Annotated in this window: 94 protein-coding genes, 1 tRNA gene and 3 rRNA genes (2 of these 98 cut by a window edge); 33 read left to right on the top strand and 65 right to left on the bottom strand. The window is 73.4% G+C overall.

What is annotated here, in order from left to right; all coding sequences use genetic code 11:
- Window positions 1-1,550 carry the 3' portion of a S8 family serine peptidase gene (locus AC3D3D_RS02315; protein WP_463662262.1) on the top strand. 1,903 nt of this gene lie to the left of the window's left edge, so the window shows 1,550 of its 3,453 coding nt (coding positions 1,904-3,453); its start codon lies beyond the left edge, outside the window; its stop codon occupies window positions 1,548-1,550.
- Window positions 1,551-1,624: 74 nt separating this feature from the next.
- On the opposite strand, the gene AC3D3D_RS02320 is transcribed toward AC3D3D_RS02315, so the two are convergent.
- The 3 genes from AC3D3D_RS02320 to AC3D3D_RS02330 form a co-directional block, all read right to left on the bottom strand.
- Window positions 1,625-3,730, bottom strand: a complete 2,106-nt coding sequence (locus AC3D3D_RS02320; protein WP_463662263.1) for a M3 family metallopeptidase — start codon at window positions 3,728-3,730, stop codon at window positions 1,625-1,627.
- Window positions 3,731-3,794: 64 nt separating this feature from the next.
- Window positions 3,795-4,949 (bottom strand): GNAT family N-acetyltransferase, encoded by a 1,155-nt coding sequence (locus AC3D3D_RS02325; RefSeq protein WP_463662264.1) that lies wholly within the window; start codon window positions 4,947-4,949, stop codon window positions 3,795-3,797.
- Window positions 4,950-4,986: 37 nt separating this feature from the next.
- Window positions 4,987-5,616, bottom strand: a complete 630-nt coding sequence (locus AC3D3D_RS02330; protein WP_463662265.1) for a helix-turn-helix transcriptional regulator — start codon at window positions 5,614-5,616, stop codon at window positions 4,987-4,989.
- A gap of 259 nt (window positions 5,617-5,875) precedes the next feature.
- On the opposite strand from AC3D3D_RS02330, the gene AC3D3D_RS02335 reads away from it, so the two are divergent.
- From AC3D3D_RS02335 to AC3D3D_RS02360, 6 genes are read left to right on the top strand one after another with little or no spacing between them, the layout of a single operon-like run.
- Window positions 5,876-7,114, top strand: coding sequence for an MFS transporter (locus tag AC3D3D_RS02335; protein WP_463662266.1), 1,239 nt, complete (start codon window positions 5,876-5,878; stop codon window positions 7,112-7,114).
- Complete coding sequence (locus AC3D3D_RS02340; RefSeq protein WP_463662267.1) at window positions 7,111-10,842, top strand: nitrate reductase subunit alpha; 3,732 nt, start codon at window positions 7,111-7,113, stop codon at window positions 10,840-10,842. Before AC3D3D_RS02335 ends, AC3D3D_RS02340 begins: the two co-directional genes overlap by 4 nt.
- Before the next feature lie 25 nt (window positions 10,843-10,867).
- The gene (narH, locus tag AC3D3D_RS02345; RefSeq protein WP_463662268.1) at window positions 10,868-12,508 is read left to right on the top strand and encodes a nitrate reductase subunit beta; all 1,641 of its coding nucleotides are present in this window, start codon (window positions 10,868-10,870) and stop codon (window positions 12,506-12,508) included.
- Entirely contained in the window at window positions 12,508-13,383 is an 876-nt protein-coding gene (gene narJ, locus AC3D3D_RS02350; RefSeq protein ID WP_463662269.1) for a nitrate reductase molybdenum cofactor assembly chaperone, read from the top strand. The genes narH and narJ overlap by 1 nt, the downstream gene beginning before the upstream one ends.
- A complete protein-coding gene (gene narI, locus AC3D3D_RS02355; protein WP_463662270.1) occupies window positions 13,380-14,105 on the top strand; it encodes a respiratory nitrate reductase subunit gamma in 726 nt (241 codons plus the stop codon). Before narJ ends, narI begins: the two co-directional genes overlap by 4 nt.
- Entirely contained in the window at window positions 14,105-15,010 is a 906-nt protein-coding gene (locus AC3D3D_RS02360) for an NTP transferase domain-containing protein (RefSeq protein WP_463662271.1), read from the top strand. The genes narI and AC3D3D_RS02360 overlap by 1 nt, the downstream gene beginning before the upstream one ends.
- A gap of 87 nt (window positions 15,011-15,097) precedes the next feature.
- On the opposite strand, the gene AC3D3D_RS02365 is transcribed toward AC3D3D_RS02360, so the two are convergent.
- From AC3D3D_RS02365 to AC3D3D_RS02390, 6 genes are read right to left on the bottom strand one after another with little or no spacing between them, the layout of a single operon-like run.
- The gene (locus tag AC3D3D_RS02365; RefSeq protein WP_488512322.1) at window positions 15,098-16,891 is read right to left on the bottom strand and encodes a glycoside hydrolase family 15 protein; all 1,794 of its coding nucleotides are present in this window, start codon (window positions 16,889-16,891) and stop codon (window positions 15,098-15,100) included.
- 35 nt (window positions 16,892-16,926) lie between these two features.
- Window positions 16,927-17,667 (bottom strand): TorD/DmsD family molecular chaperone, encoded by a 741-nt coding sequence (locus AC3D3D_RS02370; protein WP_463662272.1) that lies wholly within the window; start codon window positions 17,665-17,667, stop codon window positions 16,927-16,929.
- Entirely contained in the window at window positions 17,664-18,311 is a 648-nt protein-coding gene (locus AC3D3D_RS02375; protein ID WP_463662273.1) for a hypothetical protein, read from the bottom strand. Before AC3D3D_RS02375 ends, AC3D3D_RS02370 begins: the two co-directional genes overlap by 4 nt.
- A gap of 2 nt (window positions 18,312-18,313) precedes the next feature.
- Window positions 18,314-19,396, bottom strand: a complete 1,083-nt coding sequence (locus AC3D3D_RS02380; protein WP_463662274.1) for a dimethyl sulfoxide reductase anchor subunit family protein — start codon at window positions 19,394-19,396, stop codon at window positions 18,314-18,316.
- Window positions 19,396-20,034 (bottom strand): DMSO/selenate family reductase complex B subunit, encoded by a 639-nt coding sequence (locus AC3D3D_RS02385; RefSeq protein ID WP_463662275.1) that lies wholly within the window; start codon window positions 20,032-20,034, stop codon window positions 19,396-19,398. The genes AC3D3D_RS02380 and AC3D3D_RS02385 overlap by 1 nt, the downstream gene beginning before the upstream one ends.
- 10 nt (window positions 20,035-20,044) lie before the next feature.
- The gene (locus tag AC3D3D_RS02390; protein WP_463662276.1) at window positions 20,045-22,612 is read right to left on the bottom strand and encodes a DMSO/selenate family reductase complex A subunit; all 2,568 of its coding nucleotides are present in this window, start codon (window positions 22,610-22,612) and stop codon (window positions 20,045-20,047) included.
- Window positions 22,613-22,984: 372 nt separating this feature from the next.
- Between AC3D3D_RS02390 and AC3D3D_RS02395 the strand changes: the two genes are divergently transcribed.
- Window positions 22,985-23,281 carry a DUF6457 domain-containing protein gene (locus tag AC3D3D_RS02395; protein WP_463662277.1) on the top strand — a complete coding sequence of 99 codons (297 nt, stop codon included), beginning with the start codon at window positions 22,985-22,987 and terminating at the stop codon, window positions 23,279-23,281.
- A gap of 16 nt (window positions 23,282-23,297) precedes the next feature.
- Window positions 23,298-24,362 carry a DUF362 domain-containing protein gene (locus AC3D3D_RS02400; RefSeq protein ID WP_463662278.1) on the top strand — a complete coding sequence of 355 codons (1,065 nt, stop codon included), beginning with the start codon at window positions 23,298-23,300 and terminating at the stop codon, window positions 24,360-24,362.
- An 82-nt stretch (window positions 24,363-24,444) separates the two neighbouring features.
- On the opposite strand, the gene AC3D3D_RS02405 is transcribed toward AC3D3D_RS02400, so the two are convergent.
- Window positions 24,445-24,529: transfer RNA gene (locus tag AC3D3D_RS02405), tRNA-Leu, on the bottom strand.
- Between the two features lie 372 nt (window positions 24,530-24,901).
- Between AC3D3D_RS02405 and AC3D3D_RS02410 the strand changes: the two genes are divergently transcribed.
- The 4 genes from AC3D3D_RS02410 to AC3D3D_RS02425 all read left to right on the top strand — a co-directional run bounded on the left by AC3D3D_RS02410 (window position 24,902) and on the right by AC3D3D_RS02425 (window position 27,816).
- A complete protein-coding gene (locus tag AC3D3D_RS02410; protein ID WP_463662279.1) occupies window positions 24,902-25,111 on the top strand; it encodes a hypothetical protein in 210 nt (69 codons plus the stop codon).
- The gene (locus tag AC3D3D_RS02415; protein ID WP_463662280.1) at window positions 25,108-25,746 is read left to right on the top strand and encodes a TetR/AcrR family transcriptional regulator; all 639 of its coding nucleotides are present in this window, start codon (window positions 25,108-25,110) and stop codon (window positions 25,744-25,746) included. Before AC3D3D_RS02410 ends, AC3D3D_RS02415 begins: the two co-directional genes overlap by 4 nt.
- 130 nt (window positions 25,747-25,876) lie before the next feature.
- Window positions 25,877-27,214: a sensor histidine kinase gene (locus AC3D3D_RS02420; protein ID WP_463662281.1), complete on the top strand. Its 1,338-nt coding sequence runs from the start codon at window positions 25,877-25,879 to the stop codon at window positions 27,212-27,214.
- Window positions 27,211-27,816, top strand: coding sequence for a response regulator transcription factor (locus AC3D3D_RS02425; RefSeq protein WP_463662282.1), 606 nt, complete (start codon window positions 27,211-27,213; stop codon window positions 27,814-27,816). Before AC3D3D_RS02420 ends, AC3D3D_RS02425 begins: the two co-directional genes overlap by 4 nt.
- 21 nt (window positions 27,817-27,837) lie before the next feature.
- Here AC3D3D_RS02425 and AC3D3D_RS02430 read toward each other — a convergent pair whose 3' ends face one another.
- The 11 genes from AC3D3D_RS02430 to AC3D3D_RS02480 form a co-directional block, all read right to left on the bottom strand.
- Complete coding sequence (locus AC3D3D_RS02430; protein ID WP_463662283.1) at window positions 27,838-28,593, bottom strand: hypothetical protein; 756 nt, start codon at window positions 28,591-28,593, stop codon at window positions 27,838-27,840.
- Between the two features lie 11 nt (window positions 28,594-28,604).
- The gene (locus AC3D3D_RS02435) at window positions 28,605-29,780 is read right to left on the bottom strand and encodes a gamma-glutamylcyclotransferase family protein (RefSeq protein ID WP_463662284.1); all 1,176 of its coding nucleotides are present in this window, start codon (window positions 29,778-29,780) and stop codon (window positions 28,605-28,607) included.
- Between the two features lie 253 nt (window positions 29,781-30,033).
- A complete protein-coding gene (locus AC3D3D_RS02440) occupies window positions 30,034-31,425 on the bottom strand; it encodes a hypothetical protein (protein ID WP_463662285.1) in 1,392 nt (463 codons plus the stop codon).
- 146 nt (window positions 31,426-31,571) lie between these two features.
- Window positions 31,572-32,153: a hypothetical protein gene (locus AC3D3D_RS02445; protein ID WP_463662286.1), complete on the bottom strand. Its 582-nt coding sequence runs from the start codon at window positions 32,151-32,153 to the stop codon at window positions 31,572-31,574.
- 32 nt (window positions 32,154-32,185) lie between these two features.
- Window positions 32,186-33,397: an MFS transporter gene (locus AC3D3D_RS02450; RefSeq protein WP_463662287.1), complete on the bottom strand. Its 1,212-nt coding sequence runs from the start codon at window positions 33,395-33,397 to the stop codon at window positions 32,186-32,188.
- Window positions 33,398-33,426: 29 nt separating this feature from the next.
- Window positions 33,427-36,930 carry an error-prone DNA polymerase gene (locus AC3D3D_RS02455; protein ID WP_463662288.1) on the bottom strand — a complete coding sequence of 1,168 codons (3,504 nt, stop codon included), beginning with the start codon at window positions 36,928-36,930 and terminating at the stop codon, window positions 33,427-33,429.
- Window positions 36,931-37,045: 115 nt separating this feature from the next.
- A complete protein-coding gene (locus tag AC3D3D_RS02460; protein ID WP_463662289.1) occupies window positions 37,046-37,675 on the bottom strand; it encodes a hypothetical protein in 630 nt (209 codons plus the stop codon).
- A gap of 94 nt (window positions 37,676-37,769) precedes the next feature.
- Window positions 37,770-38,093, bottom strand: a complete 324-nt coding sequence (locus AC3D3D_RS02465) for a hypothetical protein (protein WP_463662290.1) — start codon at window positions 38,091-38,093, stop codon at window positions 37,770-37,772.
- 224 nt (window positions 38,094-38,317) lie between these two features.
- Entirely contained in the window at window positions 38,318-39,190 is an 873-nt protein-coding gene (locus AC3D3D_RS02470) for an alpha/beta fold hydrolase (protein ID WP_463662291.1), read from the bottom strand.
- Window positions 39,191-39,253: 63 nt separating this feature from the next.
- Entirely contained in the window at window positions 39,254-41,053 is a 1,800-nt protein-coding gene (locus AC3D3D_RS02475; protein WP_463662292.1) for a DNA polymerase Y family protein, read from the bottom strand.
- Window positions 41,050-41,928: a hypothetical protein gene (locus AC3D3D_RS02480; RefSeq protein ID WP_463662293.1), complete on the bottom strand. Its 879-nt coding sequence runs from the start codon at window positions 41,926-41,928 to the stop codon at window positions 41,050-41,052. Before AC3D3D_RS02480 ends, AC3D3D_RS02475 begins: the two co-directional genes overlap by 4 nt.
- 160 nt (window positions 41,929-42,088) lie before the next feature.
- On the opposite strand from AC3D3D_RS02480, the gene AC3D3D_RS02485 reads away from it, so the two are divergent.
- Window positions 42,089-42,616: a YbhB/YbcL family Raf kinase inhibitor-like protein gene (locus AC3D3D_RS02485; RefSeq protein WP_463662294.1), complete on the top strand. Its 528-nt coding sequence runs from the start codon at window positions 42,089-42,091 to the stop codon at window positions 42,614-42,616.
- Between the two features lie 176 nt (window positions 42,617-42,792).
- The gene (locus AC3D3D_RS02490; protein WP_463662337.1) at window positions 42,793-43,206 is read left to right on the top strand and encodes a tRNA (cytidine(34)-2'-O)-methyltransferase; all 414 of its coding nucleotides are present in this window, start codon (window positions 42,793-42,795) and stop codon (window positions 43,204-43,206) included.
- 6 nt (window positions 43,207-43,212) lie between these two features.
- On the opposite strand, the gene AC3D3D_RS02495 is transcribed toward AC3D3D_RS02490, so the two are convergent.
- Complete coding sequence (locus AC3D3D_RS02495) at window positions 43,213-43,821, bottom strand: hypothetical protein (protein WP_463662295.1); 609 nt, start codon at window positions 43,819-43,821, stop codon at window positions 43,213-43,215.
- Between the two features lie 185 nt (window positions 43,822-44,006).
- Window positions 44,007-44,852: a TrmH family RNA methyltransferase gene (locus tag AC3D3D_RS02500; protein WP_463662296.1), complete on the bottom strand. Its 846-nt coding sequence runs from the start codon at window positions 44,850-44,852 to the stop codon at window positions 44,007-44,009.
- Between the two features lie 102 nt (window positions 44,853-44,954).
- Here AC3D3D_RS02500 and fdhD point away from each other — a divergent pair, with 102 nt between their 5' ends.
- Together fdhD and AC3D3D_RS02510 are read left to right on the top strand one after the other, a co-directional pair.
- Complete coding sequence (fdhD, locus tag AC3D3D_RS02505) at window positions 44,955-45,869, top strand: formate dehydrogenase accessory sulfurtransferase FdhD (RefSeq protein ID WP_463662297.1); 915 nt, start codon at window positions 44,955-44,957, stop codon at window positions 45,867-45,869.
- Window positions 45,866-48,190 carry an FdhF/YdeP family oxidoreductase gene (locus AC3D3D_RS02510; protein ID WP_463662298.1) on the top strand — a complete coding sequence of 775 codons (2,325 nt, stop codon included), beginning with the start codon at window positions 45,866-45,868 and terminating at the stop codon, window positions 48,188-48,190. Before fdhD ends, AC3D3D_RS02510 begins: the two co-directional genes overlap by 4 nt.
- Before the next feature lie 65 nt (window positions 48,191-48,255).
- Here AC3D3D_RS02510 and AC3D3D_RS02515 read toward each other — a convergent pair whose 3' ends face one another.
- From AC3D3D_RS02515 to glgA, 7 genes are all read right to left on the bottom strand, one after another.
- Window positions 48,256-49,287: an LLM class flavin-dependent oxidoreductase gene (locus AC3D3D_RS02515; RefSeq protein WP_463662299.1), complete on the bottom strand. Its 1,032-nt coding sequence runs from the start codon at window positions 49,285-49,287 to the stop codon at window positions 48,256-48,258.
- A 150-nt stretch (window positions 49,288-49,437) separates the two neighbouring features.
- Window positions 49,438-51,375: an ABC transporter ATP-binding protein gene (locus tag AC3D3D_RS02520; RefSeq protein ID WP_463662300.1), complete on the bottom strand. Its 1,938-nt coding sequence runs from the start codon at window positions 51,373-51,375 to the stop codon at window positions 49,438-49,440.
- Entirely contained in the window at window positions 51,372-53,111 is a 1,740-nt protein-coding gene (locus AC3D3D_RS02525; RefSeq protein ID WP_463662301.1) for an ABC transporter ATP-binding protein, read from the bottom strand. The genes AC3D3D_RS02520 and AC3D3D_RS02525 overlap by 4 nt, the downstream gene beginning before the upstream one ends.
- 235 nt (window positions 53,112-53,346) lie before the next feature.
- Complete coding sequence (locus AC3D3D_RS02530) at window positions 53,347-54,645, bottom strand: SPFH domain-containing protein (protein WP_488512332.1); 1,299 nt, start codon at window positions 54,643-54,645, stop codon at window positions 53,347-53,349.
- A gap of 69 nt (window positions 54,646-54,714) precedes the next feature.
- Window positions 54,715-55,272: an NfeD family protein gene (locus AC3D3D_RS02535; protein ID WP_463662302.1), complete on the bottom strand. Its 558-nt coding sequence runs from the start codon at window positions 55,270-55,272 to the stop codon at window positions 54,715-54,717.
- Window positions 55,273-55,309: 37 nt separating this feature from the next.
- Window positions 55,310-56,104 (bottom strand): ABC transporter ATP-binding protein, encoded by a 795-nt coding sequence (locus AC3D3D_RS02540; protein ID WP_463662303.1) that lies wholly within the window; start codon window positions 56,102-56,104, stop codon window positions 55,310-55,312.
- Window positions 56,105-56,157: 53 nt separating this feature from the next.
- Window positions 56,158-57,384, bottom strand: coding sequence for a glycogen synthase (glgA, locus tag AC3D3D_RS02545; RefSeq protein ID WP_463662304.1), 1,227 nt, complete (start codon window positions 57,382-57,384; stop codon window positions 56,158-56,160).
- 155 nt (window positions 57,385-57,539) lie between these two features.
- Here glgA and glgC point away from each other — a divergent pair, with 155 nt between their 5' ends.
- Both glgC and serB read left to right on the top strand, forming a co-directional pair.
- Window positions 57,540-58,781 carry a glucose-1-phosphate adenylyltransferase gene (glgC, locus tag AC3D3D_RS02550; RefSeq protein WP_463662305.1) on the top strand — a complete coding sequence of 414 codons (1,242 nt, stop codon included), beginning with the start codon at window positions 57,540-57,542 and terminating at the stop codon, window positions 58,779-58,781.
- A complete protein-coding gene (serB, locus tag AC3D3D_RS02555; protein WP_463662306.1) occupies window positions 58,778-59,803 on the top strand; it encodes a phosphoserine phosphatase SerB in 1,026 nt (341 codons plus the stop codon). Before glgC ends, serB begins: the two co-directional genes overlap by 4 nt.
- A gap of 97 nt (window positions 59,804-59,900) precedes the next feature.
- On the opposite strand, the gene AC3D3D_RS02560 is transcribed toward serB, so the two are convergent.
- The 3 genes from AC3D3D_RS02560 to fabG all read right to left on the bottom strand — a co-directional run bounded on the left by AC3D3D_RS02560 (window position 59,901) and on the right by fabG (window position 61,962).
- Complete coding sequence (locus tag AC3D3D_RS02560) at window positions 59,901-60,404, bottom strand: SixA phosphatase family protein (RefSeq protein WP_463662307.1); 504 nt, start codon at window positions 60,402-60,404, stop codon at window positions 59,901-59,903.
- Window positions 60,404-61,171: an enoyl-ACP reductase FabI gene (gene fabI, locus AC3D3D_RS02565; RefSeq protein WP_463662308.1), complete on the bottom strand. Its 768-nt coding sequence runs from the start codon at window positions 61,169-61,171 to the stop codon at window positions 60,404-60,406. The genes AC3D3D_RS02560 and fabI overlap by 1 nt, the downstream gene beginning before the upstream one ends.
- Window positions 61,172-61,236: 65 nt before the next feature.
- Window positions 61,237-61,962, bottom strand: coding sequence for a 3-oxoacyl-ACP reductase FabG (fabG, locus tag AC3D3D_RS02570; protein ID WP_463662309.1), 726 nt, complete (start codon window positions 61,960-61,962; stop codon window positions 61,237-61,239).
- Between the two features lie 126 nt (window positions 61,963-62,088).
- Here fabG and AC3D3D_RS02575 point away from each other — a divergent pair, with 126 nt between their 5' ends.
- Both AC3D3D_RS02575 and AC3D3D_RS02580 read left to right on the top strand, forming a co-directional pair.
- Window positions 62,089-62,550, top strand: coding sequence for a DUF3099 domain-containing protein (locus tag AC3D3D_RS02575; protein ID WP_463662310.1), 462 nt, complete (start codon window positions 62,089-62,091; stop codon window positions 62,548-62,550).
- Window positions 62,547-63,551, top strand: a complete 1,005-nt coding sequence (locus AC3D3D_RS02580) for an SURF1 family protein (protein ID WP_463662311.1) — start codon at window positions 62,547-62,549, stop codon at window positions 63,549-63,551. Before AC3D3D_RS02575 ends, AC3D3D_RS02580 begins: the two co-directional genes overlap by 4 nt.
- Here the strand turns inward: AC3D3D_RS02580 and abc-f are convergent.
- A complete protein-coding gene (abc-f, locus tag AC3D3D_RS02585; protein ID WP_463662312.1) occupies window positions 63,524-65,140 on the bottom strand; it encodes a ribosomal protection-like ABC-F family protein in 1,617 nt (538 codons plus the stop codon). The genes AC3D3D_RS02580 and abc-f overlap by 28 nt on opposite strands.
- Before the next feature lie 248 nt (window positions 65,141-65,388).
- Between abc-f and ypfJ the strand changes: the two genes are divergently transcribed.
- On the top strand, window positions 65,389-66,273 hold the full coding sequence (ypfJ, locus tag AC3D3D_RS02590) for a KPN_02809 family neutral zinc metallopeptidase (protein WP_463662313.1): 885 nt from the start codon (window positions 65,389-65,391) through the stop codon (window positions 66,271-66,273).
- Between the two features lie 81 nt (window positions 66,274-66,354).
- On the opposite strand, the gene AC3D3D_RS02595 is transcribed toward ypfJ, so the two are convergent.
- The 9 genes from AC3D3D_RS02595 to AC3D3D_RS02635 all read right to left on the bottom strand — a co-directional run bounded on the left by AC3D3D_RS02595 (window position 66,355) and on the right by AC3D3D_RS02635 (window position 74,756).
- Window positions 66,355-67,731 (bottom strand): hypothetical protein, encoded by a 1,377-nt coding sequence (locus AC3D3D_RS02595; RefSeq protein ID WP_463662314.1) that lies wholly within the window; start codon window positions 67,729-67,731, stop codon window positions 66,355-66,357.
- Window positions 67,732-68,041: 310 nt separating this feature from the next.
- Window positions 68,042-68,437, bottom strand: coding sequence for a metal-sulfur cluster assembly factor (locus tag AC3D3D_RS02600; RefSeq protein WP_463662315.1), 396 nt, complete (start codon window positions 68,435-68,437; stop codon window positions 68,042-68,044).
- Entirely contained in the window at window positions 68,434-68,904 is a 471-nt protein-coding gene (sufU, locus tag AC3D3D_RS02605; RefSeq protein WP_463662316.1) for a Fe-S cluster assembly sulfur transfer protein SufU, read from the bottom strand. The genes AC3D3D_RS02600 and sufU overlap by 4 nt, the downstream gene beginning before the upstream one ends.
- A 1-nt stretch (window position 68,905) precedes the next feature.
- Window positions 68,906-70,246 carry a SufS family cysteine desulfurase gene (locus AC3D3D_RS02610; RefSeq protein WP_463662317.1) on the bottom strand — a complete coding sequence of 447 codons (1,341 nt, stop codon included), beginning with the start codon at window positions 70,244-70,246 and terminating at the stop codon, window positions 68,906-68,908.
- Between the two features lie 7 nt (window positions 70,247-70,253).
- Window positions 70,254-71,012: a Fe-S cluster assembly ATPase SufC gene (gene sufC, locus AC3D3D_RS02615; RefSeq protein ID WP_463662318.1), complete on the bottom strand. Its 759-nt coding sequence runs from the start codon at window positions 71,010-71,012 to the stop codon at window positions 70,254-70,256.
- A gap of 33 nt (window positions 71,013-71,045) precedes the next feature.
- Window positions 71,046-71,390, bottom strand: coding sequence for a non-heme iron oxygenase ferredoxin subunit (locus tag AC3D3D_RS02620; RefSeq protein ID WP_463662319.1), 345 nt, complete (start codon window positions 71,388-71,390; stop codon window positions 71,046-71,048).
- Window positions 71,387-72,580: a Fe-S cluster assembly protein SufD gene (sufD, locus tag AC3D3D_RS02625; RefSeq protein ID WP_463662320.1), complete on the bottom strand. Its 1,194-nt coding sequence runs from the start codon at window positions 72,578-72,580 to the stop codon at window positions 71,387-71,389. The genes AC3D3D_RS02620 and sufD overlap by 4 nt, the downstream gene beginning before the upstream one ends.
- Window positions 72,580-74,019 carry a Fe-S cluster assembly protein SufB gene (gene sufB, locus AC3D3D_RS02630; RefSeq protein ID WP_463662321.1) on the bottom strand — a complete coding sequence of 480 codons (1,440 nt, stop codon included), beginning with the start codon at window positions 74,017-74,019 and terminating at the stop codon, window positions 72,580-72,582. The genes sufD and sufB overlap by 1 nt, the downstream gene beginning before the upstream one ends.
- Complete coding sequence (locus AC3D3D_RS02635; RefSeq protein ID WP_463662322.1) at window positions 74,016-74,756, bottom strand: helix-turn-helix transcriptional regulator; 741 nt, start codon at window positions 74,754-74,756, stop codon at window positions 74,016-74,018. Before AC3D3D_RS02635 ends, sufB begins: the two co-directional genes overlap by 4 nt.
- A gap of 370 nt (window positions 74,757-75,126) precedes the next feature.
- Here AC3D3D_RS02635 and AC3D3D_RS02640 point away from each other — a divergent pair, with 370 nt between their 5' ends.
- Entirely contained in the window at window positions 75,127-76,320 is a 1,194-nt protein-coding gene (locus AC3D3D_RS02640; RefSeq protein WP_463662323.1) for an ABC transporter ATP-binding protein, read from the top strand.
- The gene (locus tag AC3D3D_RS02645) at window positions 76,317-77,075 is read left to right on the top strand and encodes an ABC transporter permease (protein ID WP_463662324.1); all 759 of its coding nucleotides are present in this window, start codon (window positions 76,317-76,319) and stop codon (window positions 77,073-77,075) included. The genes AC3D3D_RS02640 and AC3D3D_RS02645 overlap by 4 nt, the downstream gene beginning before the upstream one ends.
- A 26-nt stretch (window positions 77,076-77,101) precedes the next feature.
- Here the strand turns inward: AC3D3D_RS02645 and AC3D3D_RS02650 are convergent, their stop codons facing one another.
- A complete protein-coding gene (locus AC3D3D_RS02650) occupies window positions 77,102-77,596 on the bottom strand; it encodes a serine/threonine protein phosphatase (RefSeq protein WP_463662325.1) in 495 nt (164 codons plus the stop codon).
- A gap of 95 nt (window positions 77,597-77,691) precedes the next feature.
- On the opposite strand from AC3D3D_RS02650, the gene AC3D3D_RS02655 reads away from it, so the two are divergent.
- The 3 genes from AC3D3D_RS02655 (at window position 77,692) to AC3D3D_RS02665 (ending at window position 80,699) form a co-directional block, all read left to right on the top strand.
- The gene (locus AC3D3D_RS02655) at window positions 77,692-78,738 is read left to right on the top strand and encodes a COX15/CtaA family protein (RefSeq protein WP_463662326.1); all 1,047 of its coding nucleotides are present in this window, start codon (window positions 77,692-77,694) and stop codon (window positions 78,736-78,738) included.
- 246 nt (window positions 78,739-78,984) lie between these two features.
- Window positions 78,985-80,079, top strand: coding sequence for an IS110 family RNA-guided transposase (locus tag AC3D3D_RS02660; protein WP_488512340.1), 1,095 nt, complete (start codon window positions 78,985-78,987; stop codon window positions 80,077-80,079).
- Between the two features lie 14 nt (window positions 80,080-80,093).
- Window positions 80,094-80,699, top strand: a complete 606-nt coding sequence (locus AC3D3D_RS02665) for a hypothetical protein (RefSeq protein ID WP_463663618.1) — start codon at window positions 80,094-80,096, stop codon at window positions 80,697-80,699.
- A gap of 57 nt (window positions 80,700-80,756) precedes the next feature.
- On the opposite strand, the gene AC3D3D_RS02670 is transcribed toward AC3D3D_RS02665, so the two are convergent.
- The gene (locus AC3D3D_RS02670; protein ID WP_463663619.1) at window positions 80,757-81,311 is read right to left on the bottom strand and encodes an NUDIX domain-containing protein; all 555 of its coding nucleotides are present in this window, start codon (window positions 81,309-81,311) and stop codon (window positions 80,757-80,759) included.
- A 233-nt stretch (window positions 81,312-81,544) separates the two neighbouring features.
- Here AC3D3D_RS02670 and AC3D3D_RS02675 point away from each other — a divergent pair, with 233 nt between their 5' ends.
- The 6 genes from AC3D3D_RS02675 to AC3D3D_RS02700 are packed head-to-tail and all read left to right on the top strand — an operon-like array spanning window position 81,545 to window position 89,637.
- Window positions 81,545-82,822: a glycosyltransferase family protein gene (locus tag AC3D3D_RS02675; protein ID WP_463663620.1), complete on the top strand. Its 1,278-nt coding sequence runs from the start codon at window positions 81,545-81,547 to the stop codon at window positions 82,820-82,822.
- A complete protein-coding gene (locus AC3D3D_RS02680) occupies window positions 82,812-84,131 on the top strand; it encodes a glycosyltransferase (protein WP_463663621.1) in 1,320 nt (439 codons plus the stop codon). Before AC3D3D_RS02675 ends, AC3D3D_RS02680 begins: the two co-directional genes overlap by 11 nt.
- Window positions 84,131-85,396, top strand: a complete 1,266-nt coding sequence (locus AC3D3D_RS02685; RefSeq protein WP_463663622.1) for a glycosyltransferase family 4 protein — start codon at window positions 84,131-84,133, stop codon at window positions 85,394-85,396. Before AC3D3D_RS02680 ends, AC3D3D_RS02685 begins: the two co-directional genes overlap by 1 nt.
- Window positions 85,396-87,237, top strand: a complete 1,842-nt coding sequence (locus AC3D3D_RS02690) for an ABC transporter ATP-binding protein (RefSeq protein WP_463663623.1) — start codon at window positions 85,396-85,398, stop codon at window positions 87,235-87,237. The genes AC3D3D_RS02685 and AC3D3D_RS02690 overlap by 1 nt, the downstream gene beginning before the upstream one ends.
- On the top strand, window positions 87,215-88,456 hold the full coding sequence (locus tag AC3D3D_RS02695) for a phosphotransferase family protein (RefSeq protein WP_463663624.1): 1,242 nt from the start codon (window positions 87,215-87,217) through the stop codon (window positions 88,454-88,456). The genes AC3D3D_RS02690 and AC3D3D_RS02695 overlap by 23 nt, the downstream gene beginning before the upstream one ends.
- A complete protein-coding gene (locus tag AC3D3D_RS02700; protein WP_463663625.1) occupies window positions 88,453-89,637 on the top strand; it encodes an aminoglycoside phosphotransferase family protein in 1,185 nt (394 codons plus the stop codon). The genes AC3D3D_RS02695 and AC3D3D_RS02700 overlap by 4 nt, the downstream gene beginning before the upstream one ends.
- Window positions 89,638-89,643: 6 nt before the next feature.
- On the opposite strand, the gene AC3D3D_RS02705 is transcribed toward AC3D3D_RS02700, so the two are convergent.
- From AC3D3D_RS02705 to AC3D3D_RS02800, 20 genes are all read right to left on the bottom strand, one after another.
- On the bottom strand, window positions 89,644-90,306 hold the full coding sequence (locus AC3D3D_RS02705) for an NUDIX domain-containing protein (RefSeq protein WP_463663637.1): 663 nt from the start codon (window positions 90,304-90,306) through the stop codon (window positions 89,644-89,646).
- Window positions 90,307-90,410: 104 nt separating this feature from the next.
- A complete protein-coding gene (gene pyrG, locus AC3D3D_RS02710; RefSeq protein ID WP_463663626.1) occupies window positions 90,411-92,222 on the bottom strand; it encodes a CTP synthase in 1,812 nt (603 codons plus the stop codon).
- 11 nt (window positions 92,223-92,233) lie between these two features.
- A complete protein-coding gene (locus tag AC3D3D_RS02715) occupies window positions 92,234-93,358 on the bottom strand; it encodes a glycosyltransferase family 4 protein (protein WP_463663627.1) in 1,125 nt (374 codons plus the stop codon).
- A complete protein-coding gene (locus tag AC3D3D_RS02720; protein WP_463663628.1) occupies window positions 93,355-95,103 on the bottom strand; it encodes a lipid II flippase MurJ in 1,749 nt (582 codons plus the stop codon). Before AC3D3D_RS02720 ends, AC3D3D_RS02715 begins: the two co-directional genes overlap by 4 nt.
- Window positions 95,104-95,226: 123 nt before the next feature.
- The gene (locus AC3D3D_RS02725; protein WP_463663629.1) at window positions 95,227-96,090 is read right to left on the bottom strand and encodes a hypothetical protein; all 864 of its coding nucleotides are present in this window, start codon (window positions 96,088-96,090) and stop codon (window positions 95,227-95,229) included.
- On the bottom strand, window positions 96,087-97,229 hold the full coding sequence (locus tag AC3D3D_RS02730) for a copper transporter (RefSeq protein WP_463663630.1): 1,143 nt from the start codon (window positions 97,227-97,229) through the stop codon (window positions 96,087-96,089). Before AC3D3D_RS02730 ends, AC3D3D_RS02725 begins: the two co-directional genes overlap by 4 nt.
- A 29-nt stretch (window positions 97,230-97,258) precedes the next feature.
- Entirely contained in the window at window positions 97,259-98,449 is a 1,191-nt protein-coding gene (gene steA / locus AC3D3D_RS02735) for a putative cytokinetic ring protein SteA (RefSeq protein WP_463663631.1), read from the bottom strand.
- Between the two features lie 4 nt (window positions 98,450-98,453).
- Window positions 98,454-100,145, bottom strand: a complete 1,692-nt coding sequence (recN, locus tag AC3D3D_RS02740) for a DNA repair protein RecN (protein ID WP_463663632.1) — start codon at window positions 100,143-100,145, stop codon at window positions 98,454-98,456.
- Window positions 100,142-101,146 (bottom strand): NAD kinase, encoded by a 1,005-nt coding sequence (locus AC3D3D_RS02745; RefSeq protein ID WP_463663633.1) that lies wholly within the window; start codon window positions 101,144-101,146, stop codon window positions 100,142-100,144. Before AC3D3D_RS02745 ends, recN begins: the two co-directional genes overlap by 4 nt.
- Window positions 101,143-101,988 (bottom strand): TlyA family RNA methyltransferase, encoded by an 846-nt coding sequence (locus AC3D3D_RS02750; RefSeq protein WP_463663634.1) that lies wholly within the window; start codon window positions 101,986-101,988, stop codon window positions 101,143-101,145. Before AC3D3D_RS02750 ends, AC3D3D_RS02745 begins: the two co-directional genes overlap by 4 nt.
- 2 nt (window positions 101,989-101,990) lie before the next feature.
- Window positions 101,991-102,167 carry a hypothetical protein gene (locus AC3D3D_RS02755; protein WP_463663635.1) on the bottom strand — a complete coding sequence of 59 codons (177 nt, stop codon included), beginning with the start codon at window positions 102,165-102,167 and terminating at the stop codon, window positions 101,991-101,993.
- Window positions 102,168-102,177: 10 nt separating this feature from the next.
- Window positions 102,178-103,155: an IS481 family transposase gene (locus AC3D3D_RS02760; protein ID WP_488512346.1), complete on the bottom strand. Its 978-nt coding sequence runs from the start codon at window positions 103,153-103,155 to the stop codon at window positions 102,178-102,180.
- A 110-nt stretch (window positions 103,156-103,265) separates the two neighbouring features.
- Entirely contained in the window at window positions 103,266-104,342 is a 1,077-nt protein-coding gene (locus tag AC3D3D_RS02765; RefSeq protein ID WP_463661054.1) for an HAD-IIA family hydrolase, read from the bottom strand.
- Between the two features lie 11 nt (window positions 104,343-104,353).
- A complete protein-coding gene (locus AC3D3D_RS02770) occupies window positions 104,354-105,457 on the bottom strand; it encodes a tetratricopeptide repeat protein (protein WP_463661053.1) in 1,104 nt (367 codons plus the stop codon).
- 857 nt (window positions 105,458-106,314) lie between these two features.
- A 5S ribosomal RNA gene (gene rrf / locus AC3D3D_RS02775) occupies window positions 106,315-106,431 on the bottom strand.
- A gap of 186 nt (window positions 106,432-106,617) precedes the next feature.
- Window positions 106,618-109,726, bottom strand: a 23S ribosomal RNA gene (locus AC3D3D_RS02780).
- Between the two features lie 400 nt (window positions 109,727-110,126).
- Window positions 110,127-111,647, bottom strand: a 16S ribosomal RNA gene (locus AC3D3D_RS02785).
- Together the 16S, 23S and 5S rRNA genes form the textbook arrangement of a ribosomal RNA operon.
- A 696-nt stretch (window positions 111,648-112,343) precedes the next feature.
- Entirely contained in the window at window positions 112,344-113,609 is a 1,266-nt protein-coding gene (tyrS, locus tag AC3D3D_RS02790) for a tyrosine--tRNA ligase (RefSeq protein ID WP_463661052.1), read from the bottom strand.
- A 208-nt stretch (window positions 113,610-113,817) separates the two neighbouring features.
- Entirely contained in the window at window positions 113,818-114,669 is an 852-nt protein-coding gene (locus AC3D3D_RS02795) for a siderophore-interacting protein (RefSeq protein WP_463661051.1), read from the bottom strand.
- A gap of 135 nt (window positions 114,670-114,804) precedes the next feature.
- Window positions 114,805-115,343, bottom strand: partial view of a DNA-3-methyladenine glycosylase gene (locus tag AC3D3D_RS02800; RefSeq protein ID WP_463661050.1) — the 3' portion only. 109 nt of this gene lie beyond the right edge of the window; the window shows 539 of its 648 coding nt (coding positions 110-648); its start codon lies beyond the right edge, outside the window; its stop codon occupies window positions 114,805-114,807.

Below are 115,343 nucleotides of genomic sequence, written 5' to 3' on the forward strand. Positions count from 1 at the left end.
TCGCCAGCCCGGGTCAGCTCGTGCTCGGCGAGTCCGAGTCCGGGCCGGGCACCGGTGAGGTCACGCTGACCTCGACCTCCGAGGCCGACGTCACCTACGAGATCACCACCGTCGACGCACTGGCCACGACCGGCTCGTGGAACCTGGGCCAGTACGAGGGCGCGCACACCTACGCGGGACCGACCTCGGTCACCGTCCCGGCGGGCGGCACGGCCACGTTCTCCTACGCGATCTCGCCCGACCCCGGCCTGGAGGAGGTCGGCGCCCAGTACGGCGGGTACGTCGTCCTCACGCCGACGGACGAGACGGTCGAGCCGGTCTCGCTGCCCTTCTACGGGTTCGCCGGCGACTACCAGTCGCTCAACCTGCTCGAGGACCTCGGCGCCGTCTACGGCGGCGAGTTCACCCCGGGCGAGGAGGGCGCGCTGGGCACGCTCGTCACGTGCGAGCGCTTCGTCGGCGACCGCTGCGAGGCCGGCGCCGAGTTCGCCCTGGCCGACGCGGGTGCCACCTTCGGCATGGACCAGCTCGACCGGCCGGCCGCGATCTGGTCGATCGAGCACTCCGCGCAGGAGGTCACGCTGCGTGCGTTCCCCGCCGACCAGGCGGAGGCCCGTACCGGTGGTGGCGTCGTGCGCACCGAGCAGACCGTGGGTCTGTCGGCGGGCCTCGAGCTGTGGGAGTGGGACGGCACCGTGCTGACCGCCGACCGCACCGAGCGTGAGGCGCTCCCCGACGGCGACTACGTCCTCGAGCTCACCGCGGTGAGCGCGCTGGGCAGCGAGGCGGCCGGTGAGTTCGAGCGCTGGACCTCGCCGGTCTTCACCGTCGACCGTGGGGGCGACGTCCCGACGCCGCCGCCGGCGGGCGACGTGTCGACCTTCCTCACGTCCAACTCCTGGGTCGGCGGTCCGGCCGAGTACACCTACGAGTTCGGTCGTCCGTCCGACGAGGTGCTCGTGGGCGACTGGGACGGCGACGGCGTGGACACCATCTCGGTGCGCCGCGGCAACCGCTACCTCATCAACAACGACGCCCAGGGCAACGCCGCGGTGGACGAGATCCGCTACGGCCGCGCCTCCGACGTCGTGCTGGTCGGTGACTGGGACGGCGACGGGTTCGACACCTTCGCCGTGCGCCGCGGGAACACCTACTTCGTGAGCAACACGATGCGGAGCGGCTGGGCCGACGCCGAGATCAACTACGGGCGCGCCGGTGACGAGGTCATCGTCGGTGACTTCGACGGCGACCGCACCGACTCGCTCACCGTGCGGCGTGGGGACACCTACTACGTCGTCAACACCATCCGTGGTGGCTGGGCCGACACGGTGTTCGCCTACGGCCGCGCGGACGACGACATCTACGTCGGCGACTGGGACGGCGACGAGGTCGACACCCTGCTGGTCCGGCGCGGGAACGAGTACTTCCTGCGCAACTCCCTGACCGGCGGCTGGGCCGAGCGGACCATCCGCTACGGGCGTCCCGGCGACGTCGTGCACGTCGGTGACTGGGACGGCAACGGGACGGACACCCTGACCGTCCAGCGCTGACCCACACCACCGCAGGACAGGACGGGGCCCCACCGCACGGTGGGGCCCCGTCCTCGTCCCGCCGGGACGTGCCGTCAGTCGGTGAGGCCGCGGCGCTCGAGCAGGGGGTCGACCGAGGGGTCGCGGCCGAGCAGCGCCCGGACCGAGGCCAGGGGGTCGCGGGAGTTGCCGCGCGAGAGCACCTCGGCCCGGAAGGTCTCCCCGGCCTTCCGGGTCAGCCCGTCGTCGCCGGCGGCGTGGGCGCGGAACCACTCCACGGTCTCCGCGTCGAGCACCTCGGACCAGATGTAGGAGTAGTAGGCCGCGTCGTACCCGCCGCCGAAGGAGTGGTTGAGGTAGGTCGTGCGGTAGCGCGGCGGGATCCGCGGGTCGGTGAGCCCGGCCTCGGCCAGGGCGGCGGCCTCGAGGGCGAGGACGCCCTCGTCGTCGGCGGGGACCTCGTCGGGGCCGATCCGGTGCCAGGCCTGGTCGACGATCGCCGCGCCGAGGTACTCGGAGGTGGCGAAGCCCTGCCCGAAGGCGCCGATCGAGCGCAGCCGATCGGCCGTCTCCTGCGGCAGCGGCTCGCCGGTGACGTGGTGGCGGGCGAAGGAGGCGAGCACCTCGGGGTGCTCCATCCACTGCTCGTTGACCTGGGAGGGGTACTCGACGAAGTCGCGCGGCAGGGCCGTGCCGGCGAACCCCGGGTAGCGGGCCGAGGTGAGCAGGGAGTGCAGGGTGTGCCCGAACTCGTGGAACAGGGTGCGCACCTCGTCCCAGGTCAGCAGGGTCGGCTCGCCGGGCGCCGGGCGGGTGATGTTGGCGTTGTTGACGACCACCGGCGCCTTCCCGGTCAGCTCCGAGCCGGTGACGAGGTCGTGCATCCAGGCGCCGCCGCGCTTGTGCTCGCGGGCGTAGAAGTCGCCGACGAACAGGCCGAGCGCGTTGCCGTCCTCCTCGCCGACCTCCCACACGCGCACGCCCTCGGCGTACCCGGGCAGGTCGGGGCGCTCGGTGAAGGAGAGCCCGTACAGGCGGTGCGCGGCGAGGAAGACGCCGTCGGTGAGGACGGTGTCCAGCTCGAGGTAGGGGCGCAGGACGGCGTCGTCGACCTGGAAGCGCTCGGTCTTGAGCTTCTCGGCGTAGTAGGACCAGTCGCTCGCGGCCAGCTCGCCGGCCTCCGCGCCGCGCTCCGGGTCGGCCTGGGCGAGCGTCTCGAGCTCGGCGGCCTCGAGACCGGCGTTGCGCACGGCGGGCGCCGCGAGCCGGGTGAGCATCGCACGGATCGCGTCGGCGTCGGGGGCGGTGGCCCCGCGGGCGACGACCTCGGCGTGGTGCTCGGCGCCCAGCAGGCGGGCGCGCTCGGCGCGGGCGCGGGCGATGGCCCGCACGAGCGCACGGGTGTCGGTGGCGGGGTCGACGCCGGTGCCCCTCGCCGTGGAGCGGTCGAGCAGCTCGCGGCGCGTGGCCGGGTCGGTGAGCTCGGTGAGCAGCGGCTGCTGCGAGGGCAGGACGTAGGTGATGAGGTGCTCGGCGCCGTCGGCCGCGGCGGGGCGGGCCGCCGCGGAGGCGGCGAGCGAGCGGCGCCGGCCCTCGTCGAGACCGGCCAGGCCCCGCTCGTCGCGCACGGGCAGCGCGGCGGCGGCCATCCCGGCGGCCGCGCGGTTGCGGAAGTCGGTGGTCAGGCCGGAGATCTCGGCGTTGAGCGCCCGCAGCCGGGCGGTGCCCGCCTCGTCGAGGCCGACGCCGCGGCGCTCGAAGCCGCGGACGTACTCGTCGACCGCCCAGGCGTCCTGCTCGTCGAGGCCGCCGGCGGCCTGCAGGGCCAGGAAGCGGTCGTAGATGCGGGCGTCGAGCCAGAAGGCGTCCCCGTGCGCGGCCGCCTCCGGGGCGTTCTCCGCGGCGATCGCGTCGTGCTCGGGGCCGCCGACGGAGCCCTCGAGGGTCGAGCGCACCACCGAGGCGCGGGTGAGCAGGTCGCCGGAGAGCTCGAGCGCGTGCAGGGTGTTCTCCACGGTCGGCGCGGACGGGTCGGTCGCGACGGCCTCCCACTCGGCGCGCTGGACCGCCCGGCCCGCACGCAGCGCGGGAAGCAGGTGCTCAGGCCTGATCCGCTCGAACTCGGGCAGGCCGAAGGGCAGCGGCGAGGGATGGGAGAACGGGTTGTCGTCGGGCAGGGTGACGGGGTCCTGGCTGGTCATCGCCCCATCGTCGCACCGGCCGGGACCCGCCCGGGCGCGGGCCCTGGCCCGGTGGCCGCCGGCTTCAGCCGGCGAGCCGCTCCCGCTCGAGCACGCCGCCGATGTCCGGGGGGAAGTAGCCGGGCCCCTTGAGCACCTTCCCGTCCTCCCGGTAGATCGGGCGGCCGTCGGCGCCGAGCTTGGACATGTTCGAGGCCTGGATCTCGCCGAGCACGGCGGGCAGCGAGATGCCGCACTCGAGGGCCATCCCGTAGGCGACGTAGACGAGGTCGCCCAGCGCGTCGGCGACCTCGACGGTGTCCCGGCTGCCGTCGTCGGCGGCGACGGCCTCGGTGAAGGCCGCCGTGAGGATCTCCTCGGCCCGCTGCCCGTAGACCGCCCCGACGAGCTCGGCCGCCTCCTCGACGACGAGGCCGGTGCGCATGTGCACCCGCTCGACGTCGGCCTCGGGCCCCGTGGTGACCACCGGCAGGTCGTAGGTGGCGTGGAACTGGCGCACGAGGGCCTCGGGGTCGCGCGGGTCCGGCGCGTCGGCGCGCCGGTCCGACGCCGGGGCGTCCCCGGCCGCGGCAGGCCCCCCGTCCGCGGGGTGCCCGTCGGCCGGGCTCCCGCCCGCGGCACCCGCGTCCGTGGGCCTCGCCGGCCCGTCCCAGGGGGCGGCCGGCTCGCGCGGGTCGCCCGGCAGCAGGGTGGCGCGCAGGCCGTCGTGCAGCACGCCCTTGTTGACGTGGGCGGCGCGCAGGACGCCGGGGTCGCGGCGGAAGCCGAGCCGCCAGGCCACCCGCCAGGAGTCCCAGTTCACGCGCCCGTCGTGGATCTCGCAGGCCCACCCGACGGCGCCGGCACCGACCGTGGTCAGCAGGGCGTCGCAGGCCAGCGACACCGCGCGCGTGGTCAGTCCGCGTCCGCGCCCCCACGCGGCCGTCCAGTACCCGATGTCGGCGACCGAGCCGCGCCCGGCGAAGCGGTTGACGCCGACGGTGCCCACGAGCCGACCGCCCTCGACCTCGCGCACCACCCACGTGGGACGCCCCTGCTGCCAGGCCGTGACGGCGAGGTCGCGCACGAAGGTCTCGGCGGCGGAGCGGCCGTAGGGCGCCGGGACCTGGGTCCACTCGAGGATCTCGGGGTCCTGGCAGGCCTCGGTGATCTCGTCGACGTCGGACTCGGCCGGGGCGTCGAGTCGGACGACGCCGTCGGTCAGGGAGAAGGGCTGCATGCCCTGAATCGTAGGTCGGCTCCTCGGTCGGGGCGGGTCAGTCCCGCGCGGCCGACCCGTCCTGCGGCATCTGATCCAGGCGCAGCCGGCACATGCCGGGGCGGGCGAAGGGTGTGAGCCGGGCGCGCCGGTCGTCCGGCTCGGGGCCGGCCCCGAGGAGGGCGTCGGTCAGGCCCTCGTGCATCGAGCAGGCGACCTCGGGGACCTCGGTGGCCGCGCGCAGGTAGGGGCAGGCGTGCAGCCAGATGGTGTCGGGCTCCTCGTCGTCGGTGCTGGCGTCGAAACCGAGCCGCGTCATCTCCACCGCGAGGGCGTCGGTGCCGGCAACCGTGCGCTGCGCCATCCGGCGGCCGAGCGCGTAGGCGACCGGGACCGGGTCGTCCTCCCGCAGCGCGAGCTCGCGGGCGAGGACGACGGCCATCTCCGCCATGGCGGTGTCCGCGGGGCGGATCGCGAACCACATCAGCCTGGGTCGCCCCCGCTCCCCCTCCCGCAGGGGTGCGCTGCGGACGAGACCGGCGGCCTCCAGCTCGGCGAGGTGGGCCCGGACGGTGGTCGTGTGCCGTCCCGTGGCGGCCGCGAGCTCGTGCACGGTGAGCGGGCCGGGTGCGGCGTCGAGGGCGTCGAGCAGGGCTCGCTGGCGCTGCGTGACGACGGGGGTCGCCATCTGCCTGTCCCTCCTCACCCGGCGCTCGCTCGCGACCGCGGCCGGTACCGATGCGGCGCACTGTAGTGCGCCCGACGGCGTGGCGGGGACGCGACGGTCCCCCGGTGCCGGTCCGGCCGCCGGAACCGGACATTCCCGACGTCGGACCCGGACATCTGCGACCTGCGGCGACACGGCTTTAGGTGACGCCCCTCTCACTTTATTTTTTCTGTGTACTCTCCGAGAAATGCCGTAGAAGGGTCCGCTCGGAAGGACGACCATGACTGCTGCCGCAGGTCCCGCCACCGGCACGGGTGTCGGCCGCGGAGGACGCGCCCGGGCGCTCGTGCTCGCCACGCTGGGGTTCATGCTCAACTTCTGGGCCTGGGCGCTGCTCAGCCCGCTCGGCTCGACCTTCGTCGAGCAGGGACTGACGACCGACTCCGCCCTGCTCGTCGCGGTGCCCGTCCTCGTCGGCTCGCTCGGCCGCATCCCGGTCGGCGCGCTCACCGACCGCTACGGCGGGCGCGTGATGATGCCGCTCATCTCCGCCGTGACCATCGTGCCGGTCCTGCACATCGGGTTCCTCGGTCAGGACGCCTACGCCTCCCTGCTCGTGGGCGGGTTCTTCCTCGGCATCGCGGGCTCGGTGTTCGCCGTCGGGGTCCCGTTCGTCAACGCCTGGTTCCCGCCCGAGCGGCGTGGCCTGGCGCTGGGCATCTACGGCGTGGGCATGGCCGGCACCGCGATCTCGGCGTTCACCACGGTCCCGCTGTACGTCGACCTCGACCGGACGGCGCCGTTCGTCGTCGCGGCCGTCGTCCTCGCCGGCTACGCCGTGCTCGCCTGGCTGCTCATGCGCGACGCGCCGGGCTGGTCACCCTCCCGCACCTCGATGGCGGCGAAGGTCGCGGCGGCCGCCCGGCTCCCGCTGACGTGGCAGGCGATGTACCTCTACGCGATCGCCTTCGGCGGCTACGTGGCCTTCTCCGTCTACCTGCCGACCTACCTGCAGAACGAGTACGCGCTCGAGCCCGGGGACGCCTCGGCCCGGATGGGCGGGTTCGTGGTCGTCGCGGTCGCCTGCCGCGTGGTCGGCGGCCTGCTCGCGGACCGCATCGGCGCGGTGACCACGCTGCTCATCTCCTACGTCACGGTGACCGCGACCGCCGTCGTCCTCAGCATCAACCCGTCCCTGTCGGGCATCGGGACCCCCGCCTTCCTCGTCATGGCGGTCGGGCTGGGGCTGGGCACCGGCGCCGTGTTCGGGCTCGTCGGCCAGGCCTCCGACCCGGCGAAGGTCGGCTCGATCACGGGCCTGGTCGGCGCCGCCGGCGGCCTGGGCGGCTTCGTCCCGCCGCTCATCCTCGGCCAGCTGTGGATCAACCAGTCCAACTACTCGCTCGGCCTGCTCGCCCTCGCCGCCGCCGCGGGCGGCGCCATCGTCATCACGCTCATGGTCGGCCGCGCCGCCCGCCGCCGCACCGGACCCACGACCCCGACCGGGAGGACCTCATGACCGTCCGGGAGACACCACGCGCCGCGGCCGGACCCGACGGCGCGCTCACCGACGCGCTGATCGGCGTGCGCAAGATGTTCAGCCGCGCCCCCGTCAGCGAGGACAACCGGGAGATCCACTACACCGGCGGCCGCTCGGGCGACTCCTTCTACCGGGACCGGTGGAGCCACGACAAGGTCGTGCGCTCGACCCACGGGGTCAACTGCACCGGCTCGTGCTCGTGGAAGGTCTACGTCAAGGACGGGATCATCACCTGGGAGTCGCAGCAGACCGACTACCCCTCCACCGGGCCCGACCGCCCCGAGTACGAGCCCCGCGGCTGCCCGCGCGGCGCCTCGTTCTCCTGGTACACGTACTCCCCCACGCGGGTGCGCTACCCCTACGTGCGCGGCGAGCTCGTCCGCCTCTTCCGCGAGGCCAAGGCCCAGGTCCCCGGCGGCGACCCGGTGCTGGCCTGGCAGTCGATCGTCGAGGACCCCGAGAAGGCGCGCCGCTACAAGTCGGCGCGCGGGCACGGCGGGCTCGTCCGGGCCACCTGGAACGAGGCGGTCGAGATCGTCGCGGCCGCCTACGTCTACACGGTCAAGGAGCTCGGCCCCGACCGGGCCACGGGCTTCTCCCCCATCCCCGCGATGAGCCAGGTCTCCTTCTCCTCGGGCGCCCGGTTCCACCAGCTCATCGGCGCCTCGATGCTCAGCTTCTACGACTGGTACGCGGACCTGCCGCCCGCGTCCCCGCAGGTCTTCGGCGACCAGACCGACGTGCCCGAGTCCGGGGACTGGTGGGACGCCGCCTACCTCATCATGTGGGGCTCGAACGTGCCGCTGACCCGCACCCCGGACGCGCACTGGATGGCCGAGGCCCGCTACCGCGGCCAGAAGGTCGTCTCCGTGGCGCCCGACTACGCCGAGAACGTGAAGTTCGCCGACGAGTGGCTCGCCCCGCACCCGGGCACCGACGCCGCGCTGGCGATGGCGATGGGCCACGTCATCCTGCGGGAGTTCTTCGTCGAGACTCCCACCGCGTATTTCACCGACTACGTCGGCCGGTACACGGACCTGCCCTTCCTCGTCGAGCTCACGCAGGAGGCGGACGGGACCTGGCAGGCGGGCAAGTTCGTCGTCGCCGAGGACCTCGGCACCGACGAGGTGGGCCCGGAGGCCGCCTCCGAGCACGCGGCGTTCAAGCCCGTCCTGCTCGACGCCGCCACCGGCCGGGCCGCGGTGCCGGGCGGCACGCTCGGCCACCGCTTCGCCGCTGACTCCGAGGGCCGCTGGAACCTCGAGCTCGGCGACCTGGAGCCGGCGCTCAGCCTCGCCGAGCACGCCGAGGAGGCCGTCGAGGTCACCCTGCCCCGCTTCGACACCGCCGGGCAGGGCGGCGCCGAGGACGTCCGGCGCGGCGTGCCCGCCCGGCGCGTCGGCGGACGCCTCGTCACCACGGTCTTCGACCTGCTGCTCGCCCGCTACGGGGTGGGTCGCCCGGGCCTGCCGGGCGACTGGCCCACCGGCTACGACGACGCGAGCCAGCCGGCGACCCCCGCCTGGCAGGAGGCCATCACGGGCGTGCCAGCGGCGAAGGCGGCCAAGATCGCCCGGGAGTTCGCCGCCAACGCCCGCGACTCGGGCGGCCGGTCGATGATCATCATGGGGGCCGGCACCAACCACTGGTTCCACTCCGACACGATCTACCGCACCTTCCTCACCCTGACGAACCTCACCGGCTGCCAGGGCGTCAACGGTGGCGGCTGGGCGCACTACGTCGGCCAGGAGAAGGTGCGGCCCATCTCGGGCTGGCTGCACCTGGCCAACGCCCTGGACTGGTCGCGCCCGCCGCGCCAGATGACGCAGACGACCTACTGGTACATGCACACCGACCAGTGGCGCTACGACCAGTTCGGCGCCGACCGGCTCGCCGCCCGCACGGGGGCCGGCGCCTTCGCCGGCACCGCCACCGCCGACGCGGTCGCCCTGTCCCAGCGGCTCGGCTGGCAGCCGTACTTCCCCCAGTTCGACGTCAGTTCCCTCGACGTCGCGGACCAGGCGCGCGAGGCCGGGCAGGAGACGATCCCCTACCTCGTCGACCGGCTCAAGGAGGGCACGATCCGGTTCGCCGCCGAGGACCCGGACGGGCCGCGGAACTACCCCCGCATCTGGTCGATGTGGCGGGCCAACACCCTGGGCAGCTCGGCCAAGGGCGACCAGTACTTCCTCAAGCACCTGCTCGGGGTGGACAACGACGTGCGCGCCGAGGAGACGCCCGACGAGTTCCGTCCCCGCGACGTGGTGTGGCGCGAGGACGCGCCGGTGGGGAAGATCGATCTGCTGCTCACCCTCGACTTCCGGATGACGTCGACGACGCTGCACTCCGACGTCATCCTCCCGGCGGCGACCTGGTACGAGAAGCACGACCTGTCGACGACGGACATGCACCCCTTCATCCACTCGTTCAACCCGGCGATCTCCTCGCCGTGGCAGTCCCGCACGGACTGGGACGCGTGGAGCACGATCGCCAGGCGGTTCAGCGAGCTGGCCGTCGACCACCTCGGCACCCGCACCGACGTCGTCGCCTTCCCCCTCCAGCACGACTCCGCCGGCGCGATGGCCACCCCACGCGGGCGGGTACGGGACTGGAAGAAGGGCGAGTGCGAGGCCGTGCCCGGCGTCACCATGCCCGCGCTCGTCGAGGTCGAGCGGGACTACACGACGATCCACGAGAAGTTCACCTCCGTGGGCCCGCTCCTGGAGAAGCTGGGCATGACGACGAAGGGCCTCACCTACGACGTCAAGGAGTACGTCGAGGAGCTGCGCCACCTCAACGGGGTCGTCGAGTCCGGCGTCGGGGCCGGGCAGCCGAGCATCGCCACCGACCGGAAGGCCGCGGAGTTCATCCTGCGCCTGTCGGGCACCACGAACGGCGAGATGGCGCTGCAGGGGTTCCGCACCCTCGAGCGGCGCACGGGTGTGCGGCTGGCGGACCTCGCCGAGGAGAACGCGGGCCGGCACGTGACCTTCGCCGACACCCAGTCGGCGCCGGTGCCCGTGGTCACCTCCCCGGAGTGGTCGGGCTCGGAGACCGGCGGGCGGCGCTACTCCCCCTTCACCATCAACGTCGAGCGGCGCAAGCCGTGGCACACCCTCACGGGCCGCCAGCACTTCTACCTCGACCACGACTGGCTGCTCGAGATGGGCGAGTCGCTGCCGGTGTTCCGACCGCCGCTGGACATGACCGCCCTGTTCGGCGAGGCGGCGCCGGGCGAGCGCAGCGGGGACGGGATCGCCGTGCGGTACCTGACGCCGCACAACAAGTGGGCGATCCACTCGATGTACATGGAGAACTTCTTCATGATGAACCTCTCCCGCGGCGGCCAGACGATCTGGATGAGCGTGGAGGACGCCGAGGCGGTGGGCATCGCGGACAACGACTGGATCGAGGCGGTCAACCGCAACGGGGTGGTCTCCGCGCGGGCCGTCGTCTCCCACCGCATGCCGCGCGGGACCGCGTTCATGCATCACGCCCAGGACCGCACCGTCAACGTGCCGCTGTCGGAGACGAGCGGCAGGCGCGGCGGCATCCACAACTCGCTCACGCGGATCATGCTCAAGCCCAGCCACCTCATCGGCGGCTACGGGCAGCTGGCCTTCGCGTTCAACTACTACGGACCCACCGGCAACCAGCGCGACGAGGTCACCGTCATCCGTCGCCGGACCACCCCGGTCGAGTACTGACCAGGGCGAAGGAGGAGCTGAGGACATGCGCGTGATGTCGCAGATGGCGATGGTGATGAACCTCGACAAGTGCATCGGGTGCCACACCTGCTCGGTGACGTGCAAGCAGGCGTGGACCAACCGCCAGGGCACCGAGTACATCTGGTTCAACAACGTCGAGACCCGCCCCGGTCAGGGCTACCCGCGCGGGTACGAGGACCAGGAGAAGTGGCGCGGCGGCTGGGAGCTGAGCCGCGGCGGGCGGCTGCGCCTCAAGGGCGGCGGCCGGGTGAGCAAGCTCCTACGGATCTTCAACAACCCCCGGCTGCCCGGCATCGAGGACTACTACGAGCCGTGGACCTACGAGTACGACAACCTGCTCTCCTCGCCGCAGCAGCAGCACATCCCCACCGCCCCGCCGAAGTCGCTCATCACCGGTGAGCGGGTCCAGGTGCAGTGGTCGGGCAACTGGGACGACGACCTGGGCGGCACCTACGCCCACGGCGACAAGGACCCGATGCTCAAGGGCCTCGAGGACAAGGTCAAGCTCGAGTTCGAGAACACCTTCATGTTCTACCTGCCGCGCATCTGCGAGCACTGCCTCAACCCCTCGTGCGCGGCCAGCTGCCCCTCCGGCGCGATCTACAAGCGCGAGGAGGACGGCATCGTCCTCGTGGACCAGGACCAGTGCCGCGGCTGGCGCATGTGCGTCTCGGGCTGCCCGTACAAGAAGATCTACTTCAACCACAAGACCGGCAAGGCCGAGAAGTGCACGTTCTGCTACCCCCGCATCGAGGCGGGCGAGCCGACGGTGTGCTCCGAGACCTGCGTGGGCCGGCTGCGCTACATCGGCCTCGTCCTCTACGACGCCGACAAGGTGACCGCGGCGGCGTCGATCACCGACGAGCACGCGCTGCTCGAGGCGCAGAAGGACCTCATCCTCGACCCGAACGACCCCGAGGTGCAGGAGGCGGCCGAGCGGGCCGGGATCCCCTACGACTGGATCCAGGCGGCCACCCGCTCGCCCGTGTGGCGGCTCATCAAGGAGTTCGAGGTCGCCCTGCCCCTGCACCCCGAGTACCGCACGATGCCGATGGTCTGGTACGTCCCGCCGCTCTCGCCGGTGGTCGACGTCGTGCAGGAGACCGGTGCCGACGCCGAGGACGCCGACACCCTGTTCGCCGCGATCGACCAGCTGCGCATCCCCGTGGAGTACCTGGCGAACCTGTTCACGGCCGGCGACGTCGTCCCGGTCCAGCGGGTGCTCGCCCGCATGGCCGCGATGCGCTCCTACATGCGCGACATCAACCTCGGCGACGAGCCCGACGAGGACATCGCCGAGGCCGTGGGCATGACCGGGGCCGCGATCCGCAAGATGTACCGGCTGCTCGCGATCGCGAAGTACGACGAGCGCTACGTCATCCCGGTCGGCCACTCGGAGTCCGCGCACAACCTCGAGGGCATCGGCACCGACTGCCCGCTCAACGCCGACGGCGCGCCGGGGATGATGCACCTGCCCGAGCAGGACATGGGGATGTCCGGGGTCGGTACGCGCAGCGCGGTCCCGGCCGGCGGCGTCGACACCCGCCCTGAGGAACCCGGGCGCATCAACCTCCTCAACTGGGACGGCAGGGGGCGGCCCTCGGGCCTGTTCCCCTCGCGCCGGCCCGCCGCGGGGACCGCCTGATGGGTGCGCTCGCCCGGCTGGTGGCGCGGGCCTTCCCCGGGACGACGACGCCGCGCGCCCCCGCGCCCGCGGCGCCGGGCGCGGCGCCCCGCCCCGGGCAGGTGCCCGGCCGCACCACCGCCGGCGACCCCGTCGAGGTGACCCGCGCGGTGTGGGCCGCGGCGTCGTGGCTCGTCGACTACCCCGGCGACGACCTCGTCGAACGCCTGCCCGAGCTGCGCCGCCTCGTCGCCACGCTGCCCGACCGGTTCGCCGCGATGCTGCACCCGGTGCTCGACGCCCTGTCCGCCCGCGACCTGGAGTCCCTGCGGGCCACCTACGTCGACACCTTCGACACCCGCCGGCGGGGCTGCCTGCACCTGACCTACTTCAGCCACGGCGACACCCGCCGCCGCGGCCTGGCCCTGGTGCGGGTCAAGGAGACCTACCGGCGCGCGGGGCTGCTCGTCGGCGACGACGAGCTGCCCGACCACCTCACCCTCGTGCTCGAGTTCGGCGCCGGCCACGACGCCGCCGGCGCGGAGAAGATCCTGCTGGCCAACCGCGCCGGCCTCGAGCTGCTCCGCCTGCACCTGGCCGACATCGACTCGCCCTGGCACGGCGCCGTCGAGGCCGTGTGCGCGACCCTGCCCGAGCTCGACGGCGAGGACACCGCCGCGGTGCGGCGGCTCGTCGAGCAGGGCCCGGCCGAGGAGCTCGTCGGCCTGGCGGGCTACGGCGACGACTCGGACATGCCGCCGCTCATGCACGACGAGGGCTGCTCCGACCACGACCACGCGGGCGCCGGCGTGGGCGCGCCCGGGCCCCACCGCGGCGCACCCGCCCCCGGGGACCGCCCGCTCCTGCCGATAACGCCCGTGAGGGGACAGTCATGAGTGAGACCCTGCAGACGGTGGTCTGGGTCATCGTGCCGTACGTGGCACTCGCGGTGTTCGTGCTCGGCCACGTGTGGCGTTGGCGCTACGACCAGTTCGGCTGGACCACGCGGTCGAGCCAGATCTACGAGTCGAAGCTCCTGCGCATCGGATCGCCAATGTTCCACTTCGGCATCATCGGGATCTTCTTCGGCCACGCCGTCGGGCTGGGCATCCCGAAGTCCTGGACCGACGCCGTGGGGATCACCAACCACACCTACCACCTCATGGCCATCACCATCGGCCTGGCAGCGGCCGCCGCCTGCGTGGGCGGGCTGTTCCTGCTCATCTACCGGCGCCGCACCAACCGGCGCGTGTTCGGCGCGACGACGGTGATGGACAAGGTCATGTACCTCCTGCTCACCGTGACGATCCTGGCCGGCGTGGGCGCGACGATCGTCGACTCCGCCCTCGGCGACTACGACTACCGCGAGGGCGTGTCGGTGTGGTTCCGGCAGTTCTGGACGCTGCGTCCCGACGTCGAGCTCATGTCAGCCGCGCCGGTGCTGTTCCAGACCCACGTGCTCTCGGCGGTGCTGCTCTTCGCCCTGTGGCCCTTCACCCGGCTCGTGCACGTGTTCAGCGTGCCGCTCGGATACCTCACGCGCCCGTACATCGTCTACCGCTCGAGGTCCGACGCCGCCGCGCGGGAGCGTCGCGGCTGGGAGCGGGTGAACTTCTGATGGTCGACGCCATCGTCCTGGCCGGAGGCGAGGGGCGACGGCTCGGTGGGCTCTCGAAGCCGGACGTCACGGTGGGCGGGCGGCGCATGCTCGACATCGTCCTCGACGCCGTGGCGGACGCACGCACCCGCGTCGTCGTCGCGGCCAAGGAGGTGGCGGTCCCCGACGGCGTGGTGCGCACCCTCGAGGACCCCCCGTACGGCGGCCCCTCGGCCGGCATCGCCGCGGGCCTCGCCGCGCTCGAGGGAGCCCGGGGCGCCGGGCCCGACGGGTCCGGGTCCGGATCTGGGGCCGGTGCACCGGCGGCGGACGCCGAGGACGCGGAGGACGAGGAGGTCCTTGTCCTCGCCTGCGACCTCCCGGGCGCGGACTCCGTGGTCGCCGCGCTGGGCTCGGCCGGCCCGATCCCCCCGGGCGCCGACGGCGTGGTCCTCACCCGTCCGGACGGCTCGCGCGACTGGCTGGCGCTGCGCGCACGCCCCGGCGCGCTGCGCCGCGCGCTGGAGCTCATCGGCGATCCGCGGGGACGGTCGGTGCGGGACCTGCTCGCCCCGCTCGCGCTCGTCGACGCGGACGGGCCGGGCGCGCGGGCCGAGGACGTCGACACGCCCGAGGACCGCCGCCGCTGGGAGCAGCGCGCCGGTCGCCGCGAGCGTCCGCCGGTGACCGAGCGGGCGGACTGGCCGACGGTGCTGGGGCCGTGGCTGGACGACGCCCGCAGCGGGCTGGGTCTGGGCGCCGGCGACGTGGACGTCGACGCCGTCCACCGCCTCACCGGGGAGGTCGCCGAGGGCGTGCAGCGCTCGATGGCACCCGTGGCGTCCTACCTCGTCGGTGTGGCGGTCGGCCGCGGCATGTCCTTCGAGGAGGCGGCCGCCGCGGTCCGCCGGACGCTGCCCCGATGAGGCGACCCGCCGACCGGGCCGCCGGGCGGCCGGTCACGACGCGGCGGTCGACCACGATGTGGCAGCCGACCACGACGCGGCGACCGGCTACGGCGTGGCGGCGACCCCGTCCAGGGCGTCGGCGGCGCGCACGAGACCGAGGTGGCTGAAGGCCTGCGGGAAGTTCCCGGCCAGGCGACCGGTGCGCGGGTCGTACTCCTCGGCGAGCAGGCCCAGGTCGGAGCCCACGGCGACGAGGGCGTCCATCATCGCCGTCGCCTCCGCCCGCCGACCGCTGCGCGCGTACTGCTCGACCAGCCAGAACGAGCAGATGAGGAAGGGGTACTCGTCGCCCTCGATCCCGTCGAGCCCCGCCGCGGTGCGGTAGCGGTGGAGGAACCCGTGCTCGTCGAGCAGGTCGCGCTCGATGCGGGCCACCGTGGCGAGCATCCGCGGGTCGTCGTGGTCGACGAACCCGATCTGCGCGAGCTGCAGCAGGGAGGCGTCCACCTCGGTCGAGCCGTAGGTCTGGGTGAAGGAGCCGATCTCCTCGTTCCACCCGTGGGTGTGCACCTCCTCATGGAGCCGGTCGCGCAGGCGCCGCCAGGTCTCGACGTCGCCGTCGAGCCCGTCCCGCTCGACGGCCCGCACGCCCCGGTCGAAGGCGGCCCACATCATCGCCCGCCCGTGGGTGAACCAGGCTGCCTCCCCGCGCATCTCCCAGATGCCGTGGTCCTTGTCGTCGAACCGCGACCGGGCGTAGTCGAGCAGCGCCTTCTGCAGGCCCCACGAGAACTCGGTCTCTGCGACGCCCGCCTCGCGGGCCTGCTCGAGGGCGACCATGACCTCGCCGACGACGTCGGCCTGGTACTGGCCGGCGGCCCCGTTGCCGATCCGCACCGGGCGGGAGTCCTCGTACCCGCTGAGGTGCTCGAGCTCGGACTCGGGCAGGTGTCGGGACCCGTCCAGCCCGTACATGATGCGCAGGTCCTGCGGGTCCCCGGCGAGCGCGCGCAGCAGCCAGGTGCGCCAGGCCTCGGCGCCGTTGACGAAGCCGTGGCTGAGCAGCGCCTCGATCGTCAGCGCGGAGTCCCGGAGCCAGACGAACCGGTAGTCCCAGTTCCGGCCGCCGCCGAACTCCTCGGGCAGGGAGGTGGTCGGGGCCGCGACGATGCCGCCGGTGAGCCGCTCGGTCAGCGCCCGCAGCACGAGCAGCGAGCGCCGCACCTGCCGGGCGTAGGGCCCCGCCGCCTCGATCCGGTCGGCCCAGCGGCGCCAGAACGCGACCGTGGCGACGGGGCTGAGGGTCTCGGGCCGTGGCTGTGCGTCGGGCAGGTAGGAGGGCGACCAGGTGAGCACCCAGGTCCGCTCCTCGCCCTCGATCAGGGTGAGGGCGCCGCGGCAGGAGCCGTCGACGACCTCGAGCCGCGGCCCGCGCAGGGCCAGGGAGTCCGGGCCGGCGACGGCGTGGATCTCGCGCTCGCCGTCGACCTCGACGACCTGCAGCCAGGGGGTGGCCGCGCCGTAGTCGAAGCGGATACGGAGGTCGTGCTCGACGTCGACGGTGCCGGCGGTGCAGTGCACCGTGCGGACGAGATCGGCGGTCGGCGCGTAGGGGTCCTCGTCGATGGGCAGGTAGTCGGTGACCGTCAGCTCGCCGGTCGGGGTGCGCCAGTGCGACTCGAGCACGAAGGTGTCCTCGACGTAGGCGCGGTCGACCAGCTCGCCGTCGGGCGGGGCCAGCAGCCAGCGGCCGTCCTCCCGGCCGCCGAGGATCGCGGTGAACACGGCCGCCGAGTCGAAGCGGGGGAAGCACAGCCAGTCGATGCTGCCGTCCCTGGCCACCAGCGCGCTCGTGCGTTGGTCGGACAGCAGGGCGTAGCTCTCCAGCGGTGTGCTCACGGGGGACCTCCAGGTTCGACGGCGGTCCCGTCAGGCTATCCGGGCGTTTGCGCCCGGTCGGCGCCCGGGGCCCCGACCGCCCCGGGTGACCGGTCCCCGCCGTCGGGGCCCTGCCGCTCGACGAGCTCGGCGGCGCTGACCAGGGCGCCCAGCGACAGGTGCGCGAGGCCGCGCATGAACCGCGTCCGGGCCTCCTCGGCCACGCGGGCGAGCATCGCGGGGGCCCAGCGGGCCAGGTGCTCGCGGTAGAACTCCGCGCCCAGGGACCAGATCCGCCCGGCCTCGTCGTCCGCGCCGCGCTCGAGGGCGTCCAGGGTGCGTTCGCAGCACCGGCCCAGGAAGGACAGCTCGAGGCCGATGTGGTCGTCGGGCTCCCGGTTGACCCGCGGTGCGTGCAGGTCGAGGAGCCGGTAGATCTGGCGGACCTCGAGGGTGTGGCTGTCGAAGATCAGCCCGTCCTCCCCGCGGTGCACCGACTCGTAGGGGGCGACCCGGGCCACCGCCGCGGTGCCGTACAGCCGGCTGTGGTCGTCGTGGATCGCGGCGCCGTCCTCCCCGATGCCGCGGGCCTCGCGCAGGAGCCGAAGCCCGGTGCGGGCGTCCTCGGTGCCGGGCAGCGGCCACTCGTCGACGAGCCCCCACAGCTCGGTGAGCGTGGCGTCGTCGGGCGGGTCGAGGTGGAAGCGGGCGAGCACGCCCAGCCCGGCGGCCAGGGCGTCGAGCCGGTCGACGTCCGCGAGCAGGGGCGGTGGGTCGAGGTGGTCGTGCGTCGTCACTGCTGCTCCTGGGTGGTGGCTGACGGCTCCGGGCCCGCACCGGTGACCGCCGCGCACAGGTCGGCGTGGGCGGTGAGGAAGCCGCGCATGAGCACGGGCAGCGCCCGGTAGAGGGTGGTGGTGGCGTGCCGGTCGATGCCGTCGAGGAAGGGACCGACGATGTCGTCGAGACGTTCGCGGCGCAGCCGAACGGCCGCGGCGGCCGCGGTGCGCCGGGTCTCCTCGTCCTCCTCGACGGCGCCGGCCCGCACGCGGGTGGCCAGGCCGGCGAGGAGGGCGACGTGCTCGGCGAGGCGGTCGTCGGCGGCCGGCGGCGGGTGCTGCACCTGTGCCTCGGCCCGGATGGCGACGAGGCCCGAGCGCACCTCCTCGCGCCCGGTGCCCTCCCGCCAGGCCGACTCCCGGGCCGGCGCCAGTGGGTGCGAGCCGCGGAAGAGGCGGGCATGGTCGCGGGAGAGCAGGACGGGTCGCTCGGCAGTGATCGAGGCCAGTGCGGCCAGGGAGTCCTCGTCGCGCAGCGGCCACGTCGCCCGCCGTTCGGGCTCGACGAACATGGCGGCGAGCGCCTCGTTCGGCGCCTCGTCGAGCAGCCGGGCGAGGACGAAACCCGCGGTGGCCACCCGTGCGGCGTCGTGGGCGGTCACCGTCAGATCCCGACCCGCAGCATCGAGTCGTAGTGCAGGGAGCGGCCCATGAGCTCGGAGGCGAAGGCCAGGACGAGCGCGGCGACGATGAGGACGGTCAGGCGCACCGCCGTCGAGCGGTCCCCCTCCGCGGCCGTGCGGAAGCTGAACACGCCGAGGACGACGGTGGACAGACCCAGCAGGACCAGGCGGGCGACGAAGAAGCCGCCGGAGAAGACCTCGGCGGAGCCGGCGCCGACCGGGTCGCCGGCCAGCGACGAGATGTGCAGGGCGTACGAGGCCAGGATCGCCACGCCGACGACGGCGGCGGTCAGCGCCAGCCACTGCACGGTCCGCGCGGTCAGCCGCCACTCGGGGTCGGAGGTGGCGGCGTTGATCTCTCGGGTGCGGGTGCGCACGGCGGTCATCAGCGCGGTCGCCGCCCCGCCCCCGGGTGCGGCGGCGACGTCGTCGGTGGGCATGCCCAGCCCGGTGCCCGAGGGGTCCGAGGGGTCACCGGCCGGCGCGTCGTCGTCGGAGTCCTCGGCCGCGCGACGCTCCGCACGACGCCGCACGGCGCCGGTGCCCATGAGCACCGCGCCGACGGTGAGCGAGCCGAGCATGAGGGTCGTGGCGAAGAAGTGGAAGGGCACGATCGGGGTGTGCCAGGCCGGGACGGCCTCGAGCGAGTAGTAGATCTGGGACATCGCCCAGACCAGGGACAGGCCGGCCACGGCGGTGAGCCCGGCGACGACGCGACGCAGCGGGTAGCTCCCGATCCGGAACCACTGCATGAGCGCGAACGCGAAACCGAGCCCGGCGAAGGCGATGCCGAGGATGATCTCGCGCGAGAGCCAGGAGGAGTTCCAGTGGCGGAACACGTTGAGCACGTTGAGGACGTCGTTCATGTGCAGCATGGACACCGCCAGGCCGAACACGAGCGCGGGGCCGATGGCGTAGACGACCGGGTCGGTCAGCCGCTCCACGGTGGCCCGGTCGTGACGGCGTGCGGCGAGGAGCTGGACGACGCCCAGGACGACGAACGTGCCGACGCACAGCTGCGCGATGACCGTGAACAGGATCATCGGGAGCTCGTGGACGTTCATCAGATCTCCTCGGGGTTCGCGATGTCCCCCGTGCCGGCGTCCCAGGGCTGGGCGTCCCGGTGCGGGGTGACCACGAGGTGCGGCCGGGTGATGCCCGGGTCCGGCAGCGGGGCGATGCCGGCCTCGGTGCCGTGCGTCTCGCGCAGCTCCTCGATCGGGCCCCAGTCCAGGGCACGCGAGGGGCAGGCGTCGACGCAGGCGGGGTCCTGGCCCTGCTCGCGATAGTCGTGGCAGAGGTCGCACTTGGACATGTGGCCGGTCTCGACGTTGAACTGCGGCGCCGAGTAGGGGCAGGCCCACTCGCAGTACCGGCAGCCGACGCACTTGTCGTCGTTGACGTAGACCGTGCCGTCCTCGCGCTGGGTCATCGCCGTGGTGGGGCACACCTCGACGCACACCGGGTTCTCGCAGTGGTTGCAGGCCACGGAGGTGTAGTAGGTGAAGACCCGGGGGGTGAAGGTGTTCCCCTCGGTCTGCCAGGTGCCGCCGGAGTACTCCACCACGCGGCGCCAGTTCACGCCCACCGGCAGGTCGTGCTTGTCCTTGCAGGCGACCTGGCAGGCCTTGCACCCGGTGCACAGCGACTGGTCGAAGAAGAAGCCGTAGTCCGCTCCGGCCTCGGTGAACACGTCGGTCATGATGTCCTCCTCAGGCCTTGACGACGTCGGCGATGGTGGTGTGGACGGCGTTGCCCTTCGCCAGCGGCGAGGGGTGCAACGACGTCAGGGAGTTGACCGAGCCGGCCACGTCGACCGGGTGGTCGGGGTTGGCCTGCGGCGGTGGGGCGACCTCCGAGGTGGGCCGCGGGTCGAACCAGGCCCCCTGCGGGATCGAGACGACGCCGGGGGCGATGCGTTCGGTGACCTTGGCCTCCAGGCGCACGGTGCCGCGGTCGTTGTGGACGAAGACCTGGTCGCCGGTGACGATGCCGCGCTCGGCGGCGTCGGCGACGTTGAGCCACACCTGCTGGCGGTGCGCCTCCTGGAGCCAGTCGACGTTGCCGTACGAGGAGTGTGTGCGTGCCTTGTAGTGGTGGCCGATGACCTGCAGCGGGAACCTCTCCGAGGCCCGGGCCTCGAGGGCCCCCTCCCAGGTGTCGACGTGCTCGGGCAGCGCGGTGAGGCGGTCGCCGGGCAGCTCGGGGCGGAAGTCGCCGAAGGTCCAGCGCTCCGACATCGCCGCCAGCCGGTCGGAGTAGACCTCGATCCGGCCCGAGGGCGTGGCCAGCGGGTGGGCCTCGGGGTCCTCACGGAAGTCCGCCATGGACACGTACGGGCCCATGTTCGTGCGGTAGATGCCCATCTCGCGCCACTCGTCGTAGTCCGGCAGCGACGGGTCGTTCTCGCGGGTGGCGTCGATGGTCTCGCGCAGCCAGTCCTCGCGGCTCCTGCCCTCAGTGAACTCCTGCTCCGTGCCCAGCCGGCGGGCCATGTCGGTGCAGATGTCGTAGATGTTCCGGCACTCGTACAACGGCTCGATGGCCTGGCTGGAGACGATGCCGTAGGCCATCGGCCCGCCGTTCTCCCCGGGGTGGATGTCGGCCTCCTCGGCGGTGGAGGTGCCGGGCAGGATGTAGTCCGCGTAGCGGGCCGAGACCGTGTACTGGATGTCGCACACGACGATGAGCTCGCACTTCGACTCGTCCTGGAGGATCTCCACCGAGCGGTTGTTGTCCCCGGTCTGGTTGACCACGGAGTTGCCCGAGTACTGCCAGACCATCTTGATCGGCGCCTCGAGGGAGATGTTCGTCGGCTCGCCGTCCTCGTCGACCGGGACGCGGTTGGCCCGCACCCCGGGGGCCTCCTTCTCGCAGACGCCGGCGTTGAAGGTGTTCATCGCCTCGCCGTGCTCGATGGCGTCCAGCCAGGAGAAGACGGAGATGATCTTGTTCGACGGGTTGGTCGTGCCGGTGTTGAAGGGCTTGGCGAACGGCAGGGCCTGGGCCCCCTCGCGCGCGCCGGTCCCGCCGCCGGGGACGCCGACGTTGCCGGTGACGCAGGCGAGCAGGAAGATCGCCCGGGCGTTGTTCTCGCCGTTGGCGTGGCGCTGGGGGCCCCAGCCCTGGGTGATGGCGCAGGGCCTGGCGCCCGCGATCTCGCGGGCGAGCTGTCGGATCCGCTCGGCGGGCACGCCGCAGATGTCGGCCGCCCAGGCGGGGGTCTTCTCGACGCCGTCGGGGCCGTTGCCCTCGATGTAGGCGCGGTAGGAGGAGTTCGCGGGGGCCCCCTCGGGCAGGGTGTGCTCGTCGAAGCCGACGCAGTAGGTGTCGAGGAAGTCCTGGTCCTGGAGGTCCTCGGCGAGCATGACGTGGATCATCCCGGCGATGAGCGAGGCGTCGGTGCCCGGGCGCAGCGCCACCCAGTCGTCGGCGAGCAGGGCGCCGGTCTCGGAGTAGCGCGGGTCGATGACGATGGTGCGCACCCCGTGGCGCTTCTTCGTCATCTGCGTGACGGCGAGCTGGCCGCCGCCCGACATGCGGGTCTCGAGCGGGTTGTTCCCGAACATCACCTGGAGCTGGGCGTTGGCGGCGTCGTCGAAGGAGTTGCCGTTGACCCAGCTGCCGTAGAAGTAGGGGTAGGCCTGGGTGATGGGGGCCGTGGAGTAGTCGGAGTAGTGGTCGAGGTAGCCGCCCCAGGTGTTCATCAGGCGGGCGAAGGCGGTCTGGTCCGGCGGCCAGGAGCAGGCCATCGTCGAGCCGAGGGTGCCGGTGCCGTAGTTGATGTAGAAGGCCTCGTTGCCGAAGCGGTCGCGGATGTCGCGCATCTTATCGGTGATCTCGTCGAGGGCCTGGTCCCAGGAGATCTCGTCCCAGACCTCCTCGCCGCGGCGGGTCCCGGGCCGGCGGCGCAGCGGCCGCTTGAGCCGGTCGGGGTTGTAGATGCGGTGGCGGATCGAGCGGCCGCGCACGCAGGCCAGGACGCGCTGGCTGCCCAGCTCGTCGTCGCCGGTGTTGTCCGGCAGGACGCGCGTGACGGTGCCGTCGCGGACCTCGAGGCGCAGCGGGCAGCGCGAGCCGCAGTTGACGGTGCAGGCCGACCAGACGGTCGTCACCTCGCCGTCGGGCTCGTCGGCCTCGGCGCTGCGCAGGACCGGCATCCCGAGGAAGTGGGCGGAGGTGGCTGCCAGGGTCGCTCCGCCACCGATGATGCCCGACCACTTGACGAAGGAGCGTCGGGGGATCTCGCGGCCCGTGGTGGGCTCGGCAGTGGCCGTCATGAATACCTCTCATCACCGGTGTCAACGGGAACGTCGAAGCCATTCTTGCCGCCAAGATAGCCCGTTCCTGGGCCGATGGTCCCCGTCCGGGATCGGCATGGTTCCGCCACTCGCGCGCCACGACAATAGGCAATGAAAGCGTTGCGAATAACCTCGATTCGTCTGGGTGAACGACGAGCATCTTCTGTGTGCTTTCTCCAGGACGTCCATCGGTATGGGACCAACGGCCGCCTGCCCGGGACGGCGGCTGTGCCAGCATGGGCCCATGTGTCTCTGGTCCTGCCCGCGCCCGCGGCCGGCTCGCGCCGCCTCGCTCCCGGGCGCCGCGTGCGCCCCGTCGTCCTCGCTCCCGGCCCGCGGCGAGGTGCCGGCATGAGCGGCGAGGACCGCGAGATGGCCGAGATGCACCGCTGGCTCGAGAAGGTCCGCGAGCGGCTCGACCTCCCGCCCGCCGCGCTCGAGGGCACGACGGGTCCGCTGCTCGACCTCATCCGCGACGTCGCGCACGGCCCGTCCCGGCCCGCCGCTCCCCTCACCGCCTTCCTCGTCGGCCTGGCCGCCGGACGCGCGGGGGTGGCGGACGGGTCCGCCTCGTCCGGGGCGGGCGAGGAGGTCGGTCGGCGCATCGACGCCGTCCTCGAGCTCCTCGACGACGAGCCGACCGCCTGAGCCCACTCTCCCGGCGATGAGCGACCTCAGCGGCCCCCTGGTGCGGTGGGTCGCCGCTCAGGACCCGATCGAGGAGATCCTGCTCTCCTGCCCCGACGTGCCCCTCCCGCGCACCTCGCGACGGACCGTTGCCGTGCAGGCCGACCGGTGCCTGGCCGAGCTCGGCGACGCCCTGCCCGCCCAGCTCCTCGCGCTCGGCGTCGGGAGGGTGAGCACCTCGGCGTGCCCGGGGGCCGGCGCCGCCATCGAGCGGTGGCAGCGGGTGTTCCCCTCCGGTGTGGGCGCGCACGTCCCACCGCGTCGCGGTGGGCGACCCCGGGCGGCGCTCGAGCTGGACACGGTGCCGCTGCCGAGGCGGGCGCTGCTCGGTCTGACCTTCCTCGACGACGCCGCCATCGACCTGCGCTCCGACGAGCAGGCCCGGACACTGGCCGCCTTCGGGCTGCTCGCGGCACAGGGACGCGCCGACCTGGCGGCGGCCGCTCCCCCGGTCCCGCCCGGGCCAGCCGCTCCCGCCCCGGGCCCGGCTCCCGGTGAGGCGGGCCCGGACGGCACGCCGGACGACGCTCCGGGCGGTACCGAGGTGGGTCCGGCGCAGGAGATCGACACCGAGACGGGTCCGGACGGGCCGGATTCGGGAACGACGGGCCCGGACGCGACGGGCCCGGAGACCACCGCCCCTGGCGCGGCGGCCGCCCGGCTGACGGTCGCGGGCTGCACGGCCTGCGGCGTGTGCGTCCAGGCCTGCCCGCACGACGCGCTCAGTCTCGATCACCTCGACGGGGTGAGCACCCTGACCCACCTGCGCCAGGCCTGCCGCTCCGAGCTCGACTGCGTCCGGCTGTGCCCCGAGGAGGCGATGAGCCCGTCGGGCCCGCTGGCGATCGCCGACGTGCTGGCGGCCCCGACGGCGACGCTCACCGTCGTCGCGACCCAGGCGTGCCGGAGATGCGGTGCCCGGCACCCGTCCCACGGGAGCGGCCTGTGCCCCACCTGCCGGTTCCGCCGGGCCAACGCCTTCGGCTCGTCGCTGCCGCCGGGCGCCCTCGACCGGCTGCGGGCCGCCCGCTCCGACACCTGAACGCCGGCCACCGCCGTCGTACCCACGAAAAAGCCCTGGGCCGCGGCACCGACTCGTCGGTGCCGCGGCCCAGGACCTGCGGTGTCCGGAGGGGGACTTGAACCCCCACGCCCTAATACGGGCACTAGCACCTCAAGCTAGCGCGTCTGCCATTCCGCCACCCGGACAGGGTGCCGATCAGGCGACCGGGCCGGGCCCGATCTCCCCTGAACAACGACGGAAACTCTAACACGCACGCCTGGGCATTCCCGTGCCACACCGGGACCCGGGGACGTGAGTCGCGGCACGCTGCGCCGGTCGCCGTCGACCGTCTCGTCCGGGCGGGCGTTGCCGACGGCGTCCGGCGTCTCTCCCCGCCGCATGCCTCGGTCGTCCGCCCCGGGCCGCCGCCGACATCCGTCGTCCTGACGCGCGTCCTGCGGCGCGCCACTTGACACGGACCCCCGCTCCCAGAACGATACTGACACCTGAATCGCTCGTCAGGTTGCCGGTCGCCCACCGCCGGGGCCGGAGCGGAGACCACCGACGAAGGCGGATTCATGCGTGGATGTACGACGTTCCCGGCCACAGCCGCCGACGACGCGGGCGCCGACGACGCGGGCGAGGAGGGCGGCTCCGACGGCACCGGCGTGGTGGACGCCGCGCTCGACCACACCCGCCACGCCGTCGGGTCCGGGACCCAGATCATCACCGGCACGGCGTCCTCGGGCATCGCCGGCCCGTCATCCACCGAGAGGAGTCGGCCATGAGCACCCGACCGACCACCGCCCGGGGCAGCCGAACCCGAGCCACGATCCTGGCCGCCGCGACCGACGTGTTCGCCGAGCACGGCTACCACGACGCGTCGGTCGCGAAGATCACCGTACGCGCCGGGGTCGGCCAGGGGACCTTCTACCTGTACTTCGACACCAAGCTCGCCGTGTTCGAGGAGGTCGTGCGCGACCTCGGCTCACGCGTGCGGCGAGCGATGTTCACCGCTTCCTCCGCGCACGAGAACCGGACCGACGCCGAGCGCGCCGGGTTCGCGGCGTTCTTCCGCTTCACGGCCGAGAACCCGGCCCTGTACCGCATCATGCGCCAGGCGGAGTTCGTCGCCTCCGACGTCGTGCACATGCACTACGAGACGATCGCCCGCGGGTACATCGCCGGACTGGGCGAGGCCCAGCGCGACGGCGAGATGGCCACCGACCTCGATCCCGAAACCGTCACCTGGGCGCTCATGGGCATCGGCGAGCTCGTCGGCATGCGCTGGGTGATGTGGGAGCGCGAGGCCCGCACCGCACCGGGCGAGCTCTCGACCGAGCACGGCCTGCCGGACCACGTCTTCGACACCGCCATGAGCCTCATCGGCCGCGCCCTGCGCCCACCGAACGGCTCCGGATGACAGGTGTCATGCGGAGCGCGTGACAGCCCACCCTCGCGCGAGCGGGCGACCTGGCGGACGCTGGTCCCATGGGCACCATCGTCGTCGGGCCGGCCGCGCCCGGGCGCGGGGCGGTCGCTAGCCTGCGCGTGTGGAGGACGATCGAGACCGCACGGGCCGTGCCGGGCGCGCGGGCGGGACGGGCGAGGCGATGAGCACACGGCTCGACCCGTCCACGACGACGTCCGAGGAGGGGACGTCGGCGCCGCAGCCGCCCCCGTCCCCCGCGCCGGCGCCCCCCGCCGCGGCCTCCGTCCTGCGACGGGACCCCTGGGACGACGCCGGCTGGCTCATGGCCGTCATCTGGCTGGTCTTCCTCGTCTTCCCCGTCATCGCCGTCTTCGAGTACACCGACTCGCTCGTCCTGCGCGCGGTCAACCTGGCGATCATCGTCGTGTTCGCGGCCATCTACACCCATGCGTTCCGCACGCTCCCGGAGCGAGCGGGCCCCGAACGCGTCCGGCACGGGCTGCGCCACCTCGTCCCGCTGACGGTGCTCGGGCTCGCCCTGGCAATGACGATCGGGACCGAGGCCGGGGCGGTCGCCACCTACCTCGCGGCCCTGTCGATGTTCACGCTCCCGCTGCTCATCGCCTGGAGCGTGGTCGTGGCGCTCGTCCTGGTGACCACCCTGCTGCCGGCGCTCGTGGGGACCGAGGGGACGCCGTGGTGGCTGTTCGGCGGGATCATCCTGCTCGTGGCGGTGGCCTGCTACATCCCCGTCCTGCTCGACGGCCGGGCCGAACGGCAGCGCGACCTGGAGAACGAGCTGACCCTGACCGCCGAGCGCGAGCGGGTCGCCCGCGACGTGCACGACGTCCTCGGGCACTCCCTGACGGTCGTCACCGTCAAGTCCGAGCTCGCCGAACGCCTCGTCGACCTCGACCCGGAGCGCGCCAAGGCGGAGATGGCGCAGGTCCGTTCCCTCTCCCGTCAGGCCCTTGCCGAGATCCGGGCGACCGTCGCCGGGCTGCGGGTCGCCCGCCTGACCGACGAGCTCGAGGCCGCGCGCACCGCCCTCGAGGGGGCGGGGATCGCCGCCGCCCTGCCCGACGATCCCGACGTCGTCGACCCTCGGCACCGGATCACCGTGGCCTGGGCGCTGCGCGAGGCGGTGACCAACGTCGTGCGGCACTCCGGGGCGAGCCGCTGCGAGGTGCGCTGGGGGCCGGACCGCCTCGTCGTGGACGACGACGGCACCGGTCCGGGCCGGCTGCGCGAGGGGCACGGGCTGCGCGGGCTGCGCGAGCGCGCGGCGCAGGCCGGCGGGACGGTCCAGATCGGTCCGGTCCCCCCGGGCCCCGACCACACCGACGACGCCGACGCTCCCGACGCCCCCGACGGCGGTCATGTGCCCGCCGGGAGCGACCCGCCCACCGGTCGCGGTCGCCGGGGTGGCCGCGGCACCCGCCTGGAGGTGCGGCTGTGATCAAGGTGCTGCTCGCCGACGACCAGGCCCTCGTGCGTGGTGCGCTGGCCGCCCTGCTCACCCTCGAGCGGGACGTCGAGGTCGTCGCCGAGGCGGGGCGCGGCGACGAGGTCGTCGAGGCGGCCCGGGTCTCAGGCGCCGAGGTGTGCCTGCTCGACATCGAGATGCCGGGCCTGGACGGCATCGAGACCGCCCGGGCGCTGCGCGCCGAGCTGCCGCACGTGCACTCCCTCATCGTCACGACGTTCGGCCGCCCGGGCTACCTGCGGCGTGCCCTGGAGGCCGGGGCGAGCGGCTTCGTCGTCAAGGACACCCCGGCCGGCGAGCTCGCCGAGGCCGTCCGCCGCGTGCACGCGGGGCTGCGCGTCGTCGACCCGTCCCTGGCCTCCGAGTCGCTGGCCACCGGGGCGAACCCGCTGTCCGAGCGCGAGCGGGACGTGCTGCGCGCCGCCCTGGGCGGCGGGCCGGTCGCCGATATCGCCCGCGCCGTGCACCTCTCGCCCGGGACCGTGCGCAACTACCTGTCCTCGGCGATCGGGAAGACCGGCACCTCCACGCGCACCCAGGCCGCCCGCACGGCCCAGGAGCGCGGCTGGCTCTGAGGCCGGCTCGCTACGGCCTGCTCAGTACTCCCAGGCCCAGCCGCTGCCGGTGCCCGAGGGGTCGTAGACCAGGGTGCCGGTGTCCGCGGCGACGTCGAGCACGACGAACCCGGAGTCGGTCTCGCCGGGGACCAGGGAGGGCGCGATGAGCTCGTCGAGCGTGTAGCAGGACCAGGACGCCTCGGTGACCGTCCCGGGCTGCTCGGCGCCGTCGGGGCCGAGCACGGTGAAGAAGTCCGCCGCGAGCGGCATGAACACGTTCTCCGGGTCGGCCATCTCGGCGCCGGCCGACTGCGCCATCGCCGCAGTGACCTCGACGACGAGGAACTGCCCGTGGACGGGCTCGAACTGCTCCTCGATCCGGCTGGGGCAGGTCTGCGCGGTCTCGATGGACGTCACGGTCATCTCGAACAGCGGTGCGCCGGAGTCGTCGGCCAGCCCGGCGACCTCGCCGAGGTCGCGCGGCAGGTGCCCGTCGACGACCTCGGGCGCTGCCGCACCGTCGCTCGGCGCGTCGCCGGTGGGGTCGGTGGCGGAGTCCGGCGCCGAGCCGGCCGTACCGGGCGACTGTCCGGACACGGTCCCGACGCCGTCGGGCAGCAGCGAACCGGCGTCGTCGGGCACCTCGTCGGCGACCGAGAGCGGGACGGGGTCGCCGGCGTCGGTGGTGGGGGTGGTCCGTGCGGGGCCGGTGTCGGTGGCCATCGCGAAGGTGACCGGGAGCCCGATGCCGAGCACCGCGCCACCCGCGAGCAGGGTCTTGGTGAGCGATCGCATCTCAGGTCTCCTCAGTACCGGTTGACGTAGTCGCCGCTGCGGACGATCCACCCGATGTCGTGGGCGTAGGCCACGCGCCAGGGGGTGGCGACGTATACCCAGGCGTTCTGCCCGGCGACGTCGGTCCCACGCAGCTGGCGGGTGTAGTTCATGCGGCTCAGCGGCAGGGACGGGTCGTAGCCCTCCCACCGGTCGACCTTGGCGATCATGCGGCTGTACTGGCTGGGTGCGAACCAGAACGCCTCGGCGACGATGCCCCGGGTGTTGCCCGAGTTCGGGATGGCCCAGGGCCAGTCGAACTCGGTGCGAGGGGTGAGCCAGAGGTCGAAACCCGGCAGGCGCAGCGTGCGCTCCCGCACGGCGTCGGCGTGCACGACGTGGTGCGCCGGCTGCCCGGTGCGCAACGTGCCGTAGGAGGCGATCGGGTACTGCACCGGCTGCGGTGGCGGCGGGGGCGGACGGCGCACGCCGAGGGTGTCGGTGCCGTTGCCGTCCCAGTCGCCGACCAGGACGACGTCGCTCGCGCGGCCGTAGCCGACGGTGATGTCGGCGACGCCGGAGGAGATCGAGTTGCGCAGGAGGTAGGTGTTGCCGCGCCGCACCCCGAGGGTGTCGGATCCGTCGCCGTCCCAGTCGCCGACGAGCACCTCGTCGCCGTCCCGGCCGTAGTTGGCCACCCGGTCGGCCGGCCCGCCGCCCGGCGAGGTCCGGAAGAAGTACTGGTCGCCGCGGCGGATGGCCACGTCGTCGCGCCCGTTGCCGTCCCAGTCGCCGACGTAGGTGACGTCGTTCGCCGACCCGAACCTGACGACGGCGTCCGCCGCACCGCCGGAGAGCGAGTTGCGCAGGTGGTACTGGTCCCCGCGCCGCACGGCGAGGGTGTCGCGGCCGTCCCCGTTCCAGTCGCCCACGTAGAGGCGGTCGTCCGTCCGACCGTAGGAGAACTCCATCTCGCCGACGGTGCTGATGCTGTTCGACAGGAAGTAGTCGTCCCCGCTGCCGCCGACCTCCCCGCCGGTGGCCCGGGCGGAGGCCGGGGCGACGGCGAGCGTGCCGAGCATCGCGGCGCCGGCGGCCGCCGCGCACGCGCGCCGCAGCCAGCTGCGGGGCCGGGCCGGGGCCGCGACGCGGGTCCCTCGGGGTGGGCGGTCGGACGGGGTGGGCGTGGTGTCGGTACCGGAACGCATCAGCGCGTCGCCGCCTTCTGGTCGTGACCCGTGCGTCGACGGCGAGGGCCGTGGACGCGATGTCGTCACGAGTGAACCAGGTATCGCCGGCAAGTTCCAGAACAATGTACGGCGAGTTCTCCGCCGGGGGCGCGAGAGGTCGGTGCACCCGGCCGTGGGCTCCGCACGCGGCGCCGCGGGAACGACGACGGGCGGCCCGCGCATCTGCGCCGGGCCGCCCGTGCGGTGGATCGTGCTCGGGGTGGTCCCGAGGTCAGCCCTGCTGGCCGTAGCCGCCCTGGCCGTAGCCGCCGGGCTGACCGCCCTGCTGACCGTAGCCACCCTGCTGGCCGTAGCCGCCGGGCTGGTGGCCGCCCTGGCCGTAGCCGCCGGGCTGCTGGCCGCTCTGCTGGCCATAGCCGCCCTGTCCGTAGCTGCCGGGCTGCTGCTGGCCGCCGTAGCCACCGGGCTGGCCGTAGCCGCCTTGCTGGCCACCGCCGAAACCACCCGCGGCGGGCTGCCCGGACGGGGTCTCGCCCCCCTTGATGACGCCCATCGAGGTGAGCACCATCCAGGCGCCGACACCGGCGGCGGCGATGGCGAGGATGAGCATGAGGATCGCGCCGAAGCCGATGCTCGCGCTGCCGGCGCCGGAGTCACCGATCGCATCGTTGGCGGTACCCACGTCTCCCGCGACGTCGATGAAACCGATCAGCCCGAGCAGGAAGATGAGCACGCCACCTGCCGCGGCGCCGATCGTCCCGATGGCCACCATCTGCCGGATGGCGACGAGGGCACCACCGGCACCGGCTGCGAGGGCCCCCAGGAGGATGATGACCGCATAGCCGGTGTACTCGCCGAAGCCGTTCCCGCTGTCGTTCGTCGTCTCGCCGAAGAACGAGTACTCGACGCTCGCCCACGGCAGGACGAGGGCGAGGAACGAGAGCACCGCGACGCCGACCATCACCCAGCCGGAGATCGCCGGCGGGAAGAGCTTGAACGGACCGAGCGCCCCGCCGGCCTTGGCCGAGGTCGAGGTCGCCGCGCCGTAGGCGCCGGCCTGGCCGTAGGAGCTCTGACCGCCCTGCGCCCCGTAGGCCGCGCCGCCGTAGCCGGCGGCCTGACCGGCCGAGGCCGCCGACTCGTGCTGCGCGGGCGAACCGTAGGACGCCGGCGACCCGCCGGCCGGCGAGCCGTAGCTGCCCTGCCCGTAGGCGGGCGAGGTCGTCTGGCCGTACCCGGAGGAGGCCTGGTCCGCGGACTGGCCGGACATCGGCTGCTGAGCCTGCTGGCCGTAGCCGCCCTGCTGGGCCGGGGGCTGCTGCTGCCCGTAACCGCCCTGCTGGGCCGGCGGCTGCTGGCCATACCCACCCGGCTGGGCCGGCGGCTGCGGCTGCCCGTAGCCACCCTGCTGAGCGGGGGGCTGCTGGCCATAACCTCCCTGCTGGGCCGACGGCTGGGGCTGGCCATAACCGCCCTGCTGGGCGGGAGGCTGCTGGCCGTAGCCACCCGGCTGGGCCGGGGGCTGCTGCTGGCCGTAGGTCGGCATGGGCCGACGCGCGAGCATCGTGGCCTCGACGTCGTCCTCCGCGGCCTCGGGCTGGTTGTCGGCGGGCTGCGGCGTCCCGGGGTACTCGGGAGTGCCGTCGTTCGGCGGGTTCGTCATAGGACGATCTAATCACGTGCCTCCGGGCGCACGCGTGCGATCCGCCGCCGGGGGGAGAAGTCCCCATCCGGCCCCGCGCCTCGCGCGGCCGGACGACCGGGCCCCACGCAGGGCGCGACGGGCCGCGCCGACGCGGGACCTACCGCTCAGCGTGCGGCGTCGTCGTCCACGTCGGCGGCGCGCGGCGCCGGCCGGTGCGGCTCCCGCGCGCCTCCGACGGCACCGGTACCGGTGCCGGTTCCCGAGCCCGGGCCCGCGCCGATCGCGCCGCGGGCGGGCGCCGTCGTGATCCCCGCGTCCTCGGCCTGCTCGCCGATGAAGGCGTCGAGGACCTCGGCGGCCAGTGCGTCGAGCTGACCGCGCAGCGTCTTCTGCTGCGCCTTGCGCACCTTGGGGCTCATGGCGTCCAGGAGCGGCACGGCGGCCTCGATCTTCTCCAGGCGCTTGCGCCAGCCGCTGACGCGGGCGAGCTCGGCATCGTCGTCGGCGGAGGCGACGAGGTAGTTGATCTGCTTGCGCACGACCTCCGCCTGGGAGGCGATGTTGCCCGGTCCGGGGCGGACGCTGCCGGCCAGGCCCTTGACGGAGCCGGCGACCTTGTCGAACGCCGCGGGGTTCTTGTTGCGCAGGTCGATGAGGACGGGCCCGTACCTGGAGACGATCTTCCAGATGGCCGGTCCGGCGACGACGGCGACGTTGAGCAGCTTGGCGAGCGGGATGCGGGCCATGGACTCCCTTTCTGAGCGCGGGTACCAGCGTCTCACGCCACCGGCCCTGACGACCGTCCAGGTTCCCTGCCGGGCAGCAGCGGCGTGAGCAGTGCGGCCAGCGCGAGGATGCCGAGCGCGACGAGGACGGTCCCGTCCCACCGGCCGAGGTCCCACGCGTAGCCGAGGACCACGCCCCCGACCGAGGAGCCGAGGTAGTAGAAGAGCGTGTACCGGCCCGACCCGGCGGAGGGCCGCGGGCTGAGCCGGGCGGCGTTCGCCGAGGCGATGGCGTGGACGACGAAGAAGCCGCCGGCGAGCAGGAACAGGCCCACCCAGATGACGAGCATCGGCGTCTCGAGCGTGGTGAGAACCCCCGCCGCGCACATCGCCAGGCCGACGAGCACGGCCAGCCGGATGCCGAGCCGGCCGGCCACCCGTCCCGCGATGGCGGAGGTGAAGGTGCCGGCCACGTAGGACAGGTAGAACATCGAGCCGATGCCGGCCCCCAGGGCGTAGGGCGGCAGCGAGGTGCGGAAGCTGATGACGTTGTAGACGCCGACGAACATCGCCATGCCGAGGAACGCCAGCGCGTACATCGCCAGGCGCCCCCGGCGCGCCTCGCTGGTGTCGGGCCGGGCCCCGGCCTCCCGGTTGGCCGCGCCGGCACCGCCGTCCCGGGAGGCGGGCAGCAGCAGGTGCACGAGGAGGGCCATCGCCGCGGACACCACGCACACGACGACGATCGCCCACCGCCACCCGACGATCTCCGAGGCGAAGCCGGCGAGCACCCGCCCACCCATGCCGCCCAGGGTGTTGCCCGCGATGTAGAGGCCGCCGACGCGGGTGATCGCTGCCGGATGGATCTCCTCGGCCACCCAGGCGAGCGCCGCCGCGGGGACGCCGGCCAGTGCGGCGCCCAGGACGGCCCGCAGCGCGAGCATGAGCGAGAACCACGGGACCAGGGCGCTGGCGATTCCGGCGACGACGGCGACCGAGAGCCCGAGGAGCATGACGTTCTTGCGCCCGTAGCGCTCGGAGAGCCGGGCGAGCGGCAGGACGGCGACGGCGAGGGCGAAGGTGGTGACCGTCATGAGCATCGTCGCCGCGGTGGCGGAGACCTCGAGGTCCGCGCTCGCGACGGCGAGCAGCGGCTGGACGGCGTAGATCATCGCGAAGGTGGCCAGCCCGAGCGCGAACAGGGCGAGCAGCGCGGCACGGAACTGGGGCTCACCGGGCTGGTGGCCCCGGAAGGGGCTGCTCACGTCCTCACCCTAGGACGCTCCCGACCCCGCTACCGGAAGTCGCGCGAGGTGGTGGCGACGCTGAGGCTGAGCGGCTCGATGCGGTCGGCGACGAGGTTGGTCACGCCGTCGGCGCTCTCGACGATGCCGCGGACGACGAGCGCGGCGGAGGTGCGGGCGACCTGCCGGTGGCGTGCCCACACCCCGGCCGAGCACACGACGTTGGCCAGGCCGGTCTCGTCCTCCAGGGAGAGGAAGGTGACGCCATGGGCGGTGTGCGGACGCTGGCGGTGGGTGACGACCCCGGCGGCCCGCACGCGCCTGCCCGGTTCGGCGCGGGCGAGGTCGGCGAGGCGCAGCACGCCGGCGTCGTCGAGGTCGGCCCGCCGGTACTGGGTGGGGTAGCTGCCCGGGGAGACGCCGGTCGCCCACACGTCGGCGACGGCGGTCTCCACCTGCGTCATCGACGGCAGCTCGGGGGCGGCCACGCCGGGGGTGGTGCCTGGCAGCGGGGGCTGGACCCAGGTCTCGCCGGTCGAGCTGCGTCGCGAGCGGCCGTGGGCGCCGGCCAGCGCGCCGGCGGCCCACAGGGCCTGGCGTCGGTCGCCGCCGAGGTCGAGGGCGCCGGCGGTGGCGAGGGCCTCGAGCTGGGCGGTGGTGAGGTCGACCCGGCCGGCGAGGTCGGCGACGTCGGCGTAGGGACCGCCGTGCTCGCGCTCGGCGACGATGCGCCCCGCGGCCTCCTCCCCCACCCCGCGCACGGCGGCCAGGCCGAGCCGGACGGCGAGCGTCGGGTCCGGGTGCACGAGGCGGGCCACCCGCCCGACCGGGGCGACGCCGTCGGGCGTGTCCTTCTCCCGCCACCGCGCGGGGGCGACGACGGTTGACTCTGCCGGCGCGTCGACGACCATCGGCTGGACGCCGGAGGCGTTGATGCTCGCGCGCTCGACGCGCACCCCGTGCCGGCGGGCGTCGGCGACGAGGGTCTGCGGGCTGTAGAAGCCCATCGGCTGGGCGCCGAGGAGGGCGGCGTAGAAGGCCTCGGGGTGGTGGACCTTGAGCCAGGCGCTGGCGTAGACGAGGTAGGCGAAGGAGAAGGAGTGCGACTCGGGGAACCCGAAGTCGGCGAAGGCCTTGAGCTTGTCGAAGATCTGCTCGCCGACGTCGCGGGTGATGCCGTTGCCCGCCATGCCCTCGATGAGTCGGGCGTGCAGGGCCTCCATCCGTTCCTCGGAGCGCTTGGACCCCATGGCCTTGCGGAGCTGGTCGGCCTCGGCGGGGGTGAAGGACGCGGCGTCCATGGCGATCTGCATGAGCTGCTCCTGGAAGAGGGGGACGCCGAGGGTCTTCTCCAGCGCCGGCCGCAGCAGGTCGTGGAGGTAGGTGACGGGCTCGCGGCCGAGCCGGCGGTTGATGTAGGGGTTGACGGAGTCGCCCTGGATGGGCCCGGGCCGGATGAGGGCGACCTCGACGACGAGGTCGTAGAAGGTGCGCGGCCGCAGCCTGGGCAGGGTGGCCATCTGGGCGCGGGACTCGACCTGGAACACCCCCACGGTGTCCGCGGCGCACAGCAGGTCGTAGACCTCGACGTCGTCCTGGGGGAGGTTGTGCAGGCCGAGCGGGCGGTCGTCGACGCCGCGCACGCCGCGGTGGTCGAGCTCGGTGAAGGCCAGGCGCAGGGCGGTGAGCATGCCGAGCCCCAGGAGGTCGAACTTCACCAGCCCGGCGTCCGCGCAGTCGTCCTTGTCCCACTGCAGCACGGTGCGGCCGGGCATGGTGGCCCACTGGACGGGGCAGACCTCGATGACGGGGCGCGAGCATAGGACGACGCCGCCGGAGTGGATGCCGAGGTGGCGGGGCAGGCGCAGGAGCTGCTCGGCGACGTCGACGACCTCGGCGGGGATGCCGGAGACGTCGTCGGCGCCGGGGGCGGGCACCGACGGTGGGACGGCCTCGGGGGCGACCTGGGGGGCGACCTGGGGCGCGACGCCGGAACGGCCGACCTGCTCGACGTCCCACCAGGTGGTGCCCGGCCAGCGTGGATCCTCGGGGGCGGCGGGCACAGAGGTGCCGCCCGGCACCTCGTCGCCGGCATCGGGGGTGCGTAGGGAACCCCACCGCTCGACGCTCTTCGCCCAGGCGTCCTGCTGGCCGGTGCCGTGACCGAGGGCGCGTGCGGCGTCGCGCACGGCGGAGCGGGGGCGGTAGGCGATGACGTTGGCGACCTGGGCGGCATGCTCGCGCCCGTAGCGCTCGTAGACGAACTGGATGGCCTCCTCGCGGCGGCCGGACTCGATGTCGAGGTCGATGTCCGGCGGGCCGGAGCGTCCCGGGGAGAGGAACCGTTCGAAGAGGAGGCGGTGGGTGACGGCGTCGACGGCGGTGATGCCCAGGGCGAAGCAGACGGCGGAGTTCGCGGCCGACCCGCGGCCCTGGCACAGGATCCCGTTCGCGGCGCAGAAGTCGACGATCTCGTGGACGATGAGGAAGTAGCCGGGGAAGCCGAGCTCGTCGATGATCGCCAGCTCGTGGTCGATCATCGCCCAGGCGCCGGCGATGCGTTCGGCCCCGCGCGGCCCGTAGCGCCGCTCCGCCCCGCGGTAGGTCAGCTCGCGCAGCCACGTGGCCTCGGTGTGGCCCTCGGGCACCGGGTGGGGCGGCAGGTCGGGAGCGACGAGGCGCAGGTCGAACGCGAGCTCGGCCCCCAGGTCGGCGGCGGTGGCCACCGCGCCGGGGTGGTGGCGGTGGAGGGCGAGCATCTCCTCGGCCGAGCGCAGGTGGGCCGGGGCCGCGGGCAGCCAGCCGTCGATCTCGTCGAGCGAGGCGCGGGCCCGGGTGGCGGCCATGACGTGGGCGAGCGCCACGTCCTGCGGCCGTGCGCAGTGGACGCCGCCGGTGGCCACCAGCGGCAGGCGCGCGTCCTGCGCGAGCTGGGCGAGCGCGGCGGTGCGGACCTGGTCGAGCGGGTCGCCGGTGTCGGTGATCTCGACGGCGACGTTGTCCCGCCCGAACATCTCGGTGAGGCGGGCCAGCTCGCGGGCGGCCGGGGCGGGGGCGAAGCGGCCGCGCTCCGGCTCGAGGGCACGCCGCACGGCGCCCTTGCGGCAGCCGGTGAGGATCATCCACTGCCCGTCGGCGGCGTCGGCGAGCGCGGCGAGGTCGTAGCGGGCCCGCCCCTTGACGCCGGTGGCCAGGTGCGCGTGGGAGATCGCGGCGGACAGCCGCCCGTAGCCCTCCCGCCCGCGGGCGAGAACGAGGAGGTGCCGGCCGTCGGGGTCCGCCGGACCGCCCAGGCCGTGCGTGCCGCCGCCGGCCGCCGCGGCGGTGCGGCCGGTCGAGCCGAGGCCGAGCTCGGCCCCGATGACGGTGGGCAGGCCGAGCGTGCGGGCGGCCTCGGCGAGCCGGACGACGCCGGGCAGGCCGTCGTGGTCCGTCAGCGCGAGCGCCTCCAGGCCGAGGCGCGCGGCCTCGGCGGCGAGGTCCTCGGGCAGGTTGGCGCCGTCGAGGAAGGAGAAGGCCGAGTGCGCGTGCAGCTCGGCGTAGCGGGCACCCATGGCACCTCCCCGGTCGGATCGAACTTGTGTTCGATCCTAGCCGGGAGGTCCGACACCCACGCGGCCCGCGCACGCCCCCTCGAGGCGGCGCCGCGGGGCCCGGCGGGTCGCGCCGTCAGCGCGTGGAGGTGACGCCGACCGCCGTCGCCGCCCCGGCCGCCAGGCCGAGCAGGGTGTGGGGCGCGGGGATGCCGCGGGCACCGAGGAACTTCGCGCTCTGGTGGCCGATCGAGTCCACGACGACGAGCGTGGCGAGCGCCGCCGCGCCGTAGACGGCGGTGCGCGAGATCTTGCCGGCGCGCGACTCGCGGTCGGGCGCGTGCGGCCGGGGCCGGTTGGCGCCGAAGGTGACGACGCCCTTGGGGAGCTTCGCCTTGCGGGCGCGCTCGCGGACGATGCCCCAGGCGGTCACCCCGCCAAGGATCCCCAGCTTGACCACCGCGCGCCCCCCGCGCCCGTGCAGGACGTCGGGCAGGGCCATCCAGGCGGCGACCGCTCCCCCGGCGACGGCGGCGCCCGGCAGGTCGCCGAAGACACCCGTGGGCTCCTCGCGGCGCACGTCCTCCGCGCGCAGCGGGGTCGCCGCCGAGGCCGGCGCCCAGGCCGAGTTCGGGTTGACCGAGGGACCCGGCAGGGTCGGCCGGCCCGCGGAGTCCGGGGAGGAGGCGTGCGGCAGACGTCCGGAGTCGGGTCCGGGGCGTCCGACGACGGAGCCCGAGCGAGCGTGCGCGTCCTGCTGGGTCATGGCTCTCCTCCTGGCGGATGGCGGGTACCGCCGAGGCTATCCTCCTGCGCCGCGCGATGTCGCGGTGTGCCGAGCGGCGGCCGGCACGCGCCACTCAGCGCTCGTGCCACGGCCTCCTGCGTCGCGCGACGCCCTCCACGATCGCGGCCGCGGCCAGGAAGAGGGTGCCCCAGACCGCCGCCCCCAGCAGACCGAGGAGGGGGAACGTCACCACGCTGTAGTGCATCTCGACGACGAGCCCGAGCACGGGCAGCAGCGCGCAGAGCGTCACGCCGGCCCCTGCGACGATCCGGAGGATCCCGGCGGCGCGGGGCACGGAGGCTTCCCGCAGCGAGGCGACGGCCCGCACCATGATCGAGACGCCGAGGGCGAGCAGCAGCAGCGGCATGCCGACCAGCACGAGCAGCGCGACCTCCATCGCGCACCACCTCCCCTCAGGCTCCGCACCGAGCCACGCGCACCTTCATCCGCCTGACGTCCCGGCACGGTCCTGTCGGTGGCACCGCTCGGGCCGGCCCCCACCACAGCGCAGGGTATCCCGCCCTCACTGCCGTGCCGCGCGCCGGCACGACGGGCCAGGACGGGCGCTCGGGCTGCCGTCCCCGTCGCCCCTGCCGGCGCGCCGTCCGGGCGGACCGCCGGTCACACGGCGTCGGCGATGCCTGCCAGCATCTCGGCGGCCGGGCCCGGGCGCACGAGCCACATCATGTGGCTCCCGGGCAGGGTGCGGACCTCGTAGGGGTTGTCCGGGGTCAGCGCGTCGCCCTCACGGACGAGCCTGTCCTGCATGGCGATCGGCATGCTCGCGTCCTTCTCGAGGCGCAGGTAGGTCCGCCGGACGGTGCCCCAGGTGGCCGCCCGGGCGCGGTCGTCGGCAGTGCCGGCGTCGAGGTTCTCGTCCGGCTGGAAGGTGGACAGCACCGTGCGCAGCTCGTCGTCGGTGCCGTCGGCGAGCATCGCGGCCCGCAGCCCGGCGAGCGTGCCTGAGTCCGCGGTGCGGAAGTTCGCGCGCAGGTGGCCCAGGTGCGCCGGGTCGCCGACGAGCGCGCCCGCCAGGCCGGCGGCGTCGGCGCCCGCCATCTCGGGCTCGGCGTAGTACGCCGCGACGTCGAGGTCGACCGGCGCCCAGGCCGCGACGTAGACGAGCCGGTCGAGGAGGTCGGGCCGGGCGTTGGCGAGCGCGGTGGCCGTGATCCCGCCGCGGCTGTGCGCGACGAGGACGACCGGCCCGTGCTGCCGGGCGCGCTCGAGGACGCCGACGAGGTGCTCGACGTTGTCGGCGAGGGTGACGCCGCGGATCCCGCCCGGCACCCGGGTGAGCGCCTCGAGGTCCTGGGGCGACTGGTAGGCGGCCGGGTAGGTGGCCCCGAAACCGTGGCCGGGCAGGTCGACGGCGAGCGAGCGGTGGCCGTGGAGCGCGAGCTCGGCCTGGAGCGGGGCGAAGGCGAAGGAGCTCGCGAAGGCGCCGTGGAGGAGCACGATCGTCGGCGGGGTGTCCCCGCGTGCCTGGGACATGGCCCGCACGGTAGCCGGGACCGGCCGGCGGGTCGCGGTCTTTCTCCCGACGTCGCCGCCCCATCAGTCGTAGACGGCGTCGAGCAGCCAGCCGTCGGAGGTGCCCACGAGGAGCACGGCCTGGGGCCGGTCGCCGACGAGCCGGGCCTGCAGGTAGACGCGGTCGCGGTCCGTGATCGCCGCGTCCACGGGGGCCGCTCCCCTGCTCCGCGCCCACCAGCGCTCGACCACCGGCCACGGGCCCGCCCAGCCGGCGATCCGGCGCGGCTCGTCGGCCAGCAGCACCTGCGCGGGGTCGGCACCGAGCAGCCCGCGCGCGCCGACGCGGACGTCCGCGCCGTCGGCGTCGAGCACCCGGACGGGGCGGGGCTCGGCGAGCACGGTGGCGGGCCACGGGTCGGGGGTGGCGCCGGGCCAGGGGGCGTCGGGGCGGCGCAGCGGCGTCGCCTCGTCCCCCCAGGCGACGAGGCGGGTGGTCGAGCGGGGGTCGCGGCCGCCCTGGAGGACGGGGACGAGGACGGCCTCGGGGCCGAGCAGCCCCTGGACGCGCAGGGCGGCACGCTCGGCCTGGAGGCGGCCGCGCCGCCCGGGTCCCCACAGCACGTCCTGCAGCGCGCCGGCCGGGGTGACCTCCTGGGCGACGAGCGTGAGCCGGTTGAGCGGCGCCGAGGGCGGCCGGCCCGAGCGGCCGGACAGCCAGCCCTCGAGCTGCCAGCGCACCCGGTCGGTGAGCTCGGCGGCGCTCGGCGGCCCGTCGAGGCCCCAGGTGCGGGCGAGCTCGGCACCGTCCTCGGTACCGGCGCGCACCTCGAGGCGCCGGCAGACCACCCCGCGGCGTCGCATCCGCTCGGCCAGGTCCTCGGCGAGGGCGCGGGCGGCGAAGGCGGCGACGTCGCTGCGCGCGGCCGGCGGGTCGAGGACGGTCGAGGCGGTGACGTCCTCCAGCGGGCGCCGGCCGGCGGCCGGGCGCGCGTCGAGCCCGCGGGCGAGCCGGTGGGCGGCGAGGCCGACGGGGCCGAAGCGGGCCGAGACGTCGGCGGTCTCCAGGGCGGCGAGCGCCCCGAGGGTGCGCAGGCCGAGGCGGCGCAGGACGTCGACGAGCTCGGCGGTGGCGCGGGCGGTGTGCGCGCTCGTGGTCGCGTGGGCGAGGACGCCGACGTCCTGGGCGGCGAGGAACTCCACCGTCGCCCGTGGCCCGGGCGCGACGGCCACGCCGGTGCGGGCGGCGAGGGTGGCGGCGAGCGTGCCGTCGGCGAGGCCGACCTGGCACTCGGCGCCGGTCTCCTCGGCGACGGCGGTGACGAGCTGCTCGGCGAGCGCCTCCTCGCCGCCGGCGTGGCGGACGGGGCCGCGGGCGGGGAAGGTGACCAGGCCCGGGCGGAGCACCTCGACGAGGGCGACGATCCCCTCGACGGCCTGCGCCACGGGCTCGAAGGCGCGGGCGTCGCGGACGGGGTCGGCGGCGACGAGCGTGACCGCGGGGCAGACCTGCTGGGCGCTGCGCCGGCGCATGCCGCGCCGCACGCCCGAGCGCCGGGCGGTCACCGAGGTGACGAGCACGGCGCGCTGGTCGTGGACGGCGACCGGGTCGCCGACGCCGACCAGCCCCTCGGCCACGGCGGCGGCGACCGGCCAGTCCGGCACCCACAGCACGACCCGGCGCACGGCCGGCGGCCCGGGCGTACCGGGCGGGTCCTCCTCCTCGACGCCGGGGCCGACGCCGAGATCCGTGCCGCGCGTGCCGGCCGGCCCCGCGGCCCCGGGCGACGCAGCACCCGGCCCCGCGAGGTCGGACCCGTCGAGCCCGAGCCTCTCGAGGTCGAGCGCCACGTCGGCGCTCCCCGTGGCGGTCCCGTCCCTCATGCGCCCACCGCCCGGAGTGCGGGCGCAGCACCCGACGTCGCCGTTCGCTCGCCGTCCCGTGCGGGTAGGGCGGAGACCCCGTCGGCGCCGAGCAGCACGCGCACCGACCCGCCGGCCGCCGCCCCGCGCCGGCCGTCGATCGCCACGTCGACCTGCTGGGCGGTGAGCAGCCCGCGCCCCGGGGCCAGCCCCTGCCAGGAGCGTCCGTGGACGGAGAGCACGGCGTCGGCCCCCTCCCAGGCGTGGGCGGTCAGCAGCACGGAGCCGCGCAGCCGCAGCCTGGACAGCAGCGAGCGCCGGTCCCGCGGGGCCATCGCCGTGCAGCGGCCCACCAGGAGCACCTCGACGCCGTCGACGAGCGCACCGAGCACGGCCGGTGCACCGGGCCCGGGGTCGGGGACGACGACGACCCGGTCCAGCGGCAGGCCGGCGGCCGCGGCGGCCCGCCACCCGACGTCGGGCATCGCCGTCAGCGCGGCCCAGCCCTCCTCGCCGCAGGCGGTGCCGGCGAGCGCCAGCAGCAGGGCGGTCGAGCCGGTCACGCGGGTGACCGTGCCGCGGGGCAGGCCGGCGGGCAGCAGCGGGGCGAGCGCGGCGGGCACGGGCAGGTGCTCGGCGTCGACGCGCACCGCCCCGGGCTCCCCCGCACCGCTCGGACCGACCGCTGCCGGGTGCGCCCCTCCCGGGTGCGCCGCGCCGTCGGGAGCAGTCCCGGCCGCGTCCCCGACGACGGCGAGCGGCCTGCCGTCGGGCGCCCCACCGCCCGCCGCCGAGCCGCCGACCACCCGCAGGCGCGCGCGCAGCCCGGTGGCCGCCTCGGCGCGGGCGAGCGCGGACCGTGCCGTAGCGAGCCGCTCCAGCCGCCCCTCGGACATCGACACCCCTTCCCTTGTTCGAACGCACGTTCGATCTCCATGCTAGGGCGGGGCACCCACACCGCACCAGGCCTCTCGCGCGTCGGGGCGACGGCCGGGGCGCCCGACCTCTAGGTTGGTGGTGCGCCCCGAGGCGCGGCCCCGGAGGGAAAGGACCGTCATGAACCTCGACCGCCCGCTCGCCCAGCACCCCTACGACAAGCTGCCCACCGTGCCCGACCTCACGGTGACCTCGACCGACGTCACCGACGGTCAGCCGATGGACCCCCGGTTCGCCGGGTCGGGCGAGAACGTCTCCCCGCACCTGACCTGGTCGGGCTTCCCCGAGCAGACCCGCAGCTTCCTGCTCAGCTGCTTCGACCCGGACGCCCCGACGCCGTCGGGCTTCTGGCACTGGACGGTCGTCGACCTCGACACGGGCGTGACCGAGCTGCCCACCGGCGCCGGCGAGTCCGACCTCATGCTGCCCGGCGCCGCCTTCCACGTCCGCAACGACGGCGGCGAGCTGTCCTACGCGGGCCCCTACCCGCCCGAGGGCGACCGTCCGCACCGCTACGTCTTCGCCGTGCACGCCCTCGACGTGGACACCCTCGAGCTCGACGAGGACGCCACGCCGACCCAGGTGGCCTTCCAGGCCGTGTTCCACACGATCGCCCGGGGTCTGATCACGCCGACGTTCCAGCGCTGACGCACGGCCGGGGGCCGGTCGCGACGCACGTCGTCGCGACCGGCCCCCGTGCTGTGCGGCCCCGGGCTGTGCGGCCCCGGGCTGTGCGGCCCCGGGCGGCCTGGCAGGATGCCCCGGTGCTGCACGTCGTCCTCGTCCACCCGCTCATCCCGCCGAACACGGGCAACGCCATCCGCATGACGGCCGGCGTCGGCGCCCGGCTGCACCTGGTCGAGCCGCTGGGCTTCGAGCTGACCGACGCCCACCTGCGGCGCGCCGGCCTGGACTACCACGACCTCGCCGACACCCACGTCCACGCCGACCTCGAGGCGTGCCTGGCCGCCCTCGACGAGGCCGGCGCCGGGTCGCTGTGGGCGATGACGGGGCGGGGCGAGCTCGGCCTCGGCGACGTGCCCTTCGGCCCCGACGACGCCCTCATGTTCGGCACGGAGACCACCGGGCTGCCCGAGGAGATCCTCACCCACCCCCGCGTGACCGCCCGGGTGCGCATCCCCATGCGGGAGGGGGTGCGCTCGATGAACCTGTCGAACTCGGCGGCCGTCGCCACCTACGAGGCCTGGCGCCGACTCGGGTACGCGGGCGGGGTCTGACGGCTCTCACGTGGCGCTCGGGTCGCCCCAGGAGAGCGTCCACCCGTGCATCCCCGTCCGCGAATCGGTGCACGCGGCGGTCCGCGAGGGCGGCACCGTGCCGTCGAGGTCGTAGCGTTCCAGCACCGAGCCCCACACCATCGAGCGCTCGTGACGGTGGCAGTACTCGTGCTCGCCCACACCGAAGCCGTCGGCGACGAACGCCGTCAACCCGGTCAGCACGACGCCCTCGGTGGCGACACCCGGGATGAACCCCCACCCGTGGAGGAACAGGCTGTCCGGGTGAGCGGCCGTCGCCCGTAGTGCGGACCGCAGCGTCGGCGCACCCCCCTCGCTCGCGTCCAGCTGCGAGTCGGGCAGCCGGTCGAGGAGCGCAGCGGCACACGCCCCGTCGAGGAAGGAGAACCGTTCGAACGGCATGACGAACGGGACGTCGGCGGAGAACGCGGCACCCTGGCGCCACCCGATCGGGAGCAGCTCACCCTCGTCGTCGAACCACGGCGCACGCCCGGCCGGCATGTGCTCACCCACCAGCTCCCAGATGCCGGCGTCGATCGACCACCCACCCCTGCCATGGATAGCGCTCCCGCCGCCCAGGACCTTCACCTCGGTCATCTCGTCCTCCGTCCTCGGAGCGCCTCGCCCCGCACGAGGAAGACTGCCGATCGTCGGCTCCCGGCGAGCACGTGTGGCCCCGGCTCTGTGGACCTGGCGGGGCGGGGACGCCCTGTGGGGACACCGTGGCGGCGACGACCTCCGTCGTCGCTCGGTGTGCACGGCGGAAGTCTGCTCGGCCCGGGTCAGCGCGTGCGCGTGGCCCAGAACAGCACCGCCGAGCTCGCGGCCACGTTGAGCGAGTCGACGCCGCCGGACATCGGGATGACGACCTCGAGGTCGACGGCCTCGAGCGTGCGCGGCTTGAGCCCGTGCCCCTCCGAGCCCAGAACCAGGGCGAGCCGCTCCGGCGGGTCCGCGGCGACGTCGTCGAGGGAGACCGACCGCTCCGACAGCGAGGCCGCGGCGACGGTGAACCCCGCCGCCCGCAGCGCCCCGACGCCGTCGGCGCCGTGCGGCCAGGTGGTCAGCCGCGTCCAGGGGACCTGGAAGATCGTCCCCATCGAGACGCGCACCGCACGGCGGTAGAGCGGGTCGGCGCAGCTGGGGGTCACGAGCACGGCGTCGACGCCGAGGGCGGCCGCGCTGCGCACGATCGCGCCGACATTGGTGTGGTCGACGATGTCCTCGAGCACGGCGATGCGCCGCGGGGCCGGGCGGCCGGCCGGCGCGAGGACGTCCTCGAGCGCCGGCAGCGCGGGTCGGTGCATGGCCGCGATCGCCCCGCGGTGCAGCCGGAAGCCGACGATCTGGCGCAGCACGTCCTCCTCGGCGACGAACACCGGGACCTCTCCCCCGTCCTCGGCGCCCGTGGCGGCCTCGAGCACGGGGGCCAGGTCGCCCAGCCATCGCGGCGCGGTGAGCACGGACCGGGGCCGGTGGCCGGCCTCGATCGCGCGGGTGATGACGGTGGTCGACTCGGCCATGTACAGCCCCGCGGGCTCCTCGGTGCGCACGCGCAGCGCGACGTCGGTGAGGTCGCGGTAGTCGCGCAGTCGCGGGTCGGCCAGGTCGGTGACGGGAAGGTGCACGGGAGCATTGTCCGACGTCGGCGGCCACCCCCGCCGCGGGCGACCGGCCCGCACCGGGACGGGACGGTTGTCCGCGCCCGGGCGGCGTGCTATCCACGAACGGTGTCCCGCATCGTCGCCCGCCGCCGCGTCACCCGCCTGAGCGCGGGCGGACCGACCTCTCGGCGCGAGGACCACCTCGCCGTCGAGGAGCCCCTGGAGATCCGCGTGGCCGGCACCGCCCTGGCCGTGACGATGCGCACCCCCGGCCACGACGTCGAGCTCGCCGCGGGGTTCCTCCTGTCCGAGGGCGTCGTCCACCACGGCGAGCACGTGGCGAGCACCATCCACTGCGCCGCGGACGGCGAGCCGAACACCTACAACATCCTCGACGTCACGCTCGCCGCGGGCTGGCCGCCGCCCGACCCGAGCCTGGCGCGGACCTTCTACACGACGTCGTCGTGCGGCCTGTGCGGGAAGGCGAGCATCGACGCGGTGCGCACCCAGGGGCGGTTCGTCGTCGAGGACGACCCGCTGGCGATCGACGCCGACCGCCTCGCCGCCTTCCCCGACCTGCTGCGCGCGAGGCAGAAGGTGTTCGACCGCACCGGCGGGCTGCACGCCGCGGCCCTGTTCGACGGCGCGAGCGGCGAGCTGCTCGTCCTGCGCGAGGACGTGGGCCGGCACAACGCGGTGGACAAGGTCCTCGGCCGGGCCCTGCTCGACGGCCGCCTGCCGGGGCGCGGGCTCGTCCTCATGCTCTCCGGCCGGGCGGGCTTCGAGCTCACGCAGAAGGCGCTCATGGCGGGGGTGCCCATGGTCGCCGCCGTCTCGGCCCCCTCCTCGCTGGCCGCCGACCTCGCCGAGGAGGCCGGCCTGACGCTGGTCGGCTTCCTGCGGGGCGGGTCGATGGTGGTCTACACCCGGCCGGACCGGATCACGAACGATGCACCCGCCCGGGTGACAGAGCCCGACGGCGCCGTGGCGGTAGCGTCGGCCACACATGCGTCCGCGGGAGACAAGGTGGTTGAGCGATGACGCCGAAGGCACCGATCGAGGACTTCTCCGACGCCGAGCTCGAGGTCTCCGAGCCGAAGGAGTACGCCGCCGGCCTCGGCGGGGTGCTGCACTCGATGGCGCCGGCCGTGCGCACGATGGGCCTGGGCCGCACCGCGAAGCTCCTGACGGCGATCAACCACAAGGACGGCTTCGACTGCATGAGCTGCGCGTGGCCCGACCCCGCGCACCGCAAGACCGCCGAGTTCTGCGAGAACGGCGCCAAGGCGGTCACCTGGGAGGCCACCCCGCTCACCGTCCCGCGGTCCTTCTTCGCCGAGCACTCCCTCACCTCGCTCGAGGAGAGGACCGAGTACTGGCTGGGCCAGCAGGGCCGCCTCACCGAGCCGTTCCACAAGCCCGCCGGCTCCGACCACTACGAGCCGGTGACCTGGGACCGGGCATACCAGATCGTCGCCGAGCACCTGCGGGCCCTCGACGACCCGGACGAGGCCGCCTTCTACACCTCGGGCCGGGCCTCGAACGAGGCCGCGTTCGCCTACCAGCTCTTCGCCCGCGCCCTCGGCACGAACAACCTGCCGGACTGCTCGAACATGTGCCACGAGTCCACGGGCGAGGCCATGTCCTACTCGGTGGGCATCGGGAAGTCCTCCGTCAGCTACGACGACTTCGCCCGCTCCGACCTCATCATCATCATGGGCCAGAACCCGGGCACCAACCACCCCCGGATGCTCACCGCCCTGCAGGAGGCCAAGGAGAACGGCGCGCAGGTCGTCGCGATCAACCCGCTGCCCGAGGCCGGGCTCATCGGCTACAAGGACCCCCAGCGGGTGCGCGGGTACGTCGGCAAGGCCGTGACCATCGCCGACCAGTTCCTGCAGATCCGCTCCGGCGGGGACATGGCACTCATGCAGGCGCTCTCGAGGCGCGTCCTCGAGGCCGAGGCGGCCGCGCCGGGCACCGTGCTCGACCACGAGTTCCTCGACGGCTCCTGCGACGGCTTCGAGGCCTTCGCCGAGCACGTCGCCCAGGTCGACGACCGCGAGGTGGAGCGGGTTACCGGGCTGAGCGCCGCCGAGATCGACGAGCTCGCCGGGCGTTACATCGCCGCGGACCGGGTGATCATCGCCTGGGCCATGGGCATCACCCAGCACCGCCAGGGCGTCGCCACGATCCAGGAGATGCTCAACCTGCTCTTCCTGCGCGGCAACATCGGCCGCCCCGGGGCCGGGGCCTCCCCCATCCGCGGCCACTCCAACGTGCAGGGCGACCGCACCATGGGCGTGTTCGAACGCATGCCGCAGCCGTTCCTCGACGCCTTGGGCAAGGAGTTCGGGTTCGAGGCGCCCCGCGAGCACGGGGTCGACTCCGTGGGCGGCATCCGCGCCCTCGACGAGGGACGGATCAAGGTGTGGACGGCCCTCGGCGGCAACCTGCTCGGCGCCATCTCGGACACCACCCTCGCCGAGGCGGCCATGCGCAAGGCCCGCCTGAGCGTCCAGATGTCCACCAAGCTCAACCGCAGCCACGTCGTCACCGGCGAGGAGGCGCTCATCCTGCCGGTCCTGGGGCGCACGGAGGTCGACCTGCAGGCGAGCGGCCCGCAGTACGTCACGGTCGAGGACTCGGTCTGCGCCGTGCACGCCTCGCACGGCAGGATCCCGCCGATCTCCGACGACGTGCGCTCCGAGGTCGAGATCGTCACCGGCCTCGCCCACGCCACGCTCGGCGACCGGTACGGCATCGACTGGCTCGCCATGCGCGACGACTACGACGTCATCCGCGACCACATCTCCCGCGTGGTGCCCGGCTGCGAGGACTACAACGCGAAGACCCGCAGGCGCGACGGCTTCGTGCTGCCCCATCCCCCGCGCGACGAGCGGCGGTTCGACACCGCCACCGGCAAGGCGCGGATCACGGTCAACACCTTCGAGCCGATCGAGTGTCCGCCGGGGCGGCTCATCCTGCAGACGGTGCGCTCGCACGACCAGTTCAACACGACGATCTACGGCCTCAACGACCGCTACCGCGGCATCAGGAAGGGCCGGTCGGTCATCTTCGTGCACCCGGAGGACCTCGCCGAGCTCGGCCTGGCCGACGGACAGACCGTCGACATCTTCAGCGAGTGGCCCGGCCAGCCCGACCGGGTGCTGCGGGGGTTCCGCACCGTGGCCTTCCCGACGGCGCGGGGCTGCGCGGCCGCCTACTTCCCCGAGGCCAACGTGCTCGTGCCCCTGGACTCGGTGGCCCTGGGCAGCAACACGCCGGTGTCGAAGGCGATCATCATCCGCCTCGAGCCCTCCAGCACGCCGGTGGGCGTGGGCCGCCCGGTCACCGTCTGACCGGTCATCGTCTGAGCTGGCGGGCCGACGCTCGTGGCGTGGGCCCTGGGGGGCGCGCCCGCTCCCTATGCGGCCGGCAGACCCCAGGCCTCGGCGAGCATCGCCATCGACCGCAGGCGCACCTCGGGGTCGTAGGCGTAGGTGACGGTGATGATCTCGTCGGCGCCGGTCGCCTCGGCGATACCGTCGAGCTTCTCGACCACCTGCTCGGGCGTACCGATCGCGGAGACGGCCTGCATGTTCGCCGTCGCGTCGAGGACCCGCTGCGGGACGACAGTGGTGATGTCGTCCACCGGCGGCTGGAGCAGCTCGCGCGCGCCGGTGACGATGCCGGCGGCCATCATCTGGTGGGTGGTGAAGATCCGCCGCGCCTCCGCCTCGGAGTCGGCCACGACGACGTTGACCCCGACCATGAGGCGGGGGGCGTCGATCTGCGCCGTCGGGGCCTCGGTGGAGAACTGCGCCCGGTAGACGCCGACCGCCTCGGCGAGCGCCTGCGGGGCGAAGTGCGAGGCGAAGGAGAAGGGCAGGCCGAGCTGGCCGGCGATCGAGGCGCCGTTGAGGGACGAGCCGAGGACCCAGATCGGCACCTCGGTCCCGCCGGCGGGGACGGCGCGCACCCGCGAGCTCGGGGCGGTGTTGGCCTCGGAGAAGTAGCCGCGCAGGGCGAGGATCTCGCGGGCGAAGGACTGCGGGTCGGCGTCACCACGGCGCAGCAGCGAGGCCGTGACCTGGTCGGTGCCCGGCGCCCGCCCGAGCCCCAGGTCCACGCGGCCGGGGGCGACCTGGGCGACGGTGCCGATCTGCTCGGCCACCGACAGGGGCGGGTGGTTGGGGAGCATGACGCCGCCGGAGCCGATGCGGATGCGGCTCGTGCGCTGGGCGGCGAGCGCCATGAGCACCATCGTGGCCGAGGACAGGAAGGTCGCGGTGTTGTGGTGCTCGGCGAACCAGTAGCGCGAGTAGCCCAGCCGGTCGGCCTCCTCGGCAGCCCGCATGGCGTTCTCGATGGCCTGCGCCGGCGAGGACCCCTCCGCGCGGCCGACGAGCTCGAGGACGGACAGATCGGGACGCCGGTCGGCGGGTGCATCGCTCACAACCGGGACAGCGCGGGCACGACGCCGGGTATTCCCGCCCTCTCCCGAGCGTCCACCCCGCTCCCGCGCGTCTACCTTCGACCTGTCAACGGGTTGACCGACGAGTCAACCGACAGTGTGGGTTGATAGGAGACGTTCCTGGTTGATCGGTCAGGAGCCCGGCCCGGCAGCGGGACCGCCGTCGTCCTCCGCCATCGCCCCGACGAACTGCGAGCGGTAGAGCCGGTGGTAGGCACCGCGGGCGGCCAGCAGCACCTCGTGCGTGCCCTGCTCCACGATGGCGCCGTCCTCCATCACGAGGATGGTGTCGGCGTCGCGGATGGTGGACAGTCGGTGGGCGATGACGAAGGCCGTGCGCCCCTCCCGCAGCCGCCCCATGGCCTCCTGGACGAGCACCTCGGTGCGGGTGTCGACCGAGCTGGTGGCCTCGTCGAGGATGAGGATCGACGGCTCGGCGAGGAAGGCCCGAGCGATGGTGATGAGCTGCCGCTCTCCTGCGGAGACCCCGCCCCCGTCCTCCTCGATGACCGTGTCGTAGCCCTCGGGCAGCGAGTGCACGAACCGGTCCACGCTCGCGGCCGCACCGGCGGCCTCGACCTCCTCACGGGTGGCCCCGTCCCGCCCGTAGGCGATGTTCTCCGCGACGGTGCCCTCGAACAGCCAGGCGTCCTGCAGGACCATGCCGATGTGGCTGCGCAGGTGGTCGCGGGTCATCTCGCGCGTGTCGACGCCGTCGACGAGGATCCTGCCGCCGCGCACCTCGTAGAAGCGCATGAGCAGGTTGACGAGCGTCGTCTTGCCGGCACCGGTGTGACCGACGATCGCCACCGTCTGCCCCGGCCTGGCCCGCAGGTCGAGGCCGGTGATGAGCGGGACGTCGTCGACGTAGCGGAAGTCGACGGCCTCGAAGTGCACGTCGCCGCGCACCTCCTCCACCCGCCTGGGGTCAGCGTGCTCGGGCTCCATCTCGTCGGCGTCGAGCAGCTCGAAGACGCGCTCCGCGGACGCGCCGCCGGACTGCACGAGCGCGGCCATCCCGGCCAGCTGCCCGATGGGCTGCCCGAACTGGCGCGCGTACGTGACGAAGGCCTGGACCTCGCCGATGGTGACGCCGCCCTGCGAGACGCGCAGCACGCCGAGCACCGCGACGAGGACGTACGAGATGTTCGAGACGAACTGCATGAGCGGCATCATCGTGCCCGAGAGGAACTGCGAGCGGTCGGCTGCGGCGACGAGCCGGTCGTTCTGCTCGACGAACCGCGTGCCGAACTCATCCTCGGCGCCGAACGCCTGGACGAGCTGGTGACCGGTGAAGGCCTCCTCCACGGTCCCGCCGACCTCACCGGTGGCCTTCCAGTTGGCCACGTGGTGGGGCTGCGCCCGCCTGGCGACGACGCCCATGATCACCGCGGAGACCGGCACCGTGACGACGGCGACGATCGCGAGCCGCCAGTCGATCCACACCATCATCGCGAGCACACCGACGATCGTCAGCACCGACGTGATGAGCTGGGACAGCGTCTGGTTGAGGGCCTGCGTGATGTTGTCGATGTCGTTCGTCAGCCGGGAGAGCAGGTCACCGCGCGAGCGGTGGTCGAGCTCGGCGAGCGGCATCGCGTCCACCTTGGCCTGCACCTTGGCCCGCAGCCGCACGCCGACCCGCTGGACGATGACGTTGAGCATGAGCATGTTCGCCGCCATCGCCATGGCCCCGCCGGCGAACACGCCGAGCGCGATCCCGAGCGAGCGCGCGAGCTCGATGCGGTCGAGTCCGGCGCCGGGCTCGAGGCCCGGCATGGCGGCAAGCATGTCCGCCATCTCGTCGCGGCCGAACTGGCGCAGGCCGTCGATCGCCTGGTCGAGGGTGACGCCGTCGGGGATGAGTCGGCTGGCGAACCCCTCGACGACGACGTCGGTCGCCTCACCGAGGTACCGGGGCCCGAGCACGGACAGCGTGACGGAGGCGATGCCGAGGAGGACGACCACGAGCAGCGCGAGGCGCTCGGGGCGCATCTCGGCCAGCAGGCGCCGGATCGTGGTGCCGAAGTTCGCCGGCTTCGCACCGGGCATCGGATGCTGCTGGCTCATGCCGCCTCCTCCGCCGAGACCTGGGACAGGACGATCTCGCGGTAGGTCTCGCTGCTCGCCATCAGCTCGTCGTGGGTACCGGCGCCGACGACCCGGCCCGCGTCGAGGACGACGATCTGGTCGGCGTCCCGCACGGTGGAGACGCGCTGGGCGACGACGAGCATCGTCGCACCCGCCGTCATCCGCGGCAGCGCGGCGCGCAGCCGAGCGTCGGTCGCCATGTCGAGGGCGGAGAACGCGTCGTCGAAGACGTAGACCTCGCCGCCGCGGACGAGGGCCCTGGCGATCGCGAGGCGCTGCCGCTGGCCGCCGGAGAAGTTCTGCCCGCCCGGTTCCACGCCGGCGTCCAGCCCCTCGTCGAGGTCGCGCACGAACCCGGCCGCCTGCGCCACGTCGAGCGCCTCCCACAGCCGCTCGTCGGGGACCTGGCCGGAGCCGAGCGAGAGCGTGGACCGCACGGTCCCGCCGAACAGGTAGGCCTGCTGCGGGACGAGCGCGACGCGGGAACGCACGTCGGGCAGGGCGGCGCCACGGACGTCGACCCCGCCGAGCCGCACCGCCCCCGAGGAGACGTCGAGCAGGCGGGGCAGCAGGTTGACGAGCGTCGTCTTGCCGGACCCGGTGGACCCGACGACCGCCGTCGTCGTGCCTGGCTCGAGCGTGAGGCTCACCCGGTCCAGGACGGGCTCGTCCGCGCCGGGGTAGCCGAAGGTCGCGTCGATGAGCTCGACCCGTCGACCCGCCGCACGGGCGCCGATCGGCCGGGGCTGCGCCGGCGGGGCGATCGCCGGGGTCATGTCGAGGACCTCGACGATGCGGCGGGCGCAGACCGCGGCGCGCGGCACCATCATCAGCAGCATGACCGAGAACATCACGGACATGAAGATGAACATCAGGTAGCTGAGGAAGGCGACGATCGAGCCGATCTCCATCTCCTGCGCGTCGACGCGCAGCCCGCCGAACCAGACGACGAGCACCTGTCCACCCATGATGAGCAGCTGGACCAGCGGGAACGTGATCCCGAAGATCACGCCGATCCGCCGTTGCGTGCCGGCGAGCTCGCGGGAGGCCGCGTCGAACGTCCGGCGCTGCGTGCCCTGGCGGTTGAAGGCCCGGATGACGCGGACGCCGGAGACCTGTTCGCGCATGAGCCGGTTGATGCGGTCGATGCGCTTCTGGACGACCTCGAACAGGGGCCGCGCGAGGAGGATCGCCGTCAGCATGACGAGCAGCAGGGCCGGGACCGCGGCCACGATGAGCCAGGACAGCGGCGGGTCCTCGCGGACCGCCATGACGATGCCGCCGGCCATCATCAGCGGTGACATCACGAGGAACATCGAGCCCATGAGCGTGAGCATCTGGACCTGGAGGACGTCGTTGGTCGAGCGGGTGACCAGCGACGGAGCACCGATCGTGGAGACCTCGGCGACCGAGAGCCGCTGGACCTTGGCGAACACCCCGCGGCGTACGGCCCCGCCGGCGCGGGCGGCCATCCGGGCGGCGAGGAAGGCGGTGGTGACCTGGGCGGCCATCTGGACCGCGGAGATGCCGAGCATGGTCAGCCCGATCCGCACGACGGCGTCGGCGTCGGCCTGCAGCAGACCGTCGTTGATGACGTCGGCGGCCAGGCTCGGCAGCATCATCGCGGCCAGCGTGGAGATCAGCTGCAGGAGCAGGATCGCGCCCAGCGTCCGCGCGTGCGGGCGCAGGTAGAACCTCAGAAGTCGCAGGAGCACCCGCACATCGTGGCACCGTCGCGCGCCGGGGTGGACATCCGTCCTGCCCCCGCACGACGGCGCGGCCCGGCCCTCGCTCGGATCTCACCCGCGCCCGGGGCCCGCCCGACGGCGTGGCCCGGCCCTCGGCCGGATCGCACCCACGCACGGGGCCGGCCGGGACGAAGGACGCCGGGGCCCGCCGACGCTGCTGCGTCGGCGGGCCCCGGCGTGAGTGAGGTGGTCCCCGTGCGGGTCAGCCCTGGGACGGGCCGGTGCCGGGCGTCCCGCCCGGGTTCCAGGCGCGGGTCTGCCCCGGGGGGTGCCCGGGGCCGGTGGCCGGACCGGCCGGTCGGGCGGGACCGGGACGCTGCGGCCCGGTGGGCGCCGAACCGGTCGGCGCCGAACCCGCCGACGCGGCGCTCGGCCCGCCCTCGGGAGAGCTCGCCGGCGGCTGGGTGGTTCCCCGCGATCGACGGCCGCCGCTGGTCCCGCCCTCCTCGCTGGCCACGTTCTCCGCGGAGGCGACCTCGGCGCGGGCCGCGCGCAGCGCCTCCTCGGGGTCCTGGAGGCTCGGGGTCTGGAAGGCCGTGTCCGGCGCACCGGCCTTGCGCTCGCCGCTCTCGCGGCGCGGCGCACGCGGAGGCTTCGGTGCGGAGAATCCGCCGCCGGAGCCGCCGTCGTCGGGGCCGAACGCACCGGCCAGCGACGCCATCGCGCCGGTGACCTCGGTGGGGATGAACCACATCTTGTTCGACTGGGTCTTGGCGATCTCCGGCAGCGTCTGCAGGTACTGGTAGGAGAGCACCTTGTCGTTGGCGTCGGCGGAGTGGATCGCCTCGAAGACCTCGTGGATCGCGCGGGACTCACCCTGGGCCTTGAGGACCGCGGACTGCGCCTCACCCTCGGCCCGCAGGATGGCCGACTGCTTCTCACCCTCGGCGGTGAGGATCGCGGACTGCTTGACACCCTCGGCCGTGAGGATCGCGGCACGGCGGTCGCGCTCGGCGCGCATCTGCGCCTCCATCGCGCCCTGGACGGACTGGGGCGGGTCGATGGACTTCAGCTCGACGCGGTTGACGCGGATGCCCCAGCGGCCCGTGGCCTCGTCGAGGACCCCGCGCAGCTGGCCGTTGATCTGGTCGCGGCTGGTCAGCGTCTGCTCGAGGTCCATCGAGCCGATGACGTTGCGCAGCGTGGTCACGGTCAGCTGCTCGATACCGGTGATGTAGTTGGCGATCTCGTAGACCGCCGCCCCGGGCTCGGTCACCTGGAAGTAGATGACGGTGTCGATGGAGACGACGAGGTTGTCCGACGTGATGACGGGCTGCGGGGCGAAGGAGACGACCTGCTCACGCAGGTCGACGCGCGCACGCACCTTGTCGAAGAAGGGGATGAGTACGTGGAATCCGGCGAACATCGTCGAGTGGTACTTGCCCAGCCGCTCGACGATCAGGGCGCCGGCCTGCGGCACGATGACGACCGCCTTGCTGAGGATCACCACCACCGCGATGACGATGACGCCCAGGATGATCCACTGTGTGATGCCGTCCAATGCGTTCTCCGTTGCAGGGTCGATGGTCCGGGTGGACCGCGGGTACCGCCGGCTCGGCGGCGGGTTCGGCTAACGGCCGGGGCCGGGGTGGCCCGGCGCGCCGGGCCCGTACTGGGGTGGTGCCTGCCCGGTCGCGCCGTACGGGGACGGGGACCAGGTCCGGTCGGACGGCGGGGCCGTGCCGTAGGGGTCGGCCTCGACGTCGAGCGGGGCGACGACGGCGAAGGCACCGTCGATCTCGACCACCCGCACGTCCTCCCCGACCGGACGGGGCAGCACGCCGGGCGCGGTCCGGGCGGACCACTCCTCGCCGTTGAGCTTGACCCGGCCGCCGCGGTCGGTGACCTCGGTCAGGGTCTGCGCAACCTGGCCGACGAGGCCGCGCACGTTCATCGGGGTGTCGGGCGTCGAGCGCCGCAGCATCTCCTTGACCCAGGGCCGCACGACGGCCAGCAGGACGAGCGCGACGAGCGCCGCGACGAGCGCCTGCACCCAGATCGGTGCACCCGTGAGGGCGACGAGCGAGCCGGCGGCCGCGCCGCCGGCCAGCATGAGGAAGATGAGGTCGACGGTGAGCATCTCCACGATGCCCAGCCCGATCGCGGTGACGAGCCAGATCCACCACATGGCCGGACCTCCAGACGAGTAGGTGGCCCCAGTCTACCTAGGCGTCGGTGGACGCCCGGCGGGAGAAGTACCTGCCCTCCCGGACGTCCAGGCTCAGCGGCATGCGGTAGAGGTCGGACAGCGCCTCGGTGGTGAGCACCTCGTCGATCGGGCCGGCGGCGACCGCCCGTCCCTCGTCCATGAGCAGGGCGTGGGTGAAGCCGGGCGGGATCTCCTCGAGGTGGTGGGTCACGAGGATCATCACCGGGCCGCGCGGGTCGCGCGCGAGGCGGGCCAGGGAGGCGACGAGGTCCTCGCGCCCGCCGAGGTCCATGCCGGCGGCAGGCTCGTCGAGCACGAGCAGCTCGGGGTCGGGCATGAGCGCGCGGGCGATCTGGACGCGCTTGCGCTCACCGGTCGACAGGGTCCCGAAGGTGCGCTCGCGCAGGTCCTTCATGCCGACGTAGGTCAGCAGGGCGCGTGCGCGGCCGGTGTCGAGCTGCTCGTAGCTCTCGCGCCAGCGGCCCTGGATCCCGTAGGCGCCGGTGAGCACGACGTCGAGCACCGTCTCCGAGGGGTGCACGCGCCCCTCGGTGGCCGAGGAGGCGAAGCCGACGACCTGGCGCAGCTCGGCGACGTCGACGCGGCCGAGCCGCTCCCCGATGACCGAGACGGTCCCACGGGTCGGGAACATCTGACCGACGAGCAGCGAGACGAGCGTCGTCTTGCCGGCGCCGTTGGGGCCGACGACGACCCAGCGCTGCGCGTCGTCGACCGACCAGTCGACGCCGTCAAGGATCGTGGTCGTCCCGCGGCGCACGTGGACGTCGGACATCGACAGGACATCACCCATGGGCACCAGCGTAGGTCGCCACCGCGGGGGCGGCGGCCCGACCCGCCCGATGGTCACCGCCCGGCGAGCACCCGTTCGTAGACCTCGATGGTGCGCTCGGCGACCGCGGACCAGGAGAAGTGGTCCTCGACGCGGCGTCGGGCCGCAGCACCCTGCTCCGCCACCTTGGCGGGGTCGGTGACCAGCTCGGTCAGCGCGCGGGCGAGGTCGGCCTGGAAGCGCTCGGGGTCGGTGGGCGTGCCGGTCCCGTCCTGCACCTGGTCGATGGGCACGAGCGTGCCGGTGACGCCGTCGTCGATGACCTCGGGGATGCCGCCGGTGGCGGAGCCGACCACCGGGAGCCCGACGGCCATGGCCTCGAGGTTGACGATGCCCAGCGGCTCGTACACCGACGGGCAGACGAACACGTCGCAGGCGGCGAGCACCGCGACGAGCTCGGGGCGCGGCAGCATCTCCTCGATCCACACGATCCCCGAACGACGCGCGGACAGCTCGGCGACGGCGCCGGAGACCTCGGCCGCGATCTCCTTGGTGTCCGGCGCGCCGGCGCACAGCACCACCTGGACCTCCTCGGGCAGCCGCTCGACGGCGCGCAGCAGGTGCGGCAGCCCCTTCTGGCGGGTGATGCGGCCGACGAAGACCACGGCCGGCCGGTCGGCGTCGATGCCGAACCGTTCGCGGGCGGCGGCGATCGCGGCCTGCCCCTCCTCGCCCTCGGGCCGGCGCCACTCGTCGAGGTCGATGCCGTTGTGCACGACGTGAACCTTGTCCGCGTCGACCTGCGGGTAGGCGCGCAGGATGTCGGCGCGCATGCCGCCCGAGACGGCGATGACCCCGGCGGCGCCCTCGTAGGCGGTGCGCTCGGCCCAGCTCGACAGGGCGTAGCCGCCGCCGAGCTGCTCGGCCTTCCACGGCCGCATCGGCTCCAGGGAGTGCGCCGAGAGCACGTGGGGCACGTCCGCCAGGAGGGCACCGAGGTGGCCGGCGAGGTTGGCGTACCAGGTGTGGGAGTGCACGAGGTCGGTCCCGCCGAGGCGGTCGGCGATCTGCAGGTCGACGCCGAAGGTGCGCAGGGCGGCGTTCGCGCCGGCCAGCTCGGCCGGCTCGTCGTACCCGGTGACCGGGACGCCGCCGGGGCCGTCGCCCTCGCGCGGGCCGTCGAAGGCGTGCACCCGCACGTCGACGCTGCGCCGCAGGACACGGGCCAGCTCGGCGACGTGCACCCCCGCACCGCCGTAGATGTGGGGCGGGTACTCCCGGGTGACCAGGTCGACTCTCACGGCATGCCTCCTCGCTGCGGCACGCGCGGGCAGCGCGCAGGACCACTCTGCCGACATCGTCGGCGCCGGGCAACGGGGGTCCGCGCCGCGGGAGCGGTGCGGCCGAGGTGCGGGACGACGTGCCGCGGATCACATGCAGCGCCTAGGCTGTCCCCATGCCATCCCCACGCGTGCTCGCGATCGTCCTGGCCGGCGGCGAGGGTAAGCGGCTCATGCCGCTGACCGCCGACCGCGCCAAGCCCGCCGTCCCCTTCGGGGGCACCTACCGACTCATCGACTTCGCCCTGTCGAACATCGTCAACTCCGGGTACCTCAAGATCGTGGTGCTCACGCAGTACAAGTCGCACTCCCTGGACCGGCACATCACGCAGACGTGGCGCATGTCGAACCTCCTGGGCAACTACGTGGCGCCGGTGCCCGCCCAGCAGCGCAAGGGCAAGAACTGGTTCCTCGGCTCGGCCGACGCGATCTACCAGTCCCTCAACCTCATCGACGACGAGCGGCCCGACATCGTCGTGGTGGTCGGCGCGGACAACATCTACCGCATGGACTTCTCCCAGATGGTCGACCAGCACGTCGCCTCGGGGTTCCCGCTGACGGTGGCCGGCATCCGTCAGCCGCTCTCGCTCGCCGACCAGTTCGGCATCATCCAGGCCTCGACGGAGAACCCCAACAAGATCGACAGCTTCCTGGAGAAGCCGAAGGACGCCGTCGGGCTGCCCGATGCGCCCGACCAGGTGCTCGCCTCGATGGGCAACTACGTGATGAACGCCGACGCGCTGCGCGAGGCCGTCAACGCCGACGCCGAGGACGAGGGCTCCAAGCACGACATGGGCGGCAACATCGTGCCGCGTTTCGTGGCCGAGGGCCGGGCCGGCCTGTACGACTTCACGTTCAACGAGGTCCCCGGGGCCAGCGACCGGGACAAGGCCTACTGGCGCGACGTGGGGACCGTGGACGCCTTCTACGAGGCCAACATGGACCTCATCTCGGTCGTGCCGGTCTTCAACCTGTACAACGACCAGTGGCCGCTGCACACCGGCTACCACGGCCTCGCGCCGGCGAAGTTCGTCTACGGCCACGAGGAGCGGCTCGGCCACGCGCTGGACTCCATCATCTCCCCCGGTGTCATCATCTCCGGCGGCGAGGTGGTCGGTTCGATCCTCTCCCCCGGCGTGCGCGTGAACTCCTGGTCCTCCGTGCGTGACTCCGTGCTGTTCGACGGCGTGCAGGTGGGCCGCCACGCCACGGTCAGCCACGCGATCCTCGACAAGAACGTCGTCGTCGAGCAGGGCGCGCTGGTGGGCGTCGACAAGGAGCAGGACCGGGCGCGCGGCTTCACCGTCACCCCCGGCGGCATCACGGTGGTCCCCAAGGGGAAGACGGTCCAGCGGTGAGCGCGGGTGCGGGCGGGGCGGGCCTGGTCCCAGTCCCGCCCGTGCCGCCGGGCCCGGGCAGCGCCCTGCGGGTCACGCTGGTCTCCCCCCGCCCGGTACCGGACTCGCTGGTCGCGCACGTGGGTGACCTGCTCGCCGGCCGCGCGGGCGAGGTCGCCGAGGCGCACGGCACCCTGGGTCCGCTGCGCACGGTCGGCTGGGCGCTGCGCGTCGCCGACCCCGCGGACGCGGCCGCGGTCGGGTCCGACGACGAGGCGCCGGCTCCCGCATCGCCGCTCGCCGCCGCGGCGCTCGCCCTGCGTGACGAGCTGCGCGGCCCGGCCACGGCGCTCGGCGTCGACGTCGCGGTGACCACCGGGGCGATGGCCGAACGCGGTCCCGGCCTCATCGTCACCGACGTCGACTCCACGCTCTTCGCCGTGGAGGTCATCGACCTGGTGGCCGAGCACGCGGGCGTGGCCGACCAGGTCGCCGCCGTCACCGAGGCGGCGATGTCCGGCGGCCTGGACTTCGCCGAGTCCCTCGCGAGGCGGGTCGCCCTGCTCGAGGGCCTGGAGGCGGGACCGGTGCTCGAGCGGGTGCGCGCCGACGTCGCCTACTCCCCCGGTGCGCGGGAGATGTTCCTTCGGGCCCGCGACGCGGGGGTGCCCACCGGGGTCGTCTCGGGCGGCTTCGTCGAGGTCGTCGACCCACTGGTGTCCGCGATCGGCGTCCGCCACGTCGCGGCGAACCGCTTCGAGGTCGAGGCCGGGCGCCTGACCGGGCGCACGACCGGCGCGGTGGTGGACCGCGCGGCCAAGGCGGCGCGCGTGCGGCGGTGGGCCGCCGACCTGGGGGTTGGGTTGGACCGGGTCCTGGCGGCGGGCGACGGCGCCAACGACCTCGACCTGCTCGACGTCGCCGGCCTGGGGGTCGCCTACGGGGGCCGGCCGGTCGTCGTCGAGCGGGCGGACGCCTTCGTCACGAGCGAGCGGCTGGACACGGTCCTCGCCCTCACCGGCGTGGCCGACGTCGAGGTCTGAGGCCGGCCCCGGGCCGGGTGCGGTGATCCGGGCCGCGTGCGACGGTCCCGACGCCGTGCGGCGGTCCAGGCGAGGTGCGGCCGTCCGGGCCGGCGGGTCAGACCTGGGGCCGAACGAGGGCGCGCAGGTGGGCGCCGCGCTTGCCCAGGTCCGCCCACGGCACAGGGACGTCGAGGACGCAGGCGGTCGCCGTGGGGACCCCGAGGGAGACCTGCAGCGCGAGGGAGTCGCTGCGCTGGTCGTGCAGGTGCGCGGCGAGCGAGGAGATCGCGGGCTCGTGGCCGACGACCAGCAGCGTGCCCACCTCGTCCTCGGTCTCGTGCACGAGGTCGAGCAGGCCGCGCGCGGCGAGCTGGTAGATCGCCGGCTCGTCGCGCCGCTCGCGCACCTCGACGCCCTCGGCGACCAGGCTCGCGGTCGACGCCGCCCGGGCGGCGGTGGACACCAGCGCGACGTCGAAGGGCCCGACCTCGCCGGCCAGCATCGGGCCCAGCGCCCGCGCCTGGCGCTGGCCGCGCTGGCTCAGCTCCCGAGAGGCGTCCCCGGCCCGACCGTTCTGGGCGGCCTTGGCGTGCCGCAGGAGGACCAGCGTCCGGGCCATCACTGACCCATGGCGTGCACGCCGCCGTCCGCGTGCACGATCTCGCCGGTCGTAGCCGGCAGCCAGTCCGAGCACAGCGCGAGCACGGTGCGCGCCGTGGGCTCGGCGTCCCGGTTGTCCCAGCCGAGCGGAGCGCGCTCGTCCCAGGTGGACTCCATCTGCTCGAAGCCGGGGATCGAGGTGGCCGCGGTCGTGCGCACCGGGCCGGCGGCGACGAGGTTGACCCGGATGCCGTCGGGCCCCAGGTCGCGGGCGAGGTAGCGGGCCGTCGACTCGAAGGCGGCCTTGGCCACGCCCATCCAGTCGTAGACCGGCCAGGCGAACTGGGCGTCGAAGGTGAGGCCGACGACCCCCGCGCCGGGCGACATCAGCGGCTTCGCGGCCACCGCCAGCGACTTCAGCGAGTAGGCCGAGACCTCCAGGGCGGTGGCAACGTCGGCCCACTGCGCCTCGAGGAAGTTCCCGCCCATGACGGACTGGGGGGCGAAGCCGATGGAGTGGACGACGGCGTCGAGGTGGTCCACGTGCTCGCGCACGCGTGACTCGAGCGCGGCGAGGTCATCGGCGTCGGTCACGTCCAGCTGCACCACGGGCGCCTCGGTGGGCAGGCGCCGGGAGGTGACCTCGGTCAGTCGCATCTGCCGCCCGAAGGAGGTCAGCACGACCGTGGCGCCCTGCTCCTGCGCCAGGCGCGCCACGTGGAAGGCGATGGAGTTGTTCTTCAGGACGCCGGTGACGAGCACCGTCTTGCCCTCCATCAGTCCCATCTGTGTCCTCTTCTCGTCTCGTCCGGGCCGCGTCGCGGGGGCGTCGCGGCCGTCTTTCGCGAAGGTCAGTGCCCCATGCCCAGGCCGCCGTCGACGGGGACCACCGCGCCGGAGATGTAGCCGGCCGCCGGCGAGGCGAGGAACTCCACCACCCCGGCGACGTCGTCGATCGCACCGAAGCGACCGGCGGGGATCGCCCCGAGGTAGGTCTTCTGCTGCTCCTCGGGCAGCACCCGGGTCATCTCGGTGTCGATGAAGCCGGGGGCGACGACGTTCGCGGTGATCGACCGCTTGCCGAGCTCGCGCGTGATCGAGCGGGCCATGCCCACCAGGCCGGCCTTGGCGGCGGAGTAGTTGACCTGGCCGGGGCCGCCGTAGAGGCCGATGACCGAGGAGACGAGGACGATCCGTCCGCGGCGCAGGCGGATCATGCCCTTGGCCGCACGGCGGGAGACCTTGAAGGCGCCGCCGAGGTTGGTCTGCAGGACCGCGTCAAAGTCGTCGTCGCTCATCCGCATGAGCAGCTGGTCGCGGGTGATGCCCGCGTTGGCCACGACCACCTCGACCGGGCCGTGCTCCTCCTCGGCCCGGGCGAAGGCCGCGTCGACGTCCTCGGTGCTGGCCACGTCACCGGCCAGCGCGAGCGTCCCCGCAGGTCCGCGGCCCGACCGCGAGAGCACCGCGACCTTGTCGCCCAGCGCCACGAACCGCTGGGCGATCGCCTCGCCGATGCCCTGGGAGGCGCCGGTGACGAGCACGCTGCGCGGTTCGTACCCGTTGCTCGCGGTCACGTCATCTCCTCGATGCTTGGCGTACGCACGCGGGACACGCTATCTGATCCGGGAGGTACGGCATCCCGGGGGTTCGGTCGGCGACCCGTCCGGGCCCCGCGCGCGGTCGCGGCGTAGCCTGGTCGGATGACCAGGGTCCGGCGTTCCCCCGCCGCCCCCGCCGCGCACGTCTCGCGGCGCGCGGGCGGTCGGTGGCGCCCGGTCCGGCGCCGGCGTCCGGTGAGCATCACCCGCGCCGCGCCCGGCCTGTCCGAGGATCTCGGTGGGCGGATGCGCGGGTACTGGCTGCTCATGGGGCTGCGGGTGGCCTGCCTGGCCTCCCTGGCCGTCGTCCCGCGCGCCTGGTGGTGGCTCTGCATCGCTCTCGCGCTGGTCGCTCCCCTGCTGGCGGTGCTCGTGGCCAACGCCGGCCGGGAGGGCGGTGGGGCGACCGCCGCCGAGCGCGCCGGCCAGGACGTCGTCACGCTCGACGGCGGGGCCGGCGCGGCGGGCGGCGACGGCGGTGCCGGTGGCGCGGACGGGTCGGGCCCGGCACCGGGCCGACGGGTGCCGACCTACACGGTCCGGCCCGGGGAGTTCCTGCGATGAGCGCGGCGGGGGCGCCCCGGGGGCGCCTGTCCTTCCTGCGCGAGCCCCGCTGGATGGGGCTCGTGGTGGGCTGCATCCTCGCGGCGATGGCCTGCGTCTGGCTGGGCACCTGGCAGCTCGACCGGCACCAGGAGAAGGTCGAGCGCCGCGACGCGGTCGCCGCGGCGGAGGCCGCCGCACCGGTCGAGGGCGGGGAGCTGCTCGGCGACCTCGTCGTCGACGAGGACGACACCTGGCGGCAGGTCACCCTCACCGGCGAGTGGGTCCAGGGCGCCACGCTCGGCCTGCGCAACCGGCCCGTCGACGGGACGCCTGCGGTGCACGTCGTCGACCTGCTGGCCACCGAGCTGGACGGTCGCCCCTCGGTCGTGCCCGTCGACCGCGGCTGGCTGCCGGCCCGGGTGGACATGACGCCGGCCGAGCTCCCGGCGCCGACCGAGGGCGAGGTCACCGTCACGCTGCGCCTGCGGCCCGCCGAGCTCGGCTCCGACCGCGAGCCGGCGGCGGGCTGGCTGTACTCGATCGAGGAGGACGCGCTGCGCGCCTCGCTGGCGGCGCTGCCGGAGCCGGGCGCCGCCGTCGCCGAGCTGGCGGCCGGCGGCGGCACCGTCGTCGCAGGCTTCGGCGAGCTGCTGGCGGAGGAACCCGCCTCCCCCGGCTCCCTGGGCGCGCTGCCGGAACCCGACGTCTCGCTCGGCAACCACCTCTCCTACGCCTTCCAGTGGTGGATCTTCGCCGTCGGGGCGCTGCTCATCGTGCCGCTGCTGGCCCGCCGGGAGCTCGACGAGGCCGACGAGGAGCTCCTCGCCGGCACGCCGTACGCCCGCGGGGGCGAGCTCTCCCGCCGGCCGGGCCGGCGCGCCACCGACGCCGAGGAGGAGGACGCCTGGCTCGACGCCGCCGAGGCCGAGGAGTCGGACACCCGGCTCGACGCCGAGGACGGGGCGGGCGCCGAGGCCCCGGCCGAGGGACCTCAGGCCAGCGTGACGAGCTCGAGGTAGTCGGCCGACCACAGGTCCTCGTCGCCGTCGGGCAGGAGGAGCACCCGCTCGGGGCTGAGCGACTCGACGGCGCCCTCGTCGTGGGTGACCAGCACGACGGCGCCGGTGAAGGTCGACAGCGCGCCGAGGATCTCCTCGCGCGAGGCTGGGTCGAGGTTGTTCGTCGGCTCGTCGAGGAGCAGGACGTTGGCCGAGGAGACGACGAGCACCGCCAGGGCGAGTCGCGTCTTCTCCCCGCCCGAGAGCACCCCGGCGGGCTTGTCGGCGTCGGCCCCGGAGAAGAGGAAGGAGCCCAGCACGGAGCGCACCTGGGTGTCGGTGAGGTCGGGGGCGGAGCTGCGCAGGTTCTCCACGACCGTCCGCTCGGTGTCCAGGGTCTCGTGCTCCTGGGCGTAGTAGCCGATCTTCAGGCCGTGTCCGGGGACGACCTCGCCGGTGTCGGGCTCCTCGACTCCGCCGAGGATCCGCAGCAGCGTCGTCTTGCCCGCACCGTTGAGGCCGAGGATGACGACCTTCGAGCCGCGGTCGATCGCCAGGTCGACGCCCGTGAACACCTCGAGCGAGCCGTAGGACTTCGACAGGTCCTTCGCGGTGAGCGGCGTGCGCCCGCAGGGCGCGGGGTCGGGGAAGCGCAGGGCGGCGACCCGGTCCTTCTGCCGGGTCTCCTCCAGGCCGGCGGTGAGCCGTTCGGCACGGCGGATCATGTTCTGCGCGGCGACCGCCTTGGTGGCCTTGGCGCGCATCTTGTCCGCCTGGGCCAGCAGCGTGGAGGCCTTCTTCTCGGCGTTGGCACGCTCGCGGCGGCGGCGCTTCTCGTCGAGCTCACGCTGGCGCAGGTAGGCGTCCCAGCCGAGGTTGTAGGTGTCGAGCTCGCCCCGGTTGGCGTCGAGGTGCCACACGGTGTTGACGGTCTCGCGCAGCAGCTCGACGTCGTGGGAGATGACGACGAACCCGCCCTGGTAGCTCTTCAGGTGCTCGCGCAGCCAGACGATCGAGTCGTGGTCGAGGTGGTTGGTCGGCTCGTCGAGCAGCAGGGTGTCCGCCCCGGAGAAGAGGATGCGGGCCAGCTCGACGCGGCGGCGCTGACCGCCCGAGAGGGTGTGCAGCGGCTGGTCGAGGACGCGGGTGGGCAGCGCCAGCGCCGAGGTCATCGCCGCGGCCTCGGACTCGGCGGCCCAGCCGCCGAGCGCCTCGAACTCGGCGTCGAGACGGACGTAGCGCTCGGTGGCCTTGGCAGCCTTCGTGGGGTTGTCGAGGTCGCCCATCTCGCGCTCCGCGCGGCGCAGGCGGCCCAGCAGGGTGTCGATGCCGCGGGCGGAGAGCACGCGGTCGCGGGCCAGGACGTCGAGATCGCCGGTGCGCGGGTCCTGCGGGAGGTAGCCGACCGTGCCGGAACGGGTGATGTCCCCGGTGTGCACGATGGTCTCGCTGGTGGCGTCGGCGCCGGCGAGGATCTTGGTCAGGGTGGTCTTCCCTGCGCCGTTGCGTCCGACGAGACCGATCTTCATGCCGGCGTCGATGCGGAAGGACGCCGAGTGGAGGAGCTCGCGGGCGCCGATGGACACCGAGACGTCGCGGGCGGTGATCATGGGGGCCTTTCGGTACGACGGGCACCGGTGTGCCGGGCCGTCGTCGATGCTACGTCGCCCCGGCCTCGGCCCGAAGCGGATAACACCGGGCGGTGGCGGACCCCACGCACCGGGTGCGTCCGCCTCCCCCGCGCTCCGGTCCACAGGCCGCCGGGGGCGATGGGTGGCTACTGTTCGCTCAGGCGCCGCGGGGCGCCCGGCGCACCGGCGCGGCAGGCGGTGCGTGAGCGACGGACAAGGAGATCCTCGTGACGTTTCGGGACTCGGCCAGCGGCAGCGGCTCCGGCGAGGGCGTGCGCCGCCGGCGCGGGCGCGGCGGCGGCACGATCGCGGCGGGCGGCGGCGGGCTCGCCATCGTCGCGCTGGTGATCTACCTGCTCACCGGGCAGGACCTGTCCGGGCTCACCGGCGGTGGCGGGGGCGCGCCGGCCGAGGAGGAGACCCTCGGCGAGTGCACGGGGGCGGACGCCAACACCGACGTCGACTGCCGGATGGTGCTCACCTGGGGCTCCCTGCACGACGTCTGGGACGTCACGCTGGTCGAGCAGGCCGACATGGAGCACCGGCGTCCGGAGTTCATCCTCTTCGAGCAGGGCGTGGACACCGGCTGCGGCGCGGCGACCTCCGCCGTCGGGCCGTTCTACTGCCCGCCCGACGAGACGGCGTACATCGACACCGGCTTCTTCGACCAGCTCGAGACCCAGCTCGGTGCCGAGAACGCGCCGCTGGCGCAGATGTACATCCTCGCCCACGAGTACGGCCACCACGTGCAGAACGAGACCGGGGTGATGGCGACGGCGAACCGCTCCGACACCGGGCCGGAGTCCGACGGCGTGCGCCTCGAGCTGCAGGCCGACTGCTACGCGGGGATGTGGGTGGCCCACGCCTCGCAGGTGCCGCAGGAGGAGACCGGGGAGCCGATGCTCGTCGAGCCCACAAGTGAGGAGATCCAGGACGCCCTCGACGCCGCCTCGGCCGTCGGCGACGACCGGATCCAGTCCGGGGCGGGCCAGGAGGTCGACCCGGAGACGTGGACGCACGGCTCCTCCGAGCAGCGGATGCATTGGTTCACCGTCGGCTACGAGAACGGGTCCATGGCGGACTGCGACACCTTCTCCGCCGCCCAGCTCTGATCCACCGACGGACGGCGGGGCCCGCGACCGAGGACGGTCGCGGGCCCACCCGTTCATCGTCCGCCCGGGCAGGACCTGGCGCTACTGCACCGGCACCCGGACGGTCGCGCCGTCACCCGGTTGGCCCAGTCCCTGCCTGGTGAGCAGCTGGCCGCCCGAGCCGTCCGCGAGGGAGGCCGGCTCCCCGCCGTACCGCAGCACCGAGCCGTCCTCGAAGGAGACGGCGAACAGGCCGCCGTCGACCGCCTGCGGCTCGACCTCGCCACCCGGGGTGGCGGCCGCGACCCAGACCGAACGGCTCTGGTCCGCCGCGACCTGGCTCTGCTGGACCACGCCGGAGATCGAGGTGCCGGGGGCCGAGATGGTGCCCTCCAACGTGCCGGACGACGGGTCGAGGACCACCGCGTGCTCGGCGGTGCTCCCGCTGAAGACGGAGACCACGGCGCTGCCGTCCTCGTACGTGATGTCGGCAGCGGTGGCGTCAGTCCCCTCGATCGTGGCGAGCACGATCGGCTCGGCCTCGCCCGCGAGGTTGCGCGACTCGACGACGACGGCGCCGTCCTCGACGCTGGTCGTCAGCAGGATGTCCTCGTCCGCCGCCGCGGGCCGGACGGTGGCGGCCCCCTCGCCCTCGGGCTGCGCGGCCGTGACTCCCAACTCGGTGGTGCGCTCCCCCTCGGTCGTCAGGTACAGGGCGCCCGCCTCGTCGGCCGTGACGATGCCGGCGTCGGTGACGCCCACGATCGTCTCGCCGAGCGGCCCGTCGTCCGTGGAGGCGATCTCGGTGGCGGTACCCCCGTCGACGTCGAGCGACATGAGGCGTGCGCCGCTGTCGGAGACGGCGGTCCACAGCACGCGGTTGCCCTCGACGTCGGACATCATGTCGGCCGGCTCGGCCCGTCCGATGTCGGTCTCCGCCTCGAGCGTGTACTCCAGCTCCTCGGCGGAACCGTCCGAGCCGTACTGGACGAGCGTGACGTCGTCCGGGGTCTGGCTCCAGGCGAGGGGCTGCCCGCCCGGCCCTGCTGCGAACACGTCGTTCGTCCCGACGGTGCCGTCCTCGTGCTCGATGCCCTCGAGCGGGATGGTGGCCACCGGGACCTCCTCGTCCACCGGTGCGGTGAGATCGATCGTGCTCGTCCAGCCCGGCTCGAGCTCGGCGCCCTCGACGCCGACCACCCGCAGCTCGCCGGCGTCGGCCGGCGCCTCGGGGGCGGCGGCGTCCGAGCCGTCGTCCGCGGGCTCATCGCTCGCGGAACCGGCGGCGTCCTCCGCAGCCGACGGCGCCTCGGGGCTCGGCCCCTCGGGGGCCTGAGGCGCCTGGACGTTCGCGCCGTCCCCGCCGGTCCCCGCCTCCGGATCCTGGCTGCACGCGGCGACGGTCAGCGCCGCGGCGGCAAGCATCGCGGTGCACGAGAACCTTCGGGCGGCGCGGCCGCCGGTCGCGGGTGCGGTCATGGTCCGAGTCATGGTCGGTGTCCCCTCTCCGTCACTGACTGTCGCCCGTGAGGCGCTGTCCTCGACCGCCGGTGTGACGGCCACGACGTCGACGCTACGGACCCACCTCGATGCCCGTGCGGCGGTTCGAGGGGAGTTCTGGCGGGGTCGAAGGAACCGCGCCGCGTGTCCCGCACCAGGTCAGGCGTGTCGGGAACCGCCCCCGGGCATGCCAACGGGCCGGCACCCGTGGGTACCGGCCCGAACCTCGCTCTCGACGCTCACCCGCCGGACCCTCGACGGGGGTACGGGCAGGTGGTGACGGCGGGTGTCAGACGTTGAAGCCGAGGGCGCGCAGCTGCTCGCGGCCCTCGCCGGTGATCTTGTCCGGGCCCCACGGCGGCAGCCACACCCAGTTGATGCGGTGCTCGGTGACGAGCCCGTCCAGCGCCATGGCGGTCTGGTCCTCGATGACGTCGGTCAGCGGGCAGGCCGCGGAGGTCAGCGTCATGTCGATGCTCGCGTGGTTCGACTGGTCCACGGTGATGCCGTAGACGAGGCCGAGGTCGACGACGTTGATGCCGAGCTCGGGGTCGATGACGTCGCGCATCGCCTCCTCGACGTCGGCGGCGAGCGTCGCGGTCGGGCCGGCCGGGGCCGGTGCGGCCATCTCGCCGGTGTAGGTCTGCGCCTCCGGGGTGCCCGGGGCGTCGGTCGTCTCGCTCATGCGTCCTCCTGGGTCAGTGCCTGGGCGAGCGCGTCCCGCAGGGCCATCCAGCCCAGCAGGGCGCACTTGATGCGTGCGTGGAACTTGGCCACACCGACGAACGCGGATGCGTCGCCGAGCTGGTCCGATCGCTCCGGGTCGAGCTCCTCGCCCCGGTTGTGCATGAGCTCGCGGAAGGTCTCGTGCAACCCGTCCACGGTGGTCACGTCCTTGCCGGTGGCGAGGTCGGTCATCACCGAGATCGAGGCCTGCGAGATCGAGCAGCCGTGGCCGTCCCACCCGATCTGTTCAACGACCGGCGAGCCCTCGGCATTCCCCAGCCGCACGCGCAGCCGGACCTGGTCGCCACAGGTCGGGTTGACCTGGAAGGACTCGCCGTCGAAGGGGTCGAGGAGGCCGTCGCCGTGCCGCTCGCGGGCGTGGTCGAGGATGACCTGCTGGTAGAGCTGCTCCATCGGAGAGGTCATGTCAGTCCTCCAGCCGGAAGAAGGGACGCACGGTGGCCAGGGCGTCCGCGAAGGCGGCCACGTCCTCGGCGCTCGTGTACGGCCCGGCCGAGGCGCGGGTCGAGGCGTGCACGCCGAGCCGGCGGTGCAGGGGCTGGGCGCAGTGGTGACCGACGCGCACCGCGACCCCGGCGACGTCGAGCACCTGCCCGACGTCGTGCGGGTGGACACCGTCGACGTCGAAGGCGACGGTCGCGAGCCGGTCCTCGGTCGAGTCGGGGCCCAGCAGCCGCACCCCGGGCACGCCGCGGACGGCGTCGAGCAGCAGCGCGGCCATCTCGGCCTCGTGCGCGGCGACGGCCACCATCCCGAGCCCGTCGAGGTAGTCGGCGGCCGCGGCCATGCCCACGGCCTGGGCGATCATCTGCGAGCCGGCCTCGAAGCGGGCGGGCGGCGGCATGAAGGTGGTGGTCTCCATGGTGACGATCTCGACCATGGAGCCGCCCGTGAGGAACGGCGGCATGAGCTCGAGGACCTCGCGGCGCCCGTAGAGGGCACCGACGCCGGTGGGGCCGAGCATCTTGTGCCCGGAGAAGGCGGCCAGGTCCACGCCGAGGGCGCCGAGGTCGACCGGCAGGTGCGGCACCGACTGGCACGCGTCGAGGACGGTCAGCGCCCCGACCTCCCGTGCCCGGTCGAGCACCGTCGTCACCGGGTTGATGACGCCGGTGACGTTCTGGGCGTGGGCGAGAGCGACGACCCGGGTGCGCTCGCCGATGACGTCGAGGGTGTCCAGGTCGAGGCGGCCGTCGTCGGTCAGGCCGATCCACCGCAGGCGCGCACCCGTGTGGGCGGCGACCTCCTGCCAGGGCACGAGGTTGGCGTGGTGCTCGGCCTCGGTGACGACGATCTCGTCGCCGGGGCGCAGGACGAACCGCTCGGCGGCGCTCCCGCCGCGGCCGGCGGTGGCGTTGATGAACGCGTGCGCGACGAGGTTGAGCCCCTCGGTGGCGTTCTTCGTCCACACGATCTCGTCCTCGCGGGCGCCGACGAAGCGGGCCACCGTGGCGCGGGCGGCCTCGTAGAGCTGGGTGGCCTCGTCGGCGAGCTGGTGGGCGCCGCGGTGCACGGCCGCGTTCGCGCTGGCGTAGAACCGGCTCTCCGCCTCGATCACCTGGCGCGGCTTCTGCGCGGTGGCGCCGGAGTCGAGGTAGACCAGCGGGCGGTCCTCGGCGAGCGTGCGGTCCAGGATCGGGAAGTCGGCGCGGACGGCCGCGACGTCGAGGGACGCCGCGCCGTCCGGGCGCGCCCCGCCGCCGGGAGCGGTGCTCCCGGCGGCGGACGCGGCGATGGTCGAGCTCATCGAGAGGTCAGGCCCCCACCGGGCTGAAGCGGTCGTAGCCCTCGGCCTCGAGACGGTCGGCGAGCTCGCGCCCACCCTCCTCGGCGATCCGGCCGTCGACGAAGACGTGCACGAAGTCGGGCTCGATGTACTTGAGGATCCGCGTGTAGTGCGTAATGAGCATGATCCCGGAGCCGACGTCGGAGTGGACGGCGTTGACGCCCTCGGAGACGACGCGCAGGGCGTCGACGTCCAGGCCGGAGTCCGTCTCGTCGAGCACGGCGAAGCGGGGACGCAGCAGGCCCATCTGCAGGATCTCGTGGCGCTTCTTCTCGCCGCCGGAGAAGCCGTGGTTGACGTCGCGCTGGGCGAACGACGGGTCCATGCGGAGCTGCTCCATGGCCGAGTTGACGTCGGAGACCCAGCTGCGCAGGGCCGGGGCCTCGCCGTCGATCGCGGTCTTGGCGGTGCGCAGGAAGTTCGACACCGTCACGCCGGGGACCTCGACGGGGTACTGCATGGCGAGGAACATGCCGGCGCGGGCGCGCTCGTCGACGGACATCTCGAGGATGTTCTCGCCGTCGAGGAGGACCTCGCCGTCGGTGACGGTGTACTTGGGGTGACCGGCGATCGAGTAGGCCAGCGTGGACTTGCCGGAGCCGTTGGGGCCCATGATGGCGTGGATCTCGCCGCTGTTGACCGTGAGGTCGACGCCGCGCAGGATCGGCTTCGGGCCGTCCGTCGTCTCGACGGACACGTGGAGGTTCTTGATCTCCAGGGTGGACATGTGGGGTTCCTTTACGTTGTCTGTGGCGGCCGGTCAGGCGGCGTTGACGGAGGTGTCGGGGTCGACCAGCACGTCGCCGTCCTCGATGGCGAGGGCGTAGACGGTGACCGGCACGGTGGCGGGCAGTGTCGTGGGGCGGCCGGTGCGCAGGTCGAAGGCCGACCCGTGCTTCCAGCACTCGAGCGCCCCGTCGAAGATCTCCCCGTCGGAGAGCGAGACCTGCCCGTGGGAGCAGGTGTCGTCGAGGGCGTGGAAGGTGCCGTCGTCGTCGCGGGCGAGCGCGATGGCCCGGACCGTCCCGTCGGCGGCGGGCAGCCGCACGAGCGAGACGTCGCCCGGGGCGAGCTCGTCCGCGGAGGCCACCCGTGCGTAGGTCACGCGCTCCTCGCCATGGTCAGGTCGAGCTCGGCCTCGATCGCCGCGGTCAGCCCCTCCTCGACGGCGGGCACGCCGATCTGCTTGATGAGCTCGGCGAAGAAGCCGCGCACGACCAGTCGGCGGGCCTCCTCCTCGGGGACGCCGCGGGAGCGGAGGTAGAAGAGCTGCTCGTCGTCGAAGCGGCCGGTCGCCGAGGCGTGGCCGGCCCCCTCGATCTCGCCCGTCTCGATCTCCAGGTTCGGCACCGAGTCGGCGCGCGCACCCTCCGTGAGCACGAGGTTGCGGTTGAGCTCGTAGGTGTCCGTCCCCTCGGCCGCCTTGCGGATGAGCACGTCGCCCACCCACACCGAGTGGGCGCTCGAGCCCTGCAGCGCACCCTTGTAGGTGGCGTTGGACCGGCACCGCTCGACGGCGTGGTCGACGAACAGGCGGTGCTCCTGGTGCTGGCCGGAGTCGGTGAAGTACAGGCCGAGCAGCTCGAGGTCACCGCCGGTGCCCTCGAAGCGGGCGGTGGTCGAGACGCGGACGATCTCGCCGCCGAGGGTGACCACCACGTGCTTGACGGTGGCGTCCTTGGCGACCTGGATCGCGTTCTCGGACAGGTGGATCGCGTCGTCCGCCCACTCCTGGAGGGTGACGAACGTGACGTGGGCGCCCTCGGCGACGTCGAGGGTGACACGCTCGCCGTAGGTGGCGCTGCCGGTGTGCCGCAGCACGACGATCGCGCGGGCGTTGGCGCCGACCTCGACGAGGAGGTTGCCCCACGCGAGGTCGTCGACGCCCTGGCCGGACAGCTCGAGCATGACCGGTTCGGTCAGCTCGGCGCCCGCGGGCACGGTGACCAGCGCGGTGCTGCCGGCGTGCTCGATCGCGGCAGCCGCGGGGCGGTCACCGGGCACGATGCGGGTCCGGCCGCGCGCGTCCTCGGCCGAGATCTCGGTGAGGGTGACGCCGTCGGGCAGGGTGGTGGACCGCTCGAGCGAGCCGGTGCCGGCCTCGGCGGCCAGGACCTGCTGGAGGGCGTCCACGGGGGTGAACCGCCACTCCTCCTCGGAGCCGGTGGGCACCGGCAGGTCGGCGAGGTCGAACGACGCCGCACGGGCGGCGCGCGAGGCCTCGGGGACGACCCCGTGGCTGTGCGCCTCGTCGGCGGTGGCTCGGGAGTGATCGACGATCGGGGTGGCGGTCATCAGCCGACGCTTCCTTCCATCTGCAGCTCGATGAGTCGGTTGAGCTCCAGGGCGTACTCCATGGGCAGCTCACGGGCGATGGGCTCGACGAAGCCGCGGACGATCATCGCCATGGCCTCCGTCTCCTCGAGCCCGCGGGACATGAGGTAGAACAGCTGGTCCTCGCTCACCTTCGAGACGGTGGCCTCGTGGCCCATCTCGACGTCGTCGACGCGGACGTCGACGTAGGGGTAGGTGTCGGAGCGGGAGACGGTGTCGACGAGCAGGGCGTCGCACAGCACGTTGGACTTCGAGTGCGCAGCCCCCTCGAGCACCTGGACCAGGCCGCGGTAGGACGCGCGACCACCACCGCGGGCGACCGACTTCGAGACGATCGAGCTCGAGGTGTGCGGCGCGAGGTGCACCATCTTCGAACCGGTGTCCTGGTGCTGGTCCTCGCCGGCGAAGGCGATGGACAGGGTCTCGCCGCGGGCGTGCTCGCCCATGAGGTAGACCGCCGGGTACTTCATCGTCACCTTGGAGCCGATGTTGCCGTCGATCCACTCCATCGTGCCGCCCTGCTCCACGGTGGAGCGCTTGGTCACGAGGTTGTACACGTTGTTCGACCAGTTCTGGATCGTCGTGTAGCGGACGCGGGCGTCCTTCTTGACGACGATCTCCACGACGGCGCTGTGCAGCGAGTCGGACTTGTAGATCGGGGCGGTGCAGCCCTCGACGTAGTGCACGTAGCTGCCCTCGTCGGCGATGATCAGCGTCCGCTCGAACTGGCCCATGTTCTCGGTGTTGATCCGGAAGTAGGCCTGCAGCGGGATCTCGACGTGGACGCCCTTGGGCACGTACACGAACGACCCGCCCGACCACACGGCCGTGTTGAGCGAGGCGAACTTGTTGTCCCCCGGGGGGATCACGGTGCCGAAGTACTCCTGGAAGATCTCCGGGTGCTCCTTCAGCGCGGTGTCGGTGTCGAGGAAGATGACGCCCTGCTGCTCCAGGTCCTCGCGGATCTGGTGGTAGACGACCTCGGACTCGTACTGCGCGGCCACACCGGCGACCAGGCGCTGCTTCTCCGCCTCGGGGATGCCCAGCCGGTCGTAGGTGTTCTTGATGTCCTCGGGCAGGTCCTCCCAGCTGGTGGCCTGCTTCTCGGTCGAGCGCACGAAGTACTTGATGCGGTCGAAGTCGATGCCGCTGAGGTCGGCGCCCCACTGCGGCATCGGCTTGCGGTCGAAGAGCCGCAGCGCCTTGAGCCGGGTCTTGCGCATCCACTCCGGCTCGTCCTTCTTGTCCGAGATGTCGCGCACGACGTCCTCGGACAGGCCACGGCGCGCAGCGGCGCCGGCCTCGTCCGAGTCGTGCCAGCCGTAGCCGTACTGGCCGATCGACGCGATCGTCTCTTCCTGCGTCATCGGCTCCCGGGTGGGAGGCGTGGTGGTGGTCATCGATGTCCTTCCGTGCCGACCGGTGTCGGGTGGGGGGTCTGACGTTCGGGCAGGGCGAGCGGGACGTGGGTCGTGCACATGTAGCCGCCGCTCGCCAGGGTGGCCAGTCGTTGGACGTGGACGCCGAGCAGGCGCGAGAACGCGCGGGTCTCGGCCTCGCACAACTGGGGGAAGGCCTCGGCGACGTCCTGCACCGGGCAGTGGCCCTGGCACAGCTGGACGGCGAGGTCGGTGCGGCCCACCGAGCGCACGGTGGCGGCGTAGCCGTCCGCGGTCAGGGCCTGGGCCAGGGCGTCGACCCGCTCGCGCGGCGTGCTCGCCCCCTCGAGCTGGGCGGCGTAGCGCCTCTCCAACTCCGCGACCCGGCGGTCGGCGAACTCGTCGGCGGCCTCGGGGCCGACCTGCTCGACGAGGAAGTCGAGCACCTGGCCGGCGAGGTCGGAGTAGGCGTCGGTGAACTCCGCGCGCCCGGCGTCGGTGGCGACGTAGTGGCGGGCGGGGCGGCCTCGACGCGGCGTGGTGGTGCCGGGGTTGCGCTGGACCGCGATGAGTCCCTGCGACTCGAGCGCCCCGATGTGGCGGCGCACGGCAGCGGAGGTGAGCTCGAGCTCCTCGGCGACGTCGGCGGCACATACCGGTCCCTGCTCGAGGACAAGGCTGAGCACGCGGTCGCGGGTGCTGCCGTCCTCTCCCCCGGCGGGGATCCCTGGCTGGGGAAGGTGGTTCGCCTGCGTCATGAGCGTCTCCTCCCGTCGTGCCGTCGTTCGCGCCGGCCGCTCCGGGGGCCGCCGTCGCAGGTCGTGGGCGAGATCGTCCGATACCTGGGGACGGGCGCCGAACGGCGCCGCTGATTTACATACAGTATGCGTTGCCAAATCCCGATCGTCCAGGAAGGTTCGCCTTACCTGGCCGCCGCCTCGCAGGGGTCGCGAGCCCTCCCGACGAGCGGCGCACGGCTCCCGCGAGAGGGGTCTCCAGGATCCCCGCCGGACCGCCCGCGGACCGGGCGACCGCACGGCGCGCCGCGGGATGTGACGCAGCCCACGAGCGGTGGCGGCGTCGCCGTGCCGTGGCCGGGAGGCGGCCCCGCCGCCGTAGCCTGTCCGGGTGCCACCGACCCCCGCCGCGCTCGAGGTGCGCGACCTGCGCCGGTCCTACGGCTCCCGGGTGGCCGCGGACGGCATCGACCTCACGGCCCTGGCCGGTCGGGTCACCGCCGTCCTCGGCCCCAACGGCGCCGGCAAGACCACGACGATCGAGTGCTGCGTGGGGCTGCGCCGCCCCGACTCCGGATCCGTGCGCGTGCTCGGCCTCGACCGTGCCGCCCCCTCCTCCGCGGCCCCGCTGCGGCACGCGGTGGGCGTCATGCTCCAGGACGGCGGGCTGCCGATGGCCCCGCGGGCCGGCGAGGTGCTCGCGCACGTGGCGCGCATGCACGACGACCCGCTCGACACGGACGCGCTGCTGCGCCGGCTGGACCTGGCGGACTCGGCCTCGACGCCGGTGCGCCGGCTCTCGGGCGGCCAGCGGCAGCGCCTCGCGATGGCCTGCGCCGTCGTCGGCCGCCCCCGGCTCGTCTTCCTCGACGAACCCAGCGCGGGCCTCGACCCGCGCTCGCGTCGCGAGACCTGGTCGCTCGTGCGGGAGCTCCGGGCCGACGGGGTCGCCGTCGTGCTGACGACGCACCTGATGGACGAGGCCGAGGAGCTCGCCGACGAGGTCGTCGTCATCGACGCCGGCGCGGTGGTGGCCACCGGGGCGCCCGACGCGCTCGCCGGGCACGCGGTGGTGGACGTGTGGCTGCCCGGTGCAGGGGCGAGCACCGCAGCCGGGGCGGACCCTGGTGCCGCCAGCGCCGCGAGCGGTGCGGAGATCGACACCAGCGGCGACGGGCTCGGCGCGGGCGACTGGGCCGGGCTCCTCGCCGCGGAGCTCGGGCGCGTAGGCCGGGCCGACCTGGCCGGCGCGACCTCCGGGCGCGGCCGGGGCGGCGACCTCGCGGCCCGCGTGCTGCTGGGCCCGGGTCGTCGCGGACCGGCGGCCGAGGACGTCGCCGCCGTCGCGGCCGCCGCCGGGCACGCCTGGGACACGCTGTCGGGCGGCGACACCGGAGCAGGCGGGCGTCCGCCCGAGATCGTCTCCGGGCGCCGCACGCTCGAGGACGTCTTCCTCGAGCTGACCGGGCGGCGGCTCGACGTCGAGGACGCCTCCGGCGAGGCCGACGGCGCCGGTGACGGCGGTGGTGCCGGAGGCGGCGCCCGCCGCCGACGCGGCACTCCGCGACGCCGGGGGCGCAGGTGAGCCCGGGGGTGCGCCGGGCGCTCGCCCAGGCGCGCTTCGACACCCTGACGACGCTGCGTAACGGCGAGCAGCTCCTGCTCACCCTGCTCATGCCGGTCGGGACGCTCGTCGGTCTGGTCACGCTCGACCTCGTCGAGCTGCCCACGGGGGCGGGCGGCGGCACGCAGGCGGCGGCCCTCGGGTCCGCGCTCGCGCTCGCCGTGAGCGCCGCGGGCCTGCCCTCGGTGGCGATCGCGCTCGCCTTCGACCGACGCTGGGGCGTCCTGCGCCAGCTGGCGACCACGCCGCTGGGACCGCGCGGGCTCCTGGCCGGGCGGCTCGGTGCCGTCCTCGCGCTCGTCGCGGTCCAGGTGGTGCTCCTCGCGGGGGTCGCGCTCGCGCTCGGCTGGCGGCCCGACCTCGGCGCGTGGCCGCTCACGGTGCCGTTGGGGGCGCTGGTCGTCCTGCTGGGGACGGCGGCGTTCACCGGGCTCGGGGTCGTCGTCGGCGGGACGCTGCGGGCCGAGGCCGTCCTGGCGATCGCCAACGGGGCGTGGGTCGCGCTGGCCCTCGGCGGCGGCGTGCTGGCCCCGGTCGCGTCGTTCCCCGGCTGGCTGCAGCCGGTGCTCCACGTGCTGCCCTCCGGCGCCCTCGGGGAGTCCCTGCGCTCGCTCGGGACCGCCGCGGGGCCGGCGTGGGGCTCGATCGGCGTGCTCGCCGTGTGGGCGGTCGCGCTGCCGGTCCTCGCCGCGCGCGTGGTGCGCTGGGAGGAGTAGCGCACGGCACCGTCCGGGCGGTGGTCCTAGGTGCGCCGGTCCTGGGTGAGCCGGTCCGTGGGCAGGGCGAGCTCGATGGCGGCCGTCATGTCGAGGGCCTTGGCCACCTCCCCGTCGATGTCCTCGAGCTCGCGCGCGACGACGATCGTGTCGCGGCGCAGCTCGGCCACCCGTACGGACACCATCTGGCCGTCGTCGAGGCGCAGGAACCAGGGCTCGGCGAGGAGCCGCAGGCCGATCTCCTCGAGCACCTCCTCGGCCTTCGCGAGCTCCATGGCGTCGCCCCGCCTGAGGTGGAGCCGGTCGAAGGGGACGAAGAGGCCGTCCTCGGTCATGCCGATGTAGCCGACGTGCTCGCCGTCGTCGGGGCGCAGGTGGTCGAAGACGGTCAGCCCGCGGAAGGCGTCGTCCGGGTCACCGGTGTCCACGGAGCCGGTGTCCACGGAGTCGTCGACCGGGACGCCGGGGACCGCAGGGGCGCGGACCTGGCCGCCCGGGCCGGGGTGCTGAGGTGCCGTCATCCCTCGAACCTATCCGCGGCCGGCGCGGTGGCAAGCGGATTCTCGCCTGCCGCCGCGCCCGGCGCCCGTACCCGGCGGGGACGTACCCTGGGCGGGTGAGCAGCGCGCCCCCCACCAGCACCCCCGGCCCCGTCTCGAACGATGCGCGGGCGGTCGGCGCAGGCGGGTCCGCGACCGGGCCGCTCGGGCGGCGCTCGCTCGTGGACCCGCTCACCTGGGGGCTGGCGATCGCCAACCTCGTGGCCCAGATCGGCATCATCGTCACCGGCGGGCTCGTCCGCGTCACCGGCTCGGGGCTGGGCTGCTCGACCTGGCCGATGTGCGAGCCCGGTGCGTTCACCCCGGTCTTCCACGAGGAGACGGGCTACCACGCCTTCATCGAGTTCGGGAACCGCACGCTGACCGGGGTGCTCGGCGTCATCGCGCTCGCCCTGCTCGTCGCGGTGTGGCGGCGCGAGCCGACCCGTAGCCGCCCCCTCGCACTGCGCCGCCTCGCGGTCTGGCCGCTGGTGGGGATCGCGATCCAGGGCGTCATCGGGGGGATCACCGTGCTCCTCGACCTGCACCCCGCCGTGGTCGGGCTGCACATGTACGTCTCGCTCGGCCTCGTCGCCTTCTCCACCTACCTCCTGGTCCGACTCGCCTCCCCGGACCACGAGCCGCGCACGCTGCTGACCACGACGGGCCGCCGGCTCGTCACCGCCCTGCTCGCGCTGGCGGCCCTCATGACGGTCCTCGGCACGGTCGTCACGGGCGCCGGGCCCCACTCCGGGGACGACACCCACCCCTACCGGTGGGCGCTGGACCCGATCGCCGTCACGCGCGCCCACGCCTGGACCGTCTACGTGTTCGTCGCGGTGCTCGTCGTGGTCACCGTCATGCTGCACCGAGGCCGCGGGGCGGACCCGCGCCTCGCCGGCGCCCGGGCGGCCGTCCGCACGCTCGTCGTGCTCACCATCGCCTCGGCGGTGACCGGCATCGTCCAGCACAGCACCGGCCTCCCGGTGGCGCTCGTGGTCGTCCACATGCTGCTCGCGGCCCTCGTCGTCGCGGCGACCGCATGGCTGTGGTCGACGACGTACGCCCGGGACGGGAAGTCCAGCCCCCCGTCCGTGGACGGCTCCGTCGTCCCCGCCGGTTAGCCTTCCCTCAGTGTGAGGCTTGGTGGTGCCGCGGATGTCGCGGTGGTTGGATCCTTTCCATCCGGTGATTGGCTCCTAGCCTTGCTGCCACTCCTGGCTGAGTTGGCCTGCATGCGTATTGCCGTCGCCGGATGGGAAGGACCGGCCGGCGTGACTTGATAGGAGCGTGCAGCTGCCCCACTGAGGTTTGTCCGCCGACCGGCCCGACCGTTCGACCCCCACTCGGATTCAAGGGAGGCAGTCACCATGGTGGTGCTGATCGGCGCGGACGTCCACAAGAAGTCACACACCTTCGTCGCGGTCGACGCGGCGGGTAAGCAGATCGGGCAGGTCACGGTCCACGCGACCCACAGCGGTCATGAGAAGGCCTACCGATGGGCCCAGAAGAGTTTTATCGAGCAGGACCGCCGGTGGGGGCTGGAGGACTGCCGCCACCTCACCGGCCTGCTCGAACGCGACCTCCTCGCTCACGGAGAGCCAGTGGTCAGAGTGCCGGCAAAGCTGATGGCCCGCCAACGCGCCACCGCGCGCACCCGTGGGAAGTCCGACCCCATCGACGCGCTCGCCGTCGCGCGGGCGATGGCTCGCGAAGAGGATCTGCCGACCGCGTCCACCGATGAGCAGGCACGAGAGGTCAAGCTCATCCTGGCCCGCCGGGAGGACCTGGTCGCGGAGCGGACCCGGGTGATCAACCGCCTGCGCTGGCACCTGCACGAGCTCGATCCCGAGGTCGACCCACCATCACGCGCGCTGGTCCATCGGCCGGCCCAGGCACGGGTGCGGGAGGTGATCGAAGCCAGCGAAGGAATCGTCGCGGAGATCGCGGGCATGGTCCTGGCCGATCTCGAACGGCTCTGCCACTTGATCAGCGAGCTCGACACGCGGTTGCGGGCCATGGTCCGAGAGGTCGAGCCGGTGCTGCTGGAGATCCCCGGCTGCGCCGACCTGTCGGCCGCGAAGATCATCGCCGAGACCGCCGGGATCACACGATTCGCGAACGAGGGGAAGTACGCGATGTTCGCCGGCTGCGCCCCGATCCCGGTCTGGTCGGGCAAGACAGAAGGTCGAGTCCGCCTCAACCGTGGCGGGAACCGGCAGCTGAACTGCGCGATCCACCGCATCGCCATCACCCAGATCCGCCTCGAGGGACCAGGCAAGGACTACTACGAACGCCTCCGCGAACAGGGCAAGACCGTCATGGAAGCCCTCCGCTGTGTCAAGAATGCCATCGCCCGCCGCATCTGGCGCACCCTCACCCGAGCCCACCGGCAACGCGCCCTCACTCCCCCTCCGATCCCCCTGACCCCCACCTCAACGACTTGCGTCCAGCAAGCCGCTTGACATAGGAGATACGCATGACGATCGTCCACGAGGCATTCCGCGGCGACGACGGCAGTGCGGGGGTGCTCCTGCGGTCGGACTCCCCCAGCGGCACGCGGTTCCTCACCTGCTTCGTCGAGCCGGACGACACCCTCTACCGGGTGGCGATCCGGGTCGTGCACCCGGGCCGGCCCGGCGGCTGGACCTCCCTGGAGATGGCCGACCACGTCGGCGGGACGATCGCCACGCTCGGCGCCCGGGAGGTCGCGCCCGGCTCGATCCCCAGCTACGCGGACATCCTCGTCGTCGAGGAGATGGTCGGCTGCGGGGCGGAGTCGATGACGTGGGACCGGCTCGACGAGTCGACCCTGTCCAGCATCCCGGCCTCGTTGGAGCGTGGCGACACCGCCGAGGTGGCCGGGCTCGACGGCCGGCCGATCACCGCCTCGCCGTACCTCCTGCTGCTCGACGGCGTGCACACCTACACGTTCTGGGTGGCCGACGGCCAGGTCGTCGTCTCCGACTGGGCGGGCGCCTCCAGCTACCGCGTGGGAGACCTCGCCGCGGCGCTGGCGGGCACGAGCAAGGACGTCGCCACGCACGCCGAGGCCTGGGTGGCCGGTCCCGCCCGGCGGCGCTGACGGCACCGCGACCGCCCCGACCCTGACGTCGGGCCCTGCCCCCGACGGCCGGCCGCGTCAGGCGCCGCGGATCGTCGCCGGCTCCGCCACCGGCCAGGTCCATGCCGTCGCGAGCAGCTCCGACAGGCGGGTCGGCAGGTCCCGGGGGCTGAACCGGACACCCGTCTCGGCCGCGCGAGCCATGCCCGCGGGGTCCCACCAGCGGATCGCCCGGGCCGGACCCCCGCCGGCACCGGCCCTCCCCGAGGGGGCCGTCACGCCGGCCGGGACCGCCTCGCCGTCGCACCCGCCGGGCAGCGGGTCGAACCGCGGGACGCGCACGAGGTAGACCTCGTCGCTCGTGCCACCGAAGCCCTCGCCGCGCAGGTCCTCGCGCGGGAGGTGGTGCACCCAGACGAGGTCGCGCAGCGCGCCGTCGGCGAGGAGGAGACCGGTCTCCCGGAGCAGCACGCCTCTCAGTGCCGCCTCGGAGCTCTCCGCGGCCCCCGCCCGGCCGCCCGGGGCCGTCCAGAGGGTCTCGCCGCACCTCTCGTCCTCGACCAGCAGCACATGGCCTTCGCCGTCGACGAGGAGGGCGCTGCACGTCCGTCGGTAGGGGAGCTCGACAGGCATCCTCCGATCATCACGGACGAGGCCCCGCTCGCGCATCCCCCTGGCGGGTCGTCCTCGCCACTTCGACGACGGGCGCGGCGAGGACGTGAACACGAGGCGACCGACCGGTGGATGAAAGGTGTCTCATCCGACCGTCACCGTCCTCCTTCCTGCGCGAGGTGAACTACTCACCACACCTCATCAGGTCGGGGCAACCGGGCCCGGACCTCGGAGGGACAGATTGGGGGAACGCCGTGCGGACCACGACGACGCTGCGAGCTCATCCGTCGACGGACGGCATCGCGCCCGTCCCCGACGGGCCCGGCACCGGGACCGACGCGGCCGGCCGGCCCCGCGCCCTGCGCGTCGCCCTGTACTCCCACGACGCCCTCGGGCTCGGGCACGTCCGGCGCAACCTGGCGATCGCCCGCGCCCTGGGCACCATGGAGCCCGCCCCCGACATCCTGCTCCTCACGGGTGCGCCGGAGGCCGTCACGGCGGACCGGCCCGCCCACTGCGAGCTCGTCTCGCTGCCCGCGCTGAGCAAGGACTCCGCGGGCGTCTACTCCGCGCGTCACCTCTCCGTCGACCAGGCGCACATCCGCGACATGCGCCGCAGCATCCTCACCGCCGCCCTCGACTCGTTCCGCCCGGACGTCCTCGTCGTCGACAAGCACCCTCGAGGGTTCCTCGGCGAGCTCGAGCCGGCGCTCGAGCTCCTGCGGGCCGCCGGGACGCGCGTGGTGCTCGGCCTGCGCGACATCCTCGACGACGCCGGGACGGCCCGCCGTGAGTGGCGCGCCGACCGGTCCGCACGCGCCGTGGGCCGCTGGTACGACCAGGTCTGGGTCTACGGCGACCAGGCCGTGCACGACCTCGCCGACGAGCTCGACCTGCCCCGGGAGACCACCGTGCACACCGGCTACCTCGCGACCGGCAGGTGTCGCCCCACCCAGGTCACCGAGGTCGAGACCCCCTACGTGCTCGCCACCGTCGGCGGTGGCGCGGACGGCGCGCACCTGGCCGAGGCCTTCGTGCGCAGCACCATGCCCGCCGGGCACCACGGCGTCCTCGTCGCGGGCCCGCAGATGCCGACCGACGACCTCCACCAGATCGTCGAGCTGGCCGCGTCCCGCCCCGACCTGACGGTGCGCACGTTCGTCGAGGACGCGGTCGCCCTCCTGGCCGGGGCCTCGGCCGTCGTCTCGATGGGCGGGTACAACACCGTGTGCGAGGCGCTCTCGCTCGGCAGCCGGCTGCTGGTCGTCCCCCGCGTCCGTCCGCGCCAGGAACAGCTCGTGCGCGCCCGGCTCCTCGCCGGGGCGGGCCGGCTCGAGATGATCCACCCGGACGTGCTCACCGAGCAGGCGCTCTCCTCGTGGCTGGCCGGCGCGGTCTCCGCCACGGCGGCGCACCACGGACCGGCCCCCCGCCGCGCCGTCGGTCCCCCCGTCGACCTCGACGGGCTCGCCCGGCTGCCGCACCTGCTCGCGGTACTTCTCGACCCGAAGGAGAGCTCCCATGTCGCATGAACGGATCGGCTACGTCCTCAAGATGTACCCACGGTTCTCCGAGACCTTCATCGTCTCCGAGCTGCTCGGCCGCGAGGAGCGCGGCGCGGACATCGAGGTGTTCTCCCTGCGCCCACCGGTGGACCCGCGCTTCCACAGCTCGCTCGCCGACGTCCGGGCGCCCGTGACGTACGTGCCGCGCGCCCGCAAGGCGGAGGACCTGTGGCTCACCCTGCGCGACGCCGCCCCCGACCTGCCCCGCCTCCCGGAGCACCTGCCCGAGCTCCTCGCCGCCGACGCCTCCGACGCCGCCCAGGCCGTCGACGTCGCGCTCATGGTCGTGCGCCGCGGCATCACCCACCTGCACGCCCACTTCGCCTCGATGGCGACGACCGTGGCGCGCCTCGCCTCCCTGCTCAGCGGCGTCCCGTACTCGTTCACGGCCCACGCGAAGGACATCTTCCACTCCTCGGTGGACCCCACCGACCTGGCCGTGAAGATCGCCGACGCGCACCACGTGGTGACGATCAGCGACTTCAACACCCGCCACCTCCGGCTCGCGTTCCCCGAGGCCGTCGCCGGCACGCGCCTGCACCGGATCTACAACGGGCTGCCGCTCGACCAGTTCCCCTTCGCGCCCCCGGGATCCCCCTCCGCGACCGCGCCCGTCGAGAACCCGCCCGAGGTCGTCGCCGTCGGGCGCCTCGTGGAGAAGAAGGGGTTCTCCGTGCTCGTCGACGCGATCGCCCACCTGCGGGACGCCGGTCGCCCCACCAGGTGCCGGATCATCGGCGGCGGGGCCCTCGCCGACGAGCTGGCCGCCCAGGTCGACCGGCTCGGCCTGACGGACCTGGTCACCCTCACCGGGCCGCTGCCGCAGCACGAGGTGCGCGAGCAGGTCGCCGCCGCCCGGGTGTTCGCCGCGCCGTGCGTCGTCGGCTCGGACGGCAACGCCGACGGCCTGCCGACGGTCCTCCTCGAGGCCATGGCGCTCGGCACGCCGTGCATCTCCACCGACGTCACGGGCATCGTCGAGGCGGTCCGGCACGAGGACACGGGGCTGCAGGTCCCGCAGCACGACCCGGTCGCCCTCGCGAGGGCCGTGGCGCGGCTCCTCGACGACGACGGCCTGGGCGCCCGGCTCGCCACCGCCGCGCGCCGGCTGGTCGAGGTCGAGTTCGACACGCGCCGCCAGGTCGCCGCCCTCGAGCGCGCGACCCGCGCCGGCGCCCCCGGGCACTCCCCCGACTCCGCACCTCACCACGGTCGACCGCCCACCGCCGCCGTGGCCGGCCCGGACACCGCCCGCCACCCGGTGGAGGTGACCTGATGCGGATCGCCTACCTCTGCGCAGACCCCGGCATCCCCGTCCTCGGCCGGAAGGGCGCCTCCGTCCACGTCCAGGAGGTGCTGCAGGTGCTGCTCGCGGCGGGCCACGAGGTCACGCTCGTGTGCCGCCGGACCGACGGCTCACCGTGGCCGGCGGCAGCCGCGGCGCTCGAGCAGGGCCGCCTGCACGTCGTCGAGCTCGGCCCGGTCCGGGGCGAGGACGTCGCCGACCGTGAACGGCGGGCCATCGCCGCCGACGCCGAGGCGCGCGACGCCCTCGACCACGCCGGCCCCTTCGACCTCGTCTACGAGCGCTACTCGCTCTGGAGCACCGCGGGGACCGCCTACGCGCGCGAGCACGGCGTGCCCTCGGTCCTCGAGGTGAACGCGCCGCTCCCCCGGGAGCAGGCGCGCCACCGCGGGCTGGTCCACGAGCGCGAGGCCGACGCCGTCGCGCGGCAGGTCTGCGGCGACGCGAGCGCCGTCGTGTGCGTCTCCGGTCCCGTCGCGGACTGGGCGCGCGGGCTGGTGCCCGCGGAGCGCCGGGCGCGTGTCGTCGTCGAGGCCAACGGGGTCGACGTCGAGCGGATCCGTCCCCCCGAGCCCGCCGAGCGTGCGCGGCGCCCGTTCACCGTCGGCTTCGTGGGCACCCTCAAGCCCTGGCACGGCACCGAGACCCTGCTCGAGGCCGTCGCCCTGCTGCGCGGCACGGTGCCGGACGCCCGGCTGCTGCTCGTCGGCGACGGCCCGCAGGCCGGGTCCCTGCGTGAGCAGGCGAGGCACCTGAGCATCGCAGACGCCGTCGAGACGACCGGAGCCCTGGCCCCGGTCGACGTCCCCGCACAGCTGCACCGCATGGACGTGGCGACGGCGCCCTACCCGGCCGGCGGCGAGGGGTACTTCTCACCCCTCAAGGTCTACGAGTACATGGCGGCCGGGCTCCCGGTCGTGGCCTCGTCGGTCGGCCAGCTCGTCGACGTCGTCGAGCACGCGCGGACGGGATTCCTCGTCCCGGGCTCCGACCCGCTCGCGCTCGCGGCCATGTTGCGGGTGCTTGCCGACGACCCCTGGCTGCGCCGCCGCACCGGCGCGGCGGCACGCGCGCACGTGTGTGCCGACCGCACCTGGACCGACGTCGTCCGACGTTCGCTGGCGGCCGCGGGGGTCGACCTCGGGCGGGTCCCGGTGCCCGACGGGGCGCCGGCCGCGCACGAGCCGCCCGCGCACAGGAGTGCCGCGCACGAGCCGACCCCGGTGGTGGTCTGATGGCCGACCGTCGACCGGTGGCCGAGCTGCGCTCGGTGGTGCCCTCGTTGCGGCACATCTTCACCTTCCTGCGCCCCCACCTGCGGCCGCACCGCGGGCTCGTCGCGGGCGGGTTCGTCGCCCTGTTCGCCGAGGTGGCCTTCCGCCTGCTCCAGCCGTGGCCGCTGAGCTTCGTCATCGACGCGGTGGTCGTCCCCGGTGCCGCCGAGGACCCGGGGCTCATGCGGCTCCTCGTCCTGTGCGCCGTCGCCGTCGTGGCGGTCGCCGCGCTGCGGGCCCTCACCGCCTACCTGACGACGGTGCTGTTCGCCCTGGCCGGCACCCGGGCGATGACCTCCGTCCGCGCCAAGGTCTACGCCCATGTGCTGCGCCTGTCCCTGCGCTTCCACACCTCCTCGCGCGGCGGCGACCTCATCACGCGGCTCATCGCCGACGTCGGGCGGCTGCGGGACGTCGCCATCACGGCCGCGATGCCGCTCATCGGTAACGTCGTCACCCTCGTGGCGATGCTCGTCGTCATGTTCGTCCTCGACTGGCGCCTCGCGCTCGTCGTGCTCGCCACGCTTCCGCTGTTCGCCCTGTCCTCCTCGCGCTCGACCCGCCGGATCACCTCCGCCTCCCGGGTCCAGCGCCGCCGGGAGGGTGAGCTCGCCGGTGCGGCCGGCGAGTCGTTCGGGGCGATCAAGGTGGTCCAGGCCTACTCCCTCGCCGAGCGTCTCGAGTCCTCGTTCGCCGCCTCCAACAACCAGGAGCTGAAGGAGGGGGTGCGGGCGACCCGCCTCTCGGCCGGGCTCGAGCGCACCACCGACGTGCTCGTCGGCATCGCCACCGGCGTCGTCCTGCTCGTGGGCGGCTGGTCGGTCGTGCGCGGCCACCTCTCCCCCGGCGAGCTCGTCGTCTTCCTCCAGTACCTCAAGACCGCGTTCCGCCCCATGCGCGACCTGGCCAAGTACACCGGCCGCATCGCCAAGGCCGCCGCCTCCGGCGAGCGGATCCTCGACCTCATGCACACCGAGCAGGAGGTCGCGGACGCGCCGAAGGCCTACACGATCCGTCGGCTCGCCGGGGAGGTGCGCCTCGAGGGAGTCACGGCCTCCTACACCGGGAAGGACCGTGCCCTCGACGGCGTGGACCTGCGCGTGCGGCCGGGATCGAAGGTCGCGCTCGTCGGGCACTCCGGCTCCGGCAAGTCGACGATCGCGAGCCTCCTGCTACGCCTCCAGGACCCGGTCGCCGGCGCCGTCAAGCTCGACGGCCACGACCTGCGGGACGTGACGGTGGAGTCGCTGCGCGCCCACGTGACGATCGTGCTCCAGGAGTCGGTGCTCTTCCACGGCACCCTCGCGGACAACATCGAGATGGGCCGGCCGGGTGCGACCCGCGCCGAGATCGAGCAGGTCGCCCGCGCCGCCAACGCCCACGACTTCATCAGCCGGCTGCCCGACGGGTACGACACCGTCGTCGGCGAGCGGGGCGACACGCTCTCGGGCGGCCAGCGACAGCGCGTGGCCATCGCCCGGGCGATGCTCCGCGACGCACCGGTCATCATCCTCGACGAGGCCACCACCGGCCTCGACCCGGCGAACTCCGCCCAGGTGCTGCAGGCCATCGACCGCCTCGCCGCCGGCCGCACCACCCTCGTCATCACCCACAGCATCGAGACCGCGCTCGACTGCGAGGAGGTCGTCATCCTCGAGCGCGGGCGCGTGGTCGAGCACGGCACCCCGGCCGAGCTGCTCGCCACCCCGGGCAGCCGGCTCGCCACGCTCGACCCCGACGACCACGGCTCGCCGGGGACCATCGACCGCAAGGAGCACAGTGCCGACGCTCGCACCCGCTGACGACCGCCTCGCCGCCGCCGACCCGGGCATCCCCGGGCTGGCGGACGTGCTGGCGCCCGCCGACCTCGTCCGCAGCCTGGGCGTCGACATCGCCGACGCCGAGATCCGCTATCTGCGCTACAAGCCGGGCATCTCCCTGGTGGCCGGGCTCCTGCTGCACCACCCGGGCGGCGGGACCTCCGTCGCGCAGGCGCTCGCCGTGGGTGAACGCTCGGCACCGAAGCTCGCCAAGCTCGCCCACGCGGGCAGGAGCGACGACGTCGGGCTCGGCGCCGTCGTCGACGAGCGGCGCCTGGTCGGCCTCGCCGACGCGACGGCCGACCGCCACCTGCCCGGGGTCCCGGCCACGGTCCGCGCCGCGCAGCAGGTGCGTCCCCTCGTCTACAAGCCCGGCCGGCGCTGGGTCGCCCGGGTCGAGCCCCGCGACGGCGGGCCGCGGGTCGTCAAGGCGCACCGGCCGAGCGGGGTGGCGGCGGTCGTCGTCCGGCACGCCGCCCTCGCCGGGCTCGACGTGCCGCACATCCTCGACGTCGACGCACGCCGGGGCACGGTCGTCACGTCCTGGGTCCCGGGGACGCGCCTGGACGCGCTGGATGCGCATGCGACGACGGGCCTGCGGGCGCGGGTCGGCGCGATGCTGGCCGAGATCCACGACCGGCCGGCGCCACCGGGCCTGTCGGGCGTCGATGCCGCGGCCGCGATCGCCCGCGACCTGGAGGAGTCCGTCGACGCCGTGCGCGCCGTCGTGCCGGGGAGCGCGGCGGCCGCCCGCGAGGCGGTCGACCTCCTGCTGCCGGTGCTCGCCGGGGCCGCCCCCGCGACGCGCCTCGTGCACGGCGACCTCTCGGCCGACCAGGTCATCGTCGGGCCGGCGCCGCGCGGCACGTGTGGGGGCGAGGCGCGGGTGACGATCCTCGACCTCGACCGGGTCCGGGTCGACCACCCGATGACCGACCTCGGCTCGTGGTACGGCGCCGCCGTCGCCGCCGAGCCGTGGCGGGCCGCGCCGGAGCCCGAGACCCTGCTCGGCGGGCTGCTCGAGGGCTACGCGGGCGCGGGCGGGGACGTCGACCCGGTCCGGCTGCGCGCCGAGTGCGCCGCGGCCGTCCTGCGGCGCGCGGCGGAACCCTTCCGCCACCACCGCGGTGACTGGCCCGACGCCGTCGCCACCCTGGTCGAGGTCGCCCACGACCTCGCGGTCCGACGGGCGGCACGATGAGCGCACCGAGGACGGGCCCGACGGTCGCTGCGCCCGCCGGGTCCCGCCTGCGCCCGCCCGACCGCGTCGACCCGGACGGGCAGCGGTACGACGTCGTGCGGGCCTGGCCGCGCGGGACGGACCACGCGCTGCTCGAGCTGACCGGCCCCGACGGCGCGACGGTGGCCGGGCAGTGGTGCGCCGACCCCGAGGCGCTCGAGCGGCGTGCCGCCGCCGCACCCGCGCCGGCCCACGTCGTCGGCGACGTCCTGCTCCAGCCGCACGGCGACGACGCCGAGCTGCCCGCCCTCGCCGGCCTCCTCGCCCGGCCCGGGGCGCGGCTCGTCGCGCACCGGCCGGGCCGCCGCGCCGTCGTGCAGCTCCCCGGCGACGGGGGCGGGCCGGCGGCCTTCGCGAAGGTTGTCCGGCCGGGCAGGGCCGCCGACGTCGCCCGCCGGGGCACGCTCGTGGCCGACCTGCTCGCCGCCGCGGACCCCGGCGACGGCGCCGACCTCCCCGTGACCGTCCCCAGGCTGCTCGACGGCTCTCGCGAGGAGGAGGGGGTGCTCCTGTGGAGCGTCGTGCCGGGGCGTACCCTCCACGACCTCGGCACCGACACCGCGTGGGGCCCGGACCGTGCCCACGACGCCTGGCGGTCGGCGGGGCGGGGGACGTCCCGGCTGCACGGGGCGCGGCGGTCGTCGGTCGCGGACCACCACGGCGTGGACGAGGAGCTCGCGGCGATCGACCACTGGCTGGTGCCCGCCGTGCGGCACGGCCTTCTCGAGGCGGAGCCGGCGGCCTGGGCGCGCGCGCACGTCGCCAGCGTCCTGGCCGACGTGCCCGGGAGCCCCGACCTGGGCGTGCTGCACCGCGACCTGCACGACAAGCAGCTCCTGCTCGCTCCCGACGGGGGCGGGATCGGCATGATCGACGTCGACACCCTGGCCGTGGGTGAGCGTGCGGTCGACGTCGCGAACGTGCTCGTCCACCTCGAGCTGCGTCGCGCCCAGGGGCTGATCGGCCCCGACGTCGCGGCCGCGGCGCGGGAGGGCTTCCTCGCGGGGGCGACGGGCACCGATCCCGGGCGGGTCGCCGCCTACAGCGAGGCGACGCGCCTGCGGCTGGCCGGGGTCTACGCCTACCGGCCCCGCTGGCGGGCGGTCGCCGCCGACCTGCTGGCGGGGGTCGCCGCCCGCTGAGGGCGGTCAGACCGTGCGGTGCTCCGGCGGGAGACCGGTCCGGGCGCCGGTCGGCGTCCCGTCGGCCGAGCGGTAGCGGCGCAGCGGCCAGGGAGCGTCTGCGGGCCGCAGACCGGCCCACCCCCGCGAGCGTGAGGCCTCGGCCGCGAGCAGGCCGGCCGTCGTCGCACCGTTGTGGATCCGGCCGTCGAGGACGGCGGTGACGGCGTCGGCAAGCGGTACCCACGTCGGCACCATCTCCGCCTCCTCCTCCGCGCGCTCGTGCCGCTCCCCTGCGGGCACCTCGCTGAGGTCGCGGGCGAGGAGGATCCGCACGCACTCGTTGGTCGCCCCGGGCGAGAGCAGGACGTCGTTGAGCACGTCCCACCGTCCCGCGCGCAGATCAGCCTCCTCGGCGAGCTCGCGCCGGCCGGCCTCGACCGGGTCCTCGCCCGGCACGTCCAGCAGCCCGGCCGGGATCTCGTGCAGCCGGGCGCGCGACGCGTGCCGGTACTGCGAGACCAGCAGGACCTCGGGGTTCTCGTCCGGGCCGCGCAGCGCGACGATCGCCACCGCGCCGGGGTGCACCAGGTACTCCCGGCGGACCGGCTCCGCGCCGGGGCTCAGCTCGACGGTGTCGCCGACGATGTCGAAGATCCGGCCGTCGAGCAGGAGGTCCGAGGCGAGCACCGTGCGGTCCTCGTCCCGGTCGGCGAGGTCGGCGTGGCCGGGGCCGTCCGGGTCGCCGACGTGGCCCGGGTCGCCGACGTGGCCCGGGTCGCCGACGTGGTCGGTCACCCGGCGGTCCCCGGCGTCGCCCCGCCGTCCGTCCCCGGACCGTCCGTCTCTCGCCCGTCAGGAGCACCGGCGGCGTCCCCGCCGGCCGGGCGCGACGTCGCGACGTCGTCGTCGACCTCGAGGAGGCGGGTCGAGCGCTGCCGCTCGACGGCCGCCCCGACCAGCCCCGCGAACAGCGGGTGCGCCCGGGTGGGCCGCGAGCGGAACTCCGGGTGGGCCTGGGTGGCGACGTAGTACGGGTGCAGCTCGCGGTCGAGCTCGACGAACTCGACGAGCCCGCCGTCGGGCGAGGTACCGGTCACCCGCAGGCCCACCGCCTCGAGGCGGTCGCGGTAGGCGTTGTTCACCTCGTAGCGGTGCCGGTGCCGCTCGGACACGTCGGTCGCCCCGTAGGTCTCGGCCACCACCGAGCCGGCCGTGAGCCGCGCCAGGTAGGAGCCCAGGCGCATGGTCCCGCCCATGTCCCCCTCGGCGCCCTCGACGAACTGCTCCTGCTCGGCCATCGTCGCCACGACCGGCTCGCTCGTGTCGGGGTCGAACTCCGAGGAGCTCGCGTCCGGCAGGCCGGCGAGCGAGCGGGCCGCCTCGATGACCATGCACTGCAGCCCCAGGCAGATGCCGAGGGTGGGCACCTGCTGCTCGCGCGCCCAGGTCAGCGCGCCGAGCTTGCCCTCGATGCCGCGCACGCCGAACCCGCCGGGCACGAGCACGGCGTCGACCCCGGACAGCGCCTCGCGCGCGCCCTCGGGCGTGGCGCAGCGGTCGGACTCGACCCAGCGGATGCGGGCGTGCGCGCGGTGCTCGAAGGCGCCGGCGCGGATCGCCTCGGTGACCGAGAGGTAGGCGTCGGGCAGGTCGATGTACTTGCCCACCAGGGCGATCTCGACGTCGTGCCGGGGGTTGTCGACCCGGTCGAGCAGGCGGTCCCACTCCGTCCAGTCGACGTCCCGGAAGGACAGCCCCAGGCGGCGCACCACGTAGGCGTCCAGGCCCTCGGTGTGCAGCACGCGCGGGATCTGGTAGATCGAGGGGGCGTCGGGGCACTCGACGACGGCCTCGCCCTCGACGTCGCACATCGAGGCGATCTTCTTCTTCACGCCCTCGGGCAGCGCGCGGTCGGTGCGGCACACCAGGGCGTCGGGCTGGATGCCGATCGAGCGCAGCTCGGCGACCGAGTGCTGCGTCGGCTTGGTCTTCAGCTCGCCCGAGGCGGCGATGTAGGGCACGAGGGAGACGTGCAGGAAGAAGACGTGGTCCCGACCGACGTCCTGGCGCACCTGCCGCGCGGCCTCGAGGAAGGGCAGGGACTCGATGTCACCGACGGTGCCGCCGATCTCGGTGATGATGACGTCGGGTGTCTCGCCGGCGGCGTCGGGCTCGGCCTGGGCGCGCATGCGCGCCTTGATCTCGTCGGTGATGTGCGGGATGACCTGCACGGTGTCGCCCAGGTACTCCCCGCGCCGCTCGCGGGCGATGACCTCGGAGTAGACCTGCCCGGTGGTGGCGTTGGCGCGGCCGGAGAGCTCGACGTCGAGGAACCGCTCGTAGTGGCCGATGTCGAGGTCGGTCTCGGTGCCGTCCTCCGTGACGAAGACCTCGCCGTGCTGGAACGGGTTCATCGTCCCGGGATCGACGTTGATGTACGGGTCGAGCTTCTGCATGACGACCCGCAGGCCGCGCGAGCGGAGCAGCCGGCCCAGCGAGGAGGCCGTCAGGCCCTTCCCGAGCGACGACACCACCCCGCCGGTCACGAAGATCTGCTTGGGGACCGGGGTTCCGGGCAAGAGCCGCGTCGAGGTGGGTGCCACGGGCTTCGACCCTAGCAGCGTGCGGCGGCGGCGTAGGCGGACACGAGCTGGCGGTACAGGTCACTCTCGTCGGGCAGCTCCCCCGAGCGGCGTCGCGCGGCCGCCCGCAGCCGCTCGGCCAGGTCGTCCTCGGACAGCACCCGGGCGACGGCGGCGGCCACCTCACGGGCGTCGCGGCCGGTGAGGAGGGCAGCGTCGCCGACGACGAGGCTGGTCCCCCCGACGTCGGTGGCGACGACGGCGGCGCCGGCGTGCATCGCCTCGCCGAGCGAGATCGGTTGCCCCTCCCACACCGAGGTCGACACCACGACGTCGGCGGCGGCCAGGAGGTCGGGGACGTCCGATCGCGCGCCGAGCACGCGGACCGGGGCGCCGGCCGCCCGGGCCGCGGCCTCGACCTCCGCGCCCAGCGGTCCCCCGCCGGCGATGCACCACACGGCCGCCGGTCCCCCGCCGGCGGGCGGCAGGAGCTGCTCGGTGCGTGCCGCGGCCTCGACGAGCAGGTCGAGGCCCTTCTGGGGGGCCAGGCGCGCGACGGCGAGGACCAGCCGGGGGCCGTCGTCGCCGGTGGCGCCCTCGTTCGTGGGTCCGTCCCGGTCCAGGCCGAGGCGGCGGCGGACCTCCTGCCGGGTCGCACCCGCGGGGCGGGGCTCGGGTGCAGGGATGGCGGCGACGTCCACCTCCCGCGCGCCGAACCGTCGGGCACGCTCGGCGAGGTCCGGGGAGACGGGCAGCACGACGTCGGCGCCCCGGGCCACCACGCGCTCAAGCGCCTCGGCGACCGCCCGCACCCGCGCGGAGCCGACGGCGAGGTTGTGCTCGGTGACCACGAGGCGCGGGCGGGGGCGCAGCGTGCGGACCGCGAGGACCGCCGCCCCACCGGCGCGCAGGCCGTGTGCGTGCACGACGTCGGCGCCGGCGGCCAGCCGGCGCAGCGTGCGCACGGTGGACACGTCCGAGGTGGAGGGCCGGTCGCGCAGGTCGAGGGCCGCGGCCGGGACCGGGGCGTCGGCGATGACGTCGGCCGGGCCGGCCATGCGGACGTCGTGCCCGTGGGACTCGAGCACCTCGACGACCTGGCGGACGTGCCTCGCGACCCCGCCGGTGGTGGTCCCGGTGACCTGGAGGATCCTCATGTGGCGTCCTTCGTGTCGGGGGTGGCGGGTGAACCGGTGGCGGAGCTGCCGGTGGCGGACGTGTCGGTGGCGGACGTGTCGGTGGCGGACGTGTCGGTGGCGGACGTGTCGGTGGCGGAGCTGCCGGTGGCGGAGGTCGGGCCGGACGCGTCGTCGGGGTCCGTTCCCGGCTCCTGGGCCGTGGCCGTCCGGCGGCGCAGCGCGTCGAGCACGGCGCGGTCGCCGGCGAGCACCGCGAGGATCCACAGCGTGAGGGCGACGAGCCCGCCGGCCAGGCCGGCGAGGATCGCCCGGGCCGGCCCGCCCTCCCCCACGACGAGCTCGGTGACCCATCGCCCGGCGAGCGCACCGGCGGCGCCGCCGACGACGGAGGTCCCGGCCGAGCGCAGCAGGCCGGCCAGCGCACCGGCGCCGAGCGCGCGCGACAGGCAGACCACCGCGACCACGCCCGCCAGGGTCATGCCGGCGCTGGAGGCGCCGGCGAGCGCGCCCAGCAGCGCGCCGTGCCCGGCGGAGCCCGCGGCCACGCCGGCGGCGACGGAGCCGGCCGCGGCGACGAGCCAGCCCACCAGGGCGGGCGCGGTCGCGAGCCGCGCCCGGTGGACGGCGTACAGGGAGCGCTGGGCGTGCAGCAGGAGCGCGAAACCAGGCAGCCCCAGGGCGAGGACCGTGAGGGTGAGGGTCATGCCGGGCATGTCGTGGCGCGCGGAGAACAGGGCGGTGACCGCGGGGGCCACGGCGATCAGTGCCGCACCGCCGAGCAGGCCCGCCGCGAGGACCGCGCGGGCCGAGCGGGCGACCACGGGGGCGGCCACGGCCGGTGAGCGCGCGGCGATCTGGGCGATGCGCGGGGCGACCGCCGTGACCAGCGGGACGGCGAGCACCGCGTAGGGCAGCAGATAGGCCGCCTGGGCGTACTGCCACACGTTGTAGGTGCCGGGCTGCGCCGACGTCGCCCGCAGCACCGCCAGGACGGCGACCTGCTGGGCGAGCAGCGCGGCGAGCCCGGCGCCGGCCAGGGCCAGCGCCTGCCGGCCGAGGTCGCGCCCGAGGGCGAGGGTGGGGCGCCAGGACAGGCCGAGCCCGCGCAGCGCGAGCGCCGGGGTCACGCTCATCGCCAGCACGCCCGCGGTGGTCCCCCAGGCCAGGAGCGCCACGATGCCGGGCGCCACGGTGGCCGGGTCGTCGGTCGACGGGCCACCGAGGACACCCGCGAGCGCGTACGTGGCGATGACGACGAGCGACGAGATGAGCGGGGCGAGCGCCGGCCAGGCGAAGCGGTGGTGGGCCTGGGCGATGCCGGTCAGCACGGTCCCGACGCCGTAGAGCGGGACCTGGAGGGCGAAGATCCGTAGGAACGTCTCGGTCAGCGCGAGCGCCTCATCGGTCGTCTCGCCGAGGAGCAGCGCCGCGATCGGACGCGCGAGCAGGGCGACCAGGGCCCCGATCGGGACGAGGACCACCAGCGTCCAGGTGATCAGGGCCGAGGCGCGCCTGGCGGTCTCCCCGCGCATCGCCTGGGCGATGGGGGCGGCCAGCAGCGGGACGACGAGGCCCACCAGTGCCCCGCCGGCGGCGATCTCGAACAGGACGTTGGGGATCGTGTTGGCCTTGGCGTAGGCGTCGGCGGTGGCCGAGCTGCCCAGGACCCAGGACTGCACGAGCCAGCGGCCGAACCCCGCCACGCGGCTGGCCAGGTTGAGCACCGCGATGAGACCGGCGGCGCCCAGTGCGCCGGCGAGCACGGGACGGCCCGTCGCCGCGCCGCCCCCCGGGTCGCTGCTCGCGGACTCCCGGTCCGCCCGGCCACTGTCTCCCGGGCCTGCGCCCGTCGGGCCCCGGTCCGCCGCCGCTCTGCCCGCCACGGGCTACTCCGGGCGCCCCGCGCGGTCGATCGCCCGCAGGAGGGGGACCGACTCGATGACGCGGGTGAAGGAGACGCGCTCGGAAGCGAGCGTGAGGCCGACGACGGTGGCCAGCGCCGCCGTGCGTCGCGCGCCGGAGCCGTCCGCGGCCAGGACGACGCCGACCGCTCCGCCCAGGGGGTTGGCCCCGGTGTCGCCGAGCATCTCCCGGGCGGCGAGGTCGGCGGGCAGCGCGCCGAGGACGGCGCCGAGGACGCCGGCGGCCGCGGGGCCGCGCCCGGCGCCGCCCGCCACGGCGACGGGCGTGAGCACGAGGGCCGCCACCTTGAGCGCCCGGCCCGGGCGCAGGTCGAAGAGGTTGGCCAGGTTGGCGCTGCCGGCCACCAGGGCGGCGTCGGCGAGGCGGGCGGGCACGGAGCGTGGTCCGGGCAGGGCGGCCGCCGCCCCGAGCGCCCCCGCGCCGACGACGGCGATCTTCAGCGCACCGGTGGTCACCTCGCCGTGCGCGAGGGCTCCGAGGTGCCCGCGCAGGCCCTTGGCCCGCGCGGTCGGCACGCCGGTCAGTGCCTCCCCGTGGTCGTCGAGGGCGCCGGCGAGCGTGGCGGTGGCGCCCGCGGTGGCGCCGGCCAGCGCGAGCCGTCCGGGCACCCCGGTGCGGGTGAGCGCGAGCACCGGCCCGACGGCGGTCACCGCCGCGCCGAGGGCGAGTCCGCCCAGCAGGGAGACGTCGCGGTCGGCGTGGTTGACGCGGTTCCACGCCCCGTGCCCACCCGGCGCGCGGGATGCGAGCGCCGCACGGACGCCGGCGCGCACGCCGAGCCCGCAGGCGAGGGCGGCTCCGCGGCGCAGGAGGCCCCGCGCGCTCACGGCGTCCCCGTCCCGGTCTCGTCCTCGTCGGCGTCGGAGCCCGAGCCGGAGCCCGTCCCTGACGTGGCGGTCTCGTCCTCGGCGCCGGCGGTCGGCGACTCCCCCTCGCCGGTCGTCGGCGCCTCGCTCGTGCGTCGCTCGAGCGGTGTGGCCACGGCGGGCGGGAGGACGGCGTCGGCACCGGCGCCGAGCCCGTAGTGCGCGACGACGTCGTCGAGCGTGACCGCCACGGCCAGCGGTGTGACGACCGTGGCGGAGACCGAACCCACGGAGTCCACGGTGGTGGCCGTGGGCGCCAGCTCGGGCTGCTCGCGCAGCAGGCCCACGAGGTCCCGCTCGGACTCCGCGGCCCCGACGAGGACCGTCGGTGCCTCCTCGGCCATCGCACCGACGGCCTGCAGCGCGGTGGTCAGCAGCAGCCTGCGCTCGGCGGCCTCCGCGTCGGCGTCGGCGGTGCCGTCCTCGTCGGCGTCGGCGGTCGGGTCGATCTCGGGGTCCTCGGTCGCCCGCGGGCCGACGACGACGACGACGTCCGCGCGGTCGAGCGGGTCGTCGGGGATGGTGACCAGGCCCTCGCCGGAGCCGCGCAGGAGGTCGAGCAGCTCACCGTCCTCGGCGGCGTCGTCGATCCCGGTGGTCTCGGTGCGGCCCACCGTCAGGGCGTCGGCGATCACCTGCCCCAGCGCGGCCACGGGGTCCGCGTCGTCGCCGGCGTCGGGGGCGAGCTCGGCGAGCAGCTCGAGGCGCTCGTCGCCCTGGGTGGGCGAGACCAGGGTCTCGGTGACGGCCGCCTCGACGACGATCTCGGCGTCGGCCTGGATGAGCGACTCGCGCACGGCCTCGAGGTCCTCGCCGTCGGTGCCGGGGACCTCGATGAGGGCGACGCGGCCACCCTCGAGGGTGCCGTCGACGAGCCGGGGCCCGCCGTCCTCGAGGAGGGCGTCGACCGACTCGAGGTCCGCGCGCGTCTGGTTGAGCTCCTCGCGCATGGCCTCCCGCTCGGTGCGCAGGTCCTGGACCTGTCCGCGCAGCGTGTCGCCCAGGGCGCCGCCGAGCGGGCCCGCGCCGAGCAGGATGCCCACGGCCAGCGCCATGAACACCGCGATCAGCGAGACCACGTGGAACTTGAAGTCGATCATGCGGCTCCTCCTGTGCCGGACATCAGGCCTCAGCCTCCCCCGAACAGGCCGCGCACCCAGGCGACGAGGTCGTCCCAGCGGGTCGCGGCGAGCTCGAGGAAGGCCTGCCCGGCGGTCGTGGCCAGGACGGCCGCGGCGAGCGCGACCAGTCCGGCCAGGACCAGCAGGACGAGCAGCCAGCCCGAGATGCGGGTGCGGTAGAGGCGGGAGACGCCCTTGGCGTCGATGAGCTTCGACCCGATGCGCAGACGGGTGAGGAACGTCGAGGCCATCCCCGCGCGCCCCTTGTCGAGGAACTCGTCGAGGGTGTTGTGCGTGCCCACGGCGACGATGACGCTGGCGCCCTTGTCGTCGGCGAGCAGCATGGCGACGTCCTCGGACGTGCCGGGCGCGGGGAAGACGACATGCTCGACCCCGAGCCGCTCGACGCGAGCCTGCCCCGGCGCGCGGCCGTCGCGGTAGGCGTGCACCATGATCTCCGCACCGGAGCGCAGCGCCTCGTCGGAGACGGAGTCCATGTCCCCGACGATCATGTCCAGCGAGAGCCCGGCCTCGAGGACGGCGTCGGCGCCGCCGTCGACCCCCACGATGAGCGGGCGGAACTCCCGCACGTAGGGGCGCAGCATCGCCAGGTCCTCCTTGTAGTGGTACCCGCGCACGACGATGAGCACGTGCCGCCCGTCGAACACGGTGCGCACCTCGGGCATCCCGATGCCGTCGATGATGAGGTCCTGCTCGCGCTCGACGTACTCCATCGTGTTCGTCGCGAAAGCCTTGAGCTGGGCGGAGATGCCCTCGCGGGCCCGGGCCGCGCTCGCGGCGACCGTCTCCGCGTCCTGGGTCTGGCCGCGGCCGACGAGCTCGCCCGCGGACCAGATCGAGCCGTCGGAGCGGACCTCGACCGGGTCGCCGTCGGAGAGCTCCATCAGGTGCGGTCCGACGTCGTCGACGAGGGGGATGCCGGCGTCGACGAGGATCGAGGGCCCGGCGTTGGGGTAGCGCCCGGAGGTCGACTCCGCGGCGTTGAGGACGGCGGCGGGGCGGGCGGCCACGAGCGACTCGGCGGAGACCCGGTCGATGTCGACGTGGTCGATGACGGCGACGTCGTCGGGGCGCAGCCGGGCGGTCAGCCGTTTCGTGCGGGGGTCGACCCGGGCGGGCCCGGCGACGACGTCGGGGTCGTCGGCGGTCCCCCTCGCCGATCGTCGGAAGAGCCTCACGCGGTCATGGTGACACGCCGGCCAGCTCGAGCAGCTCTGCGGCATGGGTGCGTGCCGCCGTCGAGTCCTCCTGGCCGGAGAGCATCCGGGCCAGCTCGACGACCCGGTCCTCGCCGCTGACCGGCACGACGTCGGTGACCCCGTCGTCCCCGCGGGTGACCACGAGGTGGTCGCCGGCGAAGGCGGCCACCTGCGCGAGGTGGGTGACGACGACGACCTGGTGGTGGCGGGCCAGGCCGGCCAGGCGGCGGCCGACCTCGACGGCGGCGCGGCCGCCGACGCCGGCGTCGACCTCGTCGAAGACGAAGGTGCGGGACTCGCTGCCGGCCGCCGCGGCGAGGCAGACCTCCAGGGCGAGCATGACGCGGGACAGCTCGCCGCCCGACGCGGCCTGGCCCAGCGGGCGGGCCGGAGCGGAGGGGTGGGTGGCCAGGGTGAGCAGGACGTCCTCGGCGCCGTGCGGGCCGGGTTCGTCGAGGGGCTGGAGGTCGATGCCCAGGCGTGCGCCGGGCATGGCCAGGCCGCGCAGCTCCTCGTCGACGGCGGCGGTGAGGCGCTCGGCGACGGCGCGCCGGGAGGCGGTGAGGTCGGCGGCGGCCTGCGCGCGCGTCTCCTCGGCCTGCTCGACGGCGGCGGCGAGGGCCTCGGGCTCGGCGGCCGGACCGTCGATCTGCGCGAGCCGCACGGCGGCCCGCTCGGCCTCGGCGAGCGCCTCGTCGACACCCGCGACGCCCAGCTCGCGGGCGAGCCGGCCCAGCTCGGCGCGGCGCGAGTGGACGGTGTCCAGCGCGGCGGGATCGGCGTCGAGGCCGTCGAGGTACCCGGTCAGCTCGGTGCCCAGGTCGCTCAGGGCCGGCCCGAGCTCGGCGGCGCGGGCCGCGAGCGTCTCGAGCGCGGGGTCGTGGCCGCCGGCAGCGGCCAGCGTCTGGGCGGCGTGGCCGAGCAGGACGGCCGCCCCCGGGGTGCCGTCCTCCTCGTTCCCGACGACGGCGGCGCGCGCCTCGGCGGCCGCCGTGCGCAGGGTCTCGGCGTGCTCGAGGCGCAGCGACAGCGAGCGCAGCTCCTCGTCCTCGCCGGGGGTGGGGTCGGCGGCGGCGACCAGCTCGGCGACGCGGGTGAGCGAGGCGATCTCGGCAAGGCGGCGCCCCTCGTCGGCGGTGCACTCGGCGAGGGCGGCGCGGGCGTCGAGGACGGCGGCATGCGCGCGACCGGCCGCCCGGACGAGCTCGAGGTGCTCGGGGCCGCCGAAGGTGTCCAGGGCGGCGCGCTGGCGGGCGGGCTCGCGCAGCCGGAGCTGGTCGGCCTGGCCGTGGACGGTGACGAGCCCGTCGCCGATGTCGGCCAGCAGGGTGGCGGGCACGGTGCGTCCGCCGGCGTGGGCACGGGAGCGGCCCTTGGCGGAGACGCTGCGGGCGACGACGAGGAGGTCGTCCTCCACGTCGGCGCCGGCCTCGGCCGCGAGCTCGCGGGCGGGTGCGGACCCGGGCAGCACCCACTCCCCCTCCACCAGGGCGCTGTCGCGGCCGTGGCGCACGATCGAGCTGTCGGCCTTGTGGCCGAGCAGCAGGCGAAGCGAGGTGAGCACCATGGTCTTGCCGGCGCCGGTCTCGCCGGTCAGGGCCGTCAGGCCCGGGCCCAGGTCGAGGCGCGCGCTGGCGATGACGCCGAGGTCGCTGATCGTCACCCGCTCGATCACGTGTGGCCCTCCGCCGGGCGTGCGCCCGGTGCCTGCGCCGGGCGTGCAGCCTGGGTCGCGCCCGGGTGCGCGCCCGCGCCTCCGGCCCCGTCCGTGCCGTGGCCGCGCCAGCCGCTGACGGGCAGGTTGAACTTGGCGACCAGGCGACCGGAGAACGGGGCGTCGCTCAGCAGCGCGAGCAGGGCCGGCCGGCCGCCGCGTCGCACCTCGATGCGTGCCCCCGGGGGTGCGTCGATCGTGCGTCGCCCGTCGCACCGCACGGTGGCCGAGGAGCGCGCCTCGGCGAGGATCTCGACCTCGAGGACCGACTCCGGGCCGACGACCATCGGGCGGGTGAACAGCGCGTGCGCGGCGATCGGCACCACGAGCAGGGCCTCGAGGCCGGGCCAGACCACGGGGCCGCCGCCGGAGAAGGCGTAGGCGGTCGAGCCGGTGGGGGTGGCCAGGACGACCGCGTCGCAGGCGAAGGTCGACAGGCCGCGGCCGTCGACGCCGAGCGCGGCCTCGACCATGCGCCCGTCGGGTCCCTTCTCCACGGCCGCCTCGTTGAGCGCCCAGCCGTACCGGGTCTCGCCGTCGGGGGTGTGAACCTCGACGTCGACCGTCATCCGTTCCTCGACCAGGTAGTCGCGGGCGACGATGCGGCGCACGACCTCGGGCAGCGCCTCGGGCTCGGCCTCGGCGAGGAAGCCGACGTGGCCGAGGTTGACGCCCAGGACCGGCACGCCGTGCGGTCGGGCGAGCTCGGTACCGGTGAGGATCGAGCCGTCCCCGCCGAGGACGACGACCAGCTCGGCGCCGTCGACCTGGGCGCGTTCGCCCGTGGTGGTGTCGAGCGCGGGGCTCATGGCGCGGACCCCCAGGCCGGCGCGCTCCAGCCCGTCCTGGACGACCCGTGCGGCGGCCAGGGCGTCGGGCCTGGTGGGGTGGTAGAGCAGCACGACCTCGCGGTCGCCGGCCGGCTCGGTCCCGTCGGCGCGTCGCTTGGGTGGCTCGGTCATCGCACATGCTCCTTGCCTGCGGGGCCGTGCTCGACGGCAGCGCGGGCGGCCTCCTCGAGCGCGGCACCCGTGAGGGGGTGCTCCGCGCCCGTGCGCATCGCCACGAAGTACTCGACGTTGCCGGCCGGTCCCGGCAGGGGGCTGGGGACCACGGCCCAGGTGTCCAGGCCGAGGCCGGCGGCCGTGCGGGCGACGCCGACGACGGCGCCCCCGCGCTGCTCGGGGTCGCGCACGACGCCGCCGGAGCCGAGGGCCTCGCGGCCGACCTCGAACTGGGGCTTGACCATGAGCAGCAGGTCGGCGTCGGGGGCGGCGGCCGCGACCAGGGCGGGCAGCACCAGGCCGAGCGAGATGAAGGACAGGTCCCCGACGACGAGCCCCGGCGCGGGCGCGACAGCGGCGGGGTCGAGCGTGCGCACGTTGGTCCGCTCGAGGACGGTGACGCGAGGGTCGTTGCGCAGCGTCCAGGCGAGCTGGCCGTAGCCGACGTCGACGGCGACGACCTCGGCGGCCCCGCGGCGCAGCAGGACGTCGGTGAAGCCACCGGTGGAGGCACCCGCGTCGAGGCAGCGTCGGCCGGTGACCCGGACCGGTGTGCCGCGTGCGTCCAGCGCGTCGAGCGCGCCGACGAGCTTGTGCGCGCCGCGGGAGACGTAGTCCTCGGCGGCCTCCACGCTGCGCACGACGATGGCCTGGGCCGGGTCGACCTGGCGGGCGGGCTTGACGACCGCCTCGCCGTCGAGGGTGACCCGGTGGGCGGCGAGCAGCTCGGCCGCATGCTGGCGCGAGCGGGCGAGCCGACGCCGGACGAGCTCGGCGTCGATGCGGACCAGACGCGCCACGGTCAGCCGCCGTCCTGGGACAGGCGTGCCTGCAGCGTGGTGTGCAGCGTCTCGAGGGCGTCGGCCTGGGCGTCGAGGTCGAGCTCGGCCATGTCCGAGGGCAGGCGGCCGTCGCCCCGCACGGTCGCGGGCGTGGGTGCCGGTGCGGGGTGCGGCGTCGTGGGCGGCTGCTCGGTCATCCGGACCAGGCTAGCTGTTGTGTCCACGCAGGTTGGGTACGAGGTCGGCTGGTGTTCTGCCGCCGAGTGCGGTGTGACCGCGGTGGTGATTGTAGGTGTGGAGCCAGTCGGTGAAGCTTCCAGCACGGTCTGACTCGGAGGAGTAGGGCCTGACGTAGGCCCATTCCTCGAGGAGGGTGCGGTTGAACCTCTCCACCTTCCCGTTGGTCTGGGGGCGGTAGGGCCGGGTTCGTTTGTGCGCGATGGTCTCGCCGAGGGCGTTGGCGAAGGTCCGGGAGCGGTAGCAGGCGCCGTTGTCGGTCAGTACCCGCTGGACGGTGACCCCGACCGAGTCGAAGTAGGCGTTGGCACGCTGCCAGAATGCGGCGGCGGTCTCCTTGCGTTCGTCGGTGAGCAGCTCGCTGTAGCCGAGCCGGCTGTGGTCGTCGACGGCGTTGTGGATGTACCAGTAGCCGATCTTGCCGCGCTTGGTGTTCTTCCGTCCGTCTGCCCTGCCCAGCACCCTGTGGCCGCCGCCGTCGGGGATCTTGCCGAGCTTCTTGATGTCGACGTGGACCAGGTCGCCGGGCGCGTCGTGGACATAGCTGTTGACCTTGCGCCGGGACCACTTGATCCGGACCCCGGTGGCCGGGTCGGTCCAGGCCAGCGGCGGGCAGGCGTAGCGGCGCAGGATCTTGTGCACCGTGGAAACCGCCATCCGCAATCGGTAGGCGATCCGAGCCGGCCCCCAGCGCCGCGAGACCCGCAGCCCGATCACGCGCCGCTCGACACGGGTCGCGGTCCGATGGGGCGAGAGAGCCGGCCGGGAGGATCGATCGACCAAGCCGGCGCGGCCCTCGGCCAGGTACCGATCGGCCCACCTCCTGGCCGTGGTCACCGAGCAGTTCCACCGCTCGGCAGCACGGGCCAGCGTCCATCCCTTGTCAACGACGAGCTGGGCCAGTCGCAACCGACCAGCAGGGGTTAATCGAGCGTTAGCGTGGGACACGAAGGCCTCCGGTTTGTGAGATGCGAATGCTTGGTCGCTTCACACCTCACCCGGAGGTCTTCGTCATCGTCTAGCAGCCACGCCGTACCTAACGTCCGTGGACAGAACAGCTAGCGCCGCCGGACGACCAGCTCGGGGACGAGCCGAGGATCCACCGGTGTGCCTGCGTCCGCGGCCGCCCACGCGGCGGCGACCAGCGCCCGGTAGCCGTCGAGGTCGACGACCTGCTGGGCGCCGTCGAGCCCGACGGCGCGGCCGTCCGCGCCGGCGAGGTGGAGGCGGCCGTCCGCCACCCAGGCGCGGGCCTCGCCGAGCGTCCAGGCCGGGGCGTCGTCGTGGCCCGATCCGCCGGCCGGGTCCGCGAGGGTCGGGGCGGCGTGGGCGAGCAGGAGGTCCTGCAGGTCGATGGCCAGGTAGGTGGGCCGTTCGGCCGGGTCGGCCAGAAGGACGTCGCGAGCGTCGTTGACGCCGGTGAGCACGTGCAGGGAGGGCATCGAGGCCGCGACCGCGCCGGCGATGTCGGTGTCCAGCCGGTCCCCGATGACGAGCGGGCGGGAGCCGTCGGCCTCGCGGGCCGCGGTCCGGAAGATCTCCGGGTGCGGCTTCCCGGTGGAGAGCGGCTCGACGCCGGTCACGCCGGCCACCACCCGCACGAGCGCACCGTTGCCCGGGGCGATGCCGCCTTCCTTGGGGATGCTCATGTCGAGGTTGGTGGCCACGTGGACGGCACCGCGCTCGATCGCGTAGCACGCCTCGGCGAGCTCCTTCCACGAGACGTCGGGGTCCCAGCCCTGGATGACGGCGACCGGCACGTCGGCGGCGGTGGAGACCATGCGCATGCCGCGCTCGGCGACGGCTGTGCGGAGGCCCTTGCCACCGACCACGAGTACCGTGGAGCCGGCCGGGAAACGCTCGGCCAGCAGCGCCGCGCCGGCCTGCGCCGAGGACAGGACCTCCTCGGGCGAGGCGGCGATGCCGAGCTCGGTGAGGTGGTCGGCGACCGTGCCCGGCTCGCGGGAGGCGTTGTTGGTGACGAAGCGGACCCGCAGACCGTCCTCGCGCGCGTCCGTCAGCGACCCCGCCGCGTGCGGCACCACCTCAGGTCCCCGGTAGCAGACGCCGTCGAGGTCGACGAGGGCGACGTCGTGGGCCTGGTGGAGCGGTGCGGTCGTTCCGAGCAGTGTCACGTGGACATTGTCTACGACGTCGGACCGTCCGGTCCGCGCGTCTCGTCCCCGGGCACGTCCAGGCCGAGGTCGAGCTCGAGCTGGGCGTCGTCCTCAGGCTCGTCGACCGCAGGGCTCTCCGCGAGGGCGGCCTGCTCATCACCCTCGGGCTCGCCGGCTGCAGCGGGCTCGTCAGGTTCGGCACGTGCGTCGACCGGGGTGTCATCGACCTCCGGGGCCTCGTCCGTGACGGCGACGTCGTCGACCTCGGAGTCGCCGGGCCCAGCGGTCTCCTCGGGCTCGGTGGCTCCGGTGGTCTCCTCGGGCTCGGTGGCTCCAGTGGTCTCCTCGGGCTCGGCAGGTTCGGCACGTTCGTCGACCGCGGGGTCGTCTACCTCCGGGTTCTCGTCCGGCTCGGCCTCCTCATCAACCACGGGCGCAGGGTCCTCGCCGCCGGTCGCGGACGGTTCGGACTGCTCGTCCGCCTGCGACGGACGGTCCTGCTCCGCGGTGGGATCGTCGGGGCCGAGGTCGATGACCTCGAACTCGTCGACGGGAGCGTCGGGAAGGACCGTGTGTGCGCGCAGGTCGGCGGCCTCGGCGTGCCGTCCCAGCTCCTCGAGCCGGTCCGCGATGACGGAGTCGAGCCGTGCGCGCGGGCCGGGGTCGGTGATCGAGTCCAGCGCGACGGTCTGCAGGAGCAGGAGGCCCGCCTCGTTCTCGCCGAGGTCGGCACGCGCGCCGGAGGCGACGATGGCCAGCTCGGCACGCTCGGCGTCGTCGAGCCCCGACGTGTCGGTCTCGGCGACGACGGTCAGCGCACGTTCGGGGCGACCGAGCCCGCGTTCGGCATCCGCCTCCATCACGCGGTGGTCGTTGCGACCCGAAAGACGCCTCGCAGCGCGGATCTCCTTGAGAGCCTCCCCGTAGCGTGCGGTGGCGTAGGCGGTCAGCGCGACGGCCTCACGGGCGACGGCAACCCGACCAGCGCCTCGGCCGGCTGCCTTCGCGTGCTCGTAAGCGCCCTCCGGGTCGTTCTCGAGCAGGATCCCGGCCATGACGAGGTGCCGTGCGACCGTCGCACCGTTGGTCTTGGACAGGGTGAGGAGCTCGCGCCGCGCCTCCCGGTCGAGCATGCCGGGCGTGATGTCCTCGGGGATCTCGGGCGCACGGGGGCCGGCCTCGCGACGCGCCTCGCCCGGGCGGCCGTGCCCGACGCGTCGGTAGCCACCGCGCTGCTCGCCGTCACGCTCTCGTCCGCTGCGCTGACCGCTGTCACGCCGAGGAGGACGCTCCTCCCACCGACGCCCACCAGACCACGACCGCTCGCCAGAGCGCGGGCGGTCCCCACCGCGACGCTCACCGTCACGCTGCCCACCATGCTGGCGAGGGGGCCGGTCCTCCCACCGACGATCGCCCGAGGCCGGACGACCACCGGTGGACGAACGATCACCGGAACGCGGGCGGTCACCGCCACGACGCTCTCCGCCGCGCGAGCCACCCGCACGGCGAGGAGGACGCTCCTCCCACCGACGCTTACCGGAGGACGCACGATCACCAGAGCGGGAACGCTCTCCGCCGCGGCGCTCACCGTCGCCCTGCCCACTGTCGCGCCGCGAGGGACGCTCCTCCCACCGACGTCGGCCATTGCGGTTCAAAGCCTGACCATCACGGCTGGAGTCCCCCCGGTCAGGTCGCCGAGCACCCCGCGGACCCGCCCCGGAGCGGCCGATGTCGGCGCCTCGCGGGGAACGGTCGTCCTCGTCAGATGTCTGGCTCACTCTGTTCTCCTGTCGATGCTCACGCATATCGCCGCGAGGCACGAGCTGATCGGTCGCTGCCCGTTGTTGGTGGGTGTGCGCGGCGGGCTCAGACTCTACGTCACGCCCTCCTGAGGGCGTGCGGGGCTCCGGCGCTCGGTGGGCGCGGTTGTGTGGGTATGGGAAGGGCCCCGGCACCTGTAGTGGTGTCGGGGCCCTCCCTTCAATGGTGTGTACGGCGGTGTCCTACTCTCCCGCACGGTCGCCCGTGAAGTACCATCGGCGCTGAGGGGCTTAGCTTCCGGGTTCGGAATGGGACCGGGCGTTTCCCCCTCGCTATTGCCGCCGTAACCTGGCGGAACCAGCATCTTCTGTTATCCCCACAAACCCGCACCCCTCGACCCCTGAATGGGGTTGTTGGGGTGTGGTTCCGGGGTGGGTGGTTCCAGAACCGTACAGTGGACGCGCAAGTTGTTCAGACTTGTCAGTGCTCGCTTCTTGTGTGGCCTACCCCCAAACATGTGCGGGGGTTGGTGTATGAGAAGTTGTCGGCCAATTAGTACCGGTCAGCTTCACGACTTTCGCCGCTTCCACATCCGGCCTATCAACCCCATGGTCTATAGGGGGCCTTCCCACCCAAAGGTGGTGGAAACCTCATCTTGAAGCAGGCTTCCCGCTTAGATGCTTTCAGCGGTTATCCCTCCCGAACGTAGCCAACCAGCCATGCTCCTGGCGGAACAACTGGCACACCAGAGGTTCGTCCGTCCCGGTCCTCTCGTACTAGGGACAGCCCTTCTCAAGTTTCCTGCGCGCGCAGCGGATAGGGACCGAACTGTCTCACGACGTTCTAAACCCAGCTCGCGTACCGCTTTAATGGGCGAACAGCCCAACCCTTGGGACCTACTCCAGCCCCAGGATGCGACGAGCCGACATCGAGGTGCCAAACCATGCCGTCGATATGGACTCTTGGGCAAGATCAGCCTGTTATCCCCGGGGTACCTTTTATCCGTTGAGCGACGGCGCTTCCACAAGCCACCGCCGGGTCACTAGTTCCGACTTTCGTCCCTGCTCGACATGTCTGTCTCGCAGTCAAGCTCCCTTGTGCACTTGCACTCAACACCTGATTGCCAACCAGGCTGAGGGAACCTTTGAGCGCCTCCGTTACTCTTTAGGAGGCAACCGCCCCAGTTAAACTACCCACCAGGCAATGTCCCTGATCCGGATCACGGACCGAGGTTAGACGTTAGGAACGACCAGAGTGGTATTTCAACGACGACTCCACACACACTGGCGTGCATGCTTCACAGTCTCCCACCTATCCTACACAAGCCGTACCCAACACCAATACCAAGCTATAGTAAAGGTCCCGGGGTCTTTCCGTCCTGCTGCGCGTAACGAGCATCTTTACTCGTAATGCAATTTCGCCGAGTTCATGGTCGAGACAGCGGAGAAGTCGTTACGCCATTCGTGCAGGTCGGAACTTACCCGACAAGGAATTTCGCTACCTTAGGATGGTTATAGTTACCACCGCCGTTTACTGGGGCTTAAATTCTGAGCTTCACCCCACAAGGGGGTTGACCCGTCCTCTTAACCTTCCAGCACCGGGCAGGCGTCAGTCCGTATACATCGTCTTGCGACTTCGCACGGACCTGTGTTTTTAGTAAACAGTCGCTTCTCCCTGGTCTCTGCGGCCCGCCAGGCTCACACCCGCAAGTGGTGATCACCCATAGGGCCCCCCTTCTCCCGAAGTTACGGGGGCATTTTGCCGAGTTCCTTAACCATGATTATCTCGATCGCCTTAGTATTCTCTACCTGACCACCTGAGTCGGTTTAGGGTACGGGCGGCTAGTCCCTCGCGTCGAGGTTTTTCTTGGCAGCATAGGATCACCACTTTCCACCATACGGTGTCATCATCCGGCCTTGAGCTATATGAGATGCGGATTTGCCTGCACCTCGCCCTGCACCCTTGAACGATCCAAGCCATTAGGATCGCGCGGCTACCTTCCTGCGTCACCCCTGTTAATACGCTTACCTACTACCGGATCGGGTCCCACGCGCCCCACCACCAGACCCCGAAGGGCCACAGGCAGTGGTTTGGGTGGTTAGCATCACCGGCCTCGGTATGGGCGGTCCTTCGCCGGTCACGGGAGTATCAACCCGTTGTCCATCGACTACGCCTGTCGGCCTCGCCTTAGGTCCCGACTAACCCAGGGCGGATTAACCTGGCCCTGGAACCCTTGGTCATTCGGCGGACGGGGTTCTCACCCGTCATTCGCTACTCATGCCTGCATTCTCACTCGCGTAGGATCCACCACTGGGTCACCCCGCAGCTTCACCTCCCACGCGACGCTCCCCTACCCACCACGACCCCTGAACCCCAAAGGAGCTAGGGACATGTCATGGTGCCACGGCTTCGGCGGTGTGCTTGAGCCCCGCTACATTGTCGGCGCGGAATCACTTGACCAGTGAGCTATTACGCACTCTTTCAAGGATGGCTGCTTCTAAGCCAACCTCCTGGTTGTCACTGCAACTCCACATCCTTTCCCACTTAGCACACGCTTAGGGGCCTTAGCCGATGATCTGGGCTGTTTCCCTCTCGACTACGAAGCTTATCCCCCGCAGTCTCACTGCCACGCTCACACTTACCGGCATTCGGAGTTTGGCTGACGTCAGTAACCTTGTAGGGCCCATCGGCCATCCAGTAGCTCTACCTCCGGCAAGAAGCACGCGACGCTGCACCTAAATGCATTTCGGGGAGAACCAGCTATCACGAAGTTTGATTGGCCTTTCACCCCTACCCACAGGTCATCCCCTCAGTTTTCAACCTAAGTGGGTTCGGTCCTCCACACGCTCTTACACGTGCTTCAACCTGCCCATGGGTAGATCACTTCGCTTCGGGTCTAGAACGCGCGACTGGCCGCCCTGTTCGGACTCGCTTTCGCTACGGCTTCCCCACACGGGTTAACCTCGCCACACGCCACTAACTCGCAGGCTCATTCTTCAAAAGGCACGCCGTCACCCCAACCAAGGAGGCTCCGACGGATTGTAAGCATCCGGTTTCAGGTACTATTTCACTCCCCTCCCGGGGTACTTTTCACCTTTCCCTCACGGTACTAGTCCGCTATCGGTCACCAGGTAGTATTTAGGCTTAGCAAGTGGTCTTGCCAGATTCACACCGGATTTCACGGGCCCGGTGCTACTCGGGAACACATCCACACCACGACACGCACGGTACGCCTACAGGGGTCTCACCCTCTACGCCAGGCCTTCCCAGACCTTTCAGCTCCCACACGATGCCACAGCGCCCCTCCCGGCAGAGAGGAACGAACACGTCCCACAACCCCGCACGCACAACGCCTGCCGGCTCTCACGCACGCACGGTTTAGCCTGATCCGCTTTCGCTCGCCACTACTCACGGAATATCTCTTCCTGCGGGTACTGAGATGTTTCACTTCCCCGCGTTCCCTCACACGTCCTATACATTCAGACGCGCGTGACCGCCCATGACGGCGGCCGGGTTCCCCCATTCGGACATCCACGGATCACAGCTCGTTTGCCAGCTCCCCGCGGCTTATCGCAGGCTACGACGTCCTTCATCGGCTCCTGGTGCCAAGGCATCCACCGAATGCTCTTAAAAACTTCCCAACAACCCACCACACAAGGCGGCAGGCCACCAGGAAACAAAACACAACACAAAACTCAACAAAACATACAAAGATGCTCGCGTCCACTGTACAGTTCTCAAACAACCCACCCACACCCCCACCCACCACCACACGTACTGCGTGGCAGGGCCAGGAGCAGGGCCACCAAAGACACACACAACCCCAACCAGCAGGGGTGGATGGTCTCAGGACCCAACAGCGCGTGACAGCTCTCGACGTTCCACCCACGAACACGCCCCACGCCCCACAAACGGGGCCAGGCAAACCCGGTCGGGCCCACCCACCACCACACCCAACACCCCCGAACCACACGCCAATCAGGCGCACAGACAACGGGAAACCATCGGGTGTGATGCGCAGGTACTCTACGTGCTCCTTAGAAAGGAGGTGATCCAGCCGCACCTTCCGGTACGGCTACCTTGTTACGACTTCGTCCCAATCGCCAGTCCCACCTTCGACGGCTCCCCCCACAAGGGTTGGGCCACCGGCTTCGGGTGTTACCGACTTTCGTGACGTGACGGGCGGTGTGTACAAGGCCCGGGAACGTATTCACCGCAGCGTTGCTGATCTGCGATTACTAGCGACTCCGACTTCATGGGGTCGAGTTGCAGACCCCAATCCGAACTGAGACCGGCTTTCTGGGATTAGCTCCACCTCACGGTATCGCAGCCCTTTGTACCGGCCATTGTAGCATGCTTGAAGCCCAAGACATAAGGGGCATGATGATTTGACGTCATCCCCACCTTCCTCCGAGTTGACCCCGGCAGTCTCCCATGAGTCCCCACCATCACGTGCTGGCAACACAGGACAAGGGTTGCGCTCGTTGCGGGACTTAACCCAACATCTCACGACACGAGCTGACGACAACCATGCACCACCTGTATACCGACCTTACGGGGCACCCATCTCTGGATGTTTCCGGTATATGTCAAGCCTTGGTAAGGTTCTTCGCGTTGCATCGAATTAATCAGCATGCTCCGCCGCTTGTGCGGGCCCCCGTCAATTCCTTTGAGTTTTAGCCTTGCGACCGTACTCCCCAGGCGGGGCACTTAGTGCGTTAGCTACGGCGCGGAACCCGTGGAAACAGGCCCCACACCTAGTGCCCAACGTTTACGGCATGGACTACCAGGGTATCTAATCCTGTTCGCTACCCATGCTTTCGCTCCTCAGCGTCAGTGATGGCCCAGAGACCCGCCTTCGCCACCGGTGTTCCTCCTGATATCTGCGCATTTTACCGCTACACCAGGAATTCCAGTCTCCCCTACCACACTCTAGTCTGCCCGTACCCACTGCAGGCGCGGGGTTGAGCCCCGCGTTTTCACAGCAGACGCGACAAACCGCCTACGAGCTCTTTACGCCCAATAATTCCGGACAACGCTTGCGCCCTACGTATTACCGCGGCTGCTGGCACGTAGTTAGCCGGCGCTTCTTCTGCAGGTACCGTCACTTTCGCTTCTTCCCTGCTGAAAGAGGTTTACAACCCGAAGGCCGTCATCCCTCACGCGGCGTCGCTGCATCAGGCTTCCGCCCATTGTGCAATATTCCCCACTGCTGCCTCCCGTAGGAGTCTGGGCCGTGTCTCAGTCCCAGTGTGGCCGGTCACCCTCTCAGGCCGGCTACCCGTCGACGCCTTGGTAGGCCATTACCCCACCAACAAGCTGATAGGCCGCGAGCCCATCCCCCACCAATAAATCTTTCCACACCACCCCATGCGAGGCAATGTCATATCCGGTATTAGCCCCGATTTCCCGAGGTTATCCCGAAGTGGAGGGCAGGTTACTCACGTGTTACTCACCCGTTCGCCACTGATCCACCCAGCAAGCTGAGCTTCACCGTTCGACTTGCATGTGTTAAGCACGCCGCCAGCGTTCGTCCTGAGCCAGGATCAAACTCTCCGTAAAAAACACGCACACCCAACACCCCAAGGGCGCCAGGCATGACCATCCATACGAAGACCAACCCCACCACCACAACAACAGCGGCAGAGCGATCCCAACAAGATCCCACCCAACCACCAGCCCACTCACGAGCAAGCAATCCAGGCAGGACCAAAATAAACAAACAAAAACATGCAGAAACACCACACGAACCACCACCACAACGGCAACGGCCCACGCAATGCCCCCACACACATGGCATCAAAAACAATCACGCACTGTTGAGTTCTCAAACAACCCACCCACAACGCCAGCCCACCACCCAAAGCAGCAGACCCAGCATCAGGGCAACTTGACTATCTTAACCACAGGTTCTTCCGGCTTCTGACCACTTTCGCGGTTTGTGACCGGCCTAACCTCTGGCCCATCGTCGGAGGAGATGGCTGAGCCAGCTTCTTCGTCGTTGGGTGCCTTGGCCCGGTAGATCTGGGGGTTTGTGCCCCGTTCGATCCGTTGTCCCGGTCCGTGCGGCGAGAAGAAACTCTACGCGGCCTCGATCCGCCCGGTCAACTGGATTCGGGGCTCTTGAGCGTGACCTGCCGCACCGGACGGTGAGTGGCGGCACGAGGTCCGTGGCGTGTCGCTGCCCCGTCCCGGCGTCGGTCGTGCGCTCCGGTCGTCCGGTGCCCCGTCAGTCCCCGTCGGGCCCCGTTCGCGTCCTCAGGCGGTCACCTCGACGATCGCCATGTTCTTGCGTCCCTTGCGCAGCACGACGACGTCGCCGGCGAGCAGGTCACCGTCCTCGAGCACCCGTTCGCCGTCGTCGATCCTGGTGCCGTTGACGGAGACCCCGCCCGAGGCGATCGTGCGGCGGGCCGCGCCGCGGCCCTGCTCGAGGCCGGTGGCGACGAGGAGGTCGACGATCGCGGTCTCCCCCACCACGCCCGCGGCGCGGGGCAGCTCGTCCGTGGCGTCGCGCAGGGTCTGGGCGTCGAGCTCGCGCAGGTCGCCCTTGCCGAAGACCGCGGCCGAGGCGGCCTGGACCCGCGCGGTCGCGTCCGCGCCGTGCACCAGGGTGGTCACGTCCGCCGCGAGCACCTTCTGGCCCGCGCGCGCGAAGGGGCGCTCGGCCACCTCACGCTCGATCTCCTCGATCTCCTCGCGCGTGCGGAAGGTGAAGATCTTGAGGAAGCGCACCACGTCGTCGTCGGCAGTGTTGAGCCAGAACTGGTAGAAGGCGTACGGGCTCATCATGTCCGGGGCCAGCCAGATGGCGCCGCCCTCGGACTTGCCGAACTTCGTGCCGTCGGACTTGGTGATGAGCGGGGTGGTGAGCACGTGCACGCCGACCCCCTCGACCTTGCGGATGAGGTCGAGGCCGGAGACGAGGTTGCCCCACTGGTCGTTGCCACCGGTCTGCAGGGTGACCCCGTGCCGGCGGTAGAGCTCGAGGAAGTCCATACCCTGGAGCAGCTGGTAGCTGAACTCGGTGTAGCTGATGCCCTCGGCCGACTCCAGCCGGCGTGCGACGTTGTCCTTGGCCAGCATCGTCGACAAGCGGAAGTGCTGGCCGACGTCGCGCAGGAACTCGATCGCCGTGAGCCCCGCCGTCCAGTCCATGTTGTTGACGACCTGCGCGGCGTTGTCCCCCTCGAAGGAGAGGAAGCGGGAGACCTGGTCGCGCAAACGCTCGGTCCACTCGGCCACGGTCTCGGCGGTGTTGAGCACGCGTTCGCCGCTCATCCGCGGGTCCCCGATCATGCCCGTCGCCCCGCCGACCAGGGCGACCGGCCGGTGTCCCGCGCGCTGGAGGTGGCGCAGCAGCAGCAGCTGGACGAGGTGACCGTGGTGCAGCGACGCGGCGGTCGGGTCGAAGCCGCAGTAATACGTGACCGGGCCGTCGGCGAGGGCCGCGCGCAGCGCGTCCAGGTCGGTGTGCTGGGCGATGAGGCCCCGCCACTGCAGCTCGTCGAGGACGTCGGTCACGACGCGGTCTCCCTTGTCTTCGTTCGTCACGCCGCCTCGGCGCGGGCGCCGGGAGCGGCGCCACGGGACATCGTGCCACCCGGGGCGACGTCGTTCCCGATGCGCCCAGGAGCACCGCCGACGCCGGAGCACGCCCGCACGGGTCGGTCAGTCCGCGGCACGGGCACCGACGGCGGGGACCGTGGAGGTCGTCGACGTCGGGCGGTGGTCAGAGGCGCGCGCGGCCGACCTTCCAGAATCCGGTGTACATGACGGTCCGGCGGTCGAGTCCACGCTCCTTGACGAGGTGGCGGCGGGCGCCCGCGACGGCGGCGGCCTCGGCGCAGGCCCAGGCGTAGACCGCGTCGTCGACGTCGGCGGACCGCAGGGCGGGCACGAGCGCGGACCCCGGCGCCTCCTCGCCGCGCAGGACCACGGTGATCTCCTGCTCGTCGACGTCGGCGGTGACCAGGCTCCGGTCCGGGACCTCGAGGATGGCGGTGAACCGCCGGGCGGGCTCGTCGCGGTGGGCGTCGAGGACGGCGAGCATGCCGGGCAGGCCGGTCTCGTCGGCGAGCAGCACCTGGTGCCCGTGGTCCGGCGCACCACCGTAGGGCGCGGTCTGGACGCGGACGCCGATCTCGTCGCCGACGGCCACGCGCTCGATCCAGCGGGCGCCCGGCCCGTCGTGACCGGTGGCCACGACGTCGACGTCGATCGTGTCCGATCCCGGCTCCTGCGAGCGAATCGTGTACCAGCGCAGCTCGGGACGCTCGGCCTCGGGGATCTTCTGCAGCGGGCCGCGCGGGTTGAGCGCCGGCGCGGGCAGGCGGAGCGCCGTGCCGGGCGGGGGCATGTAGATGCCGATGTACTCGTCCGGGCCGAGCCGCTCGACCTCCGCCAGCTCCGGGGCCGTGATCCGCACCCGCCGGAAGGACGGCGTGAGGTCGGTCAGCCCGGTGACACGGGCGGGGAACTCCGGGTAGAAGTCGCGCAGCGGGGCGACGGACATCGTGCGCGCGTACAGCGCGGTCGCCGCGCCGATGAGGTTGCGCTTGTACGCGGGGTACTGCTCGGGCATCGCTCCTCCTGGTTAGGTCAGGCTTACCTCACTCGATCGAGGCGGGTGCGCGCAAGCCCGTCCGTCGATCCGACCGAGGTCGTCGAGAGCGCGGGGCTCGGCACGACCACCGACCGCGATCCGGGCGCCGGCCGGTCAGCCGCGCCGTCGGACCTTGCCCGGCCGGTAGGCCGAGACCCCGACGGCGCCCGGCAGCCAGAACCGCCAGGGGTACCGCTCGCCGTCCCCACCGGGTCCCGAGACACCGACGCGGGGGCCGCTGGCATGGCTCGCCGGCGGCCCCGCCACCTCGAGCCAGATCCGCCCGGCGGGCTCGAGCGCGGCGCCCGAGTCCGCCACGCTCAGGCCGAGCGCCGCACCGAGGTTGCCGGGTCCGCGGGCGAGCGCCGCCTCACGGACGGACGTGCCACGCCGTTCGCGCGCGAGGGCCGCGCCGCGGACGACCTCGCCGCCACGCAGCAGCACCCCCGTCGCCTGTCCCCGCGCACCGCAGACGAGGTTGAGGCAGGTGTGCATCCCGTAGGTGAAGTACACGTAGACGTGGCCGGCGGGCCCGAACATGGGGGCGGTGCGCGCCGTCGGGACACCGCTGTGCGCGTGCGAGCCGGGGTCGTCCACCCCGAGGTAGGCCTCCACCTCGGTGAGCCGGACCGCGACCTCGCCCTCCGCCGACC

The sequence above is a fragment of the Georgenia sp. X1117 genome (genome assembly GCF_057784635.1).

Bases quoted from the DNA above. Each gene is read 5' to 3' on its own strand.
- AC3D3D_RS02320 (WP_463662263.1), bottom strand. From the start codon at position 3,730: ATGACCAGCCAGGACCCCGTCACCCTGCCCGACGACAACCCGTTCTCC.
- AC3D3D_RS02325 (WP_463662264.1), bottom strand. From the start codon at position 4,949: ATGCAGCCCTTCTCCCTGACCGACGGCGTCGTCCGACTCGACGCCCCG.
- AC3D3D_RS02330 (WP_463662265.1), bottom strand. From the start codon at position 5,616: ATGGCGACCCCCGTCGTCACGCAGCGCCAGCGAGCCCTGCTCGACGCC.
- AC3D3D_RS02335 (WP_463662266.1), top strand. From the start codon at position 5,876: ATGACTGCTGCCGCAGGTCCCGCCACCGGCACGGGTGTCGGCCGCGGA.
- AC3D3D_RS02340 (WP_463662267.1), top strand. From the start codon at position 7,111: ATGACCGTCCGGGAGACACCACGCGCCGCGGCCGGACCCGACGGCGCG.
- narH (WP_463662268.1), top strand. From the start codon at position 10,868: ATGCGCGTGATGTCGCAGATGGCGATGGTGATGAACCTCGACAAGTGC.
- narJ (WP_463662269.1), top strand. From the start codon at position 12,508: ATGGGTGCGCTCGCCCGGCTGGTGGCGCGGGCCTTCCCCGGGACGACG.
- narI (WP_463662270.1), top strand. From the start codon at position 13,380: ATGAGTGAGACCCTGCAGACGGTGGTCTGGGTCATCGTGCCGTACGTG.
- AC3D3D_RS02360 (WP_463662271.1), top strand. From the start codon at position 14,105: ATGGTCGACGCCATCGTCCTGGCCGGAGGCGAGGGGCGACGGCTCGGT.
- AC3D3D_RS02380 (WP_463662274.1), bottom strand. From the start codon at position 19,396: ATGAACGTCCACGAGCTCCCGATGATCCTGTTCACGGTCATCGCGCAG.
- AC3D3D_RS02385 (WP_463662275.1), bottom strand. From the start codon at position 20,034: ATGACCGACGTGTTCACCGAGGCCGGAGCGGACTACGGCTTCTTCTTC.
- AC3D3D_RS02390 (WP_463662276.1), bottom strand. From the start codon at position 22,612: ATGACGGCCACTGCCGAGCCCACCACGGGCCGCGAGATCCCCCGACGC.
- AC3D3D_RS02395 (WP_463662277.1), top strand. From the start codon at position 22,985: ATGAGCGGCGAGGACCGCGAGATGGCCGAGATGCACCGCTGGCTCGAG.
- AC3D3D_RS02400 (WP_463662278.1), top strand. From the start codon at position 23,298: ATGAGCGACCTCAGCGGCCCCCTGGTGCGGTGGGTCGCCGCTCAGGAC.
- AC3D3D_RS02410 (WP_463662279.1), top strand. From the start codon at position 24,902: ATGCGTGGATGTACGACGTTCCCGGCCACAGCCGCCGACGACGCGGGC.
- AC3D3D_RS02415 (WP_463662280.1), top strand. From the start codon at position 25,108: ATGAGCACCCGACCGACCACCGCCCGGGGCAGCCGAACCCGAGCCACG.
- AC3D3D_RS02430 (WP_463662283.1), bottom strand. From the start codon at position 28,593: ATGCGATCGCTCACCAAGACCCTGCTCGCGGGTGGCGCGGTGCTCGGC.
- AC3D3D_RS02435 (WP_463662284.1), bottom strand. From the start codon at position 29,780: ATGCGTTCCGGTACCGACACCACGCCCACCCCGTCCGACCGCCCACCC.
- AC3D3D_RS02440 (WP_463662285.1), bottom strand. From the start codon at position 31,425: ATGACGAACCCGCCGAACGACGGCACTCCCGAGTACCCCGGGACGCCG.
- AC3D3D_RS02445 (WP_463662286.1), bottom strand. From the start codon at position 32,153: ATGGCCCGCATCCCGCTCGCCAAGCTGCTCAACGTCGCCGTCGTCGCC.
- AC3D3D_RS02455 (WP_463662288.1), bottom strand. From the start codon at position 36,930: ATGGGTGCCCGCTACGCCGAGCTGCACGCGCACTCGGCCTTCTCCTTC.
- AC3D3D_RS02460 (WP_463662289.1), bottom strand. From the start codon at position 37,675: ATGACCCAGCAGGACGCGCACGCTCGCTCGGGCTCCGTCGTCGGACGC.
- AC3D3D_RS02465 (WP_463662290.1), bottom strand. From the start codon at position 38,093: ATGGAGGTCGCGCTGCTCGTGCTGGTCGGCATGCCGCTGCTGCTGCTC.
- AC3D3D_RS02470 (WP_463662291.1), bottom strand. From the start codon at position 39,190: ATGTCCCAGGCACGCGGGGACACCCCGCCGACGATCGTGCTCCTCCAC.
- AC3D3D_RS02475 (WP_463662292.1), bottom strand. From the start codon at position 41,053: ATGAGGGACGGGACCGCCACGGGGAGCGCCGACGTGGCGCTCGACCTC.
- AC3D3D_RS02480 (WP_463662293.1), bottom strand. From the start codon at position 41,928: ATGTCCGAGGGGCGGCTGGAGCGGCTCGCTACGGCACGGTCCGCGCTC.
- AC3D3D_RS02485 (WP_463662294.1), top strand. From the start codon at position 42,089: ATGAACCTCGACCGCCCGCTCGCCCAGCACCCCTACGACAAGCTGCCC.
- AC3D3D_RS02490 (WP_463662337.1), top strand. From the start codon at position 42,793: ATGACGGCCGGCGTCGGCGCCCGGCTGCACCTGGTCGAGCCGCTGGGC.
- AC3D3D_RS02495 (WP_463662295.1), bottom strand. From the start codon at position 43,821: ATGACCGAGGTGAAGGTCCTGGGCGGCGGGAGCGCTATCCATGGCAGG.
- AC3D3D_RS02510 (WP_463662298.1), top strand. From the start codon at position 45,866: ATGACGCCGAAGGCACCGATCGAGGACTTCTCCGACGCCGAGCTCGAG.
- AC3D3D_RS02520 (WP_463662300.1), bottom strand. From the start codon at position 51,375: ATGAGCCAGCAGCATCCGATGCCCGGTGCGAAGCCGGCGAACTTCGGC.
- AC3D3D_RS02535 (WP_463662302.1), bottom strand. From the start codon at position 55,272: ATGTGGTGGATCTGGCTCGTCACCGCGATCGGGCTGGGCATCGTGGAG.
- AC3D3D_RS02540 (WP_463662303.1), bottom strand. From the start codon at position 56,104: ATGGGTGATGTCCTGTCGATGTCCGACGTCCACGTGCGCCGCGGGACG.
- glgC (WP_463662305.1), top strand. From the start codon at position 57,540: ATGCCATCCCCACGCGTGCTCGCGATCGTCCTGGCCGGCGGCGAGGGT.
- AC3D3D_RS02560 (WP_463662307.1), bottom strand. From the start codon at position 60,404: ATGGCCCGGACGCTGGTCCTCCTGCGGCACGCCAAGGCCGCCCAGAAC.
- fabI (WP_463662308.1), bottom strand. From the start codon at position 61,171: ATGGGACTGATGGAGGGCAAGACGGTGCTCGTCACCGGCGTCCTGAAG.
- AC3D3D_RS02575 (WP_463662310.1), top strand. From the start codon at position 62,089: ATGACCAGGGTCCGGCGTTCCCCCGCCGCCCCCGCCGCGCACGTCTCG.
- AC3D3D_RS02580 (WP_463662311.1), top strand. From the start codon at position 62,547: ATGAGCGCGGCGGGGGCGCCCCGGGGGCGCCTGTCCTTCCTGCGCGAG.
- abc-f (WP_463662312.1), bottom strand. From the start codon at position 65,140: ATGATCACCGCCCGCGACGTCTCGGTGTCCATCGGCGCCCGCGAGCTC.
- AC3D3D_RS02595 (WP_463662314.1), bottom strand. From the start codon at position 67,731: ATGACCGCACCCGCGACCGGCGGCCGCGCCGCCCGAAGGTTCTCGTGC.
- AC3D3D_RS02600 (WP_463662315.1), bottom strand. From the start codon at position 68,437: ATGAGCGAGACGACCGACGCCCCGGGCACCCCGGAGGCGCAGACCTAC.
- sufU (WP_463662316.1), bottom strand. From the start codon at position 68,904: ATGACCTCTCCGATGGAGCAGCTCTACCAGCAGGTCATCCTCGACCAC.
- AC3D3D_RS02610 (WP_463662317.1), bottom strand. From the start codon at position 70,246: ATGAGCTCGACCATCGCCGCGTCCGCCGCCGGGAGCACCGCTCCCGGC.
- sufC (WP_463662318.1), bottom strand. From the start codon at position 71,012: ATGTCCACCCTGGAGATCAAGAACCTCCACGTGTCCGTCGAGACGACG.
- sufD (WP_463662320.1), bottom strand. From the start codon at position 72,580: ATGACCGCCACCCCGATCGTCGATCACTCCCGAGCCACCGCCGACGAG.
- sufB (WP_463662321.1), bottom strand. From the start codon at position 74,019: ATGACCACCACCACGCCTCCCACCCGGGAGCCGATGACGCAGGAAGAG.
- AC3D3D_RS02635 (WP_463662322.1), bottom strand. From the start codon at position 74,756: ATGACGCAGGCGAACCACCTTCCCCAGCCAGGGATCCCCGCCGGGGGA.
- AC3D3D_RS02650 (WP_463662325.1), bottom strand. From the start codon at position 77,596: ATGACGGCACCTCAGCACCCCGGCCCGGGCGGCCAGGTCCGCGCCCCT.
- AC3D3D_RS02660 (WP_488512340.1), top strand. From the start codon at position 78,985: ATGGTGGTGCTGATCGGCGCGGACGTCCACAAGAAGTCACACACCTTC.
- AC3D3D_RS02665 (WP_463663618.1), top strand. From the start codon at position 80,094: ATGACGATCGTCCACGAGGCATTCCGCGGCGACGACGGCAGTGCGGGG.
- AC3D3D_RS02670 (WP_463663619.1), bottom strand. From the start codon at position 81,311: ATGCCTGTCGAGCTCCCCTACCGACGGACGTGCAGCGCCCTCCTCGTC.
- AC3D3D_RS02680 (WP_463663621.1), top strand. From the start codon at position 82,812: ATGTCGCATGAACGGATCGGCTACGTCCTCAAGATGTACCCACGGTTC.
- AC3D3D_RS02685 (WP_463663622.1), top strand. From the start codon at position 84,131: ATGCGGATCGCCTACCTCTGCGCAGACCCCGGCATCCCCGTCCTCGGC.
- AC3D3D_RS02690 (WP_463663623.1), top strand. From the start codon at position 85,396: ATGGCCGACCGTCGACCGGTGGCCGAGCTGCGCTCGGTGGTGCCCTCG.
- AC3D3D_RS02700 (WP_463663625.1), top strand. From the start codon at position 88,453: ATGAGCGCACCGAGGACGGGCCCGACGGTCGCTGCGCCCGCCGGGTCC.
- AC3D3D_RS02715 (WP_463663627.1), bottom strand. From the start codon at position 93,358: ATGAGGATCCTCCAGGTCACCGGGACCACCACCGGCGGGGTCGCGAGG.
- AC3D3D_RS02730 (WP_463663630.1), bottom strand. From the start codon at position 97,229: ATGATCGACTTCAAGTTCCACGTGGTCTCGCTGATCGCGGTGTTCATG.
- AC3D3D_RS02745 (WP_463663633.1), bottom strand. From the start codon at position 101,146: ATGACCGAGCCACCCAAGCGACGCGCCGACGGGACCGAGCCGGCCGGC.
- AC3D3D_RS02755 (WP_463663635.1), bottom strand. From the start codon at position 102,167: ATGACCGAGCAGCCGCCCACGACGCCGCACCCCGCACCGGCACCCACG.
- AC3D3D_RS02770 (WP_463661053.1), bottom strand. From the start codon at position 105,457: ATGCTCGACCGGGAGGCGCGGCGCGAGCTCCTCACCCTGTCCAAGACC.
- AC3D3D_RS02795 (WP_463661051.1), bottom strand. From the start codon at position 114,669: ATGCCCGAGCAGTACCCCGCGTACAAGCGCAACCTCATCGGCGCGGCG.